The 115,343-nt window shown below is 35.6% G+C and carries 99 protein-coding genes, 10 tRNA genes, 6 rRNA genes, 4 pseudogenes and 1 riboswitch (2 of these 120 cut by a window edge); of the genes and pseudogenes, 75 read left to right on the top strand and 44 right to left on the bottom strand.

What is annotated here, in order from left to right; all coding sequences use genetic code 11:
• Window positions 1-922, bottom strand: partial view of a glycosyltransferase family 2 protein gene (locus OZP07_RS05870; RefSeq protein ID WP_281637619.1) — the 5' portion only. 242 nt of this gene lie to the left of the window's left edge; the window shows 922 of its 1,164 coding nt (coding positions 1-922); it begins with the start codon at window positions 920-922; its stop codon lies off the left edge, out of view.
• A gap of 491 nt (window positions 923-1,413) precedes the next feature.
• Here OZP07_RS05870 and OZP07_RS05865 point away from each other — a divergent pair, with 491 nt between their 5' ends.
• The 7 genes from OZP07_RS05865 (at window position 1,414) to OZP07_RS05835 (ending at window position 7,865) form a co-directional block, all read left to right on the top strand.
• Complete coding sequence (locus OZP07_RS05865) at window positions 1,414-2,370, top strand: T9SS C-terminal target domain-containing protein (protein ID WP_281637618.1); 957 nt, start codon at window positions 1,414-1,416, stop codon at window positions 2,368-2,370.
• A 228-nt stretch (window positions 2,371-2,598) separates the two neighbouring features.
• Entirely contained in the window at window positions 2,599-4,461 is a 1,863-nt protein-coding gene (locus tag OZP07_RS05860; protein WP_281637617.1) for an ABC-F family ATP-binding cassette domain-containing protein, read from the top strand.
• A 190-nt stretch (window positions 4,462-4,651) separates the two neighbouring features.
• A complete protein-coding gene (locus tag OZP07_RS05855; protein ID WP_281637616.1) occupies window positions 4,652-4,882 on the top strand; it encodes a hypothetical protein in 231 nt (76 codons plus the stop codon).
• A complete protein-coding gene (locus OZP07_RS05850) occupies window positions 4,879-5,157 on the top strand; it encodes a type II toxin-antitoxin system YafQ family toxin (RefSeq protein WP_281637615.1) in 279 nt (92 codons plus the stop codon). The genes OZP07_RS05855 and OZP07_RS05850 overlap by 4 nt, the downstream gene beginning before the upstream one ends.
• A gap of 131 nt (window positions 5,158-5,288) precedes the next feature.
• Entirely contained in the window at window positions 5,289-5,846 is a 558-nt protein-coding gene (locus tag OZP07_RS05845) for a hypothetical protein (protein ID WP_281637614.1), read from the top strand.
• A gap of 55 nt (window positions 5,847-5,901) precedes the next feature.
• Window positions 5,902-6,387, top strand: coding sequence for an FKBP-type peptidyl-prolyl cis-trans isomerase (locus OZP07_RS05840; protein ID WP_281637613.1), 486 nt, complete (start codon window positions 5,902-5,904; stop codon window positions 6,385-6,387).
• Window positions 6,388-6,626: 239 nt separating this feature from the next.
• Window positions 6,627-7,865 (top strand): BamA/TamA family outer membrane protein, encoded by a 1,239-nt coding sequence (locus tag OZP07_RS05835; RefSeq protein ID WP_281637612.1) that lies wholly within the window; start codon window positions 6,627-6,629, stop codon window positions 7,863-7,865.
• A 245-nt stretch (window positions 7,866-8,110) separates the two neighbouring features.
• On the opposite strand, the gene OZP07_RS05830 is transcribed toward OZP07_RS05835, so the two are convergent.
• A complete protein-coding gene (locus OZP07_RS05830; RefSeq protein ID WP_432419546.1) occupies window positions 8,111-9,664 on the bottom strand; it encodes an SDR family NAD(P)-dependent oxidoreductase in 1,554 nt (517 codons plus the stop codon).
• Between the two features lie 227 nt (window positions 9,665-9,891).
• On the opposite strand from OZP07_RS05830, the gene OZP07_RS05825 reads away from it, so the two are divergent.
• From OZP07_RS05825 to OZP07_RS05785, 9 genes are all read left to right on the top strand, one after another.
• Entirely contained in the window at window positions 9,892-10,671 is a 780-nt protein-coding gene (locus tag OZP07_RS05825; RefSeq protein WP_281637611.1) for an O-methyltransferase, read from the top strand.
• Between the two features lie 33 nt (window positions 10,672-10,704).
• A complete protein-coding gene (locus OZP07_RS05820) occupies window positions 10,705-11,334 on the top strand; it encodes a carbonic anhydrase (RefSeq protein WP_281637610.1) in 630 nt (209 codons plus the stop codon).
• Between the two features lie 526 nt (window positions 11,335-11,860).
• A complete protein-coding gene (locus OZP07_RS05815) occupies window positions 11,861-12,547 on the top strand; it encodes an ABC transporter ATP-binding protein (protein ID WP_281637609.1) in 687 nt (228 codons plus the stop codon).
• A 67-nt stretch (window positions 12,548-12,614) separates the two neighbouring features.
• Window positions 12,615-13,184, top strand: coding sequence for a cob(I)yrinic acid a,c-diamide adenosyltransferase (locus OZP07_RS05810; protein ID WP_281637608.1), 570 nt, complete (start codon window positions 12,615-12,617; stop codon window positions 13,182-13,184).
• Window positions 13,185-13,359: 175 nt separating this feature from the next.
• A complete protein-coding gene (locus OZP07_RS05805) occupies window positions 13,360-13,581 on the top strand; it encodes a DUF2795 domain-containing protein (protein ID WP_007138072.1) in 222 nt (73 codons plus the stop codon).
• 85 nt (window positions 13,582-13,666) lie between these two features.
• Entirely contained in the window at window positions 13,667-17,008 is a 3,342-nt protein-coding gene (secA, locus tag OZP07_RS05800; protein ID WP_281637607.1) for a preprotein translocase subunit SecA, read from the top strand.
• Between the two features lie 153 nt (window positions 17,009-17,161).
• The gene (locus tag OZP07_RS05795; RefSeq protein ID WP_228520961.1) at window positions 17,162-17,503 is read left to right on the top strand and encodes a hypothetical protein; all 342 of its coding nucleotides are present in this window, start codon (window positions 17,162-17,164) and stop codon (window positions 17,501-17,503) included.
• Between the two features lie 94 nt (window positions 17,504-17,597).
• On the top strand, window positions 17,598-19,760 hold the full coding sequence (locus tag OZP07_RS05790; RefSeq protein ID WP_281637606.1) for a TonB-dependent receptor: 2,163 nt from the start codon (window positions 17,598-17,600) through the stop codon (window positions 19,758-19,760).
• A 71-nt stretch (window positions 19,761-19,831) separates the two neighbouring features.
• The gene (locus tag OZP07_RS05785) at window positions 19,832-21,439 is read left to right on the top strand and encodes a PepSY-associated TM helix domain-containing protein (protein ID WP_281637605.1); all 1,608 of its coding nucleotides are present in this window, start codon (window positions 19,832-19,834) and stop codon (window positions 21,437-21,439) included.
• A gap of 329 nt (window positions 21,440-21,768) precedes the next feature.
• On the opposite strand, the gene OZP07_RS05780 is transcribed toward OZP07_RS05785, so the two are convergent.
• Window positions 21,769-23,232, bottom strand: coding sequence for an aminoacyl-histidine dipeptidase (locus OZP07_RS05780; RefSeq protein ID WP_281637604.1), 1,464 nt, complete (start codon window positions 23,230-23,232; stop codon window positions 21,769-21,771).
• A gap of 170 nt (window positions 23,233-23,402) precedes the next feature.
• Between OZP07_RS05780 and OZP07_RS05775 the strand changes: the two genes are divergently transcribed.
• From OZP07_RS05775 to OZP07_RS05765, 3 genes are all read left to right on the top strand, one after another.
• Entirely contained in the window at window positions 23,403-24,464 is a 1,062-nt protein-coding gene (locus OZP07_RS05775) for a DUF3810 domain-containing protein (protein WP_194643703.1), read from the top strand.
• A gap of 183 nt (window positions 24,465-24,647) precedes the next feature.
• On the top strand, window positions 24,648-25,151 hold the full coding sequence (locus tag OZP07_RS05770) for an RNA polymerase sigma factor (RefSeq protein WP_194643705.1): 504 nt from the start codon (window positions 24,648-24,650) through the stop codon (window positions 25,149-25,151).
• Window positions 25,148-25,801 (top strand): DUF8845 family protein, encoded by a 654-nt coding sequence (locus OZP07_RS05765; protein WP_194643707.1) that lies wholly within the window; start codon window positions 25,148-25,150, stop codon window positions 25,799-25,801. Before OZP07_RS05770 ends, OZP07_RS05765 begins: the two co-directional genes overlap by 4 nt.
• Before the next feature lie 31 nt (window positions 25,802-25,832).
• Here OZP07_RS05765 and OZP07_RS05760 read toward each other — a convergent pair whose 3' ends face one another.
• Together OZP07_RS05760 and OZP07_RS05755 are read right to left on the bottom strand one after the other, a co-directional pair.
• The gene (locus OZP07_RS05760; RefSeq protein WP_194643709.1) at window positions 25,833-26,642 is read right to left on the bottom strand and encodes a lysophospholipid acyltransferase family protein; all 810 of its coding nucleotides are present in this window, start codon (window positions 26,640-26,642) and stop codon (window positions 25,833-25,835) included.
• A gap of 97 nt (window positions 26,643-26,739) precedes the next feature.
• Complete coding sequence (locus OZP07_RS05755) at window positions 26,740-27,393, bottom strand: NUDIX hydrolase (RefSeq protein WP_194643711.1); 654 nt, start codon at window positions 27,391-27,393, stop codon at window positions 26,740-26,742.
• 92 nt (window positions 27,394-27,485) lie between these two features.
• Between OZP07_RS05755 and OZP07_RS05750 the strand changes: the two genes are divergently transcribed.
• The gene (locus OZP07_RS05750) at window positions 27,486-27,923 is read left to right on the top strand and encodes a DUF4268 domain-containing protein (protein WP_281637603.1); all 438 of its coding nucleotides are present in this window, start codon (window positions 27,486-27,488) and stop codon (window positions 27,921-27,923) included.
• A 39-nt stretch (window positions 27,924-27,962) separates the two neighbouring features.
• Window positions 27,963-28,610, top strand: coding sequence for an endonuclease III domain-containing protein (locus OZP07_RS05745; protein ID WP_281637602.1), 648 nt, complete (start codon window positions 27,963-27,965; stop codon window positions 28,608-28,610).
• Window positions 28,611-28,851: 241 nt separating this feature from the next.
• On the opposite strand, the gene OZP07_RS05740 is transcribed toward OZP07_RS05745, so the two are convergent.
• The 7 genes from OZP07_RS05740 to OZP07_RS05710 form a co-directional block, all read right to left on the bottom strand.
• Window positions 28,852-28,937, bottom strand: a tRNA-Leu gene (locus OZP07_RS05740).
• A gap of 8 nt (window positions 28,938-28,945) precedes the next feature.
• A tRNA-Phe gene (locus tag OZP07_RS05735) sits at window positions 28,946-29,018 on the bottom strand.
• 66 nt (window positions 29,019-29,084) lie between these two features.
• Window positions 29,085-29,194 (bottom strand): 5S ribosomal RNA (gene rrf / locus OZP07_RS05730).
• A gap of 171 nt (window positions 29,195-29,365) precedes the next feature.
• A 23S ribosomal RNA gene (locus OZP07_RS05725) occupies window positions 29,366-32,247 on the bottom strand.
• Between the two features lie 191 nt (window positions 32,248-32,438).
• A tRNA-Ala gene (locus OZP07_RS05720) sits at window positions 32,439-32,512 on the bottom strand.
• 89 nt (window positions 32,513-32,601) lie between these two features.
• A tRNA-Ile gene (locus tag OZP07_RS05715) sits at window positions 32,602-32,675 on the bottom strand.
• Between the two features lie 129 nt (window positions 32,676-32,804).
• Window positions 32,805-34,318 (bottom strand): 16S ribosomal RNA (locus OZP07_RS05710).
• The 16S, 23S and 5S rRNA genes sit together here with 4 tRNA genes alongside, the layout of an rRNA operon.
• 923 nt (window positions 34,319-35,241) lie before the next feature.
• Between OZP07_RS05710 and OZP07_RS05705 the strand changes: the two genes are divergently transcribed.
• From OZP07_RS05705 to OZP07_RS05665, 9 genes and pseudogenes are all read left to right on the top strand, one after another.
• Window positions 35,242-35,673, top strand: a complete 432-nt coding sequence (locus OZP07_RS05705) for a DUF2721 domain-containing protein (protein ID WP_194644174.1) — start codon at window positions 35,242-35,244, stop codon at window positions 35,671-35,673.
• Between the two features lie 32 nt (window positions 35,674-35,705).
• On the top strand, window positions 35,706-36,599 hold the full coding sequence (locus OZP07_RS05700) for an EamA family transporter (RefSeq protein ID WP_281637601.1): 894 nt from the start codon (window positions 35,706-35,708) through the stop codon (window positions 36,597-36,599).
• 163 nt (window positions 36,600-36,762) lie between these two features.
• Window positions 36,763-37,470: pseudogene (gene aqpZ, locus OZP07_RS05695) on the top strand (aquaporin Z).
• A gap of 77 nt (window positions 37,471-37,547) precedes the next feature.
• Window positions 37,548-38,150 (top strand): alpha-ketoglutarate-dependent dioxygenase AlkB family protein, encoded by a 603-nt coding sequence (locus OZP07_RS05690; protein WP_281637600.1) that lies wholly within the window; start codon window positions 37,548-37,550, stop codon window positions 38,148-38,150.
• 168 nt (window positions 38,151-38,318) lie between these two features.
• Window positions 38,319-38,597, top strand: a complete 279-nt coding sequence (locus OZP07_RS05685) for a DUF2805 domain-containing protein (protein WP_194644167.1) — start codon at window positions 38,319-38,321, stop codon at window positions 38,595-38,597.
• 171 nt (window positions 38,598-38,768) lie between these two features.
• On the top strand, window positions 38,769-40,631 hold the full coding sequence (locus OZP07_RS05680; protein WP_281637599.1) for a M61 family metallopeptidase: 1,863 nt from the start codon (window positions 38,769-38,771) through the stop codon (window positions 40,629-40,631).
• Between the two features lie 185 nt (window positions 40,632-40,816).
• Window positions 40,817-41,533, top strand: coding sequence for a DUF4369 domain-containing protein (locus OZP07_RS05675; protein ID WP_281637598.1), 717 nt, complete (start codon window positions 40,817-40,819; stop codon window positions 41,531-41,533).
• A 580-nt stretch (window positions 41,534-42,113) separates the two neighbouring features.
• On the top strand, window positions 42,114-42,461 hold the full coding sequence (locus OZP07_RS05670; RefSeq protein ID WP_281635552.1) for an ISAon1 family transposase N-terminal region protein: 348 nt from the start codon (window positions 42,114-42,116) through the stop codon (window positions 42,459-42,461).
• Window positions 42,454-43,437: an ISAon1 family transposase gene (locus OZP07_RS05665; RefSeq protein ID WP_432419561.1), complete on the top strand. Its 984-nt coding sequence runs from the start codon at window positions 42,454-42,456 to the stop codon at window positions 43,435-43,437. Before OZP07_RS05670 ends, OZP07_RS05665 begins: the two co-directional genes overlap by 8 nt.
• Window positions 43,438-43,488: 51 nt before the next feature.
• Here OZP07_RS05665 and OZP07_RS05660 read toward each other — a convergent pair.
• The 6 genes from OZP07_RS05660 to OZP07_RS05635 all read right to left on the bottom strand — a co-directional run bounded on the left by OZP07_RS05660 (window position 43,489) and on the right by OZP07_RS05635 (window position 48,861).
• Window positions 43,489-43,561 (bottom strand) — tRNA-Phe (locus OZP07_RS05660).
• A gap of 66 nt (window positions 43,562-43,627) precedes the next feature.
• Window positions 43,628-43,737, bottom strand: a 5S ribosomal RNA gene (gene rrf, locus OZP07_RS05655).
• Window positions 43,738-43,908: 171 nt separating this feature from the next.
• Window positions 43,909-46,790: ribosomal RNA gene (locus OZP07_RS05650) — 23S ribosomal RNA — on the bottom strand.
• 191 nt (window positions 46,791-46,981) lie between these two features.
• Window positions 46,982-47,055 (bottom strand) — tRNA-Ala (locus OZP07_RS05645).
• 89 nt (window positions 47,056-47,144) lie between these two features.
• Window positions 47,145-47,218, bottom strand: a tRNA-Ile gene (locus tag OZP07_RS05640).
• 129 nt (window positions 47,219-47,347) lie between these two features.
• Window positions 47,348-48,861, bottom strand: a 16S ribosomal RNA gene (locus OZP07_RS05635).
• Window positions 48,862-49,836: 975 nt separating this feature from the next.
• Between OZP07_RS05635 and thrS the strand changes: the two genes are divergently transcribed.
• The 4 genes from thrS to rplT all read left to right on the top strand — a co-directional run bounded on the left by thrS (window position 49,837) and on the right by rplT (window position 53,172).
• Window positions 49,837-51,783, top strand: coding sequence for a threonine--tRNA ligase (gene thrS / locus OZP07_RS05630; RefSeq protein ID WP_281637597.1), 1,947 nt, complete (start codon window positions 49,837-49,839; stop codon window positions 51,781-51,783).
• Between the two features lie 78 nt (window positions 51,784-51,861).
• Window positions 51,862-52,356 carry a translation initiation factor IF-3 gene (infC, locus tag OZP07_RS05625; protein WP_281638452.1) on the top strand — a complete coding sequence of 165 codons (495 nt, stop codon included), beginning with the start codon at window positions 51,862-51,864 and terminating at the stop codon, window positions 52,354-52,356.
• Between the two features lie 109 nt (window positions 52,357-52,465).
• Window positions 52,466-52,663 carry a 50S ribosomal protein L35 gene (gene rpmI / locus OZP07_RS05620; protein ID WP_007810722.1) on the top strand — a complete coding sequence of 66 codons (198 nt, stop codon included), beginning with the start codon at window positions 52,466-52,468 and terminating at the stop codon, window positions 52,661-52,663.
• Between the two features lie 164 nt (window positions 52,664-52,827).
• Complete coding sequence (gene rplT, locus OZP07_RS05615) at window positions 52,828-53,172, top strand: 50S ribosomal protein L20 (protein ID WP_194643070.1); 345 nt, start codon at window positions 52,828-52,830, stop codon at window positions 53,170-53,172.
• Between the two features lie 69 nt (window positions 53,173-53,241).
• Here rplT and OZP07_RS05610 read toward each other — a convergent pair.
• The 5 genes and pseudogenes from OZP07_RS05610 to OZP07_RS05590 form a co-directional block, all read right to left on the bottom strand.
• Window positions 53,242-54,913 (bottom strand): annotated as a pseudogene (locus OZP07_RS05610) (IS1182 family transposase).
• A gap of 110 nt (window positions 54,914-55,023) precedes the next feature.
• Window positions 55,024-56,433 (bottom strand): aspartate ammonia-lyase, encoded by a 1,410-nt coding sequence (gene aspA / locus OZP07_RS05605; protein WP_194643072.1) that lies wholly within the window; start codon window positions 56,431-56,433, stop codon window positions 55,024-55,026.
• A gap of 94 nt (window positions 56,434-56,527) precedes the next feature.
• Window positions 56,528-57,298 carry a DUF2490 domain-containing protein gene (locus OZP07_RS05600; RefSeq protein ID WP_194643074.1) on the bottom strand — a complete coding sequence of 257 codons (771 nt, stop codon included), beginning with the start codon at window positions 57,296-57,298 and terminating at the stop codon, window positions 56,528-56,530.
• 180 nt (window positions 57,299-57,478) lie between these two features.
• Window positions 57,479-57,853, bottom strand: a complete 375-nt coding sequence (locus OZP07_RS05595) for a hypothetical protein (protein WP_281637596.1) — start codon at window positions 57,851-57,853, stop codon at window positions 57,479-57,481.
• Window positions 57,853-58,356 (bottom strand): hypothetical protein, encoded by a 504-nt coding sequence (locus tag OZP07_RS05590; protein WP_281637595.1) that lies wholly within the window; start codon window positions 58,354-58,356, stop codon window positions 57,853-57,855. The genes OZP07_RS05595 and OZP07_RS05590 overlap by 1 nt, the downstream gene beginning before the upstream one ends.
• Window positions 58,357-58,698: 342 nt before the next feature.
• Here OZP07_RS05590 and OZP07_RS05585 point away from each other — a divergent pair, with 342 nt between their 5' ends.
• The 12 genes from OZP07_RS05585 (at window position 58,699) to OZP07_RS05530 (ending at window position 68,376) form a co-directional block, all read left to right on the top strand.
• Window positions 58,699-58,863 carry a hypothetical protein gene (locus OZP07_RS05585; RefSeq protein ID WP_194643078.1) on the top strand — a complete coding sequence of 55 codons (165 nt, stop codon included), beginning with the start codon at window positions 58,699-58,701 and terminating at the stop codon, window positions 58,861-58,863.
• Between the two features lie 59 nt (window positions 58,864-58,922).
• The gene (locus OZP07_RS05580; RefSeq protein ID WP_281637594.1) at window positions 58,923-60,644 is read left to right on the top strand and encodes a tetratricopeptide repeat-containing sensor histidine kinase; all 1,722 of its coding nucleotides are present in this window, start codon (window positions 58,923-58,925) and stop codon (window positions 60,642-60,644) included.
• Between the two features lie 9 nt (window positions 60,645-60,653).
• Window positions 60,654-61,322: a response regulator transcription factor gene (locus OZP07_RS05575; protein WP_281637593.1), complete on the top strand. Its 669-nt coding sequence runs from the start codon at window positions 60,654-60,656 to the stop codon at window positions 61,320-61,322.
• 168 nt (window positions 61,323-61,490) lie between these two features.
• Window positions 61,491-61,829: a YegP family protein gene (locus OZP07_RS05570; protein WP_281637592.1), complete on the top strand. Its 339-nt coding sequence runs from the start codon at window positions 61,491-61,493 to the stop codon at window positions 61,827-61,829.
• Between the two features lie 12 nt (window positions 61,830-61,841).
• Window positions 61,842-62,894: a type I restriction endonuclease gene (locus tag OZP07_RS05565; RefSeq protein WP_281637591.1), complete on the top strand. Its 1,053-nt coding sequence runs from the start codon at window positions 61,842-61,844 to the stop codon at window positions 62,892-62,894.
• A 69-nt stretch (window positions 62,895-62,963) separates the two neighbouring features.
• Complete coding sequence (locus OZP07_RS05560) at window positions 62,964-63,176, top strand: KTSC domain-containing protein (protein WP_281637590.1); 213 nt, start codon at window positions 62,964-62,966, stop codon at window positions 63,174-63,176.
• The gene (locus OZP07_RS05555) at window positions 63,176-63,394 is read left to right on the top strand and encodes a hypothetical protein (RefSeq protein WP_281637589.1); all 219 of its coding nucleotides are present in this window, start codon (window positions 63,176-63,178) and stop codon (window positions 63,392-63,394) included. The genes OZP07_RS05560 and OZP07_RS05555 overlap by 1 nt, the downstream gene beginning before the upstream one ends.
• The gene (locus OZP07_RS05550) at window positions 63,387-65,726 is read left to right on the top strand and encodes an AAA family ATPase (RefSeq protein ID WP_281637588.1); all 2,340 of its coding nucleotides are present in this window, start codon (window positions 63,387-63,389) and stop codon (window positions 65,724-65,726) included. The genes OZP07_RS05555 and OZP07_RS05550 overlap by 8 nt, the downstream gene beginning before the upstream one ends.
• A 5-nt stretch (window positions 65,727-65,731) precedes the next feature.
• The gene (locus OZP07_RS05545; RefSeq protein WP_281637587.1) at window positions 65,732-66,763 is read left to right on the top strand and encodes a hypothetical protein; all 1,032 of its coding nucleotides are present in this window, start codon (window positions 65,732-65,734) and stop codon (window positions 66,761-66,763) included.
• Window positions 66,764-66,889: 126 nt separating this feature from the next.
• Window positions 66,890-67,297: a hypothetical protein gene (locus OZP07_RS05540; protein WP_281637586.1), complete on the top strand. Its 408-nt coding sequence runs from the start codon at window positions 66,890-66,892 to the stop codon at window positions 67,295-67,297.
• 21 nt (window positions 67,298-67,318) lie between these two features.
• Window positions 67,319-67,528: a hypothetical protein gene (locus tag OZP07_RS05535; protein ID WP_194643094.1), complete on the top strand. Its 210-nt coding sequence runs from the start codon at window positions 67,319-67,321 to the stop codon at window positions 67,526-67,528.
• A 44-nt stretch (window positions 67,529-67,572) separates the two neighbouring features.
• Window positions 67,573-68,376, top strand: coding sequence for an endonuclease/exonuclease/phosphatase family protein (locus OZP07_RS05530; protein WP_281637585.1), 804 nt, complete (start codon window positions 67,573-67,575; stop codon window positions 68,374-68,376).
• Between the two features lie 111 nt (window positions 68,377-68,487).
• On the opposite strand, the gene OZP07_RS05525 is transcribed toward OZP07_RS05530, so the two are convergent.
• From OZP07_RS05525 to tgt, 9 genes and pseudogenes are all read right to left on the bottom strand, one after another.
• Window positions 68,488-69,747, bottom strand: coding sequence for an asparagine synthetase B (locus tag OZP07_RS05525; RefSeq protein ID WP_281638451.1), 1,260 nt, complete (start codon window positions 69,745-69,747; stop codon window positions 68,488-68,490).
• An 88-nt stretch (window positions 69,748-69,835) separates the two neighbouring features.
• Window positions 69,836-70,501, bottom strand: a complete 666-nt coding sequence (locus OZP07_RS05520) for a response regulator transcription factor (protein WP_281637584.1) — start codon at window positions 70,499-70,501, stop codon at window positions 69,836-69,838.
• A gap of 3 nt (window positions 70,502-70,504) precedes the next feature.
• Window positions 70,505-71,176, bottom strand: a complete 672-nt coding sequence (locus OZP07_RS05515) for a sensor histidine kinase (protein ID WP_194643099.1) — start codon at window positions 71,174-71,176, stop codon at window positions 70,505-70,507.
• A 570-nt stretch (window positions 71,177-71,746) separates the two neighbouring features.
• Window positions 71,747-73,268: pseudogene (locus OZP07_RS05510) on the bottom strand (IS1182 family transposase); the annotation flags it as partial.
• A gap of 122 nt (window positions 73,269-73,390) precedes the next feature.
• The gene (dnaB, locus tag OZP07_RS05505; RefSeq protein WP_194643101.1) at window positions 73,391-74,938 is read right to left on the bottom strand and encodes a replicative DNA helicase; all 1,548 of its coding nucleotides are present in this window, start codon (window positions 74,936-74,938) and stop codon (window positions 73,391-73,393) included.
• 140 nt (window positions 74,939-75,078) lie between these two features.
• Entirely contained in the window at window positions 75,079-76,032 is a 954-nt protein-coding gene (locus OZP07_RS05500; RefSeq protein ID WP_194643104.1) for an acetyl-CoA carboxylase carboxyltransferase subunit alpha, read from the bottom strand.
• Between the two features lie 134 nt (window positions 76,033-76,166).
• The gene (locus tag OZP07_RS05495; RefSeq protein ID WP_281637583.1) at window positions 76,167-77,048 is read right to left on the bottom strand and encodes a DMT family transporter; all 882 of its coding nucleotides are present in this window, start codon (window positions 77,046-77,048) and stop codon (window positions 76,167-76,169) included.
• On the bottom strand, window positions 77,035-78,123 hold the full coding sequence (locus tag OZP07_RS05490) for an LptF/LptG family permease (protein ID WP_281637582.1): 1,089 nt from the start codon (window positions 78,121-78,123) through the stop codon (window positions 77,035-77,037). Before OZP07_RS05490 ends, OZP07_RS05495 begins: the two co-directional genes overlap by 14 nt.
• Before the next feature lie 89 nt (window positions 78,124-78,212).
• Complete coding sequence (tgt, locus tag OZP07_RS05485) at window positions 78,213-79,343, bottom strand: tRNA guanosine(34) transglycosylase Tgt (RefSeq protein ID WP_281637581.1); 1,131 nt, start codon at window positions 79,341-79,343, stop codon at window positions 78,213-78,215.
• Between the two features lie 1,487 nt (window positions 79,344-80,830).
• On the opposite strand from tgt, the gene OZP07_RS05480 reads away from it, so the two are divergent.
• From OZP07_RS05480 to OZP07_RS05425, 12 genes are all read left to right on the top strand, one after another.
• On the top strand, window positions 80,831-81,331 hold the full coding sequence (locus OZP07_RS05480; RefSeq protein ID WP_281637580.1) for a hypothetical protein: 501 nt from the start codon (window positions 80,831-80,833) through the stop codon (window positions 81,329-81,331).
• 310 nt (window positions 81,332-81,641) lie between these two features.
• Window positions 81,642-82,064, top strand: a complete 423-nt coding sequence (locus tag OZP07_RS05475) for a hypothetical protein (protein WP_281637579.1) — start codon at window positions 81,642-81,644, stop codon at window positions 82,062-82,064.
• Window positions 82,065-82,266: 202 nt separating this feature from the next.
• Window positions 82,267-82,815, top strand: coding sequence for a hypothetical protein (locus OZP07_RS05470; protein ID WP_281637578.1), 549 nt, complete (start codon window positions 82,267-82,269; stop codon window positions 82,813-82,815).
• Window positions 82,816-83,217: 402 nt separating this feature from the next.
• A complete protein-coding gene (locus OZP07_RS05465; protein WP_281635814.1) occupies window positions 83,218-84,579 on the top strand; it encodes an IS110 family RNA-guided transposase in 1,362 nt (453 codons plus the stop codon).
• An 80-nt stretch (window positions 84,580-84,659) separates the two neighbouring features.
• Entirely contained in the window at window positions 84,660-85,535 is an 876-nt protein-coding gene (locus tag OZP07_RS05460) for a hypothetical protein (RefSeq protein ID WP_281637577.1), read from the top strand.
• A gap of 325 nt (window positions 85,536-85,860) precedes the next feature.
• Entirely contained in the window at window positions 85,861-86,415 is a 555-nt protein-coding gene (locus OZP07_RS05455) for a hypothetical protein (RefSeq protein WP_281637576.1), read from the top strand.
• A 516-nt stretch (window positions 86,416-86,931) separates the two neighbouring features.
• Window positions 86,932-87,414 carry a hypothetical protein gene (locus OZP07_RS05450; protein WP_281637575.1) on the top strand — a complete coding sequence of 161 codons (483 nt, stop codon included), beginning with the start codon at window positions 86,932-86,934 and terminating at the stop codon, window positions 87,412-87,414.
• 429 nt (window positions 87,415-87,843) lie between these two features.
• Entirely contained in the window at window positions 87,844-88,938 is a 1,095-nt protein-coding gene (locus OZP07_RS05445; RefSeq protein ID WP_281637574.1) for a type II toxin-antitoxin system RelE family toxin, read from the top strand.
• A gap of 163 nt (window positions 88,939-89,101) precedes the next feature.
• Complete coding sequence (locus OZP07_RS05440; RefSeq protein ID WP_281637573.1) at window positions 89,102-89,902, top strand: hypothetical protein; 801 nt, start codon at window positions 89,102-89,104, stop codon at window positions 89,900-89,902.
• A 155-nt stretch (window positions 89,903-90,057) separates the two neighbouring features.
• Window positions 90,058-90,624 carry a Crp/Fnr family transcriptional regulator gene (locus OZP07_RS05435; protein WP_281637572.1) on the top strand — a complete coding sequence of 189 codons (567 nt, stop codon included), beginning with the start codon at window positions 90,058-90,060 and terminating at the stop codon, window positions 90,622-90,624.
• Window positions 90,625-90,681: 57 nt separating this feature from the next.
• Window positions 90,682-91,134 (top strand): DoxX family protein, encoded by a 453-nt coding sequence (locus tag OZP07_RS05430; protein WP_281637571.1) that lies wholly within the window; start codon window positions 90,682-90,684, stop codon window positions 91,132-91,134.
• Window positions 91,135-91,436: 302 nt separating this feature from the next.
• Window positions 91,437-91,883 (top strand): hypothetical protein, encoded by a 447-nt coding sequence (locus tag OZP07_RS05425; RefSeq protein ID WP_281637570.1) that lies wholly within the window; start codon window positions 91,437-91,439, stop codon window positions 91,881-91,883.
• Between the two features lie 46 nt (window positions 91,884-91,929).
• On the opposite strand, the gene OZP07_RS05420 is transcribed toward OZP07_RS05425, so the two are convergent.
• The 3 genes and pseudogenes from OZP07_RS05420 to OZP07_RS05415 form a co-directional block, all read right to left on the bottom strand.
• Window positions 91,930-93,135 carry an IS4 family transposase gene (locus OZP07_RS05420; RefSeq protein WP_281636464.1) on the bottom strand — a complete coding sequence of 402 codons (1,206 nt, stop codon included), beginning with the start codon at window positions 93,133-93,135 and terminating at the stop codon, window positions 91,930-91,932.
• A gap of 84 nt (window positions 93,136-93,219) precedes the next feature.
• A pseudogene (locus OZP07_RS22220) lies at window positions 93,220-93,321 on the bottom strand (hypothetical protein); the annotation flags it as partial.
• Window positions 93,322-93,577: 256 nt separating this feature from the next.
• Window positions 93,578-94,558 (bottom strand): IS30 family transposase, encoded by a 981-nt coding sequence (locus OZP07_RS05415; protein ID WP_281635332.1) that lies wholly within the window; start codon window positions 94,556-94,558, stop codon window positions 93,578-93,580.
• Window positions 94,559-94,760: 202 nt separating this feature from the next.
• Here OZP07_RS05415 and OZP07_RS05410 point away from each other — a divergent pair, with 202 nt between their 5' ends.
• The 6 genes from OZP07_RS05410 to OZP07_RS05385 all read left to right on the top strand — a co-directional run bounded on the left by OZP07_RS05410 (window position 94,761) and on the right by OZP07_RS05385 (window position 98,929).
• On the top strand, window positions 94,761-95,225 hold the full coding sequence (locus OZP07_RS05410) for a hypothetical protein (protein ID WP_281637569.1): 465 nt from the start codon (window positions 94,761-94,763) through the stop codon (window positions 95,223-95,225).
• Window positions 95,226-95,303: 78 nt separating this feature from the next.
• Window positions 95,304-95,732 (top strand): hypothetical protein, encoded by a 429-nt coding sequence (locus OZP07_RS05405; RefSeq protein WP_281637568.1) that lies wholly within the window; start codon window positions 95,304-95,306, stop codon window positions 95,730-95,732.
• A gap of 382 nt (window positions 95,733-96,114) precedes the next feature.
• Window positions 96,115-96,393, top strand: a complete 279-nt coding sequence (locus OZP07_RS05400; RefSeq protein WP_194643135.1) for a rhodanese-like domain-containing protein — start codon at window positions 96,115-96,117, stop codon at window positions 96,391-96,393.
• 10 nt (window positions 96,394-96,403) lie between these two features.
• Window positions 96,404-96,718 (top strand): rhodanese-like domain-containing protein, encoded by a 315-nt coding sequence (locus OZP07_RS05395; RefSeq protein WP_281637567.1) that lies wholly within the window; start codon window positions 96,404-96,406, stop codon window positions 96,716-96,718.
• Between the two features lie 318 nt (window positions 96,719-97,036).
• Complete coding sequence (locus OZP07_RS05390) at window positions 97,037-97,891, top strand: transketolase (protein ID WP_194643139.1); 855 nt, start codon at window positions 97,037-97,039, stop codon at window positions 97,889-97,891.
• An 84-nt stretch (window positions 97,892-97,975) separates the two neighbouring features.
• Entirely contained in the window at window positions 97,976-98,929 is a 954-nt protein-coding gene (locus tag OZP07_RS05385; protein ID WP_194643141.1) for a transketolase family protein, read from the top strand.
• A gap of 202 nt (window positions 98,930-99,131) precedes the next feature.
• Here OZP07_RS05385 and bamM read toward each other — a convergent pair whose 3' ends face one another.
• Complete coding sequence (bamM, locus tag OZP07_RS05380) at window positions 99,132-100,178, bottom strand: BamM family beta-barrel-assembly machinery protein (RefSeq protein ID WP_281637566.1); 1,047 nt, start codon at window positions 100,176-100,178, stop codon at window positions 99,132-99,134.
• A gap of 81 nt (window positions 100,179-100,259) precedes the next feature.
• On the opposite strand from bamM, the gene OZP07_RS05375 reads away from it, so the two are divergent.
• Together OZP07_RS05375 and OZP07_RS05370 are read left to right on the top strand one after the other, a co-directional pair.
• A complete protein-coding gene (locus OZP07_RS05375; protein ID WP_100429835.1) occupies window positions 100,260-100,649 on the top strand; it encodes an RNA-binding S4 domain-containing protein in 390 nt (129 codons plus the stop codon).
• A gap of 94 nt (window positions 100,650-100,743) precedes the next feature.
• The gene (locus tag OZP07_RS05370; protein WP_281637565.1) at window positions 100,744-101,244 is read left to right on the top strand and encodes a phosphoribosyltransferase family protein; all 501 of its coding nucleotides are present in this window, start codon (window positions 100,744-100,746) and stop codon (window positions 101,242-101,244) included.
• On the opposite strand, the gene OZP07_RS05365 is transcribed toward OZP07_RS05370, so the two are convergent.
• Window positions 101,236-101,754, bottom strand: a complete 519-nt coding sequence (locus OZP07_RS05365; RefSeq protein WP_194643147.1) for a shikimate kinase — start codon at window positions 101,752-101,754, stop codon at window positions 101,236-101,238. The genes OZP07_RS05370 and OZP07_RS05365 overlap by 9 nt on opposite strands.
• 126 nt (window positions 101,755-101,880) lie before the next feature.
• On the opposite strand from OZP07_RS05365, the gene OZP07_RS05360 reads away from it, so the two are divergent.
• From OZP07_RS05360 to OZP07_RS05350, 3 genes are all read left to right on the top strand, one after another.
• A tRNA-Lys gene (locus OZP07_RS05360) sits at window positions 101,881-101,953 on the top strand.
• Between the two features lie 38 nt (window positions 101,954-101,991).
• Window positions 101,992-102,064 (top strand) — tRNA-Lys (locus tag OZP07_RS05355).
• A 42-nt stretch (window positions 102,065-102,106) separates the two neighbouring features.
• Window positions 102,107-102,189 (top strand) — tRNA-Leu (locus OZP07_RS05350).
• A gap of 194 nt (window positions 102,190-102,383) precedes the next feature.
• Here the strand turns inward: OZP07_RS05350 and OZP07_RS05345 are convergent.
• Entirely contained in the window at window positions 102,384-102,962 is a 579-nt protein-coding gene (locus OZP07_RS05345; protein WP_281637564.1) for an inclusion body family protein, read from the bottom strand.
• A gap of 457 nt (window positions 102,963-103,419) precedes the next feature.
• Between OZP07_RS05345 and OZP07_RS05340 the strand changes: the two genes are divergently transcribed.
• From OZP07_RS05340 to OZP07_RS05320, 5 genes are all read left to right on the top strand, one after another.
• Complete coding sequence (locus tag OZP07_RS05340; protein ID WP_281637563.1) at window positions 103,420-103,755, top strand: hypothetical protein; 336 nt, start codon at window positions 103,420-103,422, stop codon at window positions 103,753-103,755.
• 192 nt (window positions 103,756-103,947) lie between these two features.
• Entirely contained in the window at window positions 103,948-104,412 is a 465-nt protein-coding gene (locus tag OZP07_RS05335) for a (2Fe-2S)-binding protein (protein ID WP_281637562.1), read from the top strand.
• Entirely contained in the window at window positions 104,409-106,592 is a 2,184-nt protein-coding gene (locus OZP07_RS05330; RefSeq protein ID WP_281637561.1) for a xanthine dehydrogenase family protein molybdopterin-binding subunit, read from the top strand. The genes OZP07_RS05335 and OZP07_RS05330 overlap by 4 nt, the downstream gene beginning before the upstream one ends.
• Before the next feature lie 156 nt (window positions 106,593-106,748).
• Window positions 106,749-107,510 carry a xanthine dehydrogenase accessory protein XdhC gene (gene xdhC, locus OZP07_RS05325; protein WP_281637560.1) on the top strand — a complete coding sequence of 254 codons (762 nt, stop codon included), beginning with the start codon at window positions 106,749-106,751 and terminating at the stop codon, window positions 107,508-107,510.
• The gene (locus OZP07_RS05320; RefSeq protein WP_281637559.1) at window positions 107,500-108,126 is read left to right on the top strand and encodes a nucleotidyltransferase family protein; all 627 of its coding nucleotides are present in this window, start codon (window positions 107,500-107,502) and stop codon (window positions 108,124-108,126) included. The genes xdhC and OZP07_RS05320 overlap by 11 nt, the downstream gene beginning before the upstream one ends.
• Before the next feature lie 49 nt (window positions 108,127-108,175).
• Here the strand turns inward: OZP07_RS05320 and OZP07_RS05315 are convergent, their stop codons facing one another.
• The 4 genes from OZP07_RS05315 to OZP07_RS05300 form a co-directional block, all read right to left on the bottom strand.
• Complete coding sequence (locus OZP07_RS05315; RefSeq protein WP_194643160.1) at window positions 108,176-108,715, bottom strand: GFO_1091 family lipoprotein; 540 nt, start codon at window positions 108,713-108,715, stop codon at window positions 108,176-108,178.
• Window position 108,716: 1 nt separating this feature from the next.
• On the bottom strand, window positions 108,717-109,244 hold the full coding sequence (locus tag OZP07_RS05310) for a DUF4252 domain-containing protein (RefSeq protein WP_194643162.1): 528 nt from the start codon (window positions 109,242-109,244) through the stop codon (window positions 108,717-108,719).
• A 235-nt stretch (window positions 109,245-109,479) separates the two neighbouring features.
• Window positions 109,480-109,929, bottom strand: coding sequence for a PG0215 family putative anti-sigma factor (locus tag OZP07_RS05305; protein ID WP_281637558.1), 450 nt, complete (start codon window positions 109,927-109,929; stop codon window positions 109,480-109,482).
• A complete protein-coding gene (locus tag OZP07_RS05300) occupies window positions 109,916-110,425 on the bottom strand; it encodes an RNA polymerase sigma factor (RefSeq protein ID WP_281637557.1) in 510 nt (169 codons plus the stop codon). The genes OZP07_RS05305 and OZP07_RS05300 overlap by 14 nt, the downstream gene beginning before the upstream one ends.
• Before the next feature lie 122 nt (window positions 110,426-110,547).
• On the opposite strand from OZP07_RS05300, the gene OZP07_RS05295 reads away from it, so the two are divergent.
• Entirely contained in the window at window positions 110,548-111,993 is a 1,446-nt protein-coding gene (locus tag OZP07_RS05295) for a GFO_1087 family putative carboxy terminal peptidase (RefSeq protein ID WP_281637556.1), read from the top strand.
• 198 nt (window positions 111,994-112,191) lie between these two features.
• Here OZP07_RS05295 and OZP07_RS05290 read toward each other — a convergent pair whose 3' ends face one another.
• Window positions 112,192-113,250: a YncE family protein gene (locus OZP07_RS05290; RefSeq protein ID WP_281637555.1), complete on the bottom strand. Its 1,059-nt coding sequence runs from the start codon at window positions 113,248-113,250 to the stop codon at window positions 112,192-112,194.
• 4 nt (window positions 113,251-113,254) lie between these two features.
• Entirely contained in the window at window positions 113,255-115,108 is a 1,854-nt protein-coding gene (locus OZP07_RS05285) for a TonB-dependent receptor plug domain-containing protein (RefSeq protein WP_281637554.1), read from the bottom strand.
• Window positions 115,109-115,139: 31 nt separating this feature from the next.
• Window positions 115,140-115,343: riboswitch (cobalamin riboswitch) on the bottom strand (it continues 132 nt past the right edge of the window).

The following is a 115,343-nucleotide window of genomic DNA, read 5'->3' as shown; positions in this document are numbered from 1 at the left end:
GAACGGCAGCAGTTATTATTTTCACTAATGTTTCAGAAGCTGACACCAATAAATAATTTTCAGCTTTAATTTTGGATTTAACCTGTCCCTGCATTCTTTTAATCAAAGAAAAAAATATAATTCCAATTTTCATAAATATTGAAAAAAGAAAAGAAACCTTAAAATGTTTTTTATAAAAAAACTCCATTGCTTCCTGGAAACGTTTCATATAAATTCCATCTTTAACTGTACTTTCTCCCTTATAATGTATTACAACTGTTTCATGGAAATAAAAATTACTTCTTCCCATTTGTAAAACTCTATAAGAAAGATCAATATCATCAGAATACATGAAACAATCTTCATCAAAGCCCCCAATTTCCTGATACAATTCTTTTTTAAGAAGCATAAAAGCCCCAACCAATATTTCTACTTCACCTGTTTCGTTTTCGGACAGATGCTGGGCATAATATTTATTAAAAAGAGGTGATTTTGGAAATATTTTATACAACCCCATGATCTTGGTAAAAGCGACCCAGGGTGTCGGAATTCCGCGTTTGCTTTCCGGCAGAAAGTTTCCTGTGCCGTCAATAAGCTTTACACCCACGACCCCGAGTTTTTTTTGTTTTTGGGCAAATGCCAGTACTTTTTCAAATGTATCTTCGGCAACAACGGTGTCTGGATTCAGAATACAAATATAATCGCCATTGGCATGAGCAGCCCCAATATTATTGCCTTTTGGAAAACCAGTATTTTGACTGTTTTGAATGAGCTTGACATTTGGAAAACGGGATTTTATCATCTCACAGCTGCCGTCTGAAGAATTATTGTCAACAACAATAATTTCGGAATCCATGTTTTTCAGAGCGCTTTCTACGCTTAGCACACAGAGTTCCAAAAAATAGCGGACATTATAATTGAGGATAATGACTGATAACTGCATTGGGCAAATATAAACTTAGGAATTTCAAAATACAAATACACAGCTACAATAGTTTCTAAAGCTTTTTGGGATTCTGATGGGTATTAAAAAACCATCAGTAACAGAATACAATCACTTTCAACAAAACACACAATTTTATAACTCCAAATTACAACAAATCTAACTTTATCGATATTGATATGGCACGCTGATTTCGCAGATTAAAATCGGGGGTGATTTCTCGCAAAGGCGCAAAGAACACAAGGAAAACTTTGCGCCTCTGCGCCTTTGCGAGAAAAATTTTAATCAACTTCCATTATGAAAATTTCACAAAACCATAATAGCTCTTTAGCCCTGATCGAAGCGAAAATCCTTATGTCCCGGGGTTCGGGACATAAGATTGCAGCGCAGAGCAGGAACCCATATTTCCCGAAAATGCCTAATCATTCGCTCCAAATCATTTTTATTTGGGAATTGTTTAATATCTTGCTTTTGAATTTCTTTTTGGACAAATGATACAAAAAATACTGTTGCTTTTCTTTTTGTTTGTGACCGGTTCCTACGCCCAAACCAAAGGGTGTACGGATCATTTTGCGAAAAATTTTGACCCAAATGCAACCGATAATGACGGAAGCTGTGTGTATGCTTCCGTAAAAGTGAAAGCGCAGTTCACCGAAAAAATAAGCGACACGATAAAGGAAACTTCGGGACTGACGGCTTTTGATAATTTGCTTTGGACGCACAATGATGACGGCGACACGGCTATTTATGGACTGAGCACAAAAGGCAAAATCGAGAAAAAAGTTGTTTTCCCGAGGGTGAAAAACAATGACTGGGAGGAAATTTCGCAGGACAGCCTGTACCTGTACATAGGCGATTTTGGCAATAATTACAGGGGAAACCGGCAGGATTTACGGATTTTGAGAATCGAAAAGAAGTCGGTTTTGGACAATGCGCCCTTGGTGGACACCATTGCTTTTTCGTATGCAGACCAAACGGATTTTACGGTTCAAAAACCCAATACGACCAATTTTGACTGTGAGGCTTTTGTGGTTATGAAAGACAGTAATTATTTGTTTACCAAACAATGGTCGGACAGAAAAACGGGTGTTTACACCTTACCAAAAACTCCAGGGACACATATTGCCCAACTCAAGGAAACGCTGGATGTACACGGATTGGTTACCGGCGCAACGGCTTTGCCTGACGGGAAAGGTGTTGTTTTATGCGGCTATTCGCCAATGCTTCAGCCGTTTGTTTACTTGCTTTATGGTTATAAAAACAATAATTTTGCCAATGGAAACAAACGGAAAATTAAAATTGAGCTTCCGTTTCACCAAATCGAGGGAATTGCCACCGAAGACGGTTCGTTATTTTACCTGACGAACGAAGCAACAGTAAAAAAACCTTTTGTAAACACGCCACAGCAAATCCATACGATTGATTTGGAGCCGTATTTGAAGAAATAAAAATCAAACACGAATTGCACGAATTTGCACGAATTCTAAATCATTATTAAAAATTACATGAATTATCCCTTTGACAACAAGTTCGTGAAATAATGCATCAGGCAGATTCGTGTAAATTAGTGAAATTCGTGTTTTTTTCCTTTGAATCCGATGTTTGCTGAATAGTTACAAATAAACAATTCGCATTTAGTTACATAATAGCTTACTTTTGCCAAAAAAATTAGCCTTGTGAATTATTTATCAGTCGAAAATATATCTAAATCTTTTGGGGAGCGCACGCTTTTCAAAGACATTTCCTTTGGGATTAACAAAGACCAAAAAATTGCCTTTATTGCCAAAAACGGTTCGGGAAAAACCACGCTTATGAACATCCTCAACGGTTTTGACGAACCTGATACTGGACAAGTGGTGCTTCGAAAAAGCATCCGAATGGCTTTTTTGTCACAGGACAATAAACTGCAGGACGAATTGACGATTGAGGAAAGTATTTTTGCTTCAGACAATGAAAGCCTAAAAGTGATTGAGGCTTACGAAAAAGCATTGGAAAATCCCGAAGACGAGGAAGCCTACCAAAAAGCCTTCGACGCAATGGATCGTCACAACGCTTGGGATTTTGAAACGCAATACAAACAAATTTTATTCAAATTGAAGTTGGAAGACTTCAAACTGAAAGTCAAAAGTCTTTCGGGAGGACAGAAAAAACGTTTGTCGCTTGCCATCATTCTGATTAACCGCCCCGACTTGTTGATTCTCGACGAGCCGACAAACCACTTGGATTTGGAAATGATTGAATGGCTGGAAAGTTATTTTGCCAAAGAAAACATTACGCTGTTTATGGTAACGCACGACCGTTTCTTTTTGGAACGTGTCTGCAATGAAATTATCGAACTGGATAACGGGCAACTATACCAATACAAAGGAAATTATTCTTATTATTTAGAGAAAAAAGAAGAGCGAATTGCCTCCGAAAATGCCAGCGTGGACAAAGCCCAAAACCTATTCGTGAAAGAATTGGAATGGATGCGCCGTCAGCCGAAAGCGCGAACCACCAAATCGAAATCGCGTCAGGATGATTTTTATGTGATTAAGGAAAAAGCGCAAAGTCGTCGTCGAGAGAATAAAGTGGAACTCGAAATCAATATGGAGCGAATGGGAAGCAAGATTATCGAGCTTCACAAACTTTCCAAAAAATTCAAGGATCGCGTTATTCTGGATAATTTCAGTTATGATTTTCAGCGTGGCGAACGCATCGGGATTATTGGTAAAAACGGAACTGGTAAATCTACTTTCCTGAATCTTTTGACTGGAACCATACCTCTTGACGGCGGAAAAGTGGTTGTGGGAGACACCATCAAAATAGGCTATTACACCCAAGCAGGTATTGACCCAAAACCCGGTCAACGCGTGATTGATGTCATCAAAGAATTTGGGGAATTTATTCCGCTGACGAAAGGAAAAATCATTTCGGCTTCACAATTGTTGGAACGTTTTCTTTTTGATGCAAAAAAACAATACGATTATGTCGAAAAATTGAGCGGTGGCGAATTGAAACGTTTGTATTTATGTACCGTTTTGATTCAGAACCCAAACTTTTTGATTCTGGATGAACCAACGAATGATTTGGACATTGTGACCTTGAACGTTTTGGAAAGTTTCCTTTTAGATTATCCTGGATGTTTGGTAGTGGTTTCGCACGACCGTTATTTTATGGACAAAATCGTGGATCAGTTATTCGTTTTCAGAGGTCAGGGAGAAATTGAAACCTTCCCGGGAAATTACTCCGATTTCAGAGCATATGAAGACAGTGCCGATGTTGCCCAAAAAGAGGAAAACAAAGCCGAAAAGAAAGACTGGAAACAGAACAATCCAACCGGAAACCTGACTTTTAACGAGCAAAAGGAATACCAAAAAATTGAGCGCGAAATCAAGGATTTGGAATTGGACAAAGCCAAAATCGAGCAATTATTTTCCGAAGGAAAAGTAGCCGATGCCGACATTGAAAAGAAAGCCAAAGAACTGGAAAACATTATCAAAAAAATTGAGAATAAAGAGGAACGATGGTTTGAATTGAGTGCAAAGATGGAGGGATAATTTTAGTGTTCAGTCCGCAATAGTGCGGAAATCTTTTCAGTACCAACAAACAAAAGCAATCAAAAATTCGGTTAGAATTTGTTTTTCAATCCAATAGCAACAAGAACCCCTAACAAAATAAGCGACTGAATTTAATTCTATTGCGTTTTTTGTATCTTTGTTATTCTTTATAATTCTAAAACAAGAAATTATGACTTTGATATTGGATAGCACATCTGCCAAAAAAATTTCTTTATTAAAGGAACTTGCTTTGCAATTGGGTGTAAAAGTCACTGAGACTCCAACAAAAACTAGAACTAGGTCAAAATCAAAAACGCCAAACGAAACAACTTTGAAATCAATGGCGAAAACAGACAAAGGTATTGGTCTAACAAAAGCCGACAGTGCAAAAGATATGATGCAACAGATTTTTTCTAAATGAGTTACAGTTTAGAATATTCCGGTCAATTTAAAAAAGATGCAAAACTTTGCAAGAAAAGAAATTGGAATTTAGAATTATTGGAAAATATAGTGAACCTTTTGATCCTAAATGGGGAACTTCCTCCAAAAAACAAACCACACATTCTGAGTGGTAATTATTCAGGATTTTGGGAATGCCATATAAAACCCGATTGGCTCTTAATTTGGAAACAAGACGATATAAACAGAATCATTTACTTGGATAGAACCGGATCACATTCTGATTTATTCAAATAAAAAAAACCACAACAGAACCTAACTCCGTTGTGGTTTTTTCTTTATGATAAAAGTCATTACCTATTTAAAGACAAAAATGTACTTTTGAAACAGTAACAATTACAGATCAAAATTACCTCACAACCTCATCCATGAAAAAAATATTACTTCTTGTTTTTATTGCCATTTCGATGCAAATACAAGCTCAATCTACAAACGGAACTGACACAACCCATAAATGGAATTTCGGAATCGAACTCGATGTTTTGCCCTACGCCACCGGAGGTTATTTTGGTGCGGGATTGATCGGTAAGGACAAATGGCGCGGAAGAGCCCTTTTTGCAGATGTCAACAAACCCAATTTTGTGACCAAAGACGGTTTTACCGATCATCACATAAAAGCGTATGCCATTATTTTGGATCGTTTTTTAAAAGACAGCTGGATTGGCTGGTGGATTGGCGGAGGACCCGTTTATTGGAAAAGTGATATTCAAAGTGACAGCAGTAACGCCACAAAAAACTTCGACAACTTTCTGCTAAACGGAAGTTTGGGTTATAATTTCACCATCTACAAAAATATCTATGTTTCGCCCTGGGCAGGTTTAAGTCTTAAAGTTGGCGGTAACGATAATTTTATTCTGGACGACAAAGAATATAATCTGCCTTTGCTAAATCCAGAAGCTTCAATAAAATTTGGAATTTTCTTTTAGCATAAATCATTTTCGGTTTTGCTATATTTGCGTCCTAAAAAATTAACACATTTCTATGAAACATTTATTAGCAGCCCTAGCGGTCTTGACTCTTGTCATTTCCTGTAAAAACAAAGAAGAAGAAGAAAAAGCAGCACCTGTAAAACAAGAAACCGTTGATGTTGCTGCCAAAAACGAAAAAGAAATCACCGATTACATTGCCAAAAATAATTTGAAGGCTGAAAAAACCGAATCTGGTTTGTATTATGTAATTAACGAGCCAGGAACAGGAACACAGCCTACTGCTGCGTCGAATGTGACTGTAGCCTACAAAGGTTCTTTTATCGATGGAACTGTTTTTGACCAAAGCGGTCCCGAAGGAATTTCTTTTGGTTTAGACCAGGTAATAAAAGGATGGACAGAAGGTATTCCTCTTTTGAAAACAGGCGGCAGCGCTATTCTTTTGATACCTTCACATTTGGGATACGGAGATAGTACAATGGGACCAATTCCTGGAGGTTCGGCTCTTATTTTTGAAGTAAAACTGATTGCCGTAAACTAATAAATCCTATAAAACTACAGCAAAAGCCACAACCGAATCTAATTCTATTGTGGCTTTTGTTATTCATGCCTTAACATAAACGCGGATATCTATTGATAATAATAAAATACTTTTATTGTAAAAGTTAAACCTAAATGTGAAATTTTGTTTAGTTTTATGTTTTGCTAAAAATTATAAATCATGCAATTAAACTATTTTCTGGATAAATTCCAGTCTTAATTATGTCTTTTATAAGTAATATGAAATCGATATTTTTTATCATTTTGTTTCTTTTTCTTTCTCAAACCGCTTTTTCACAGGAAACGAATAAAGAAGGTGATAAACTTTACCCTTTACGCACTATTATCGATTTATTCACCAAAGAAGATACTTTAAAAATTAGCAAACCCGATTCCAAAAATCACTTAATCGCATTTCCTACTTTGGGTTATCAGCCCGCAAATGGATTTACACTGGGATTTATAAGCCAATTCAGTTTTAAGCTAAAACCCGAAAATAAAATTTCATTACTCTCCGGCGGTGCATCCTACAGCACCAAAAAACAGATCCTGACGTATTTAAAAAACAATATGTACGTCAATAATGACCGGCTGTTCTTTAGCGGTGACTTTCGCTATTATGTTTTTTCCCAGGCCAATTATGGTTTAGGAACTGATATTATCCCTTGGGGAGCCGAATTTCAGGACTTTGACTACAATGCCATAAAACAGCCCATGAATTACAACTATTTTAAGTTTCATGAAACGGCGTCCTACACTGTTTTCCCTTCATTTTTCATCGGTGCAGGAATTCATTTTGACAGCTATAGCAATATTGTGGACAAAAATTTAGATGCTGCCAATCAGAAATACACTTACCACTATACCTATTCCAAAAAACACGGCTTCAGTGATAGGAATTATGCTGTCAATGGCGTAAGCATCAATTTTATATACGACACCAGAGACAACCTGATAAACACAAACAATGGCTTGTACTTGAATATGAATTACCGTTACAATCCTCAAACGGATCTCAACAAACACCAAAGCGGTACTATGTTACTCGAAAGCCGTTATTTCATCCCCATCAGCAGAACCAACAAACAGCATGTTTTAGGTTTTTGGGCATACGGCCAGTTCTTAGCACATGGCCAATTGCCTTATCTGAATCTTCCTGCCATAGGCTGGGACCAGAACAGCCGAAGCGGAAAAGGCTATATTCAGGGTCTTTTTAGAGGTACAAACCTGATGTATTTTGAAAGCGAATACCGTTTCCCGATTACCAAAAACCAAATGATAAGCGGTACCATATTTGCCAATGCCACCACCACCAGCGATGCAGACAGAAACCTAAAACTGGGAGAATACATCCAGCCTGCCGCGGGAGTTGGGTTAAGAATCCTGCTCGACAAAAACACGCTGACCAATTTTATCGTCAATTACGGATTGGGACGCGATTCACACACTTTCTATTTTAATGACGGCGAAGGGTTCTAAATCATAAATCAGCCAAGCCACTGCAGTATTTTTATTATGGCGTGTCCCAAGGGCCGGGCTGTACGTTCTCGCTTCCCGATGAAAAATCGGGAGAGCTCCACTGCCATCCCTCACGCAAAAGTGCAAACATTCGGCTTTAGTTCAGAAACAGGAATTTTCAATAAAAAAATCTGCAAAAATCTGCGTGCTATTTATTTCACTCAGATTTGGCAGATAAATCAATTTATTTTAAAAAAAGGAGCTCTCTACCAAGCAATCGGACGGTAATCTTTCAAAAATTTTCCGCACCAATGTTTTCCGGTATTAATCCCGTCAAACAAAGGATCCATAACCCGCGCAGCGCCGTCAACAATATCCAATGGCGGCTGAAAATCCTGTTCTTCTTGTTTCCGCTTAGCCAGTTCTGCCGGGTCTTCGTCTGTTACCCAGCCAGTGTCTACGGCATTCATAAAAATTCCATCCTTCACAAGAGTACCAGCAGCTGTGTGCGTGAGCATATTCAGCGCGGCTTTGGCCATATTCGTATGCGGATGGCGGTCTTCCTTGAAATCACGGTAAAACTTCCCTTCCATCGCCGAAACGTTAATGATATGTTTTTTTCCTGTATTGTCTTTCTTCATCACCTCCGAAAGACGGTTACACAATACAAAAGGCGCAACCGAATTGACCAATTGTACTTCAATCATCTCTGTGGTTTCAATTTGGCCTAATTTTAATCGCCAGCTGTTTACTTTTCGCAAATCAACCTGCTGCAAATCGGCATCAAGTTCTCCTTCTGGAAAAACTTCCTGAGCAACTAATGCATTATCAAATGAATAAGGAATCTGCGACAATTTGGCGGAAGCCCGCAGACCAATTCCTGGTTCAGGACCATGCCAGGTTACCGGCATATTCTGATTGGAAGAAGCTCCCGAAGTCAGCACTTTTAATTCATCGAGACAATTGGTATGATCCAGTAATAATTCCTGCGCATCTTGTGGCAAAGAACCAATCGGAAGTTCCTCATTTTCCATCAAATGCGTATAAAAACCAGCAGGACGTCTCACCGTCTGTGCTGCATTATTAATCAGAATATCCAGTCGCCCGTATTTCTGTTCTATAAAATTGCAGAAGATCTCCACACTCGGAATATGACGCAGATCCAATCCGTGAATTTTCAGGCGGTGTCCCCATTCCATAAAATCATCTTCTTTGGAAAACCGCAAAGCCGAATCTACGGGGAAACGGGTCGTAGCAATTACCGTTGCACCACCCCGCAGAAGCATCAGTGTGATATGATAACCAATTTTTAGGCGGGAGCCTGTAATCACTGCAATCTGCCCTTTTACATCGGCTGTCTGAAAACGTTTGGCATAGTTAAAATCACCGCAATCCGTACACATCGTGTCGTAAAAATGATGCATTTTGGTAAATTCCGTTTTGCATACATAACATTTTCTGGGTGTTTCCAGCTCTAATTGCTCTTTATTGGCAAGATCTTTCATCCCTAACAATTTGGGAGCCACAAATACACTGGCTTCGCGAGCCGAACGAATTCCGGTTTCCTTGCGGGCCGTTCTGTCCCTCTTTTCCTGTTTCCGTTTGGCAACAGCCTTTCCTTCTTTTTTCCTCCGGATTAACTCATCGCGATCCGGACGGGCAAATTGACCTGCCACTTTGATTAAAGCAGTACGCTGTTCTTTCGGGATTTCAAAAATCTGATCGGTATCAGTATTTAATTCAGTCAAAACAGCAATGCATTGGTTAATTTCTTCCAATGTTATTGCAGTTTTAGGTTCGATTGCTTCCTTCGTCATCATAAAAATTCATTGCGGTTCCCAGGTAATTTACAAGGGCGCAAAGATAGTTTTAATACATGAATTTCACGAATTAAAAAGCATATCGAAAAATTAGAACACGAATTTCACGCATTAGCATAAATTAAAATCTTAAAAATAATTTGTAAAATCTGTGTTTGTTTAAATAAAATTCGTGTCAATTCTTGAAATTCGTGTTTGTTTAAAATTCTCTGAGTATCTTTGTTGCTATGCTTTTTCAGATCAAATCTTATATAAAATTCCTTTGGCACTCCAAGAATGAACATGCCGTACATTCTCCATTTGTTTTTTCTCTATTGACCAAATGTTTTTATGACAATAAACCAAAACCCGAATATGAAGTTTTAAAAGAATATAGAAATTCGCTTTTGCAGAATAAAAACACTATCGAAGTAACTGATTTTGGGGCAGGTTCACGGGTTTTTAAATCTAATGCCAGACAGATTGCCCAAATAGCAAAAACTGCTGGTATTTCTGCAAAGCGAGCACAGTTATTATATCGAATAATTAATTATTTCCAGCCCGAAACTATATTGGAAATTGGAACTTCACTAGGGCTTGCCACTTCTGCCCTGTCTTTGGGAAATCCGCAAGCGTCTATTACAACATTAGAAGGCTGTCCAAATACAATGGCAATTGCAAAAAATCAATTTAAACAATTTGGTTTAAACAGTATAAATTCTGTGGTAACCAAATTCAATAATTATTTAGGTGATTTTCAACTTTCGGCTTTCGACTTTCGACTTATCTACTTTGACGGAAATCATTCCAAAAAAGCGACATTAGAATACTTTGAATTATTATTGCCAACAATAACCAATGAAACCGTCTGGATTTTTGATGACATTCACTGGTCTGCCGAAATGGAGGAAGCCTGGGAAATTATAATGAATCATCAAAAGGTTACCGTAAGCATTGATACTTTTCAATGGGGACTGGTATTTTTCAGGTACGAGCAGCCCAAACAGCATTTCATAATACGAACCTAGCTTTATACTTTAAAAAATCAAAAAAATCACTTCATGGATATCAAACAAATTTTTGAAAACAACCGAAATTGGATAATTAAACAGCTCCAGATCGACGAAGATTATTTTAAAAAACTAGGAAAAGGACAATCACCCGAATTTCTCTACATCGGTTGTTCGGACAGCCGGGTTTCAGCCGAAGAGCTTATGGGGCTGGAACCTGGAGAAGTTTTTGTGCACCGGAATATTGCCAATATGGTTCCCAATACTGACTTGAATTCTATGTCGGTTATTAATTATGCAGTTGTTCATTTAAAAGTAAATCATATTGTAGTCTGCGGGCATTATGGCTGTGGCGGTGTTCATGCGGCCATGCAGCAATCTGATTTGGGAATACTGAATCCGTGGCTTAGAAACATTCGAGATGTGTATCGAATCCATAGAAGAACCCTTGATGCCATTACGGATGACGAAGAAAAATACAAAAAACTGGTAGAGCTAAACGTTCAGGAACAATGCATTAACGTTATTAAAACTGCCGAAGTGCAAAAAGCATTCAGAGAAAGAGGTTTAAAAGTTTACGGATGGGTATTTGATATTCACTCAGGCAGATTGATAGACCTAGACATCAATTTTACAGAAATATTAAAAGACATTACCAAAATCTACAAAATATCAGACTAATTCTTATTTGATAATATATAACGAGCATTTTAAATAAAAAAAGACAGTCACCCCCATGACTGTCTTTTTATTTAAAATAACTTAACCTCTCAACCTTATTGCTAAATTTAACTATGCAAATAGTCAAAAAGTACTGACAGCTATTATCAAAAATTTGAATTCTTAATAACTAGCACACAAAACTTAAAACTTTTATGACGTAAATCTACAATATAAAAATCAAAACAGGCTAAAAAATATCGTTAAAATTAATTAAAAAATCGTTAAAATACGTTTTTTATAAATTTTAATCATTATTTACTTACTTAATTTATATTTGAATTACAGAAATAAGTACTCTGATTTATGAAATTGTAATATCGATTTCTATTGTGCTTAGTCAATAATATTACATTCAATAAACTGTAACAAAAAGCGATCAAATGCTACTTATGATAAATTAAAAAGTCTTTTGTACTTTTAAAAACAAAATCAATAATCTGCACACGAGTCCTTGGGACGAACTGGCAAAGCAATCTAAATTCTAATGAAAAACCCGCTTATAAAAATTACAAATATCAAAAGAGATTTTGTACTAGGAAACGAAATCGTTTATGTATTAAAAGGTATTGATCTGGAAATTAATAAGGGGGAATACGTAGCCTTAATGGGACCTTCAGGATCAGGAAAATCTACATTAATGAATTTATTGGGATGCTTAGACACACCAACATCCGGCAGCTATGTTTTGAATGGAAAAGATGTCAGCCACATGAAAGATGATGAATTGGCCGAAATTAGAAATAAAGAAATTGGCTTTGTTTTCCAGACATTCAATCTTTTGCCAAGAACAACTGCTCTTGATAATGTAGCATTGCCGATGATTTATGCAGGCCACTCAAAATCCGAACGGACTGTACGCGCCACCGAAGTTCTTAACCAAGTGAATCTTGCTGACAGGATGGATCACCAGCCCAATCAATTATCAGGAGGACAGCGTCAGCGTGTTGCGATAGCCCGCGCATTAGTCAACAAACCTTCTATTATACTTGCTGATGAGCCAACAGGAAATCTTGACAGCAAAACTTCATTGGAAATCATGAAACTTTTTGGTGATATTCATGCTCAGGGAAACACCGTTATATTAGTAACTCACGAAGAAGAAATCGCAGCTTATGCACACAGAGTCATTCGTTTGAGAGACGGTCTTATTGAAACTGATACAACAAAATAATTGCAGATTTCTGATTTTAGAATTCAGATTAAGAATCTAAAATCAAAGATCTAAAATCTAAAATTAAATGAAAGTATATACAAAAACCGGAGATGGCGGAACAACTGCTCTTTTTGGCGGTACCCGTGTACCAAAAGACCACGCCCGCATTGAAAGTTACGGAACCGTCGACGAATTAAATTCCTATATCGGGCTTATTCGCGATCAGGAAATAAACAGCCATTACAAAGATGTGTTAATTGAAATACAGGACAGGCTTTTTACCATTGGTGCAATTCTGGCTACTCCGCCGGAAAAAGAAATCATGAAAAACGGTGAACTCCGCTTAAAAAAACTTGGAATAACCGAAACTGATATCGAATATTTAGAGAAAGAGATAGACACAATGGAAGAAGTGCTCCCGCCAATGACTCATTTCGTTCTACCAGGCGGACATCAAACAGTGTCATATTGTCATATAACAAGATGCGTTTGCCGGCGTGCCGAACGTTTAGCTGTACATTTAAGTCATAATGAGCCAGTTGCCGAAATAGCAATTAAATACTTAAACCGACTTTCTGACTATCTTTTTGTATTGGCACGAAAGTTGTCATTTGATTTAAACGCTGATGAAGTAAAATGGATACCTAGGAAATAGGATTTCAAACTGAAAATTAACAATTTTTGATATTAAATTTAAAATCAAAAATCGTTAGTCATAAATCAAAAATCAGCAATCGTTAATACGTTCTTAACTTTACAAAAAATAAATCGTTTTTTACTTGTCTTTTTCAGTAAAAAATTTATTTTTGCACAAAACTAAATCGATAGATATGTATTGGACATTAGAATTAGCATCATATTTAAGCGATGCACCGTGGCCTGCGAACAAAGACGAACTTATTGACTACGCTATTAGAGCCGGTGCTCCATTAGAAGTGGTAGAAAACCTTCAATCAATTGAGGATGAAGGCGAGATATATGAATCAATGGAAGAAATTTGGCCAGATTATCCAACTGACGAAGATTATCTTTGGAACGAGGATGAATATTAAAAAGTAAACCAAGAAAAAGTCTCAAAAGAGGCTTTTTTTTTGTTTAAATTTACGCAGATATATTAAATAGAAATAAAAACAGATCATGAGTTTCATAAACAGTATTATTAAAATCTTTGTTGGAGATAAATCCGAGAAAGACGTAAAAGCTTTACAGCCGTATTTAAATAAAATAAAGACTTTTGAAAGCACTTTACAAGCTTTGTCACATGACGAATTAAGAGCCAGAACCGTTTTTTTTAAAGAAAAAATAAAACAGGCCCGTGCCGAAAAAGATGCTAAAATTGCTTCTCTTAAACTGGAAGTAGACAGCATTGAAGATATTGACAAACGCGAAGATATTTATATTGCTATTGATGCTCTTGAAAAAGAAGCTTATGATATCTCTGAAAAAACACTGATGGAAATTCTTCCAGAAGCTTTTTCTGTAGTTAAGGAAACTGCAAGACGTTTCAAAGAAAACTCACAAATAACTGTTACTGCTACAGCAAAAGACAGAGAACTTTCAGCTTCAAAAAGCTATATTACCCTTGAAGGAGACAATGCTGTCTGGGCTAACAAATGGAATGCAGCCGGAAAAGACATTACCTGGGATATGATTCACTATGACGTACAATTAATTGGCGGAATGGTACTGCACGAAGGTAAAGTTGCCGAGATGCAGACAGGAGAAGGAAAAACATTAGTGGCAACTCTGCCTTTATACTTAAATGCCTTGACTGGAAACGGAGTACATTTGGTAACAGTGAATGATTACTTAGCAAAACGTGACAGCACATGGAAAGCTCCTCTATTCGAATTTCACGGATTGACTGTTGACTGTATCGACAATCACCAGCCTAGTACCGAAGGAAGAAGAAATGCTTATAATGCTGACATTACTTATGGTACCAATAACGAATTCGGATTTGATTACCTAAGAGATAACATGGCGCATTCTCCTGAAGATTTAGTTCAGAGAAAACACAATTTTGCCATTGTCGATGAGGTCGATTCGGTTTTAATTGATGATGCCCGTACACCTCTTATTATTTCAGGACCAGTTCCACAGGGAGATCGTCATGAATTCAATGAATTGAAGCCAAAAATTGAAAATCTGGTAGCCTTGCAGCGTCAATTAGCGAATGGTTTTCTTGCCGAATCAAAAAAATTAATCAAAGAAGGAAACACAAAAGATGGCGGTTTCTTATTATTAAGAGCGTATAGAAGTTTACCAAAAAACAAAGCCTTAATTAAATTTTTGAGTGAAGAAGGAATTAAGCAGTTGCTTCAAAAAACCGAAAATCAATACATGCAGGACAACAACCGCGAAATGCCAAAAGTGGACGAGGCGCTGTATTTTGTAATTGAAGAAAAAAATAATCAGGTAAGCTTAACTGATAATGGTATCAAATTCCTTTCAGGAGATACTGATTCTAACTTTTTCGTACTTCCGGATATTGGAACCGAAATTGTTGCCATTGAAAAGAAAAAATTAGACAAAGATGCTGAAGCTGAAGAAAAAGAGCGTTTGTTCCAGGATTTTGGAGTAAAAAGCGAGCGTATTCACACCCTTACACAGCTTTTGAAAGCATATACTCTTTTTGAAAAGGATGTAGAATATGTAATCATGGATAACAAAATCATGATTGTAGATGAGCAGACAGGCCGTATTATGGATGGCCGTCGTTACTCAGACGGATTGCACCAGGCAATTGAGGCAAAAGAAAGCGTAAAAATTGAGGCAGCTACACAAACATTTGCAACAGTTACATTACAGAACTATTTTAGAATGTACAGCAAATTGGCTGGTATGACAGGAACTGCCGTAACTGAAGCTGGCGAACTTTGGGAAATTTACAAACTGGATGTTGTTGAAATTCCAACAAACCGTGGAATTGCCAGAATAGACAAAGAAGATTATATCTATAAAACTACCCGTGAAAAATTCAACGCCGTTATCGAAGATGTAACTGAATTATCAAAAGCTGGAAGACCGGTACTTATTGGTACAACATCGGTTGAAATATCCGAATTATTAAGCCGTATGCTTAAAATGAGAGGTGTTACACACAACGTTTTGAATGCAAAAATGCACAAGCAAGAGGCTCAAATCGTTGAGGAAGCTGGTAAAGCAGGTGTAGTTACTATCGCAACCAATATGGCAGGCCGTGGTACCGATATTAAATTGACTCCAGAAGTGAAAGCTGCAGGAGGTTTGGCAATTGTAGGTACAGAGCGTCACGATTCACGTCGTGTAGACCGTCAGTTACGCGGTCGTGCTGGTCGTCAAGGAGATCCTGGAAGTTCTCAGTTTTATGTTTCTCTTGAAGATAACCTGATGCGTTTATTTGGTTCTGAAAGAGTAGCCAAAGTTATGGACAGAATGGGACTACAGGAAGGTGAAGTTATTCAGCATTCTATGATGACCAAATCTATCGAACGCGCTCAGAAAAAAGTAGAAGAAAACAACTTTGGTGTTCGTAAACGTTTATTAGAATATGATGACGTAATGAATGCGCAGCGTGAAGTAGTTTACAAACGCCGCCGCCATGCTTTATTTGGGGAGCGTTTGAAACTGGATATCGCCAACATGCTTTATGATACCTGTGAAGTGATTGTAGATGAAAGCAAAGCTAAAAACAGTTTTAAAGATTTTGAATTCGAAATTATTCGTAATTTCTCATTCACATCACCAGTATCTCAAGACGATTTCACTAAACTGACTGAAATTGAGATTACAGGAAAACTATACAAAGCTGCTCTCGAATTTTATACTCAAAAAACAGAAAGAAGTGCCAGAGAAGCATTCCCTATTATCAAAAATGTTTACGAAGACAGAAACAATCATTTTGAACGCATCGTAGTTCCGTTTACTGATGGAATAAAAATGTTCAATGTTGTAACTGATTTGAAGAAAGCATACGAAACAGAAGGAAATCAATTGGTTGCCGATTTCGAAAAGAATATCACTCTGTCTATCGTTGACGAAGCTTGGAAAAAACATTTACGTAAAATGGATGAATTGAAACAATCAGTTCAATTGGCTGTTCACGAACAAAAAGATCCATTGCTTATTTATAAATTGGAAGCGTTCAACTTGTTCCGTGGCATGCTTGACAATGTAAACAAAGAGGTAATTTCATTCTTGTTCAAAGGTGATTTACCTGCTCAAAATGCTCCTGTTATTGAAGAAGCCAAAATTGAGCGCCAAGTGGAAGATTACAAATTAAGTAAAGACGAAATTCCAAACAGCGAAAATTCCAATCGTGAGGCAGGAGAAACACAGCAGCGCCAAGTTACTGAAACTATCGTTCGTGACCAGCCAAAAATAAACCGTAATGATACAGTAACGATCCAAAATGTAGCTAACGGACAGACACAGGAATTAAAATACAAGAAAGCCGAAAGTTTAATCGCAAGCGGTGCCTGGGTTTTAGTTTCTTAAATATAAAACCGGTTAATCTGAATCCCCAATTACGAAAGTAGTTGGGGATTTTTTATTAAAAGACAAAATTATCTTAAAAATATATCTTATTTTTGCATTAAAATTTAAGATAGTCTGAAACAATTTTTCGTCATATTACTTTCATCCATACTGTTGCTTCCTTCTTTTGGAAACATCATTATTTATGCCAAATTCAAAATCAACCAAGACGAGATTGCTAAAACCATTTGTATTCAAAGAAAAGTAGCCAACAATACATGTAATGGAAATTGTGAACTTAAAAAAAGTTTAAAACAATTTGACGACAACGAAAAAGAGATGCAAAACAATCTGAAAGAAAAAACAGAGCTGATTTACATTCAAAACACTTTAGAAACTGCCGTAACTTTTATAACAAATTCCTCTTTTATTTCTCAAAAGAATTATTTTCATTTTGACGGAAAACCAATTGCGGTTGTTTTATCCAACTTTCGTCCTCCCTCCTTTTTTATATAAATTCTAATTACACTTTTCAAATTATTTGGAAACTCTTTCATTGGCTTAAAGCCAATGAAACAATTGTCATTATCCTATATTTATATAAATTAAAATGAAAAAAATATTATTTTCCCTTTTAGTAATGGGACAAATTACTATTGCACAAAACAAAACCGAAAAAGATTCTACAAAAACTGAAACACTTGAAAATGTTTTCGTTACCGCAAACCGTTCAGCAACTTTACGAAAAGAAACTCCTTCTGCAGTAAGCAAACTGACTGCCAAAACCATTAACGAAACCAAAGCCGTTGCAGCTTATGAAATCATAAATAAAACACCAGGAGTACTGATGGTAAATCTCGGCAATGAACAGCACTCGATGTCCATTCGTCAGCCTATGACAACAAACGCCTACTATTTGTATCTCGAAGATGGATTACCTATTCGCCCGATGGGAATTTTTAACCACAATGCTTTATTGGAAATCAACCAATTCAATCTTCAAAATATTGAAGTTGTCAAAGGACCGGTATCCTCTTTATATGGCCCTGAAGCTGTAGGCGGAACTATCAATTTAATTTCAGTTAAACCTTCAATAAATCCGGAGTTCAAATTTGGAATCCAGGCAGACCAATGGGGCTATAAAAGAATCCAGGCTGCTGGCGGAGCAACAATAGGCAAAGTTGCTTTTCATATTGCAGGAATTTCCAGTTTACAGGAAAACGGCTGGATGACCTACTCTGATTATAATAAAGATAATCTTAACGTTAGGGTTGATTATAATATCAGTGATAAGACACGATTAATCAGCAATACGATGTGGGGAAAATACTATTCCGATATGAGCGGCAGTGTAAATGAAGAAGCTTTTTATAATAGAACCTATAAAAGCACCACCGATTTTACCTATAGAAAATCGGATGCTTTGAGAACCCGATTAACCTTAGAACATGATTGGAATGACAATGCCAGCAGTTATATTACAATCTATCATAGAGACAATAAATTAGGACAAAATCCATCATACGGAATCAAATGGAGTTCTACAGTAAAACCAACAACAGCAACTGGCGAAGTCAACTCCAATAATTTCAAAAGCTACGGAGCCATTGGACAGCACACACAAAAAATTAATTTTTTAAACACAAAAATTGTTGGTGGTGCCTTATACGATTATTCCCCTGTTGACTACTGGGCTTATTTACTGGAAATGAAAGCCTATCTAAATCCGGGAACATCAGGAAAACAAACTGTGGATCATTATGAAATTACTGCAGAACGCCCTGATATAAAATTATCTGACTATACTGCAGACATCTTCAACAAAGCATTTTATGCACAGATGAGTTTCAACCCTATCGAAAAATTGATTGTAACTGCTGGAACCCGCTACGATAATTTAAAAGTCGATTACAACAATGCATTAGATAATTCTACCGGGACTAAAATATACGACAAATCCACTTTCAAGGCTGGAGCCAACTATAATCCAGTTCACTATACCGGAATTTATGCAAACTATGCACAAGGATTTGCTCCTCCGGCAATCACTTCTATATTTAGAGCCAAACCGGGCACTGGAGGAACAACAGGAAAACCAGCGGAATTCTATTATAATTTGGAACCAGCAACTTTCAATAATTATGAAATTGGAGGCTGGTTAGCATTATTGGAAGGCAAATTAAACTTTGATTATGCCGTTTATTACATGGAAGGTAAAAATGAATTACTGAATGTTCGCTTACCTGATAATTCAACAGACTATCGTTCAGCCGGAGAAACAAGACACAAAGGAGTGGAATTTGGAGGAAACTACAGACTGTTATCCAATCAATTGAATATTCGTTTTGGCGGAACAGTCGCCGAACATACTTTTATTGATTTTAAAATTTCAGACAGCCCGGCAGATGCTTTGCAAAACGTGAACGCAAAAGAAATGCCTCAAGCCCCAAGATGGTCTGGAAACTCTGAAATCAGTTATTATCCAAATTGGTTTCCAAAATTCAGAACCTCATTGGAATGGCAGTCGGTTGGAAATTATTACCAAGACCAAATCAATACCGTAAAATATGCAGGATATGATATTTTTAACTTCAGAGCCGGTTATGAATGGAAAGGAATCGAAATTTATGGAAACATAATAAATATAACCGATAAATTGTATGCGTATAATGTTTCAAGAGCAAATACGACAAGTTCACAGCCCACTTATACCGCAGCTGCTCCAAGAACATTTTTGATTGGATTACAATATAATTTTTCGTTCAGAAAATAATAAAAATCAGCCACAGATTGAATAAAAACACATTAAATCATTTAAATCTGTGGTTAAAAAAATAAAATACAATGAACAATACACCAAAAGAAGGAAAATCTTCAAAAAAGAAAGATTCTAAATTCGTAAAAAAAATTAAACAGAAAATATATTCCTGGCATCGTATTATTGGAATCATTACTATAATCCCGGTTATTTTCTGGACATTATCCGGATTAATGCATCCGTTTATGGCGCATTTTTTCAAACCTGAAATTGCCAATGAACGCCTTAATGTAAAACCAATTGATAAATCACAGCTGACATTTTCCATTCAAGAAGTTTTAGACAAAAACAATATAACCGAATTTAAAAATTTCAGAATTGTATCTTTTGATAAATCAGTATTTTATCAGGTAAAAACAGTAAAAGGCGAACTTGAATATTTCAATGCAACAAACGCAAAAAAACTAGAAAACGGAGATCAAAAATACGCTCATTGGCTTTCACGTTATTTTCTGGACGATCAAAAAAGTCCGATTAAAAAAACAGATGTAGTAAATGAGTTTACTTCGCAATACAAATACATCAACCGCTATTTGCCAGTTTACAAAACAACTTTTAACCGTCCTGACGGGATGGAAGTGTACGTAGAAACTGCTTCTGGTAAATTGGCAACGTATAACCCAAAATCAAGACAGGCCTTTATTTGGTTTTTCGATACTTTTCACAATTGGTCTTTTGTAGATGCTATTAGTAACAATAGTGTTCGTATCGTTTTTATGATTTTATTTCTTTCGATTATCTTCTTTTCTGCTGTAAGCGGTATTGTAATATATGGCTTGTTTTGGAAACAATTCAGAAAAACTGATAATCTGAATCCTAAAAAAGGCCTGCGCAGGTACCATCGTCAAATCGGAATCTGGGTTTCACTATTTACTTTGACTTTTGCTTTTAGCGGAGCATATCACGCCACAACCAAATGGAAGCCATATACACTTGACAAAATGGTCTATGAACCAGTTTTCGAAACGAAGGATCTTTCAACATCAAGCAACGAAATTCATTTAGACTGGAATCGATTAGAAAACTTAAGCATTATTGCCTTAAACGACAGCATATATTATAGAGCCCAATTGGCCGAATCTAAAAGTAAATATAATAGCCCGAAAACAGATTCTAAATCCAAATGGGATAAAAAGGAAAATCCAAAAAACGAGATTCTTTACATCAACTCTGTAACTAACAAAGTGATACCAAACCTCGATTTAGAATACGCTAAATTTCTTGCATTGTATTTTAGCGACCCAAATACTAGTAAACCTGCCTGTTGTGAAATGGACAGCGATACTGAAAGTAAACCAAATCTTGAAAAAGCAGTTTTATTAGAAACCAAAACAATAACTGAATTTGAAAGCCGAGAATATGGCTTTGCTAATAAACGTTTACCTGTTATAAAATTAGCTTACGACACGCCTGAAAAAACTACATACTTTATTGAAACCGCTGCTTCAAGACTGGCTGCTGTCATCGAAAAATCAGATGTTACTGAAGGGTATTCATTTGCCATATTTCACAAATTTTTGTTTATGGATTGGGCAGGCAAAAACATTCGTGACTTAACCATGGTTATGGCAGCATTAATTATTTTGGTAATTAGCGTATTGGGTTTACTGCTGTTTTTAAAGAAAAAACAATAACTGACCAGCGATTAATTAATTAGGATTTAACACTAGTTTTTGGGCTTTTAAAATTGAATTTAGATTCAAAAATGTTATCTTTACTATAATAATTTTATAAAAAACAATCAAAATATAGTAGTTATGTCAAAAGGTCAAGACGCAAAGAAAACAGTCAAAAAAGAGCCTGTTAAAACTGCAAAAGAAAAAAAGGAAGCTAAAAGAGAAAAGAAAAACAACCCGAAAAGGGACTAAAATTAGTATTCAGTAAAAAACAGTGCTTAGTTAGTTTTAACTGAGTACTGTTTTTTTTAACTGAACATTGTTTTTTTTAACTGAACACTGAATACTTATTTAACTGGTATATTTGAAAGAATTTCCAATACAAATTTCCAATATTTTTGAGCCGAAGAAATACTTGCTCTTTCATCTGGTGAATGGGCGCCATGAATTGTTGGTCCAAAAGAAATCATATCCATATCAGGATAATTTATTCCTAAAATACCGCATTCTAAACCAGCGTGACAAGCCGCAACATTTGGTTTTTCACCATTTTGTTTTTCATAAATAGAAACCAAGATGTCCAATATTTCAGACTTTGGATTTGGCGACCAGCCTGGATAAGATCCTGAAAATTCTACTTCACATCCCATTAATTCAAAAGCAGACCGCAAAGCATTTGCTAAATCAAATTTGGACGATTCCACAGAAGAACGTGTCAAACATTTCACAGAGAACTTCCCTCCGCCTACTTCTACTTTCGCAATATTATTTGAAGTTTCAACCAGATTATCAAAATCGGCACTCATTCTATACACTCCATTGTGTGCCGTATACATAGAACGGACAAAATAAAACTGAGCTATCGGAGGCATTACAGCTGCTGGAACTGAATCTAATTTTTCGAAAACTACTTCCAGATTCGGTTCCGTAGTTTGAAACTCCGCTTTGATTTCATTAACGATCTGCTGCATATCGAAAACAAAAGCTTCATCATAAACTGAAGCGATAATTACTTTTGCAGTGCTCTCACGCGGTATTGCGTTGCGAAGACTTCCCCCGTTGATTTCGGCAATCTGAAGTCCAAAATTATCAAAACCGTCAAATAACAAACGGTTCATAATTTTATTGGCATTGCCCAATCCTTTATGAATATCCATTCCTGAATGTCCGCCGTTCAATCCTTTTACTTTAATCGTATACCCGACAGAACCTTCAGGAGTTTCCTCTTCATCATACTCAGCAGTGGCAGTGACATCAATTCCTCCGGCACATCCAATGCCTATTTCATCATCTTCTTCGGTATCTAGATTCAATAAAATATCACCTTTAAGAATACCTCCCTGCAAATTTAAAGCACCGGTCATTCCTGTTTCTTCATCAATCGTAAACAAAGCTTCAATAGCCGGATGCGGAATGTCCTTACTCTCCAATATAGCCATAATCGTGGCCACTCCAAGACCATTATCAGCACCAAGAGTCGTTCCGCGGGCACGAACCCAGTCACCATCTACATACATATCGATTCCCTGAGTATCAAAATCAAAAACCGTATCGGCATTTTTTTGATGTACCATATCCAAATGCCCCTGCAAAACCAAAGCTTTTCTGTTTTCCATTCCTGCAGTAGCAGGTTTGCGGATAATGACGTTACGGATTTCATCTTCAAAAGTTTCTAGTCCTAAATTAGCACCAAAGTCTTTCATAAACTCAATTACACGTTCTTCCTTTTTAGAAGGACGAGGTACTGCATTCAAATCGGCAAATTTGTTCCAAAGTGCTTTCGGTTCTAGATTTCTTATCTCTTGACTCATTTATTTTTTGTTTGAAGTTTAACATTTACAAGCTTCAAAGTTACAAACTCCCAAAGCTAATTTTATAAAAGTTTTGATTTATTTTAAATCTATTGACTATTTATTTTGAGAATCAGAAACATTAAATAATCATCCAAAATTTGTTTCTTTACAAATACAATTTATAAAAAATGAAACGCAGTTATATTCTCCCCTTATTCTTATTAATTCAAATCCTGATTCTGAAAATCATACATTTTTTTCCAGAATTCATAGAACATTTATACAGCAACGGATTTTATGTTTACATTTCTAAATTTTCGAGAATCATTTTAGGCAAAATTCCATTCTCGGTGGGCGACTGTATTTATTTTATTCTGATTTTATTTGCTTTGAAATGGTTTTGGAAAAAAAGAAAATCATGGAAGCAGGAATGGAAAAACAATCTATTAATGGTTTTGAGTGCACTTTCGGTGTTTTATTTTTTCTTTCACATTCTTTGGGCACTGAATTATTACCGTGAACCATTATTCGAAAAAATGAATATTGAAAGAGATTATACTGATGCCGATTTATTAGCATTTACCAAAAAGTTAATTGCAAAAACGAATGCCGTTCAAAAACAAATCACAAAAAACAACAGTTTGAAAGTAGTTTTCCCCTATTCTCAAAATCAGGTTTTTGAAATGAACCAAAACGGATATACAAAACTGGCTAAAGAATATGATTTTTTTACTTATTCCAATTTGAGCATCAAGAAATCCCTTTTCAGTCTGCCGCTGACTTATATGGGTTTTGGCGGTTATCTGAATCCGTTTACAAATGAAGCACAGGTAAATTATTTGGGACCAATGTACAGCTTCCCTATGACTGCCAATCATGAAATGGCACATCAGATGGGTTATGCCAGTGAGAGTGAATGTAATTTTATAGGCTTTATGTCTTCAATTAAAAATGACAATCTGTATATTCAGTATTCTGGTTACAGTATCGCTTTGCGGTATTGTTTAGGAAATTGGCAGGTGCGGAACGAAAAAGTTCTGGATCAGTTACTTAAAACTGTTCATCCGGGAATTTTAAAAAATTATAAAGAAAGCCGCGAATTTTGGAAACAATATGAAACTCCAATTGAAACCGCTTTTCATGCTTTTTATGACAACTTTTTAAAAATTAATCAACAGAAAGACGGCATGGACAGCTACAGTAAATTTGTCAATTTGATGGTGAATTATTACAAAGAAAGAGAATTATAAACCACAATATCTAATTAACAACAAACTAAACTATCCCGATTGTTTCGCTAGTTTACTTCGCTCGTAGAAACAGAAAGCGGAACTAATGCAGTTATAACTAATCGATTTATGCATCTAATTATTGAAATTAATTTAGAATAAAATATCGTGTAACAAAATGCACAGGAGTCGTACTAATGGGATATGAGTGAAAATCTAGAACCTTCTTTTGTCAAGCAGCTGCAGGCAAACCAGAATATAATCCACAAGATTTGTAGATTATATACTTCTGGTGAGGATGCACATAAGGATTTGTTTCAGGAAATCACAATCCAGTTATGGAAAGCTTTTCCAAAATTTAGGGGCGAAAGTAAATTTTCTACCTGGGCCTATCGAGTCGCCCTGAATACTGCCATTACATTGTATCGGAAAAACAAACGCAGTATTGCAACTGTTGAGTATGAAGGCAGACAGCATTTCACTCACGACATAGAATATAATTATGAAGAAGAAGAACAGCTGAAATTAATGTACAAAGCTGTATACCAACTAAATGACATCGAAAAAGCATTGGTATATATGTATCTGGAAGACAAAGATTATACCGAAATATCGGAAACTTTAGGAATTAGCGAAGTGAATGCAAGAGTAAAAATGAATAGGATAAAAGGGAAATTAAAAAAAATACTAAATCCATTAGGCGTATGAAAGAGTTGGATTTATTAAAAAAAGACTGGCAGAAGAACAGCGGTTCTTTTGAACAGCTATCGGAAAATGATATCTACAAAATGATTCATAAAAAATCGTCTTCGGTAGTGAAGTGGATTTTTTTAGTCAGTATCATAGAACTAGGATTAGGATTGATATTAGGATTGGCTATATCATTTACTAAATACGATGAAAAAACTGTGGAATTAATTAAGCATTTAGGTATCTATGGCTACTATATTGCGACAAGTGTATTGTTATATATCGTTATTTTCTACTTTATATTTAAATTCTACTCTATGTATCGTAAAATTGCTGTCGATGACAATACCAAAAAACTGATTTCGACCATATTAAAAACCCGAAAAGTGGTGAAGCAGTATATTGCATTTAACTTATCGTTTTTTGCTTTCTTCTTTATTGTTTTTGGCGGTTATCTGTTTTATGAAGGTTATTTGGAAGGAGTTTCAAAAAGCGGTGTGAGCCATCCGGAAATGCCATTAAATATTGCTATAATATCATTTGTAGTGCTAATAATTGCTACAGCGGTTTTTACCTTTGCTTTCTGGCTGATTTACAAATTAATCTATGGCATTTTATTAAAACGCCTGCAGAATAATTATATAGAATTGAAGAAAATTGATTTATAAAAAAAAGAGACAAACGTCTCTTTTTTTTATTTTAATAATCCCATTGTCTGGTTTTATTGAGTTCTTCCTGTTCTTTTAAAACGGCTGCAGGGATAACTTTTAGAAAAGAAGGATGCTGTTCAATAGCATATTCAACCATTTCAACTATTTCTTCGATTGTATCATTTTCATAATCGATAACCAAAGGTTCTTTTATAACAAGCGACTGCAGAATTCCTTTCTTTTTCATATAAAGTCCTTTTTTGCAGAACGACCGTCGAAAACCATCAATAACGATAGGAACAACTATCGGTTTATGCTGTTTTATAATATGTGCTGTTCCTTTTCGCACAGGCTTAAAGGATTTGGTTGTTCCCTGCGGAAACGTAATCACCCAGCCATCGGCTAGGGCAATTTTGATATTCTCAGTATCATTGGGATTTACATCCTTTTTCTCTGTTACATCCTGTCCTTTGGCACGCCAGGTTCTTTCTACAGTAATAGCACCTGCATAAGCCATGATTCTAGGCAGTAATCCTGCTCTCATTGTTTCCTTTGCAGCAACATAATATACATTTAATTTGGGGCGCCACATATACCATACGTTTTTTATGGAATCTTCACGGCCGCTTAAACTGGCATTAAACACATGAAACATCGCAGTTACATCCGCAAAGTAAGTCTGATGATTGGATATAAAAAGAACATTTGTATCAGGAAGATTTTTAATAATTTCGGAGCCTTCTATTTGCAGTTCATTAAACCCACGGTATCTTCTGTGACTGATAAATCCAAAGATTCGAATCAGCCATTTTTTTATAAATAAAATGTGTCCAAAAGGATTTCGTTTAAATAATCCCATAAGATTGCTTATTTGTTTTTAGATTTGGGACTGCAAAATTACGATTTATTTTCCTTTTTTAATATTAAAAGACAATGCTTTTAACAGAACCGGATATTCAAAAATTAATTTTATTCAAAATAGAATTCAAAACAATTTTCAATTCGCTTAACATCATTGCTGTTGCCCCCCAGACAATATGTCCTTCAATTTTGAATGCAGGCACCTCAATAGATTTAGCATAAGAAGTAGTCATTTCTGCATTGACTACAATCGAATCGCTTAGGAATAGAGTCAAAGGCAGTTCAATAATAGCTGCCACTTCAACTGGATCAGGATAAAATATCACTTCGTCCCTGCAGATACCCAAAAAAGGATAAACCATAAAATTACTCGGAGGTATATATAAATTGGTAAAAGCTTTAAGCACTTCTATTTTTTCCTGATGGATCCCAATTTCTTCGTAGGTTTCTCTCAATGCAGTCTGCATAAAATCTGCATCATTATTTTCATATTTCCCTCCCGGAAAAGCAATTTGGGAAGAATGAACTCCTTTGTACGAATTCCGGACTATGAGAACCAAATGTGTTATTCCTTCTTTAGGATAAAACAGCATCATTACACCTGCTTTTTTGTATTCTATTCGATCAAAATTCAATTTTTTGGTAATCTCAAGACGCCCTTTTGGCACCATAATATTATGAGCCACTTCTCCCGGCAGATTTACCGAACTCAAATAAGGAACAATTTGTAAAAAATCTTGAAAATCCATAATCAAAGGTTATTTTTGCAGATAAAATAATTTCTAAATATACTTTAGAAATAAGTGCCGAACAAATTTTTAAACATTCAAAACCCAGCAATATGTACAGTAAAGAAGAAAATCAAAAGCTAAAACACGAATTTTGGGTTGAATTTGCCCAAAAATATCCTCGGAAATGGGTCTTATATGATACCAAAATCAAAGATTTCTCCTTTAAATTCTATGTCGAAAATAAAAAAGCTCAAGTACATATTGACATCGAAATGAGAAACACAGAATTACGCATGCAATATTTCGAAAAACTGACCGCATTAAAAAATATACTGGAAGAAGAATTCATAAAAGATTTAGTATTCGAAAAAAATTACACTTTGGAAAACGGAAAAACCATTAGCCGTATTTGGGTTGAAAAACTGAATGTAAGTATAAGCAACCGCAGTCATTGGGATGAAATATTTTATTTCTTCTATGAGAAAATGAATACTCTCGAGTTATTTTATTTAGAGTATGACGAATTTATAAAGGACATTGAAAAATAGCTTTATATTTTGTAAATTTCTAATCAAAAATGACACGAAATGGATTTATTTGGAAAAACAAATGATTGGGAAACTAAATTGGCTCCAATATTGAAAAGATACAAAGACCAAAAGCATCCGCTGGATTACCAAAATCTATATCAGCTGGTAATTATGGTAGTGCTTTCGGCTCAGGATTCGGATGCCAATATCAATAAAATTGCCCCCGCTCTATTCAAAGTATTCCCAAATATGGAAAGTTTGTCTGTTTCAAATGTAGACGCATTAATTCCTCATATTTCAAAAGTCCGGAATTTTGTCACCAAAGCCAGCTGGCTAATCGAAATTGCCCAAAGCATCCAAAAAGACCAAAACATTCCATTAACGATGGATAATTTAACTGCTTTGAAAGGAATCGGACGAAAATCAGCCAACGTCATTATGCGGGAAGCCGGAGTTCCAGCAGAAGGCATCATTGCCGATTTACACGTTATCCGTGTTTCTCCCCGAATTGGATTAATACCAGAAACAAAGGATGGCAACAAAGTCGAAAAATTACTTATGCAGATTTTACCAAAAAGTATTTGGGGAGAAATCGGTATGGCTATTTCTTTTCTCGGAAGAGAAATCTGCAGACCTAAACCAAAATGCGGGGAATGCCCAATTAATACGATTTGTGAATATTACAGAATAAATCCAATAGCCTAAAACTGTTTTTTCAAAAAATTAAAAAACCACTTAATAAAGTTAAAGATTTCTTCTTTTCATATTATTTAATCTTTTGCTTAATTCCGTTTTAAAAATAATACTAAATCAAACCAAAAAACCTGATCCCTTATACTCCCTTTCCCTCTTTCTTTGGTGTCAATGGTAAAAAACGGATTGATCCGATAAAATTCTCATAAATTAAAAAGCTTCATTTAGCTAATGCTGCATGAAGCTTTTTTTGTACTCAGAGCGGGACTTGAACCCGCACGAACATTGCTGTTCACTGGATTTTAAGTCCAGCGTGTCTACCAATTTCACCATCCGAGCATTTAAAGTGGTACCTCCAGGGATCGAACCAGGGACACATGGATTTTCAGTCCATTGCTCTACCATCTGAGCTAAGGTACCTAAGAATGAAAATATTCAAATCTTAATAAAAAACCCCGTTTCGTTATGAAACAGGGTTTTTATAAAGAAAGGCAGCGACATACTCTCCCACATAACTGCAGTACCATCTGCGCAGGCGGGCTTAACTACTCTGTTCGGGATGGGAAGAGGTGAGCCCCGCCGCAATAACCACCTTAAGGCTGTTAGTCCAAAGTCTAAGGTCATAAAGTCTAAAGTTTTCACTTTATGACTTTTGACTTTCGTCTTTAAGACTGCTCTGCGTCGAGCAAATATCTTAACATACTGAGATAAAGAATATAAAAAGTTTTAGAAAGTTTCTTCTCCCGATTTTCATCGGGAGAGGAGGCGTACATAAGCTTACGGGTTATTAGTACTACTCGACTATGACATTACTGCCTTTACATCTATAGCCTATCAACGTGGTCATCTTCCACGACCCTTAAAAGAAATCTCATCTTGTGGTGGGTTTCGCGCTTATATGCTTTCAGCGCTTATCCCTTCCCAACGTAGCTACTCTGCGGTGCCCCTGGCGGGACAACAGATACACTAGAGGTTAGTCCAATTCGGTCCTCTCGTACTAGAATCAGATCCACTCAAATTTCTAACGCCCACAGTAGATAGAGACCGAACTGTCTCACGACGTTCTGAACCCAGCTCGCGTGCCACTTTAATGGGCGAACAGCCCAACCCTTGGGACCTTCTCCAGCCCCAGGATGTGACGAGCCGACATCGAGGTGCCAAACCCCCCCGTCGATATGAGCTCTTGGGGGAGATCAGCCTGTTATCCCCGGCGTACCTTTTATCCTTTGAGCGATGGCCCTTCCATGCGGAACCACCGGATCACTATGCTCTACTTTCGTACCTGATCGACCTGTATGTCTCTCAGTCAAGCTCCCTTATGCCATTGCACTCTACGCACGGTTACCAAGCGTACTGAGGGAACCTTTAGAAGCCTCCGTTACTCTTTTGGAGGCGACCACCCCAGTCAAACTACCCACCAAGCAATGTCCCCCCGGTTGGGGGTTAGGCCTCAGATAAACAAAGGGTTGTATTTCAACAATGACTCCACAACGCCTGGCGACGCCACTTCACAGTCTCCAACCTATCCTACACATCATTTATCCAAGGTCAATACTAAGCTATAGTAAAGGTGCACAGGGTCTTTTCGTCCCACTGCGGGTAAACGGCATCTTCACCGTTACTACAATTTCACCGAGCTCATGGCTGAGACAGTGTCCAGATCGTTACACCATTCGTGCAGGTCGGAACTTACCCGACAAGGAATTTCGCTACCTTAGGACCGTTATAGTTACGGCCGCCGTTTACTGGGGCTTCAATTCAATGCTTCTCCGAAGATAACATCTCCTCTTAACCTTCCAGCACCGGGCAGGTGTCAGGCCCTATACTTCATCTTACGATTTTGCAGAGCCCTGTGTTTTTGATAAACAGTCGCCTGGACCTCTTCACTGCGGCCCCGATTACTCGGGGCGACCCTTCTCCCGAAGTTACGGGTCTATTTTGCCTAATTCCTTAGCCATGAATCTCTCGAGCACCTTAGGATTCTCTCCTCGACTACCTGTGTCGGTTTACGGTACGGGTACTGATTACCTGAAGTTTAGAGGTTTTTCTTGGAAGCCCTTAGGCGCACTATCTCTTTGTCCGAAGACTCCGAGTACTATCGTATTTCCCCAAAAGATGTGGATTTGCCTGCATCTCTTATAGGTAGGTACTTCAACGAACTATTCCGTCAGTTCGCGGCGCTTTCATCACTCCGTCACCCCATCACAGTAATCACTAGTACGGGAATATTAACCCGTTGGCCATCGACTGTCCCTTTCGGGTTCGCCTTAGGTCCCGACTAACCCACAGCTGATTAGCATAGCTGTGGAAACCTTAGTCTTTCGGTGTGCGGGTTTCTCGCCCGCATTATCGTTACTTATGCCTACATTTTCTTTTCTAACCAGTCCAGCATACCTTACGATACACCTTCAGCCCTGTTAGAATGCTCCCCTACCACTTTACATTGCTGTAAAATCCATAGCTTCGGTAATATGTTTATGCCCGATTATTATCCATGCTCGTCCGCTCGACTAGTGAGCTGTTACGCACTCTTTAAATGAATGGCTGCTTCCAAGCCAACATCCTAGCTGTCTGGGCAGACAAACCTCGTTCTTTCAACTTAACATATATTTGGGGACCTTAGCTGATGGTCTGGGTTCTTTCCCTCTCGGACTTGGACCTTAGCACCCAAGCCCTCACTGCAAGGAAACATTATATAGCATTCGGAGTTTGTCAGGAATTGGTAGGCGGTGAAGCCCCCGCATCCAATCAGTAGCTCTACCTCTATATAACTTATGCCTTGCGCTGCACCTAAATGCATTTCGGGGAGTACGAGCTATTTCCGAGTTTGATTGGCCTTTCACCCCTACCCACAGGTCATCCGAAGACTTTTCAACGTCAACCGGTTCGGACCTCCACACTGTGTTACCAGCGCTTCATCCTGCCCATGGGTAGATCACACGGTTTCGCGTCTAACACTACTGACTAAAGCGCCCTATTCAGACTCGCTTTCGCTACGGATCCGTGGCTTAACCACTTATCCTTGCCAGCAACGTTAACTCGTAGGCTCATTATGCAAAAGGCACGCCGTCACCCCACGAAAGGGCTCCGACCGCTTGTAAGCGTATGGTTTCAGGATCTATTTCACTCCGTTATTCACGGTTCTTTTCACCTTTCCCTCACGGTACTGGTTCACTATCGGTCTCTCAGGAGTATTTAGCCTTAGCGGATGGTCCCGCCAAATTCAGACAGGGTTTCACGTGCCCCGCCCTACTCAGGATACCACTATCCTTTACACTTGTTACCTATACAAGACTATCACTCTCTTTGGTTCTGCTTTCCAGCAGATTCTAGTTCCTTGTGCAAGAAATGTCGTGGTCCTACAACCCCAGAACTGCCGTAACAGCACTGGTTTGGGCTAATCCGCGTTCGCTCGCCACTACTTACGGAATCACTTTTGTTTTCTTCTCCTCCGCCTACTTAGATGTTTCAGTTCAGCGGGTTTGCCCACCTATCGGTGTGCTATGTCTTCAACATAGCGGGTTGCCCCATTCAGGTATTTACGGATCTATCGATGTGTGCTCGTCCCCGTAACTTTTCGCAGCTTATCACGCCTTTCTTCGCCTCTGAGAGCCTAGGCATCCCCCATACGCCCTTATTTTGCTTATTGTACCAATCATAAAATCAATTATGACCGTTGTTTTTGTACAGACGTTGCAGTGCAACATCTCTACGCTTTCTACTTTTATTATTTCTTATCTCAATATGTCAATGAACTTTCTTTAGTCTAATGTCTTAATGTCAAATGTCTTAAAGTCTAGGACTTTGGACTTTCGACTTTGGACTTTATGACCAAAATCGTGGAGAATAACGGAGTCGAACCGTTGACCTCCTGCGTGCAAGGCAGGCGCTCTAGCCAGCTGAGCTAATCCCCCATTTTTTTAGCTTTCAGTTATCAGCCGTCAGCTTTCAGCGGATTGTTGATAACTCAACTTCTAAAATTTCCTTCTTTTAAGTTAAATAGTAGTCCCGGGCAGACTCGAACTGCCGACCCCTACATTATCAGTGTAGTACTCTAACCAGCTGAGCTACGAGACTCTGTTTTTACTTAATTTTTATTCTTTTTTTTTAAATTAACAGCAAGAGTAATATAATCTTCATATTTGAAACCAAAAGTCTCTTCGTCTTCTTTCTTTGGCGTGCACTTGGCTAACACCAAAGCTCTAGAAAGGAGGTGTTCCAGCCGCACCTTCCGGTACGGCTACCTTGTTACGACTTAGCCCTAGTTACCAGTTTTACCCTAGGCAGCTCCTTGCGGTCACCGACTTCAGGCACCCCCAGCTTCCATGGCTTGACGGGCGGTGTGTACAAGGCCCGGGAACGTATTCACCGGATCATGGCTGATATCCGATTACTAGCGATTCCAGCTTCACGGAGTCGAGTTGCAGACTCCGATCCGAACTGTGACCGGTTTTATAGATTCGCTCCTCCTCACGAAGTGGCTGCTCTCTGTACCGGCCATTGTAGCACGTGTGTAGCCCAAGGCGTAAGGGCCGTGATGATTTGACGTCATCCCCACCTTCCTCACAGTTTGCACTGGCAGTCTCGTTAGAGTTCCCGACATGACTCGATGGCAACTAACAACAGGGGTTGCGCTCGTTATAGGACTTAACCTGACACCTCACGGCACGAGCTGACGACAACCATGCAGCACCTTGTAAACTGTCTTACGAAAGGTCTGTTTCCAAACCGGTCAGTCTACATTTAAGCCTTGGTAAGGTTCCTCGCGTATCATCGAATTAAACCACATGCTCCACCGCTTGTGCGGGCCCCCGTCAATTCCTTTGAGTTTCAGGCTTGCGCCCGTACTCCCCAGGTGGGATACTTATCACTTTCGCTTAGCCACTGAAGTTGCCCCCAACAGCTAGTATCCATCGTTTACGGCGTGGACTACCAGGGTATCTAATCCTGTTCGCTACCCACGCTTTCGTCCATCAGCGTCAATCCACTGGTAGTAACCTGCCTTCGCAATTGGTATTCCATGTAATCTCTAAGCATTTCACCGCTACACTACATATTCTAGTTACTTCCCAGTAATTCAAGTCTGGCAGTATCAATGGCCGTTCCACCGTTGAGCGATGGGCTTTCACCACTGACTTACCAAACCGCCTACGGACCCTTTAAACCCAATGATTCCGGATAACGCTTGGATCCTCCGTATTACCGCGGCTGCTGGCACGGAGTTAGCCGATCCTTATTCTTACGATACCGTCAAGCTCCTACACGTAGGAGTGTTTCTTCTCGTACAAAAGCAGTTTACAATCCATAGGACCGTCATCCTGCACGCGGCATGGCTGGATCAGGCTTGCGCCCATTGTCCAATATTCCTCACTGCTGCCTCCCGTAGGAGTCTGGTCCGTGTCTCAGTACCAGTGTGGGGGATCTCCCTCTCAGGACCCCTACCCATCGTAGCCTTGGTAAGCCGTTACCTTACCAACAAGCTAATGGGACGCATGCTCATCTTTCACCGTTGGAACTTTAATAATGGGCTGATGCCAGCTCATTATACTATGAGGTATTAATCCAAATTTCTCTGGGCTATCCCTCTGTGAAAGGCAGATTGCATACGCGTTACGCACCCGTGCGCCGGTCTCTATCTCCGAAGAAATATACCCCTCGACTTGCATGTGTTAAGCCTGCCGCTAGCGTTCATCCTGAGCCAGGATCAAACTCTTCATCGTATATTATTTAGTCTTGCGACTTATTTATTATTCGACTCAGTCTCTATTGGTCTTTATTCAAATCTTAACGATTCTATTACTCTTATTTTATTTGTTCTGATCTAGTCGTTGCAGTGCAACGCCTCTACCAAAACGGCTGTCAATTCAATATGTTTAGGAACGTGTTCTTCTTTATTTTCTCACTTATCGTTATTGCGATTAGCGGGTGCAAAAGTAACAATTCTTTTTTAACCAGCAAGATTATTTTGAAGTTTTTTTTGAAAAATTTTATCTCTCTTTCTTCTCATCTCTTACTCAGTCTATCAAGGAACGTTACGCGTTTTGCGGGGTGCAAAAGTAACTCACTTTTTTAAATCCTGCAAGCTTTTTAAATCTTTTTTTCGAAAATGTTTTCCGTTTTGATCTCTTTAACCTGTCAGTACTTTAAGGAACGCTGTCGCTGTTGCGGGTGCAAAAGTAGACAGTTTTTCCGTTTAAACAATGCCTTTTCGTGATTATTTTTTGTTTATTTTTTAATACACTGGTAACCTTAGGGTTAGAACTGCTCGCTTTGAGGATTTTTGAATTACAGAACGCAATCTGGGCGGGGTTTGCCAGTTTTAAAGGGATTATAAGGATTTCTTTAGCAATTATTCAGCATGCAGGAACTTACCCCGCCCTGCGGGCATCCTCCCTTTGGAGGGGAATCTGAGCCAACTTTACTTGTTTTCCTTTTCAAAATAACATATACATATATATAAGTCCCTACTATATTCTCAAACACAAAAGACCTAATAGAAACGGAAATCATGAAAAAACCAAAGTTCGGTAATCAACATGGAAGCACATAACAGGATCAAGCTAATAAATATTATACTATAATAATAAGTCATTTTTTATTAATCTGTTAAAAAGTACGACCTTTGCAGACTAAACATACTGAAATGACATTACATATTGAAACTCCCGCATTACTGTTTTCGGCTACTTCTTTGATATTATTGGCTTATACTAATCGGTTTTTGACGCTTGCTACCATTATTCGCGGTTTAAAGAAAGCTTACAAAGAAAAAGAGAACCGAATGATTTTGCTTGAAATAAAAAACCTTAATTTAAGACTGACACTTATTCGTTTTATGCAAATGGCCGGTGTGTTGAGTCTATTTCTCTCTGTTTTCACAATGCTTGTATTGTTTTTGGATTATCAATTGACTGGAATTTATTTATTCGGCTTTAGTCTTCTTGCTTTATTAATCTCTTTGGCTCTGTGTTTCTGGGAAATTAATATTTCGGTAGGAGCATTACGCCTACATCTAAGTGACCTCACTCATATAGGTGTTGAAAAAGAGCAACATTTAAATATTGAAGCAAAATAGTTTTCCATATTTTATATATCACATATTTAGCAATGCTTAAAAACAACACACTGAAAGGGGTTTTCCTTGTCGCGATTGGCGCTGCTAGTTACGGCATGCTGGCTACATTTGTAAAAATGGCTTATGGCGAAGGATATACTACCGCTGAAGTTACAATCTCTCAATTTATTCTGGGCATTATTGGAATTCTTATTATTAATGCGTTTCAAAAAGCGAAAGCTGAAAATGAAATTGTGAAAGCAACCTCAAAAAACATATTTCAATTGATGCTTGCAGGAACATCTACAGGATTAACAAGCGTATTTTATTATATGACCGTTAAATATATTCCTATTTCTATTGCCATTGTATTATTGATGCAGACGGTATGGATTGGTTTACTGCTTGAAATGTTTTTGGAAAAAAGAATTCCTTCAAAGCAAAAAATTGTTGCAGCTCTAATAGTTTTGGCTGGAACACTTCTAGCGACTAACATCTTTAAGAATGAAATTCAATTGGATTGGAAAGGGCTGGTTTTTGGTTTTTTGGCAGCTTGTTCATTCACGACAACGATGTTTACGGCTAACCGAGTTGCTTTAGGAATTTCTTCAGCACAGCGCAGTTTATATATGCTTCTGGGAGGAGTTGTAATTGTTTTTACTTTTGGAATTGCAACACAAAACACCGCATTTAATTTTACTATATTCCTTAAATGGGGAATCATATTATCTCTTTTCGGTACAATAATTCCGCCAATACTCATGAATGCTGGATTTCCTCTAACAGGAATTGGATTAGGAAGTATAGTTTCAGCCCTTGAGCTTCCTGTCTCTGTTTTAATGGCTTATTTCCTGCTTCATGAAAAAGTTGACTTAGTACAGTGGATTGGTATTCTCCTTATAATATTAGCTATCATAATAATGAATATTAATTTCAGAAAGAAGTAACCACACTGATTATCAGCATAAAAAAAAAACAATAATAACTGTTTTTTTGTTGTTTATTTTATAAATTCGTAATCAATACAATTCTTATTAAATTATAAAAGCATTATATTGAAAACTGTTTTAAAACATTTTTACCAAATAGCTATTAACTAATTTTTTTATCATGAAAAAACTTTTTGCAGAATTTTTCGGAACATATTGGTTGGTTTTTGGTGGTTGTGGGAGCGCACTTTTTGCAGCAGGCATACCTGATTAAGGAATTGGATTTGTGGGAGTTTCATTAGCATTTGGACTTACTGTTTTGATCATGGCATATGCTGTCGGCCATATATCAGGAGGGCATTTTAATTCCGCAGTTTCTTTTGGATTATGGGCTGGCGGAAGATTCTCTGCCAAAGATTTGCTTCCATACATTATAACTCAATGCATAGGAGCAACTGCAGCTGCTGGAACACTGTTTACAATTACTTCTGGAAAAGCTGGGTTTATGATTGACAATACAAAAGCTGGAGCTTTTGCATCTAATGGATATGGCGCTTTTTCTCCAGACGGTTATTCACTCCAAGTTGCTTTTATAGCCGAATTTATTCTAACATTATTTTTTCTTTTAATTATACTTGGCACCACGGATAAATTTGCAAATGAAAAATTTGCCGGAATTGCTATTGGACTTGGACTTACCCTGATTCACTTAATCAGCATCCCTATTACAAATACTTCAGTAAATCCAGCAAGATCATTATCGCAGGCTGTTTTCGTTGGCGGAGAACCTTTATCTCAAGTTTGGTTATTTTGGGCCGCTCCTATTTTAGATGCTATTGTGGCTGGCTTCATTTATAAAAATTTATTACAAGATCATTCTGAAGTTTAGATTTTTTTCGATTCAAAATAAATTATAAAAGAGAAAAATGAAATAGTAGATTTTGTTTTTCTCTTTATTTTTGCAGTATGAATTCACTTTTTCAATCTGACCCCATAGTTTTTAATTTACCCGATGCCGAAATCATCTACTTTCCCGCTTTTCTTTCAAAAGACGTAGCCGATTCGCTTTTTCTAGAACTACTTGAAAGCACTCCTTGGCAACAAGATGAAATTACGGTTTATGGCAAAAAACATTTACAGCCGAGATTAACCGCTTTATATGGAAACGAAGGAAAGCCTTACTCCTACTCTAATATCACCATGCAGCCTCATCATTGGACAATAACTTTACAAAAAATTAAATCTTTAATCGAAAATATTTCAAACACCAATTTCACTACCGTTTTACTGAATTATTACAGAAATGGCAGTGACAGCAATGGCTGGCATGCAGATAATGAAAAGGAATTAGGCAAAAATCCCATAATCGCATCACTAAGTTTAGGAGCCGAACGCAGTTTTCATTTAAAACATAATACTGATGTGAATCAAAAGAAGAATATTATTTTAGAAGACGGCAGTCTGCTGTTAATGAAAGGCACAACGCAGCATTTTTGGAAACATCAAATTCCTAAAACTACAAAAACTATCGGTTCTCGAATAAACCTCACATTTAGAGTGATTAAATAAAAGAATCCTCAATATTTTTTATTAAAAATAGCACTAATTTAAAAGAGTCAAAAAATTGATTTTTTTTTTACCTAAAATAAAAAGTAATAATAATTTTTATTAATATTGGTATAAGATTTAAAATCAAATTTATTAATCATTAAACCAAATTGAATTAATTTTCACGTGATGAAAAAGAGTAGCCGCAAAGAATTAAACTGGGAACAAACAGAAAGACTGATTACATTGGCCCAAGAAGAGAGAAATCCATTTGAAATTATTCAAAAAGAATTTGGATTAGCTGAGAAGGAGGTTCTTGAAATTATGAAAAAGAAAATGCCGACTGAGAAATATGAAATGTGGAAAAAGAAAGCAATTGCAAGCAAACCAAAACCAAAGCCTTTAAAAATTGATGATTTTGACGAAGACTTAGATGGCAAATATTACATAAAAAATAAATTAGACTAACCAAACCCATTAACTCCTGTTTATCAGGAGTTTTTTTATTTAAAAATCTTCATCTCAAGAATAAGGAAAATACTATTTTCTGATTTTTTTTAACTTAAACAACTTTATTAGCATCATTTCGTAACATTTTCATAATTTGAAATACTAATAGACAAAACAAACACAGACAAAATGAAAAAAATAATCTTTGCTCTTGCTTTTTCTTCTCTAATTTGGACTGGTAAAGCAAGCACTACAAAAACTGTAGACCAAAAAAAAGAAGAAATTGAAGTTAACATCAATCTTACCGATGTAAAAGACGATCAGGTTTTAGTTACTGTAAAAGCTCCTAAAATCAAAACTGAAGACATTACTTATAGTCTTCCTAAAACAGTTCCAGGAACATACTCAGTAGATGATTATGGAAAATATGTTGCTGATTTCAAAGCCTATGACAAAAAAGGCAATTTACTGACCGTTTCAAAAACTGATGATAATACTTGGTCTATCAAAAATGCAAAGACATTAGTAAAAATTACCTACCTAGTAAACGACACATTCGATAGTGAAAAAGGAAAAGGTTTTGGACAAGACGATGTGTTCTCACCTGCAGGTACAAATATTGACACCGGTAAAAATTTCATGCTTAATCTTCATGGTTTCGTAGGCTATTTTCAAGACAAAAAAGAAATACCTTACAAAGTTAGCATAACACATCCTGCAGCACTTTGGGGAGCGACATCAATGATTGACAAAGATGCATCAGTAACAGCCGATCTTTTTGAAATGCCACTTTACTCTGAATTATTGGAAAATCCAATTATGTATTCTAAACCAGACTACACAAGTTTCACAGTTGATGGAATGGATATTCAAATTGCAGTTTACTCACCATCAGGAAAATTTACTGCAGAAAGTATTACTCCTGAAATGAAAACAATGATGACTGCCCAAAAAACATTTTTAGGCAAAGTAAATTCAACAAAAAAATACACCGTTATCCTTTATCTTTCTACTATGTCGCCAACAGATGCCAAAGGCTTTGGTGCATTGGAACATCCTACAGCCACAACAGTTGTAATGCCTGAAATGATGCCGAAAGACGAATTGGTTAAACAAATGAAGGATGTGGTTTCACATGAATTCTTTCATATCGTAACTCCTTTAACCATTCACTCAAAAGAAATTCAGTATTTTGATTATAATGCTCCAAAAATGTCTCAGCATTTATGGATGTATGAAGGAGTAACGGAATATTTTGCCAATTTATTCCAAATCAATCAAGGCTTAATTGATGAAAATGAATTTTATTCACGTATAGCTGAAAAAATTCAAGGTGCTAATGCCATGAATGACACTATGCCTTTCACAACAATGAGTGCAAATGTTTTAACTGAGCCATATAAAGACCAATATCTAAATGTATATCAAAAAGGAGCCTTAATCGGCATGTGCTTGGATATCCAAATCAGAGAAAGCAGCAATGGAAAAAGAGGAATATTAGATTTAATGCACCAGTTATCTAATGAATATGGAGTTTCAAAACCATTCAACGATAGTGATTTATTCGCAAAAATAACATCATTGACGTATCCTGAAGTTGGTGAATTTTTAAATAAATACGTTTCGGGTCCTACTCCAATCCCTTATTATGATTATCTGGCAAAAGTAGGCATTACCAAAACTACCAAAAAAACACCTGATGGAATATTTCTAAAAGGTCAAGTCCCATACATTGGTGTAAACAAGGAAAATAAAGAAATTTTTATTCGCCCAAATCAAGAGTTGCATATTTTCTACACAACATTGGATCTAAAAGGAGGAGATATTATTCTTGCTGTCAATGATACCCCTTATTCTTTGGACAATATTTATGATATGATTAGTTATAGTCAAAAATGGAAAGAAAATGATCCTATCTCTATCAAAATTAAACGAGATGGAAAAGAACAAATAATAAAAGGAAATGTAAAATTGCCATACGTAGATTCAGAAGGACTTGAAGCATCAGATGCATCAAAAATCACTTTGAGAACAGCTTGGCTTAAAGGATAATTTCAATAACCTCTATAAAATCCCAATCTAAATCAGATTGGGATTTTTTTTAAAATTCATTCTCTTTAAAACCATTCATATCAACAATTTTCTTTATTTTGCGCCAAAAATAAACGAACCTAAAACAGCTATTCTTCAACTTTGCAGAATTCCGTTTTATGCTCCCAAAACCAATTTACTTACATATGAAAAAAACTATTATTGCATTTGTTACCCTACTTCTTTTGGTTGCTTGTAACAAAAATGAATCCAAAACAAATCTGCACATCACAGGAAATATCAAAGGATTAAAAGAAGGGACTTTATACATTCAAAAATATAATGATTCTGCTCTTATAGCTATCGACACTATTAAAATTGACGGACAATCAATATTTGAAAGTAACCTTGATTTAAAATCACCTGAAATGCTGTACTTATATCTTGATAGAGGCGTTACCAATTCACTTGATAACAATATTATGTTTTTTGCAGAAGCGGGTACAATAAATATCGATACCAATCTAGACTCATTTATTTCAAGTGCAAAAATTACTGGCTCAAAAAATCAAGAATTATATGAAGAATACAAAAAAATAAATTCTCGTTTCAATGATGAAAATCTAACTTTAATTGAGAAAAAATTCAAAGCTTTAAAAAGCAATAATATTAAAGCAATTGACAGTATTACTGTTGCCCAAGAAAGTAATATCAAGCGAAAATATCTTTATGCGACCAATTTTGCAGTAAACCATAAAGATCATGAGGTATCACCATATATTGCCTTGGCTGAAATCTATGATATCAACATTAAATATTTGGATACCATTCAAAAATCAATGACACCAAAAGTAGCCAGCTCACTTTATGGAAAAAAATTGACCAAATATGTGAATGAGATTAAGAAGAGTGAAACAAAATAAGATCAATCTTATCAAACAAAATGCAAACCGTCTTATAAAAATAGACGGTTTTTTTTTATCTTTTATTTATTTTAACCTCATAACTGGATTAGAATATCCGTTTTTTTTGAATCTTTCAAAGCAGATTTGAATGTCTCGAATATTTGCACTAATAAAATAAAAGATGATTTAAAATAATATAACTATCCACAAAGCATACTAAATATTTTTTTTTCACAGATTACACAGATTTTACATGCATTTTTTAGAAATCTGTGTTAATCTTTATAATCTGTGGTCAATTTTATCGATTTGGTATTAGTCACGGATAGTCATATAAAATACTAAATCAAACCAAAAACCTGATCCGAACTAATATTTATGCGTAATTTTTGCTACTTCACAGGTTTTTGGATTGATCCGGGAGAATCTTTCAATGCCAAAACAAAAGCTTTTAGATCTCAGTTGAGAGGTGTAAGAAATGTAGAATTTTTCCTTTTTAGGCTCACTAATATTTATGCTTAATTTTTTGGATCAAGAACAAAGTCTGGGGAGGAAATGTCGAAAAAAAATTAGAAATTTGTCACTCTAACAATTTGTAATGACTTCTATAGACCTTTTGAAATTTATGCTGCCTGATTTTTTAGTTGACCACTTTGAGGTAGTTTCTGCTAATGAAACTCAGGAGATATTACACCTATACTTTGAGGAAAAAGCCAAAGCCCCTAAAGAGTTTGATACACTTGAATTAGTATCAAAGGGATTTGTGGATGAAATTACCATTCAGGATTTCCCTCTACGAGGTAAGTTTGTGTATTTACATATCAAAAGACGTCGTTGGACTAATAAAACCAATGGAGAAATCCTTAAAAGAGATTGGACTTTAGTTGCTAAAGGAACCCGCATGACTCAAGAGTTTGCGGCTTTTTTAAAAGAAATCAATAGATAACAGCGCTACCGACTGTCACACCATCGGGAGATTTTTCGGGGTCAACGGAAAAAAACTTCAAAGACAGTATAAAAAACACCTGAGCTCCTTTAATACTTGGGCTCCACGAGAACATGCCCATCAGTGGATTCTTTACCCTGAAAACATAGGTACACACTTATCGATTGATGAAGTAGCTTTGTCTCAAGGAGAGCTTTACACCATTGTAACCAACAAGAAGTTCAAAGGCAAACAAGGTTGCTTAGTGGCTATTATTGCTGGAACAAAGGCAGATAAAGTCATAGAACACATCAGTAAGATTGATTATAAAAAAAGAAGTGGTGTTCAAGAGATAACACTGGACATGGCTAATTCTATGAAACTGATCTCCAAAAAATGCTTCCCAAAAGCAATACAGGTCACTGACAGATTCCATGTTCAAAAATTAGCATTGGAAGCCATGCAAGAAATCAGAATCAAACATCGCTGGGAAGCTATGGATCTTGAGAATCAATTGATAATGCAAGCCAAAAAAGAGAATAAAACATATATACAGGAGCTCTTGCCTAATGGAGATTCCTTAAAACAACTTATAGCCAGAAGCAGATATGTACTTTATAAATCTCGCGAAAAATGGACTGAGCACCAAAATGAGAGAGCGCAATTGTTATTTGAGTTATATCCAGATATAAAGAAAGCTTACGGTTTGAGTCAACAACTTCGAGGTGTTTACAATAACAACAACGACAAGCACGTTGCGATGACAAAACTAGCACATTGGTACAGGAATGTAGAAGAATCAGGGTTTAAAAACTTTAATATATTACTCAATACGGTAACTATTAACTATCAGACAATTTTAAACTACTTTGATAACAGGAGTACCAATGCTTCTGCAGAATCTTTTAATGCTAAAATAAAAGCATTTAGAAGTCAGTTTAGAGGTGTAAGAAAGATAGATTTCTTTCTATTCAGATTATCTAATATTTTTGCCTAATCCCCAACTTTTGCACCTGATCCCCCAATTTCACCATCCGAGCATTTATTGTGGTACCTCCAGGGATCGAACCAGGGACACATGGATTTTCAGTCCATTGCTCTACCATCTGAGCTAAGGTACCTAAGAATGAAAATATTCAAATCTTAATAAAAAACCCCGTTTCGTTATGAAACAGGGTTTTTATAAAGAAAGGCAGCGACATACTCTCCCACATAACTGCAGTACCATCTGCGCAGGCGGGCTTAACTACTCTGTTCGGGATGGGAAGAGGTGAGCCCCGCCGCAATAACCACCTTAAGGCTGTTAGTCCAAAGTCTAAGGTCATAAAGTCTAAAGTTTTCACTTTATGACTTTTGACTTTCGTCTTTAAGACTGCTCTGCGTCGAGCAAATATCTTAACATACTGAGATAAAGAATATAAAAAGTTTTAGAAAGTTTCTTCTCCCGATTTTCATCGGGAGAGGAGGCGTACATAAGCTTACGGGTTATTAGTACTACTCGACTATGACATTACTGCCTTTACATCTATAGCCTATCAACGTGGTCATCTTCCACGACCCTTAAAAGAAATCTCATCTTGTGGTGGGTTTCGCGCTTATATGCTTTCAGCGCTTATCCCTTCCCAACGTAGCTACTCTGCGGTGCCCCTGGCGGGACAACAGATACACTAGAGGTTAGTCCAATTCGGTCCTCTCGTACTAGAATCAGATCCACTCAAATTTCTAACGCCCACAGTAGATAGAGACCGAACTGTCTCACGACGTTCTGAACCCAGCTCGCGTGCCACTTTAATGGGCGAACAGCCCAACCCTTGGGACCTTCTCCAGCCCCAGGATGTGACGAGCCGACATCGAGGTGCCAAACCCCCCCGTCGATATGAGCTCTTGGGGGAGATCAGCCTGTTATCCCCGGCGTACCTTTTATCCTTTGAGCGATGGCCCTTCCATGCGGAACCACCGGATCACTATGCTCTACTTTCGTACCTGATCGACCTGTATGTCTCTCAGTCAAGCTCCCTTATGCCATTGCACTCTACGCACGGTTACCAAGCGTACTGAGGGAACCTTTAGAAGCCTCCGTTACTCTTTTGGAGGCGACCACCCCAGTCAAACTACCCACCAAGCAATGTCCCCCCGGTTGGGGGTTAGGCCTCAGATAAACAAAGGGTTGTATTTCAACAATGACTCCACAACGCCTGGCGACGCCACTTCACAGTCTCCAACCTATCCTACACATCATTTATCCAAGGTCAATACTAAGCTATAGTAAAGGTGCACAGGGTCTTTTCGTCCCACTGCGGGTAAACGGCATCTTCACCGTTACTACAATTTCACCGAGCTCATGGCTGAGACAGTGTCCAGATCGTTACACCATTCGTGCAGGTCGGAACTTACCCGACAAGGAATTTCGCTACCTTAGGACCGTTATAGTTACGGCCGCCGTTTACTGGGGCTTCAATTCAATGCTTCTCCGAAGATAACATCTCCTCTTAACCTTCCAGCACCGGGCAGGTGTCAGGCCCTATACTTCATCTTACGATTTTGCAGAGCCCTGTGTTTTTGATAAACAGTCGCCTGGACCTCTTCACTGCGGCCCCGATTACTCGGGGCGACCCTTCTCCCGAAGTTACGGGTCTATTTTGCCTAATTCCTTAGCCATGAATCTCTCGAGCACCTTAGGATTCTCTCCTCGACTACCTGTGTCGGTTTACGGTACGGGTACTGATTACCTGAAGTTTAGAGGTTTTTCTTGGAAGCCCTTAGGCGCACTATCTCTTTGTCCGAAGACTCCGAGTACTATCGTATTTCCCCAAAAGATGTGGATTTGCCTGCATCTCTTATAGGTAGGTACTTCAACGAACTATTCCGTCAGTTCGCGGCGCTTTCATCACTCCGTCACCCCATCACAGTAATCACTAGTACGGGAATATTAACCCGTTGGCCATCGACTGTCCCTTTCGGGTTCGCCTTAGGTCCCGACTAACCCACAGCTGATTAGCATAGCTGTGGAAACCTTAGTCTTTCGGTGTGCGGGTTTCTCGCCCGCATTATCGTTACTTATGCCTACATTTTCTTTTCTAACCAGTCCAGCATACCTTACGATACACCTTCAGCCCTGTTAGAATGCTCCCCTACCACTTTACATTGCTGTAAAATCCATAGCTTCGGTAATATGTTTATGCCCGATTATTATCCATGCTCGTCCGCTCGACTAGTGAGCTGTTACGCACTCTTTAAATGAATGGCTGCTTCCAAGCCAACATCCTAGCTGTCTGGGCAGACAAACCTCGTTCTTTCAACTTAACATATATTTGGGGACCTTAGCTGATGGTCTGGGTTCTTTCCCTCTCGGACTTGGACCTTAGCACCCAAGCCCTCACTGCAAGGAAACATTATATAGCATTCGGAGTTTGTCAGGAATTGGTAGGCGGTGAAGCCCCCGCATCCAATCAGTAGCTCTACCTCTATATAACTTATGCCTTGCGCTGCACCTAAATGCATTTCGGGGAGTACGAGCTATTTCCGAGTTTGATTGGCCTTTCACCCCTACCCACAGGTCATCCGAAGACTTTTCAACGTCAACCGGTTCGGACCTCCACACTGTGTTACCAGCGCTTCATCCTGCCCATGGGTAGATCACACGGTTTCGCGTCTAACACTACTGACTAAAGCGCCCTATTCAGACTCGCTTTCGCTACGGATCCGTGGCTTAACCACTTATCCTTGCCAGCAACGTTAACTCGTAGGCTCATTATGCAAAAGGCACGCCGTCACCCCACGAAAGGGCTCCGACCGCTTGTAAGCGTATGGTTTCAGGATCTATTTCACTCCGTTATTCACGGTTCTTTTCACCTTTCCCTCACGGTACTGGTTCACTATCGGTCTCTCAGGAGTATTTAGCCTTAGCGGATGGTCCCGCCAAATTCAGACAGGGTTTCACGTGCCCCGCCCTACTCAGGATACCACTATCCTTTACACTTGTTACCTATACAAGACTATCACTCTCTTTGGTTCTGCTTTCCAGCAGATTCTAGTTCCTTGTGCAAGAAATGTCGTGGTCCTACAACCCCAGAACTGCCGTAACAGCACTGGTTTGGGCTAATCCGCGTTCGCTCGCCACTACTTACGGAATCACTTTTGTTTTCTTCTCCTCCGCCTACTTAGATGTTTCAGTTCAGCGGGTTTGCCCACCTATCGGTGTGCTATGTCTTCAACATAGCGGGTTGCCCCATTCAGGTATTTACGGATCTATCGATGTGTGCTCGTCCCCGTAACTTTTCGCAGCTTATCACGCCTTTCTTCGCCTCTGAGAGCCTAGGCATCCCCCATACGCCCTTATTTTGCTTATTGTACCAATCATAAAATCAATTATGACCGTTGTTTTTGTACAGACGTTGCAGTGCAACATCTCTACGCTTTCTACTTTTATTATTTCTTATCTCAATATGTCAATGAACTTTCTTTAGTCTAATGTCTTAATGTCAAATGTCTTAAAGTCTAGGACTTTGGACTTTCGACTTTGGACTTTATGACCAAAATCGTGGAGAATAACGGAGTCGAACCGTTGACCTCCTGCGTGCAAGGCAGGCGCTCTAGCCAGCTGAGCTAATCCCCCATTTTTTTAGCTTTCAGTTATCAGCCGTCAGCTTTCAGCGGATTGTTGATAACTCAACTTCTAAAATTTCCTTCTTTTAAGTTAAATAGTAGTCCCGGGCAGACTCGAACTGCCGACCCCTACATTATCAGTGTAGTACTCTAACCAGCTGAGCTACGAGACTCTGTTTTTACTTAATTTTTATTCTTTTTTTTTAAATTAACAGCAAGAGTAATATAATCTTCATATTTGAAACCAAAAGTCTCTTCGTCTTCTTTCTTTGGCGTGCACTTGGCTAACACCAAAGCTCTAGAAAGGAGGTGTTCCAGCCGCACCTTCCGGTACGGCTACCTTGTTACGACTTAGCCCTAGTTACCAGTTTTACCCTAGGCAGCTCCTTGCGGTCACCGACTTCAGGCACCCCCAGCTTCCATGGCTTGACGGGCGGTGTGTACAAGGCCCGGGAACGTATTCACCGGATCATGGCTGATATCCGATTACTAGCGATTCCAGCTTCACGGAGTCGAGTTGCAGACTCCGATCCGAACTGTGACCGGTTTTATAGATTCGCTCCTCCTCACGAAGTGGCTGCTCTCTGTACCGGCCATTGTAGCACGTGTGTAGCCCAAGGCGTAAGGGCCGTGATGATTTGACGTCATCCCCACCTTCCTCACAGTTTGCACTGGCAGTCTCGTTAGAGTTCCCGACATGACTCGATGGCAACTAACAACAGGGGTTGCGCTCGTTATAGGACTTAACCTGACACCTCACGGCACGAGCTGACGACAACCATGCAGCACCTTGTAAACTGTCTTACGAAAGGTCTGTTTCCAAACCGGTCAGTCTACATTTAAGCCTTGGTAAGGTTCCTCGCGTATCATCGAATTAAACCACATGCTCCACCGCTTGTGCGGGCCCCCGTCAATTCCTTTGAGTTTCAGGCTTGCGCCCGTACTCCCCAGGTGGGATACTTATCACTTTCGCTTAGCCACTGAAGTTGCCCCCAACAGCTAGTATCCATCGTTTACGGCGTGGACTACCAGGGTATCTAATCCTGTTCGCTACCCACGCTTTCGTCCATCAGCGTCAATCCACTGGTAGTAACCTGCCTTCGCAATTGGTATTCCATGTAATCTCTAAGCATTTCACCGCTACACTACATATTCTAGTTACTTCCCAGTAATTCAAGTCTGGCAGTATCAATGGCCGTTCCACCGTTGAGCGATGGGCTTTCACCACTGACTTACCAAACCGCCTACGGACCCTTTAAACCCAATGATTCCGGATAACGCTTGGATCCTCCGTATTACCGCGGCTGCTGGCACGGAGTTAGCCGATCCTTATTCTTACGATACCGTCAAGCTCCTACACGTAGGAGTGTTTCTTCTCGTACAAAAGCAGTTTACAATCCATAGGACCGTCATCCTGCACGCGGCATGGCTGGATCAGGCTTGCGCCCATTGTCCAATATTCCTCACTGCTGCCTCCCGTAGGAGTCTGGTCCGTGTCTCAGTACCAGTGTGGGGGATCTCCCTCTCAGGACCCCTACCCATCGTAGCCTTGGTAAGCCGTTACCTTACCAACAAGCTAATGGGACGCATGCTCATCTTTCACCGTTGGAACTTTAATAATGGGCTGATGCCAGCTCATTATACTATGAGGTATTAATCCAAATTTCTCTGGGCTATCCCTCTGTGAAAGGCAGATTGCATACGCGTTACGCACCCGTGCGCCGGTCTCTATCTCCGAAGAAATATACCCCTCGACTTGCATGTGTTAAGCCTGCCGCTAGCGTTCATCCTGAGCCAGGATCAAACTCTTCATCGTATATTATTTAGTCTTGCGACTTATTTATTATTCGACTCAGTCTCTATTGGTCTTTATTCAAATCTTAACGATTCTATTACTCTTATTTTATTTGTTCTGATCTAGTCGTTGCAGTGCAACGCCTCTACCAAAACGGCTGTCAATTCAATATGTCTAGGAACGTGTTCTTCTTTATTTTCTCACTTATCGTTATTGCGATTAGCGGGTGCAAAAGTAACAATTCTTTTTTAACCAGCAAGATTATTTTGAAGTTTTTTTTGAAAAATTTTATCTCTCTTTCTTCTCATCTCTTACTCAGTCTATCAAGGAACGTTACGCGTTTTGCGGGGTGCAAAAGTAACTCACTTTTTTAAATCCTGCAAGCTTTTTAAATCTTTTTTTCGAAAATGTTTTCCGTTTTGATCTCTTTAACCTGTCAGTACTTTAAGGAACGCTGTCGCTGTTGCGGGTGCAAAAGTAGACAGTTTTTCCGTTTAAACAATGCCTTTTCGTGATTATTTTTTGTTTATTTTTTAATACACTGGTAACCTTAGGATTAGAATCACAGGTTTTGAGAATTTTTGAATTACAGAACGCAATCTGGGCGGGGTTTGCCAGTTTTAAAGGGATTCTAAGGATTTCTTTAGCGATTATTCAGAACCAAGGAACTTACTCCGCCCTGCGGGCGTCGCTCCAAAAACGGAAAATCCGCCTCAAACTTATTATTGGTCTCTTTTCTAATTATCCTATAAATATATATAAGAGCAGATCTCTCTTATGAAATACCGAAGAGCCCTCATGAAGCGGAAATCCTTGTGAACCGAGGTTCGGACCACAAGATTGTAGCGAATAGCAGAATGAAGCTCCTAATTATCTGAAATAATCTTTTGTCATTCCACTCAATTTGATTTTATACTTATATGCAACAAACCTTATACACCTATTGTATGTGTTTTGTTAATACTTTATATTTGCAATCTTAAAATATAAAAAACAATGATTAAGATTACTTTGCCCGATGGGTCAGTTAGAGAGTTTGCTCCTGGAGTAACTCCGATGGATGTTGCAAAAAGCATCAGTGAAGGATTTGCCAGAAATGTGATTTCAGCTTCTTTTAATGGTACAACTATTGAAACATCTACTCCACTGACGACCGACGGCAGTCTTATATTATATACTTGGAATGATGCCGATGGCAAGAAAGCTTTTTGGCATTCAACTTCGCACGTTATGGCACAAGTACTTGAAGAGATGTATCCTGGAATACAATTGACTCTTGGACCTGCTATTGCAAATGGTTTTTATTACGACGTTGATTTTGGTGATCAAAAAATCACTGAAGCTGATTTTAAGAAAATTGAAGACCGTGTTCTTGAAATTTCAAGAGGAAAACACGAATTCAAAATGCGTCCTGTTACAAAAGCAGAAGCTTTGGAAATGTACAAAGACAATGTTTACAAAACTGAGCTGATCACTAATCTTGAAGACGGAACTATCACTTTTTGTGACCACGATACTTTTACTGACTTATGCCGCGGAGGCCATATTCCAAATACCGGAATCATCAAAGCGATGAAAATAATGAGTATAGCCGGCGCATACTGGAGAGGTGACGAGAAAAACAAACAGCTGACACGCGTTTACGGTACTTCATTTCCAAAACAAAAAGATTTAACTGAATATCTAGAATTACTTGAAGAAGCAAAACGCCGCGACCATAGAAAACTAGGAAAAGAGCTGGAATTATTTGCTTTTTCACAAAAAGTGGGACAAGGTTTGCCGTTATGGCTGCCAAAAGGAGCTGCTTTGAGAGACCGTCTTGAGCAGTTTTTGAAAAAAGCTCAGAAAAAAGCAGGTTACGAGCAGGTTGTTACACCACATATTGGACAAAAAGAGCTCTATGTAACTTCTGGACATTACGCTAAATACGGAGCAGACAGTTTTCAGCCAATCAATACTCCTGCGGAAGGTGAAGAATTTTTATTGAAACCAATGAACTGCCCTCACCATTGTGAAATTTACAATGTAAGACCTTGGTCATACAAAGATTTACCAAAGCGTTATGCTGAATTCGGGACTGTTTACAGATACGAACAAAGCGGTGAATTACACGGTTTAACTCGTGTACGCGGGTTTACTCAGGATGATGCGCATATTTTCTGTACTCCAGAACAATTGGATGAAGAGTTTAAAAAAGTAATTGACTTAGTACTTTATGTATTTGGTTCGTTAGGATTTGAAAACTTTACAGCTCAGATTTCATTGAGGGACCAAGAAAACAGAGATAAATACATTGGTTCAGATGAAAATTGGGAAAAGGCTGAAAACGCAATCATTAATGCAGCAGCTGACAAAGGACTTAACACTGTAGTTGAATACGGCGAGGCGGCTTTCTATGGCCCTAAGCTTGATTTCATGGTAAAAGATGCTTTGGGCAGACAATGGCAGTTAGGAACAATTCAGGTGGATTATAATTTACCAGAGCGTTTTGAATTGACCTACAAAGGATCTGACAATGAATTACATAGACCGGTAATGATCCATAGAGCACCTTTTGGATCTATGGAGCGTTTCATAGCAATTTTACTAGAACATACTGCAGGAAATTTCCCTCTTTGGTTAATGCCGGAGCAGGTAATTATCCTGTCTTTGAGCGAGAAATATGAAAATTATGCTAAAAAAGTTTTAAATCTGCTAGAAAATAACGAAATTCGCGCCCTAATTGACAACAGAAACGAGACAATTGGAAAGAAAATCAGAGATGCGGAGATTCAAAAAATCCCATTTATGCTGATTGTTGGTGAAGAAGAAGAGAAAAACGGAACCATTTCTATTCGTCGCAAAGGTCAGGAAGGAAAAGGAAATATCAGCGCAACAATAGAAGAATTTACTGCTATTGTTGACGAAGAAATAAAGAAAACATTAAAAGTATTTACAGTTTAACTTAAAAATTATAAAGCCATAGCAATAAGAAGCAATAGAGGTTACCAACCTCGAGTAGAAAAGAAAGATGCTCACAGAATAAATAATCTTATTCGTGTGCCAGAAGTACGTCTTGTAGGAGAAAATATAGAAACAGGTGTTTACAAAACTTCTGAAGCTTTAAAATTAGCCGACCAGCTTGAATTGGATCTGGTTGAAATTTCTCCTAATGCAGAACCGCCTGTATGTAAAATAATGGACTATAAAAAGTTCCTTTACGAACAGAAGAGACGCGAAAAAGAACTTAAAGCAAAGTCTACTCAAATTGTAGTAAAAGAAATCCGTTTTGGTCCTCAGACAGATGAGCACGATTACGAATTTAAAAGAAAAAATGCTGAGAAATTCTTGAAAGAAGGATCCAAATTAAAAGCTTTTGTTTTCTTTAAAGGACGTTCTATCATCTATAAAGACCAAGGACAAATCTTATTATTAAGATTAGCTACAGACTTGGAAGAATACGGAAAAGTTGAAGCGATGCCAGTTCTTGAAGGAAAAAGAATGATTATGTTCATCGCTCCTAAGAAGAAAAAATAGTAATTAGGCAAAAGGCACTAGCTAAAAGTTTTACAACTAATAACTATTGCCTAATGGCTTTTCACTTAAAAAATAAGTAAGTAATAATAAATTAAAACACTAGGAAAAAATGCCTAAAATGAAAACAAAATCTAGCGCCAAAAAACGTTTCAAAGTTACTGGCTCTGGTAAGATTAAAAGAAAGCATGCTTTTAAAAGTCACATCTTGACTAAAAAATCTAAAAAACGTAAATTAGCTTTGACTCACTCAGCGCTAGTTCACTCTACAGATATGAAAAGCATCAAACAACAATTAAGAATTATCTAATATTAGTAATTAGTCCTTAGTAATTAGCTCTAAGCTAGTCACTAATCACTGTTTTCTAATCACTAAGATTTCTTTAGGTTAAAACAAATTTAATAACCTTGGAGTATGGCTATAAGTTCCTTTGATTAAATTCAGGACGCCTGCTACAAAAAAACAATAAAATTATGCCAAGATCGGTAAATTCAGTTGCTAAAAGAGCAAGAAGAAAAAAAATAATGAAGCAAGCCAAAGGTTTCTTTGGCAGACGTAAAAACGTTTGGACAGTTGCTAAAAACGCGGTAGAAAAAGCAATGTGCTACGCATACCGCGACAGAAAAGCGAATAAAAGAAATTTCCGTGCATTATGGATTCAGCGTATCAACGCTGGAGCTAGATTGGAAGGAATGTCTTATTCTCAATTCATGGGTAAAGTAAAAGCTAACGGAATCGAATTGAACCGTAAAGTTCTTGCTGATTTAGCGATGAATCACCCTGAAGCTTTCAAAGCAGTACTTAATAAAGTAAAATAAACGTTATATAAACTCAATTTAGAATTACTTACTTATTCAGAAGAGGCTGTCCGAAAAGGACAGCTTTTTTTATGCTGCAAATTTCAGGAATCGATTTTGGGTTGGTTGATTAATGAAAAAATATTCTGTTACAGTATTTAAAAAGTGAATTTCGACTTTTATAGCTCTATTTAGAACTCTGAAGGAGATTTTTAGATGAGTTTTCGACGCATCATTGTTCTTTGCTATCATTTTTCTGAAATTATGCCCGATAGCCATCAATAGAAATTCCATTTCCACTTTTTCGATGCTTGTGAAAGTAAACCGGCTGAATTTATTGTTGTTTTTTAGCTGTCCGAATACTGCTTCAACTTCTATTGGGCGTTTGCTTCGGTGTTCGAGTCCTTTTTCGCTCATGAGCAGCTCTTTGGCCTGAGCCCTTAATTGGTTCAGGCGGTGGTTTACTTCTATTGTTCTGTTTCCTTTGGCTTTATGGCACAAACTTCTAAGTGGACATCCATCACATCTTTTTGCTTGATAATAAGATACTTGTGATTCGTATCCGTTGGCCGATGTCCGTTTTCCACTGCCAATGTTTTCCATTCTTTGTCCCATTGGACACACATAAAAATCCTGCTGTATATTGTAGAACAAATTCTGGACAAGAAACGGATTGTCCTTCATTTTTTTCTTCTGTTCTTTGTGAAAATAATTATACTTTACATAGGTCCGTTATGTCTTTATTTTCAAGCATTTCGTAGTTTTCTTCGCTTCCATAACCAGCATCGGCTACAACTGTTTTGCTTTGTTTTTGATACATTTTTTCAAATTCCTCCAAATGGGATTTTAAAGTCGTAGTGTCGTTAGGTGTCTGATGAATGGTTACGTTGGTAATGAATTGATTTTCAGTAGAAATCTGAGGATTGTATGCAGGTTTTAACTGTCCGTTTTTCATATGGTCTTCCTTCATTCTCATAAAGGTAGCGTCAGGATCTGTCTTACTGTAGGAGTTTCTATTGCCTAAAATCACTAAATCTTTTTCGTATTTTTCAAGCTTTGGCAGGTGCTCTTCCTGAAGCTTTTCAAGCTCTTTGGTTATCTTCTTGTTGGGCTCTTTGAGTTTTTTATTGAGTTCTGATAATTTTTCTTTCAGCTCTTCCGAGTTTATTTTTTTTGGTAATTCTTCCTTGTTGACTTCTTGATTATCTGATAAAATACTGTTTTCAATGTCGGATAAGATACTGTTGATTTTTACTTCGAGCTTTTCTTTGTATTTCTCTATAGAACCCCGCCAGACAAAGGTGTATTTATTGGATTTGGCTTCTATTTTTGTTCCATCAATGTATTGGATATCCAGACTGACATAGCCCATTTCCACAAGCATTTTGACCACCTCTGCAAATAAATCTTTGATGTTTTCTTTTAAAATCTTTCCTCTAAAATCGTTAATGGTTCTAAAATCAGGAGTTGAGTTGCCTGAAATAAACATAAAATGAATGTTCTCAGTAAGTGCCTTTGCTATTTTTCGGCAGGAATAAGTGTTGCTTAAATAACTGTAAAACAAAACCTTAAGCATCATTCTGGGATGATAGGCCGAGGTGCCTCCTCCTTTATATATTTTAAGTATATGACTTATATCCAATGAATTGACAATCTTATCCACTAAGCGGACAGGATGGTTTTCTGAAATTTTATCAAAAATATTTATCGGAAAAAGTTCCGGTGTATTGATCGATTGCGATTTAAATATTACTTTAGCCATTGCTCGTTTTTTGTGCAACTCTAAGATACTATTTTAGATTAAAAACAGCAAAAAAAAGGCTGTCCTTACTTTTTGGACAGCCTCTTTTTATCAAATAAAGTTCATATATACTATGAAGTAATGAATTTAGGATTTATTAAATTATCCAATGAATAAATTTCATCCCATTTATCCTGAGTTATTAATTTGCGCTCGATGACTGCAATTTGATGTACGCTTTTCCCAGTTTTAAGCGCCTCCCCTGCTATACTGGCACTTTCTTCGTATCCCAAAATAGGATTGAGCTGGGTAACAATCCCAATGCTGTTCATTACCATATTATAACAATGCTGCTCATTTGCAGTTATACCATTAATACACTTCTCGATTAAAGTCTGGATAGCTTTAGTCAAATAATCCAAGGATGTAAACATTGCAAAAGCAATTACTGGCTCCATCACATTTAATTGCAATTGTCCAGCTTCGGCTGCCATAGTCACTGTTAAGTCCTGACCAATCACATAAAAACAAGTTTGATTGACAACCTCAGGAATAACTGGATTAACTTTTCCTGGCATAATTGATGAACCTGGCTGACGCGGAGGCAGATTAATTTCATTTAATCCGGTTCTAGGCCCTGAACTCAATAATCTCAAATCATTGCAGATTTTAGAAATCTTGACCGCAGTTCTTTTCATGGTTCCCATTATCTGCACATAAGCTCCCGTATCTACCGTCGCTTCAATCAAATCTGGTGATAAGGTTAAGGGAATTCCAATTTCCTTGGCTAAATAATTGACGCAGATCTCTGGATAACCTTCTGGAGCATTTACTTTGGTTCCAATAGCAGTTGCTCCCATATTAATTTCCAAAACTAAACTTTGGGCAATACGTAATTGCCTAATATCTTCTCCAATAGTGGTTGCATAAGAATGGAATTCCTGCCCCAAAGTCATTGGAACCGCATCTTGCAATTGGGTACGCCCCATCTTTAAAACTTTACTAAACTCATTTCCTTTTGCAGTAAAAGAGACTTCTAAATCTTCTAAAGCCTTGATGAAAAATTCCATTTTTAAATAAACAGCAATTCTAAAAGCCGAAGGATAAGCATCATTAGTTGATTGAGAGCAATTAACGTGATTGTTTGGGTGGAGATATTTATACTCCCCTTTTTTATGACCTAAATATTCCAAACCAATATTAGCAATTACTTCATTGGCATTCATATTTACAGATGTTCCAGCACCACCCTGAATTAAATCACTTACAAATTCCTGATTAAACTTGCCGGCAATTATCTGATCACAGGCATAACAAATTGCTTCAACAACTTTAGCATCTAAAGCACCACAATCTAGATTAGCCATTGCAGCGGCTTTCTTAACATATCCTAATGCTTTAATAAATAAAGGAGCTTTAGAAATTGGGATACCAGTAATATTAAAATTATCTACAGCTCTAAAAGTTTGAATACCATAATATAAATGATCAGGAATTTCCAATTCTCCTAGAAAATCATGTTCTTTTCTTGTTGCTTTCATAATGTATTAATTGCTTATTAATTAGCATTAAAGTTAATACATAAATAAAAAAACACAAGAAAACTTTCTTTAAATTCAATTATATTTTGAAGTTTTATTCATCTCCTGAATGATGCTCAGGCGCTTTGGGTGCAGAGTGTTTTATAACTGAGTTAAGATAAAAAAACAATCGGATAGTATGGTTCATATCATACTGATAACCTGAATATTTTTGCTGGTATACGTTCATGTAACCCAAATCATAACTTAATTTTGGAGTAATATTTTGTTTAATACCAATAAAAAACCTGTTTTGGTCAAAAGTATTATAAACAGCCTCCTTTCCAAAATGGATTAACAGCTCATCGGATAAAACCAATGAAGGCATCTTTTTATCAGTGAATATCGGAATAGTAAAACTGGCTAAGTATCGTACCCTGTCCGTAAAACGATTTTCTCCTGAAGGCTCGTCATTGATCATTTTTTCCTGCCATCTTTGCTCATTTCTCAGCCTTTGAAGAATGCTGACATTTCCTAATTTTGTAATTAATTGAGCCTGCTGATAAATTCTGTTTTCATCTGCATAAGTTGTCCATCCTTCTTTTGTTGGCGCCAGCCACATGTGCGCATAACCTGCTGTTATTGAAACTGCAGAATTAGGTATATAAGAAATACCTCCTCTTAGAAAATAAAAATTATTACTTTCGAAAAAGCCATTCTCACGAATGTGTGCATCTGCAGCAACTCCCCAGTGCTCAGCAAATTTTGTCACTGTGTTTAAAGAAACCCAAGTTTGAACTTGCTCTTTAACTTCTTTTTTAGCGGCACCTTGGCCAAAAATTAAAATAGGAAACAATAAAAATAGAACTTTAGATAGATTTTTCAAAATAATTAGAATTTGAATCAGAAATAAGTTTACACGAAAAATCAAACACAAAACATATTAATTTTTCCATTGTAAATTTACTTTTCACCATAGGATATTAACATGATTTTTATCATTTATCCGAAAAAAAAAGAACTTTTTTATACTAAAAAAGTGATAAGGCAACTAATCCCAAATACATTACTCCTTCTCTTTTAAGTGATACTCCTTAATAATATACTTTGTAATTTCTTTTAATGTTTTTCCTGTTTCAGGATGAAGCCCAGGCTGGTTAAAAAGTTCTATTTTACCATGCTCTTTAGAATACCAAACAACAGGCTTACCATTTTTAAAAAACACCTGTTCCGCTTTAGAATCCAATTTAATTAACTTCATAGTGCTTGCATCAATAGGAACAATATTATTCCATTGACCAATTCCTAATTGACTATTAGAACAATCCACTTCTTCATAATGACTTCCCTGCCACTGCATGCATTGTTTTGCAGGAAAAAAAATATTTTTTGCGGTATATCCTGTAAAAAACAAAGACATTAAAACAATAACTATAGTCATTATTTTTTTCTTCGTACCGCTTCTGTAATAATTCCTTCCTTTTTTGTAACAACTTCAATGTTCTTCTTTGGAACAATATCAACTTCTTCATACTCATTTTCAGGAAAATTTTCATCAGCTATTTCAATAGCTCCTGTGTTTTGACTAAACCTTTTAAAAGGTCTTGGATTAAAATCAACAATAACCGCTGCTAATTCAATTCTAGGTCTATTCTCTGATTTTTTATCTTCTTTCAAAAATGAAATCACCGACTTTAATTTTCCAGTATTAAAATTTTCAATTGTTCTTTCAAACTTTTCATTTTCATTAACATTAAAAAAAAATCTGAATGTAGCTTCATCAGCTTTGGTCATACCTCTTTGAGCAATATACAGACACAAATCCCTTAACTGGGCAGGAGTAATATTAGAAATATCACCGCTCCCATATATCCCTTCAATTTTCTTCTGTTCAAACTGACTCTTAATAGCCTTTTTATATTCTTCAAAAGTAATTTCATTCATAAGCATCATCGGAATTAATTGGAATTATTAGAAACAATCGGAATTACTGGAATTACAGGAATTCCATTGAAATCATTAGGCAGAAACAACATTACTTTGCTTCAGAATTAGTTCTTGTCCGCTTTCGCGATACGGACAAATGTACAAAACTAGTTTCAAAAAAGTGTTGCTAAACAGCGTAGTACGATTATTCGGGAAGTATAAAAATACTATACTGTTTTAGCACACTTCACTTCCCGCAAGCAAAAAAACAATGAGTTTTTAATGGCTCGCCTATCTAGGCAGTAATTCGATTTCAATATCGGACAGCCACACCTATGTCAAATTTTTAAATCCAACAAAATGAAAAGAATATTTCTTATATCGTGTTATATCATTGCTGCAGTGGCAATGGCTTCTTGTACCAATGATGATGTGGAGACTACTCCAACAACAAGTAAACAACAAATAAATGCTGACGGAGATGGTCAAAGCGGGCAAACTCCGCTCCCTCCCCCAAAGCATTAATTTTCAGTAAATTATTTCAAAATCATTACAGTTTTAATTAATTTGAGTATTTTCGGGGAATGATAATAAAAAAGTTACATTTCCCGAATTTTTATTTATCGCTTATATCGTTATTGGTGCTGTTTTCATGTACCAAAAACTCAACAGTTCCAGAAGAAAAAACAACAAATACTGATTATAAAATCTCTTTTGATCGTGCTGAAAAATATTTCAATAGTCAAGACTATGATAGTGCCTTTTTCTATTATAATAAAATAAAGTCTACTTCTAATACGGCCAAAGATCAAGAAAAAATAATTTACTCCCTGCTTAGAATGTCAACTATTGAACAAATTCAAGGTGATTATTCCAGCAGTGAGACCACTGCAACTGAAGCTATTTCGTTTTTTCAAAAAAGTACAAATCCGTATTATAAATGTTATGCTTATAACTTATTAGCTATTAATTACGAGAGCCTTTTTGATTACGACAGGGCTATTTATTACTACAGCAAGGCCTTTAATTTATCTGAAGATAAATTGGCAAAAGCAATCCTTAAAAATAATATCGCAGTTGTGTATTTAGATCAGAATAAATACCCTCAGGCAATTACTATTTTATTACCATTAACAAGAGAAAGCGAAGTGCAGAAAAACAAGGAAAATTATGCACGAATCTTAGATAATTTAGGATACTCTTATTTTCGTTTAAATGATACTAAAAGTTTGTTCTATCTCAATCAATCATTAAAAATAAGAAAACTCATCAAAGATAACTTTGGATTGACAAAAAGTTATATTCATTTATCTGAATTCCATAAAAACAGAGATCCAAAATTATCATATGACTACTCCAAAAAAGCGTATGCTACAGCCACTAAAATAAATGATGTAGACAACCGTCTAAAATCATTGACTTTATTAATGCAAACCAGTAATGGAAATGATTCTAAAAAACACACTGCAATCTATCTCCGCATCAACGACAGTCTTAATAAGGCCAGACAAAAAGCCAAAAATCAATTTGCAAAAATCAAATACGATTCGACCAAAGAAAAAAATGAAAACCTTGTTTTAAAAGCTCAAAAAGCGGAAGATGCTTTAGAACTGGAACTACAGAAAAACCAAAATTATATTGCCTATTTTTTCATTTTTATGGGGATTCTATCTTCTGTTTTTTTATACTATTATTTAAAAAACAAAAGCAAAAAAGATCAACAAGAAGCTGTCTATAAAAGTGAAACCCGAATATCTAAAAAACTGCATGATGAATTAGCCAATGATGTGTACCAGACTATGGCTTTTGCAGAAACTCAAGATTTGCAAGTTCCTGCTAAAAAAGAAACTCTTCTGGGTAATCTCGATAAAATATATGCACTGACAAGAAACATTTCCAGAGAAAACAGTAAAATTGAAACTGGTGCCAATTTTGAGAATGATTTAAAAGAAATGCTATCGGGATACAACAACAATCAAATCCAAATAATTATTAAAGACAACGGCGATATCAATTGGCAGAAAATTGAAGCCGAAAAGAAAATTGCGGTTTACAGAGTTTTACAGGAATTAATGGTCAATATGAAAAAACACAGCCAGTGTTCTTTTGCTTCTATCGGCTTTGAATCCAATGAAAAAGACATCGAAATCAATTATTCGGACAATGGAATTGGAGTAAAAGATTCTTTAATTTTAAAAAATGGGCTCTCCAATGTGGAAAACCGTATTCATACCATAAACGGAACTATTACTTTTGACAAAGGAACCGATAAAGGCTTTAAAGTCAAAATAACAATCCCCAAATAATTACTGAATATGTTCAAAAAAGTTTTGATAGCAGACGACATTGATTTTAATGATATTGCTGCGGTACAAGTGCTGGAAGATTTAGAAATTCCTGAAATTGCCTATTCCAAATATTGTGATGACGCTTTGCTGAAAATCAAAAGAGCCTACAAAGACAACGAACCATACGAATTATTAATATCGGATTTGTCATTCAAAGCTGATTGCAGGGAAAACACTCTCAACTCTGGAGAAGAATTGATATCGGCCGTAAAACAATTATTTCCGGAAATAAAAATCATTGTATTTTCTATCGAAGATAAATCCTATCGTATAAAATCACTGTTTGATAAATATGGCATCAATGGTTTTGTCATGAAAGGCCGAAACAGTATAGTCGAACTCAAAAAAGCTGTCGAAGTCACTTGCCAAAATAAGCAGAAATACTTATCTCCTGATTTGAATTATATTCTTCAGGACAAGACCGTCAATGAAATTGATAATTATGACATCCAGCTCATTAAATATCTTTCGAAAGGCGTAACTCAGGAAAATATGGCCACAGCGTTTGTGGAAGCCGGCATCACGCCAAACAGCAAAAGCACTATCGAAAAACGGCTTAACAAACTCAAGATATACTTCAAAGCAAACAATCCGGCTCATCTTGTTGCCATTGCAAAGGACTTAGGATTGGTTTAAATAATACTTCTTCACTTTTGACCTAACAGGTTTTCGAAACCTGTTAGGTCTTTTTATTTTACTCACAATCAGTTTTAAAAATATTTTGCCTCTTTACGGTTTTCCGTAAAAAACTGAATTTCAATGTTTTTAAGTTTGACTAATTAATAATCAAATAAAAAACAAACCATGAAGTTTCCAAAATTTGTAATCAAAAAGAGCACTAACGATCAATTTTACTTTAACCTATGGTCGAAAGATGAAGCCATTATTTTAAAAAGTGAAATGTACACTACAAAACAAAATTGTAAAAACGGAATTGAATCTGTCAAAACAAATGCTCCATCGGATAAAAATTACGAGAGAAAAACATCTGACAACTTTAAATACTATTTTGTTCTAAAATCTCAAAACAACGGTCAGATAATTGGAACCAGCAATATGTACCCAAACGTAACCGATAGGGATTCCGCCATTGAACGCGTAAAAATTGACGCACCTAAAGCTGAAACTGAAGATTTATCTTAATTCATAAAATCTATGGAACTACCTATACAACTGAAATCTTTGGCCGATAAAATCAATCTGCTAAAGGATAAAATTGAAACCGAAGAATCTACCAAACACGCTTTTGTACTTCCTTTTATTAATATTTTGGGCTACGACACCTTCAATCCTACCGAAGTTGTTCCAGAATTCACTGCCGATTTAGGTTTAAAAAAAGGAGAAAAAGTAGATTATGCCATTATGCAAAATGATGAGCCAATCTTAATTATTGAATGCAAAAACTGGAAAGAAAAGTTAACCGTTCATAATTCCCAGTTATTTCGTTATTTCCATGTTACAAAAACCCGTTTTGCGCTATTGACCAATGGTATTCATTATCAATTTTTCACAGATTTGGATGAAAAAAACAAAATGGACGAAAAACCTTTTTTCGAATTTGACATCTCCCAGTTAAAAGACAGTGCGGTAAATGAAATTGCCAAGTTTCACAAATCTAATTTTGATGTCAACAAAATATTAGACAATGCCAGCTCTTTAAAATTCATCAAAGAAATTCGAAAACAGATTGATAATGAGATTCAAAATCCTTCTCCTGAATTTGTACGGTTATTTGCCTCAAAAATCTATAGTGGCAGATTAACCGAAAAAGTGATGGAAGAATTTACAGAATTAGTCCAAAAAGCGTTCGGGCAATTGATTGGTGAAAAAATAAACGAGCGTCTTCATTTTGCTTTAAACAAAGAAGTCATTATCCAAGAGAAAGACCAGATTGAAGAAGCGGAAGAAAGTAAAATTATCACAAGCGAAGAAGAATTGGATGCTTATCGCATTGTAGTTGCCATTTTGAGACGGAAACTTCACATACAAAGAATTGTTCACCGCGACACTCAATCCTATTTTGGGGTTTTACTAGACGATAACAATCGAAAACCACTCTGCCGATTACATCTAAACGGTGGCAAAAAATACATTGGTCTTTTCAATGCCGATAAAAACGAAATCCGCCAGCCCATTCAAACTATTGATGATATTTATTTGTTTGAGAAAGAACTTCTAGAGACTGTTGGGCTGTATGAAACTGAGTGATTAATAATTAAAATATCTGATTTTATAATAAAATTTTTAATAAATTTATCAAATTAACAACTAAAAATTATGAAAAGAGCATCAGTAAATTCGTCTAACTTAGCATCAATCGGCTATGATGAGCAAAATGAAATTTTAGAAGTTGAATTTAATCATGGTGGAGTTTATCAGTATTATGATGTACCAATAGATGTACATAACGAATTAATGAACGCGAGTTCTCACGGTAAATACTTCATTGCAAACATTAAAGATAGCTACGATTTTAAAAAAATACAATAATGGAAAGGTATAGAAATTCAAGTGGTACATCAGGGGTTAACAGTTTTGAAATAGGTGGAGACTATATTAGAGTCAAGTTTACTGGAACCTCTAAAACATATACTTATAGTCATCAAAAAGCAGGTAGTCGTCACGTTGAAAACATGAAATCTTTAGCAAGAAAAGGTTCTGGTTTGAATGCTTATATTAACCAACATGTTAGAAACCTAAATGATTGAAAAAATAGAACAAATCAAAGATTTTGGAATCTACAAAGATTTCAATTGGACATCATCTCCAAATATTAAAGATTTTAATTTTAAAAATCTTTTTTATGGATGGAATTATTCTGGAAAAACAACTTTGTCAAGAATATTTAGCTCACTAAGAGACAAAAAGTTACACGAAAGTTATGACAAAGGAACTTTCAAAATAAAAACTAGTGATGGTGACTTTATTTCAAATAATTTAGGATTATTCCCTTATGAGTTACTTGTCTTTAACTCTGATTATATCAAAGATAATCTCAATTTTAGCATTCATAAAGACAATGTTTCAGAATCAAAAACTATACTATTCGAAGTTGGAGACAATGCAAAATTTGAAGCAAAGATAAGTGACTTAAAAAAGAAGATTGACTTAATAAATGGTACTGAAATAATCATTGGAAAAAAACATAACCATTTTAAAACAATAGAAGAATTTGAAATATTTGACAAGTCTATCTCTGGAAAATTTACTTTATTAGCAAAAGAAATTAAAAATGAACATTTTGATAGTATAATTGATTTTACTAAAGCTAATTTAAAACCTATAATTTCAAAAATCAAAAATGACTTAACAAGTCATATGATTAAGGATAAAAACAGACTTTCTCAACTAAGAACAATTGTTATAACAAAAGAGCCAAAAGAAGAATTAGATGAAATTCTATTTTCGCCATTTTATGATGAAATAATTGAAAAGACCAACAAAATCTTAACAAATGTTCCTGATAAAAAACACTTAGATAAAATCTTAGACAGTAAGTCCGAAATATATTCTTGGGTTGAGGAAGGTCTCGATTATAACTATGGTAATAAAAAATGTTTATTCTGTGATAATACTATCAAAGAGGATAGAATAAAATATCTCAATGAATATTTTAATAGTCAAGCTTCTAATTTGAGAGAAAAAATAGAGAAACTTAAAGAAATTATTTTAAAAGAAGAAAGCAATATCAATTCGTTAAAATTTCCATCCAGCAGTAACGATTTAAATTCTGGTTATATTGATGAATATAAAACTCTAAAAGCAAGTTTTGACAAATTTGTTCTTCAATATCGAAAACATTTAAAATTAATTTTATCAAAATTAACCGAAAAAACGAATAAATCTTTATATCTAAATATTGATGAAATAAAAAAGTTTGACATTGAGAAATTAACAAAATCAATATCAAATATCAATGCTTATATCATAAAAAATAATGACTTTACAAAAGGATTTCAACATCGCATTCAAGATGAAAGAATTTTATATCTAAATCATTTAGTAGCAACATTTTTATTTAAAGAAAAATATACTTCTAAGGAAAAAAAACACGAAAGATCTTTAATAGAAATTGACAAACTAAATAAACTAATTAAAGAATATGAAAAGGAAATATTCTTTAACGAATCAAAAAAAGTTAGTGATAAAGAAGGTGCACTTCAATATACATATTTTGTCCAAAGTTTCCTTAACAGACTAGATATTGAAATCAAATTAGATACTAAAACAAAAAAATTCATATTATTACGAGATAATGAAAACGCATCAAATTTAAGTGAAGGTGAAAAAACAGCAATTGCATTTTCACATTTTCTTGTTACAATTAAATCTTTAGAATCAATAGGAAAATTTAAAGATTATATTGTTTTTGTAGATGACCCAATTTCGAGTTTAGACGGAAATCATATATTTCAAATCAATTCACTATTAAAAGAAACTTTCTTTTGCCAAATTCCATTGCAAAACAATCCTAATCAAAATCAATGGGATTTGAAATGTAAGCAATTATTCATTTCAACTCATAATTTTGAATTCTTAAATTTAATGAAAGAACTACCAACTAGTAATGGTTACAGATATTCGAAAAAAGATAAAAGTAATGAATCTAGGTATTTTATAGAAAGAAGAATGTTTGATTCAAAAATTCTATTATTACCAAAAATATATGATTCATTTGCTTCAGAATATCATTATTTATTTAGTGAGATTAATAAATTTAACAACGAGCAAGATAAAGGCAATTCCGAAAAATTATTAATAATACCTAACATCTTAAGAAGATTTGTCGAAATGTATACTTTAACAAAGTATCCAAGTGATGAACCTTTTGATGAAAGAGCAGTAGAAGTTTTCGGAAAAATAAACTCTAAAAGAATTTTGAAACCACTACATTATTTTAGTCATTTTGACAATATTGATCGAATTGGCAAACAAAGTGATTTAATAGCAGACTTACCAACTGCTTGTTCTACTCTAATAAAAGAAATTAAAGAAAAGGATGCAAAACATTACAAAGCATTACTAAAAGCAATAAATTGATATAAATGTCAACAATAAAAATAAACCAACAGCTTAAACGTATCGAAATCAAAGAATTTGAAATTGAAAACCCAATAGTTTTTAATTACTTTGATAATTTGTCTGCAACAGAAAGAGATGAAAAGTTGCTTCGGGCAATCTATATTGGTGTTTTAGCATTAATGGAAGATAGAATTTCGGCTTTTTTAGCCAAAACCAATAATGAATTAGGTACTGAACTAGAAAGTCTGAAAATGATTTTCGAAATGAAAAAAGAATTATTCTACAAATCAACCATAAAAGGAACATTGGCGGAAGATGAAATTGCAGAATATTTAAATAATTATTTTTCTGAAAAACGATTAAAAGACAAGGCGTTCCTAACTGGAAACACTGCTGGAAATATTCCCAAAAACAAAACAGGTGATATTATTTGCGAAGTAAACGGTTCTCCTGATTTAAAAATTGCTATTGAATGTAAGTTTGATAAAAGTATTCGTTTCGGAGAAATTGAAAACAAAGAAATTTTCACAAGAAAAACTGATACAGCTTGGAGTCAATTAATTGAATCGCAAGCCAACAGAGATTCAAAAATTAGCTTAATAGTTTTTGATATTTCGTTAGTAGACAACTCTATTCTTAAAAATTTCGACAATGTGGGCTATATTTCTGGAGTAGGTTTTGTTGCAATTATTAATTCTCAAAAAGGAGATTATTCAAATTTGGCTATTGCATATATGTTAGCTAGGGATATAGCTTTAAATGCAAAAGAAATTGAACTAGACAAAGATGTTTTAGCAATGATTGTAAATAGAATAATCAAAGACATAAATGAAGTCCTTTCAATAAAATCATTGGTTTTAAGTAATATCGAAAATAACAAAACTATTTTAAAGCAACTTGACAAATCAATGCTTTTAATGGAATTCAATCAGGAATACTTAAAACGCTTTTTAAAACAAGGTACTTTAACCAAAAAAGATTTACTTGATTTTTACATGGGAGAAGATATAAAAGATAAATTTAAATTAGTAGAAAAAGAGATAAATGAATTTTAAAGGTTCTGCATTTTTAAAGAAATCAATTTTCAACACCCTTCATTGGGTGTTTTTTTATATGCATCCCTTACGGTTTTCCGTAAAGATTCAAACTGAAATCGCTCTATATTTGAAATAAAAAAGAGCATGACAAGAAAACTACTTTTAATTTTACTCCCCTTTTGGTTACTAATCTCCTGCAAAAAAGAACTGCCAAAAATACAGCCTCAAACCTTCTTCAAAGAAGTTATCACTCCAGATGACATCAAGACCATTACGCCCGAGGAAGCCAAAACCTATCACAAAGATCTAAAACGCAAATACGAGTATCGAACAGGAACCTCCGGTAATTATGAATACAACTATGAAGTGAGCGGAGTCAATCAGGAAGGAGATTCTGTATCAGGAGTTATCAATATTAAAGGCAAATATGGAGCAGGAAAGATCATCAATAAAGATAAAAGTTCTGCTGACATTTATGTAGAATGGATGGATTATGGCAAATTAAAAGGCCGTGATAAAAAAGGAAACAGTTATAAACTGAAAGTAAATTAAATAATTCTCAATATATAAAAAATGAAACTACTATCAATCCTATTGCTTTTTACGGTAACAGCAAATTCATTTACGGGAACCAACGTGTATATTTGTGGTTCAGCGGGTGCAAAGAAATACCACTATAAAGAATCCTGCCGAGGACTTAACGCCTGCAAAGACCAAATTGCAAAAATCCCGCTAAAACAAGCACAACAAAATGGATTAACTCTTTGTGGCTGGGAAGACTAAAAAATCCTTTGGCAATCTTTATCTTTGGGCATTATTCCAAATCTATGAACAAATTATTCTGTTTTCTCTTCTTTCTTTTTTTCAATTCTTTTTATTCCCAAACCAAACTTCTTTCATGGAATCTTGAAAACTTTGGGAAATCCAAGTCTGATCAGGAGATTGCCTTTATTGCCAATATTGTAAAAAATTACGATATCATCACGATTCAGGAAGTCGTTGCAGGAAATGGCGGTGTTCAGGCTGTAGCAAGACTTGCGGATGAACTCAACCGAAAAGGAGCAAAATGGGATTACTGTATAAGCGATCCCACATCAAGCAGTACCTATAAAACCGAACGTTATGCTTTTCTTTGGAAAACCAGCAACCTGAAACTAAAAGGAAAACCTTGGCTGGAACGCAATTATCATGTCGAAATCGACCGTGAGCCATATTTTGCGACTTTTGAAATCAAAGGAAAAACGATAACAATCGCTTCTTTTCATGCCATTACCAAAAGTAAACAGCCCGAAACTGAAATTAAATATTTCAAGCTTCTGCCACAGGAATATCCAAATCTGAACCTAGTGTTTGCTGGTGATTTTAACTGCCCACAGTCGAATTCGGTTTTTACGCCTTTGAAGGAAATGGGCTTTGCTCCAATTTTAAAAAATCAAAAAACATCATTAAAAATAAAATGCAAAGGTCCAAATTGTCTGGCTTCTGAATATGACAATGTGTTTTACAAAACGAGTTCAATAAACTATTTAAAGTCGGATGTGATTTTGTTTTATGAAAAATTCATTTCCTTAAAAGAAGCCCGAAAAATATCGGATCATATTCCTATCTGGTTTGAATTCTCTTTGAACTAACGAAATTTGGCCACGAATTCGTATATAATCTTTTACAATAGAAGCTTATAAATTACCGCAAATTCGCAAATTATTTTTATTTCACTAAGGACTAACCACTAAGAACCCAAACTACGTCTTCTGTTTTTTCTTTCGAGCGGCAGGGAACAAAACGTTATTTAAAATTAATCGGTAGCCAGGAGAATTGGGATGCAGATCTAAAACTGTCGCAGGATCGCCCACTTGGTGCTGAAAATCTTCGGGATCATGACCTCCATAAAAAGTAAACATGCCTTTTCCTTTTTCACCATGAATATATCTGGCCTCCCCATTGAGTTCGCAGGTTCCCATTACCAGAACATTTGATTTTACAAATTCAGAATCAAAAGCTGTGGTCTGCCCCATAAATCCTTTGATTAACTGCGTATGATTTTGGCACAGCATGCTTGGAATAAAATCCCATTTGGCAGAATATTCCATCAACGTAAAATAGTCTTTATCCATTGGTATTCTCCTTTTCTGGGTCATATCAATATCTGAGAACTCATATTGTTCCGGTCTTCGCTCCAGCGTAAAATTTTTGAAGGCAAAAGTACTTCCATAATTCAGCTTGGACTGATAATTAGCCTCGCTCGGATCTCCGTCAAACATTGATTCGCAGATATCAACTCCATCTGCTGCCAAAGCAATATCAAAACTATCAGTTGCCGAACACATTGCAAACATAAAACCGCCACCGATTACAAAATCTCTAATTTTTTTGGCAACAGCGCCTTTCTCCTGAGACACTTTTTCGTAACCTAATTTTTTTGCCAGATCTTCGGCATCTCTTTTTTGATCAATGTACCAGGGAATATTTTTATATGCTCCATAAAATTTTCCATATTGCCCTGTAAAATCTTCGTGATGCAGATGCAGCCAGTCATAAAGCAATAATTGGTCACTCAGCACTTCTTCATCATAAATAGGTGTAAAAGGAATTTCGGCATAAGTCAAAACCAGTGTTACTGCATCATCCCAGGGCTGTTTCCCTTTTGGCGTATAAACCGCAATTTTGGGCGCTTTTTCCAGAATAACAGTTTCCATGTTTTGAGAAGGACTGGAAATTTCATTCAGGATTGATGTCTGTTCAGCATCTGAAAGCACTTCGAAACTTACACCGCGAATCTGGCATTCTTTTCTAATTTCCTCGGCATCAGGCAATAAAAAAGAGCCTCCTCGATAGTTTAACAGCCAGCTGGCTTTATAATTTTTGGCCAGACACCAATAGGTAATTCCGTAAGCTTTGAGGTGATTCTGCTGCGTAGTTTCATCCATTGGCAGCAAAATATAGGAAGCTCTCGAGGATACCGCTATTAGAAAAATAAATATAAAAGAAAATATTCTGCGCATCATTTTAAAACGATTTTAAAGCAAAGATAACTGTAAGCAGTTAAAGTATACTTTTAAATCATACAAAATATTTTTTGGCGTGATTCTATTAAATATCTAAAGTAACCAAATTATGCTGTATCGCAAAAACAACCAATCCGGCAATGTTTTTGGACTCCGTTTTTAGTAACAGATTATTTCTGTGGCCTTCGACAGTTCTTGGACTTATGAATAATTTTTCGCCAATTTCTACTGTACTTTTTTGCTTGCAGATGAGCTGTAAAACTTCCAGCTCCCGGGAAGTTATAAAATTGGTATCAAAACTACACTTCGATTTTTTATTGGAAATAATATCTTTCTGGATAATATTCATTACGTAATCCGAATAATAAAACCCCTTTCCTGCCACTTCATTGATGGTTGCAAATAATTCCTGCGGCGTTGAATTTTTAACTAAATAAGAAACTGCTCCTACATCAACCATATTGGCTATAAATGATTTCGAATCATAACTGGTTAATGCAATAATTTTTATATCTGGAAAATCTTTTCGGATAATCTTAGTGGCTTCAATTCCATTAAGCAACGGCATTTTTAAATCCATGATTATAATATCAGGCTTTGGATTACCGCTCTTTAAAAAATCCATCAATTCGAGACCGTTTGAAGCTTCAAAAAGGACCTCAATATTTTTTTCTCCGCTCAGTAAAAACGAAATACCTTTTCGAAAAAGCACTTCATCATCAACAAGAATTATTTTTATAGTTTTATTCATAATTTAAAAATTAAAAATAACCGAAATCCCTTTATTCAGCTGTGATTCAATCTTGAGATTTCCCTCAAGAACTGCTACTCTGCCTGCTACATTTTTCATTCCTAAACCTTTGTGATTCTTCAGCTCACTCAAATCAAAACCAACTCCGTTATCTGAATAGCTGCACGTTTTTATTCCATCTGTTTCATTAAAAGAAATAAAAATTGCTTTTGCTTTTCCATGCTGTATTGAATTAGCAAGAAGCTCCTGTAAAATTCTAAAAACATGAATGTGTTTTTCATTATCTATAAAATCAAACTTTACATTATTTACATATTCTATATCAACATCAGCTGCATCTGCTAATTCAGAACATAATTCTTCAATTCCTGCATGAAGCCCAAATTTTTCTAAAACCGGCGGAAGCAGGCTGTAAGTCATTTTTTTTGAACTCGTTAATGCTTTTGAAGTATATTCAATAATATTTTTGGTAATCTCTTCAATGTCCTTTTGAGATAAATTTGGAATTTTTAATAAATGACAATTTAGAGAAATCACATTTAGCTTTGACCCTAAATCATCATGCAGACCTTGTGCAATCCGTTTTCTGTCCATTTCTAATGAACGAACGGCAGCCGATAACTGATTTTTACATTGAGAAATGTTCAAATTTTGAAATACCATTCTTTTTCTCATATTTGTTTAGATTTAACTAATAAATAATTACTCTTCCTTACAGCGGTTTGGCTTAATAAATAAGAATATACTGTCTGCATAACAGCTGATTCAGCTTACTATTTTCAAATGTCAATCAAATTTATATCAAAATTAGTAATTTTCCTAATAAATAATTTTAAAAACACAGTTATTTATTAACCAACAAACTTACAAACAGTTATTTAAAAAAAATATTCATAAATTTTATAATTTTCGAATGTGTAAATAATACACTATTGATTTATAAAATTAAATTCAGCATATAAGTCAGCACATTAAAAAAACGTTAAGCTTAGGAACGATTTTCGTAAGAAATCATTACCTGTTTATACATTTTGAAACATTTTACTGCTGATAGACAGGCAAAAAAAAGAGGCTGTCCGAAAAGGACAGCTTTTTTTATGCGGCAAATTTCAAGAATCGATTTTGGGTTGGTTGATTAATGAAAAAATATTCTGTTACAGTATTTAAAAAGTGAATTTCGACTTTTATAGCTCTATTTAGAACTCTGAAGGAGATTTTTAGATGAGTTTTCGACGCATTATTGTTCTTTGCTATCATTTTTCTGAAATTATGCCCGATAGCCATCAATAGAAATTCCATTTCCACTTTTTCGATGCTTGTGAAAGTAAACCGGTTGAATTTATTGTTGTTTTTTAGCTGTCCGAATACTGCTTCAACTTCTATTGGGCGTTTGCTTCGGTGTTCGAGTCCTTTTTCGCTTGTGAGCAGCTCTTTGGCTTTAGCCCTTAATTGGTTCAGGCGATGGTTTATCTCTATTGTCCTGTTTCCTTTGGCTTGGTGACACAGACCTCTTAGCGGACATCCCTGACATCTTTTTGCCTGATAATAAAATACTTGAGACTCGTATCCGTTGGCCGATTTCCGTTTTCCCTTACCAACGTTTTCCATCCTTTGTCCCATTGGGCATACATAAAAATCCTGTTCTATATTGTAGAAGAGGTTCTGGGCAAGAAATGGGTTTTCCTTCGTTTTTTTCTTTTGCTCTTTATGAAAATAATTGTATTCCACATAGGCAGTTATGTCTTTATTTTCAAGGATTTCATAGTTCTCTTCGCTTCCATAGCCGGCATCAGCCACCACTTCCTTGCTTTGTTTTTGATACATTTTTTCAAATTCCTCCAGATGGGATTTTAAAGTCGTAGTGTCGTTAGGTGTTTGATGAATGGTTACGTTGGTAATAAATTGATTTTCAGTGGATATCTGAGGATTGTATGCAGGTTTTAACTGTCCGTTTTTCATATGGTCTTCCTTCATTCTCATAAAGGTAGCGTCAGGATCTGTTTTGCTGTAGGAGTTTCTATTGCCTAAAATCACTAAATCTTTTTCGTATTTTTCGAGCTTTGGCAGGTGTTCTTCCTGAAGCTTTTCAAGCTCTTTGGTTATCTTCTTGTTGGGCTCTTTGAGTTTTTTATTTAGTTCTGATAATTTTTCTTTCAGCTCTTCCGAGTTTATTTTTTTTTGGTAATTCTTCCTTGTTGACTTCTTGATTATCTGATAAAATACTGTTTTCGATATCGGATAAGATACTGTTGATTTTTACTTCGAGCTTTTCTTTGTATTTCTCTATAGAACCCCGCCAGACAAAGGTGTATTTATTGGATTTGGCTTCTATTTTTGTTCCATCAATGTATTGGATATCCAGACTGACATAGCCCATTTCCACAAGCATTTTGACCACCTCTGCTAATAAATCTTTGATGTTTTCTTTTAAAATCTTTCCTCTAAAATCGTTAATGGTTCTAAAATCAGGAGTTGAGTTGCCTGAAATAAACATAAAATGTATGTTCTCGGTGAGTGCTTTTGCTATTTTTCGGCAAGAGTAAGTGTTGCTCAAATAACTGTAAAACAAAACTTTAAGCATCATTCTAGGGTGATAGGCCGAGGTGCCACCTCCTTTATATTCTTTAAGTATATGGCTTATATCCAATGAATTGACAACCTTGTCAACTAAGCGGACAGGGTGGTTTTCTGAAATTTTATCAAAAATATTTATCGGAAAAAGTTCCGGTGTATTGATCGATTGCGATTTAAATATTACTTTAGCCATTGCTCGTTTTTTGTGCAACTCTAAGATACTATTTTAGATTAAAAACAGCAAAAAAAAAAGGCTGTCCTTACTTTTTGGACAGCCTCTTACTCTATTTTTGAAAATGAAGCTTATGTTACATTTTAAAAAGGAACATCGCCATCATCATCGTCATCATTATTAAAATTACTTCCAAAAGCATCATTTGCCGAAGGAAGGTTTCTAGTGATAAACGAGCTGTCGTCATGGTTCATACTCGAAGGCAAATCGTCATAACCAGAACTATAATCTTCTAAATTATCGAAACGCCCTAAATGACCAATAAATTTCAAACGAACATTTTCGATACCGCCATTTCTATGTTTGGCAATCATAATTTCACCTTGGCCGGCAGTTGAAGATGCTTCTTCATCATCCCATTCATCGATTTTATAATATTCAGGACGGTATAAAAAGGAAACGATATCCGCATCCTGCTCGATCGCTCCAGATTCACGAAGGTCGGAAAGTAACGGTCTTTTACTCGATCCACGTGTCTCAACCGCACGCGATAGCTGCGAAAGTGCAATTACAGGAACATTTAACTCCTTTGCCAGCGCTTTTAAATTTCGGGAAATAGTCGAAATCTCCTGTTCACGGTTTCCTCCCCCTTTGGAATTTCCACCGGCTGTCATTAACTGCAGATAATCAATAATAATGATTTTTATACCATGCTGAGATACTAACCGTCTTGCTTTAGCCCTTAAATCGAAAATAGATAAGGAAGGTGTATCATCAATAAAAAGAGGTGCTTTTTCTAAATTTTTCACTTTGGTACTCAATTGTTCCCACTCGTGTTTTTCAAGTTTTCCAGTACGCAGCTTCTCAGAAGACAATCCGGTTTCTGAGGAAATCAGCCTGGTGATCAGCTGTACCGACGCCATCTCCAGCGAAAATAAAGCTACTGGATGCCCAAAGTCTATCGCTATATTTCTAGCCATAGACAAAATAAAGGCCGTTTTTCCCATCGCTGGTCTCGCAGCAATAATAATTAAATCACTTGGCTGCCAGCCCGAAGTAAGCTTATCTAATTTATGAAAACCAGTCGCTACACCACTCAATCCTTCCTGACCAGCAATTTCTTCAATACGTTTTTTGGCTTGTAATACTAAACTTTGAGCCGTTTCGGAACTACGTTTTATATTTCCTTGTGTAACTTCGTAAAGTTTGGATTCGGCTTGATCCAATAAATCAAACACATCGGCCGTTTCATCATAGGAAGCCTCAATAATTTCAGATGAAATTCGAATCAGACTTCGTTGAATAAACTTTTGAAGAATAATTCTGGAGTGAAATTCAATATGCGCAGATGAAGAAATTTTTTGCGTAAGCTGAATCAGATAGAAATCGCCTCCGGCTAAATCTAACTTCGCATTTTTTCTAAGCTGAGCAGATACAGTCAGCAAATCGATTGGCTGCGTATCATTAAACAATTGAACAATAGCTTCAAAAATATATTTGTGAGCATCTTTGTAAAACGCATCTGCCTGCAGAATATCAATTACATCATCAACTCCTTTTTTGTCAATCATCATAGCGCCAAGCACAGCCTCTTCCAAATCTAATGCCTGCGGTGGTAATTTTCCTTTTTCTAAGTTTATAATTGTTGTTTTGTCCACTTTTACTGGACTCATATTTTTGAAATTTTCCATGTAGCGAAAGTAACTAAAATTAAAAAAAAATCACAATTGAGTTATTACAGCTTATTGTTTATAAAAACTCACATTTTGTTTATAACCAAAAAAAAATCCGAAACTATAAGGCTTCGGATTAAGATCTTAAAAATGGTGATTCACTCTTTAAACTCCCCCATTTTACAGTATTTCTCCATTCTTTGAGCTATTAAATCTTCTGTTGATAAGTCTTTCAATTCGTTATACCCTTTCATGATGTACTGCTCTACTGTAGTGAAAGTAGTTTCTCTGTCATAATGAGCTCCACCTAAAGGTTCTGGAATGATATCGTCAACTAATTTTTGTTTTTTCATATCTGCTGAAGTCAATTTTAAAGCTTCTGCAGCCTGCTCTTTATAATCCCAGCTTTTCCATAAAATGGACGAACAGGATTCTGGCGAAATAACAGAATACCAAGTGTTTTCCAGCATATAAACCCGGTCTCCAACACCAATACCTAACGCACCTCCAGAAGCACCTTCACCTACGATAATCGTTATAACCGGAACTTTTAAAAGCACCATTTCAAAAATATTTCTTGCAATGGCTTCTCCCTGTCCGCGCTCTTCGGCTTCCAGACCAGGATAAGCACCAGGAGTATCGATCAAAGTAACAACAGGAATACCAAACTTCTCAGCCATTTTCATCAAACGCAAAGCTTTTCTGTACCCTTCAGGGTTAGCCATACCAAAATTTCTATATTGGCGGGTCTTTGTGTTGAAACCTTTTTGCTGTCCAATAATCATAAACGACTGCCCGCCTATTTTACCTAAACCGCCAATCATCGCTTTATCATCTTTAAAACCTCTGTCTCCATGAAGCTCTAAAAAAGTGTCTCCGCAAAGCCCTTTAATATGATCCAGCGTATAAGGACGGCTTGGGTGCCGCGATAATTGCACACGCTGCCAAGCTGTTAGATTTTTATAAATCTGTTTTTTTGTTTCCTCTAATTTTTTATTGATCTGTTTGCAGGTATTAGTAACATCAACATCCGATTCTAAACCGATAACGACACATTTGTCTAACTGCTCTTCAAGTTCTTTTATAGGAAGCTCAAAATCTAAATATTCCATAGGATTTCTGAGTATTTATTATTGTTTTTATTTTTTTGATTTGGAACTGCAAATATAAAATTTAATATCATTATACACTTATTTTTTTGACCAAGTAGAAAAAATAGGTTTTACGACAATAAAAAATCTTACAATCAATCTTCTTTTCTATAATGTTTTATGACTCCGTTTAAAAGCACCGTAATTACAATTACAACTGCTCCAATATAAAATTCTGTACTCATTTTTTCTTTTCCTCCAATGATAAAATAAGCCAGCACAATACCGTAAACCGGCTCTAAATTAGTGGTTAACATAACTGTATAAGGCGTCAATCTGCGCATAACCCTTATCGAAGCCGTAAAGGCATAAGCAGTACAGACCGATGCTAAAACCAATATCAGAATCCAGTTTTTGGCAGACAGCATAAAAAAATCTGCCGTAAAAGAACCTCGAAATAAAAAATAAATCGAAATAAAAATAAACCCAGCCAAAAACTCATAAAAGGAAATCAGCGACGGATCGTGATCCACAATAAGTTTCCCGTTCATTAAAGTAAATACTACTCCCAGCAGAATAGAAACTAATGCCAACAGCATTCCGTTCAAATAATTAATTTCTACCTTCATAATCATTCCTAGACCAGCAATAATGATTAATCCAAAAAACACTTCATACCAGAGTACTTTCCTCCCATAGAACAAGGGTTCCAATAAGGACGCAAAAAATGCTCCTAATGAAAAAACCGACAGCGTAATGGATACTGTAGAGATTTTTATTGCTTCAAAAAAGAAAATCCAGTGCAGGGCAATTAAAAGCCCTACAAAAGTGAACCTGCTTAAAACTTTAAGTGTGACTTTAAATGATTTTTTCTTTAAGCCAAGAAAAAAAGCTAGAAAAACAGCAGCAAAAAACATTCTGTACCAAACCAAAAAATCGGACTGAATGGTTATTAATGCTCCTAAAATTGCTGTAAACCCCCAAATAAAAACAATTAAATGCAGATTTAAGTAGCTCTTTAAATTATCGTTTCGCATTCCGTAGTAAATAAACAGCTAATATTCCAAAAACTATATTAGGCAGCCAAACCGCTATGAATGGCGAAAAACTTGATTTCTCTGCCAATACACCAAATATTTTATCTAAAAAGACAAATGAAAACGCTACTGCAATTCCAATTGCCAAGTTGACTCCCATACCGCCTCTGCGCTTCATTGAAGATACCGAAACGGCTATAATGGTCAATATAAATGCCGAAACCGGTACACTGTATTTTTTATACAAAACAACCAGATAAACGTTGATATTAGAAGAACCGCGTTTTTTTTCTTTATCAATAAACGCATTCAGTTCTCCTAAACTTAAAGTCTCTGCAATGTAAACAACTGGTGCCAAATCCTCAAGATCAAAACTGAATTTCATCTTCTTTTCAGGCGCTTTTTCGATCACGTCATTTTCAGAACCAAGAGTTCTTTTGGTATAATCAAATAATGAATAATTCTTTTCTTTTGGATTCCACTGGATTCTGCTGGCCGTAATTTTATATTCTAATTTTTCTTTTTTAAATCGTTCCAACGAAAAATTATAAGCCGTTTTAGACTCATTATTAAAGCTGTTTACATAGATGAAATCATTATCGCTGATTTGTCTGTAAACATCGGTATTATCACCCCGCATGAGCTGTTTCCCGTCACTCCTCAGATAAGTATACCTGAAATTATTGTAGCCTTCGCTCGATACAGGAATAACCCAAAAACCCATCAGCAGAACGATAATGGATATAATAGAAGCACCTATAATATAAGGCCGCATAAATCGCGTAAATGAAATCCCTGAACTCAAAATAGCAATAATTTCAGTATCATTTGCCAGCTTAGAAGTAAACCAGATAACAGATATAAACAAGAATATCGGAAAGAGGTTATTCATAAAGTAAATAGTAAAATGATAGTAATAAATGGCGATTTTTAAAACCGGCACTTGATTCTCAAGCATTTTATTGATTTTCTCCGATACGTCTATAATTATTCCAATAGGAGCAAACAGCAGAAGCATAACCGCAAATGTGGCTAAATATCTTTTTAAAATGTACTTGTCAATTATTGTTAACATAAAAGCTTAATCGTTTAATTGTGAAATCGTTAATTCGATTATTCGATTATTCGGTTAAACAAATAAACGATTAACCGATTAAACCCAAATTATAATCGTTGAGCCATATTTTTAACCATCATCTCTTTCCATGGTTTAAAATCACCTGCTAGGATATGTTTTCTCGCCTCGCGGACTAACCACATATAAAAACCTAGATTGTGTATCGTAGCAATTTGTTTTCCCAAATATTCATTAGCGGCAAACAAATGGCGCAAATAGGCCTTAGAATATTCCGTATCCACAAATGTATGCCCCATTTCATCTATCGGAGAGAAATCGGCTTCCCACTTTTTGTTTTTGATATTGATTGTTCCGTTGGCAGTAAAAAGCATTCCGTTACGGGCGTTACGAGTAGGCATCACGCAGTCGAACATATCAATTCCAAGTGCGATATTTTCCAAAATATTAATCGGAGTTCCAACACCCATCAAATAACGAGGTTTCTCTTCGGGAAGAATTTCACAGACTACTTCAGTCATTGCATACATTTCTTCAGCAGGTTCTCCTACCGAAAGTCCGCCGATTGCATTTCCCTGCTGACCCGAATTAGCAATATATTCTGCTGACTGACGGCGCAGATCTTTATAAGTACTTCCCTGTACAATTGGGAAAAAAGTCTGCTCATAACCATACTTAAACGGCAGTTTCTCCAAATGATTGATACAGCGGTCCAGCCAGCGGTGCGTCATGTGCATCGAGCGCTGTGCATAGCGGTAATCACAGGGATAAGGCGTACACTCATCAAAAGCCATGATAATATCGGCTCCAATGGTACGCTGGATTTCCATCACATTCTCTGGCGTAAAAAAATGATACGAACCATCAATATGCGATTTAAACTTTACTCCTTCTTCCTTAATTTTTCGGTTAGCCGACAGCGAATACACTTGATATCCTCCAGAATCGGTCAGAATATTGCGGTCCCAGTTCATGAATTTATGCAGTCCTCCTGCTTTTTCAAGAATTTCAGTCTGCGGACGCAGGTATAAATGATAGGTATTCCCAAGAATAATATCCGGGTTTATTTCTTCTCTCAGTTCCCTTTGGTGTACCCCTTTTACCGAAGCAGCAGTCCCAACAGGCATAAAAATAGGTGTTTCAATCACACCGTGATCTGTAGTAATACTTCCCGCTCGGGCTTTTGACTGCGGATCAGTTTTTAGTAAATCAAACTTCATATAGACTTTTTATCAGGGCGCAAAGATAGGTTAATTTAAAACCCGCATCAAAAAAATATTTTCCTGCAAATGAATGAAAAACGGCTCCATAAATTCCAAAAATCTGTCCTCTAAAATCATGCGGCCATCATTAAGTTATGAGAAATCCAGAGGATTTCAACGTTTATAGAAATCAAAAACATACGTTACAACAACCCCGGCGGGCTTGTACGATACCGAAAAACATTCGATTCCTCTGGAGTCATTGTCAAAATCGAATATTATTTATGTGCCTGTCCGCAAATAATATCGTGTATTTTTTTAGCCACTGATTACACAGATTCTCACAGATTTCATTACTGTTTTTTTTAAATCTGTGAGAATCTGTGGCAAAAAAAACATTTAGTATGCTTTGCGAATAGTCATGATTATTTATATAAACATTAGACCTCACTGAGGTCAAAAAAACTCTTAACTTTAATTTGCTCTCGCAGAGACGCGAAGGCGCAAAGTCAAAATCTGCTTTCTTTGCGTCTTCGCGTCTCTGCGAGATTATATTTAAAAAAATATGACTATCCGTGACTAATACCAAATCGATAAAATTGGCCACAGATTATAAAGATTAATACAGATTTCTAAAAAAGGCATGTAAAATCTGTGAGAATCTGTGCAATAAGTGGCAAAAAAAACATTTAGTGTGCTTTGCGAATAGTCATGATTATTTATATAAACATTAGACCTCACTGAGGTCAAAAAAACTCTTAACTTTAATTTGCTCTCGCAGAGACGCGAAGACGCAAAGTCAAAATCTGCTTTCTTTGCGTCTTCACATCTCTGCGAGATTATATTTAAAAAAATATGACTATTCGTGACTAATACCAAATCGATAAAATTGGCCACAGATTATAAAGATTAACACAGATTTCTAAAAAATGCATGTAAAATCTGTGAGAATCTGTGTAATCTGTGGCAAAAAACATTTAGTGTGCTTTGCGAATAGTCATGCTTATTTATATAAACATTAGACCTCACTGAGGTCAAAAAAACTCTTAACTTTAATTTGCTCTCGCAGAGACGCGAAGACGCAAAGTCAAAATCTGCTTTCTTTGCGTCTTCGCGTCTCTGCGAGATTATATTTAAAAAAATATGACTATCCGTGACTAATACCAAATCGATAAAATTAGCCACAGATTATAAAGATTAACACAGATTTCTAAAAAATGGATGTAAAATCTGTGAGAATCTGTGGCAAAAAAACATTTAGTATGCTTTGGCGGATAGTTATATAAAAAAAATCAAGCATGAAACTCTTAACTTAATGAGATTGGCTCCTATCCCCTCACAAAACACAGCCACAGCAAAAACCATTCTGCATATAAATATGACAGTACTTTCTGAAATTTTTAACAAAAAACATTAAAAACAGTAAGAAAAACATTATTTTACTTACAGCCAATTATTTAGATTTGTTTTGTAGTCTATTACTACACAAAACAAAAAAACTATATATGGCAAATTTGCAGAACAATCGGGTAAACGTGACCGTAACGGCGGCACAAATAGCAGCAGTCAAAGCTGCGTTTCAAACTATTTTGACCAATCTCCCTTTCCTTACAGGCTTGACCGCCGACGAAAGAAAGACATTAAACACCATCGATGTCAACAACAAAGCCTTTACCGAGGATGCCATCAATGCCGGCGTAAACAACGCGGCACTGGTACCGCCTTATATATCGGTAGCCAATATGAAAAACGATCTCACGCTTTTTACCCAGCTGGACGAACTCTCTGGCATAGCCAACCAGATATGTGAGCAAATTGAAGACACCAAAATGCTGGCGGGCAGCGAAGCCTATGCATCGGCTCTGGCACTATACAAAACCTTTGGCGCAGCCGCCGATGCGGGAGTACCAGGTGCCGACAGTATTGTAGACCAGCTCAAAAAACGTTTTGCCAGCAATACCGGCAATGCCGTAACCACAGCACCAGTGGCACCACCTATGCCCTAATGCGTTTTGTTCTCACAATACGTACTGCCTCTTTATATCCAAAAGGGGCATTTTTTTGCACCAAACACCTGCAGCAACCTGCTCCATAATAGTCATAATTTACAAAAAACAGGTGTTAAACCATAATAGTAGAGGTGTTAAACCATAACAGTACAGGTGTTAAACACCTCTATTATTGGTGTTAAGCACCAATAAAACAGGTGTTAAAAGCCAATAGAACAGGTGTTTTTCACCAATAGTATTGGTTATTAAAGCCAATAGAATAGGTGATTTCCACTAATAGTAAAGGTATTTATAACCAATAGTATTAGTGATTAACACCTGTTTTACCACCATTAAAAGAAATTCAATAACGATAAAGACAGAAAAAATGACAACCAATAACCGCAAATACAAGAAAGATCTCGGGGAAACCTATCCCTCAATTGGTAATTTTATTCATTACCACATTCTCCAGAATAAAATCAAGAAAGCCGATGTAGCTCGTGCGCTAGAGATACTGCCAACCGGATTGAACGATTATTACAAAAGAGACTCCCTGCAGTTTGCCATTTTATGGAAACTGAGCATAATCATGAAACACAATTTTATTGCCCAACTGGGCGAATACCTGCCCTATCGTTTTGAAACCAAACTTGAGAAAAGCCTGAAAGAGGAACTGGCTCAGAAAGACGCTCTGATCCAGAAGATGGAAATTCAGCTCGAAGCCTTTAGGGAAATGAATCGTAAATAAGTAAATACTGTAAGAAAAAAACCAGCTAACAACAAAATTTTAATATATTTGGAAAGAGCTAAGAAAAGCCAAACATTCTCCAATCTACCCAAAAATGGGTGTATATACGAAGGTTTGTTTCGCTTATATACAAGTTGGGCGACATTTTCGCGCAGAAACAGATAATTAAAGAATCTATTTTGAATTTTAAAAATACTAAATATTGGAAATATCGAAAACTGACAAGAATATTGAAATAATTGTCCCAACTACTAAATATTGGATGCTTTTATTTGTATTTGGAATATCTTCCATAGTAATGGTTCTATCATTTGTAATCTTTTTTATTAAACTGATAATAACTTTAAATTTTAATATTCCTAAAGACGCTTATGGAATATTATTGCTTACTCCGTTCTTTGCAAACTATTCACTTTGGCTCTATAAAGGCAAAGAGAAATTGTTTATTGAAAATGATTCATTAGAATATGTACGTACAAATGGAATTATTACAATCAGAAAAAACTATGAAATAAAGAAAATAAAAAACTTAATAAAAGCAGAAAAACAATTTAAATCTGATAGTTTCATAGATACTCAAAGAGAATTAATAAAAGAAACTCAAAGAGCTTTTCCTTTTTGGCTGAAAATGGGAAAAATAAAATTTCAATATGAAAATAAAAATATCAATATTTTAAACGTATTAGATAATTATGAAATGAATGAAGTTTTCGAAATATTGAAAATAGAAATAGAAAATAGAAGTAAATAAAAAAACGTCGCCCAACCGCTAGTAAGCGATAGTCGGGAATTTGGCTTAATTTAAAAATAGTTTTGTACTTGAAAAATAGTGATTAACTGAAGTATTACGCTTACTTAACCCCGCCCATCGCCTACTAACCAAACGTTAGCCGTAATCCCTCATAGTCCGCCTGCCTTACCTCCCGAAGCTAACGGCCATTGCATAAAAAATCAAAAAAACATAAATTAGCTACGCTCATTGCAAGGCCGATTTGTAAACTGTTGCGTAATAGCACGAGTGTAATCCTGGTTGGGAAGTGTGTGATACCTCCAGTGGTGGTACATTTTTTTTGTAACCCCGATTAGAATATTTTATTTATCCGAAAGAACTTCCTCTTTGAGTATTTTTTTAATTTAAATGTTCAGAATCAGAATGAAAGAACAAAATCAAATTTTGATGGAGATTGTCAATCCTCAAGCAGCAGGAATAGACATCGGAAGCAGGAGTCATTTTGTAGCTATTGGTCAAAAAGAAGAACACGTAAGAGAGTTTGGTGTTTATAATGAAGACCTCAAAGCAATATCAGATTGGCTCAAAGGAAATGGCATCCAAACTGTAGCAATGGAAAGTACAGGCACTTATTGGCAAGCATTATATGCTGTTTTGATAAACGATGGTTTTCAAGTGATATTGTGCAATGGAAAATTTACCAAAAACATCAAAGGAAAGAAAACCGATGTACAAGACTGCCAATGGATACAAAAATTACATTCCATAGGCCTATTATCTGGAAGTTTTTTGCCAGATTTACAAACTGAACAACTCCGAACTTATTGCCGACACAGAGCCGGTTTAATTGATGTTGCTGCTGACACAAGCAAGAAAATGCAAAAATACCTTCGTTTACTCAACCTTCGTCTGGATATAATTGTTAAAGATATTTGTGGTTTGACAGGACTTAAGATGATAGAAGCCATTTGTAATGGCGAAACTGATTCTCAGAAATTAGCCTCCCTGAGAAACGGAAACTGTAAAAAAAGTGAAGCAGAAATGCAAAAAGCACTCCAAAGCAACGGCCGTAAAGATTATCTATTTGCCCTAAAGCAGGAATACCAGATGTATCAAAATCTGCAAAATCAGATCAAAGACTGCGATATAGAAATAAAAAAATTACTTCAAGACCAGATTGACAGCAGCAACAATAAAAAGCAACATTACACGGATCCGAAAGTTCATAAAAGAGTTAATAAAAATACACCTAAAAATATTGATTTAAACCTCATTGGCTATCAATACTTCGAAGGAGTAGATTTATTAAAGATAGAAGGATTCAGCCATCAAACCTTACTTACATTAATGAGCGAAGTGGGGTTAGAAGGGATTAAAAAATTCGGTACAGCCAAACAATTTGCAAGCTGGCTCAGACTTACTCCGAACAATAAAATAAGTGGCGGAAAAGTACTCAGTTCTCGCGTGCCAAAAGGGAGTAACCGCTTGAAAATAGCCCTGAGGAATGCTGCCAATGCCATCGGAAATTTAAAAGAATCAACACCTCTGAGAGACTTTTTTCATCGAATTAATTTTCGAAAAGGAAGAGTATCTGCCATAAGCGCAACAGCAAGAAAATTAGGTATAATCATTTGGAATATGATTGTAAAAAACACCTCCTACTATAATCCGGAAAATTACTTATATTTAGACGAAAAAAGAAAACTAGCGGTACAAAGAAGAATACAAAAACAAATGGAAAAACATCAATTCAAAGTCGATGATTTTAACTTTGTAACAATTTAGTTTTTAGACATTTACAAAAACGTTAGTTAGAATTTACCCACAAAAACTTAAAAATCAAAAAAATTAAATAACAAATGAATATGGATTGGAATTGGTTTTTTAGCTCATTTTGCCAAAGTGCAGCTGCATTAATTGGTATTATTGGTGCATTTATAATTTCTCGGCTTCTCGGTATTAGTGAAAAAATAAATTCTACTATTTCTGAATTTGATACTTTGGCTATAGAATGTAATAAAATCTTACTCAATATTAATAACTGCCATTTTTATTGGTTTAATAAATCACACGTAAAATATAATAGCACATTAAAAGAACAAATTAAAAATGGAGATTTCGATAATTTAAATCGTGAAGAAATTTTAGAAAAAATTTATAAGTTAGATAATCGATTATATAAGATTGATGATGCAATTATTGAAAGCTTTGAAAAAGTATACGAAAAATACAAACCAACTTATACTCCAGTGGGAAATGGAATATCTATGAAAAATAACAATTTTGCAGGGACTTTTGACATTGCTCCAAAAGGATTATGGGACAATTTAAGCGCTGAAAAAGATAAAATTGATAAGCTCGAAATTGAATCAAGAACCTTAATACAATATTTTGAACAGAATTTACAAAACTTAAATACATTCGATGATTCTATAAAACCATTGAAAATTATAATAATTTTATTATTAATAGCATTTCCTTTAACAGTAATATATCCATTACACTTTATGCCAATGGCAATAAATATAAAGCCAGAGATAACTTATAATGTATTTAAAATATTTCATTCAATATTAACTTTTAAATCTGTTTTACTTTTTATATTTTTTATCTCAATTGAAAGTATTTTTATTTATTTTCTAATTATAACTGAACAATTAAATACACGATTATTAACAGCAAAACAAAATAATTCAGAAGATTTAAGGAGTCTTGAAAGTTATTCTGAACATTTCAAATAAATAAACTACGGCTAATCGAGTAGACGGCTCCGCCCCTAAAGGGACGGAGTGCGCCTCCCACACCACCGAGCGTATCACATACTCGGCGGTTCGCAAATCATCATCCAAAAGCTCTTTATACCTTTTGGGCTATCCATAATTTACTTTAAGACTAGGCTAAGTAAACTTTCCTAATCCAATTTCTTGGAGATTTGAAAATGGTCTTGTATTTGGGAAATTTAGGTAAATTCGAAAATAAGGCTTAATTTACCCCCAAACCTCTTGTAGCAAGGGAACGTTGGTTAAAATTTTACCACTGAAAACCGAAAAAATAGAGATATCATAAATGAAAAAAGTATTTAAAATTATAGGAATTTATCTGCTTATAATTGTATTAAGTGAAAGTTGTTCTCCACAACATTATTTAATTTCAGATATTGAATTTTATGGAGCTTCAATTGATGTGAGAAATAAAGAAAGACAATATAATACTTTCACAGAAACAAACATATTAAAAAATGAAATAATTTTTATAATTGGGTATAAAACCAAGTTTATTGCAAATTTAGATTTAGGATTATCTGCAAAATGTTATGCTTTCAAAAGAGGAAGAATTAATGATAATTCTTTATTGGAAAATACATATTCCTTGAAATTTAATCATCCTTTTAAATATAAAAATGTAACCATAAGTGCAAATCAAAATTTACTTGAAATTGAGGAAATAAAAAATCAAATAGAAATATATGATATTTTTTACGATGAAAAAATATTAGAGTTTAGCCCAAAACTAAAAAGTGAGAGTGTATTTACGCCAGAAAACTATGAAGTTACATTTAGTTGTAGAACTTCAGACAATAAACTCTTTGAAAAAAAGATAACTGTAAAAATTGAAAATTAAAAAAACTACCGCCAATCGAGTAGACGGCTCCGCCTCTAAAGGGACGGAGTACGCCTCTCACACCACCGAGCGTAAAGATCACGTAATCAGCGGTTCGCAAATCATCATCCAAAAGCTCTTTACACCTTTTGGGCTATCCATAATTTACTTTAAGATTAGGCTAAGTAAACTTTCCTAATCGAATTTCTTGGAGATTTGAAAATGGTCTTGTAATTGGGAGATTTAGGTAAATTCGAAAATAAGGCTTAATTTAATCCCAAATCTCTTGTAGCAAGGGAACGTTGTGCCTAAGTTTCGAGCGACAGAAAACCTAAATAAAACAACATTTAAAAATGAAAACATTTAAAATAGTTGCAAAAATCATTTTGGTAATTTTAATATTATTGTCTCTGTTTTTGTGGTTAATAATAAATGCGTCAAGCCATAATATAAAAACTGAAGATAAACTTTTGCCATTAGTATTTGTTATCATATTTATGATACTTTTTTATTTGACAAAATTCATAAAGACAAAAAATGAATAGAAAAATTAAAGTTCTGTCAATCTTAATTTCAGTTGTTTTATTCATATTACTGAACTTCATTTTAGGTCCAACCTCTGTTTTTGGCCTAGCAGAATATATACAGAATAAAACAAGTTACTTTTTCGGAGTTGACATAAATACTTCCGATTATCTTTTAATCTCATCAATTCCAATTTGCAGTTTAGTGTTAACGGAAAAAAGAAAGCGGAAAAATTTATCCGAAATTCTAAAAGACAACTTAATTATTTGTTTGAGTTGCGTTTTAACTTTTAGTCTTGGATTATTAATATTGATTTCGAAAATAGGAAGCCCGTCAGAAAATCCGCTATTTCCAGAATATTTACGAGTAGAACCATTTAAGCAATATTCTTTATTTTTCATTATTTTAGGTTTAATATTGCCTTTTTTATTTACTCAAAAAGAAATTGAAGAAACAAAAAGCGAAATTGAACTAATCGGAAAACAAAATAAATAAAAAACCGAACGCACAATCGAGTAGACGGCTCCGCCCCTTAAGGGACGGAGTGCGCCTCCCACACCACAGAGCGTATCACGTACTCGGCGGTTCGCAAATCATCATCCAAAAGCTCTTTACACCTTTTGGGCTATCTATAATTTACTTTAAGATTAGGCTAATTAAACTTTCCTAATCCAATTTCTTGGAGATTTGAAAATGGTCTTGTATTTGGGAAATTTAGGTAAATTCGAAAATAAGGCTTAATTTACCCCCAAATCTCTTGTAGCTAGGGGACGTTGGCAGTAATTCCCCCTAGACTCCCGCCCTGACCCCGTAAGCTAACGGCGGAAAAGCGGAAAAATGAAAGGAATTAATACGGAAAAATAATTTTACAAATATTTGATTTATAAAACATTAACAAAACGTTAGTTAGAATTTCAAACAACTATGAGCATATTTAAAAGACTTTTTGGGAAATCAGAAAAAAAACCAGAACAAAATTCCACATCAGAAAATATTCAAGACCTCGAAAAAAAAGCAATGGAAGACCTTAAATCTTTGCCTCAAAAAGACCAAGATTTATTTTTAGAAATGCTAAACAAAATTTCAGGTAATCCTGAAATAGAAAGTAACACTCCTAAATTATTTAAGGAAGAAATTTATAATTCTATTAGACGCTATTACTCGTCGCCAGAATACAGAGTTGAATTTGATTTACAAGACGAAAAAGGTAATATTTTTCAAGAACACGAAGCATTTGATTACACTTTTAGTGAATGGAAAAAAATTCGCTCAACTTGGGATAGAAGGTCTATATTGTTTCAACAATGGGATGAAACAGAATTTTCTAAATTACAGAAATGGCAAATAATTGAGCGATTTGTAAAAGATAGATATTCATTAAAAGCTGTTGAATTCCAAAAAACAAGTATAACCCAAGAAGATTTTAAAGATATTAGACTAATAGTTGCATTATCTAAACTTTATAGAACTCTAAACTCAATATCTGATGCAATGAAATATGCAAAAGGTGCTTTTGAATTAAGACCTGATTTAGAAATAGTAAAAGTTGAGTATGCAAATGTCTTGCATTTATCTGATTCAAAAGAAGACCAAGACTTATCTCATAAACTCATAAATGAGATAATTGAAAATAAAATAAAGTCAGAGACTGACAAAAAAGAAATTGCATTACTAAACTACTTTATATTTTCAGAAGGATATATTGATTCGTCAATATTTGCTGTTAATTTCTTGAATGTTGGAGAAGCAGACGGAGAAACTTGGCAAAAAATGGCAGAAGAATATTATTGGTGTCCAATATTTAGATTTGAACATTCAGTATTTTTATCTAAAAACGGAGAGACTTTACAGGCTTTAGCAAAACTAAATTCTCTTGCTGATGAATTTCCTTGGTATAAACAAGGTGTTTTAGCAAACATAGATACCATTAAACAACTTCGTATTCAAAATAATGACTCGACATTTATGACAGAAGAAATGAATAAAATGGAACAATATAAATCTATGTGGAACGGATAAAAAACTACAAGTAACAGGCGTTTGGCAAGATTGCGAATTTTGTAGTAAATTCAGGTTTACATTTCGCAAGTAATTTTTTCTTTAATAGAAAATAATCTGTTCCGAAGCTCGCAACCTCCAAGCGCCGGAACATTGGGCGATATACACCTATAAAACAGTAAAAATGAAAATATTTCTAATAATATTTCTACTTAACATATCATTTTGCTTCGGTCAAAACTATTCACTAAATGACTTTGAAGAATGCAAAATTCCTGAAATGGACAGCAAAGAATGGTATGATTTTAATCATTCATCAAACAAAGAGTTCGTTTTTACACTAGAATCGGGTAAGATAAAAGTATCAAAATACAAGTATGCGTCTTCTGTAGAATATAATATTACCAATGGAAAATTGATTGGTATCGATATGGGAGAATTCGGAGGTGGATTATATTACAAACAAAAAGACTCTACGAAAGTATATTTTGTTAATGGAAAAAATGGAAAAGATATTAAACCAAGGTGGTTTGGAGGTCTAATGACTAGCGAAACGGATCCAATTAATAAAGTGCTTAAAGATTGTAAACTTCTTAAAAGCGGGAATGTAAAATTTATTTTTGGAATTAAAGATTCGATTTATTTGCTAGGAGGTTTATCTCATATGGGATTAAATTCTGGAGGCCTTTATTCAATTAAGTATAATAATGATAATTTTTTTATTTCTGGAGCATTAAATCTTGAAGATGCTCCGTCAGCTATGACACTATATAAAGATTACATTTATTTAGCAGGTAGCAAAGGATTTTATATAATAGATAAAAACTTGAAGTTAAATACAATTTTTGACAATTTATTCTGGTATGGACTTTATCCAACTTCAGTAGTTGTTCTTGATAAAAAGAATGTATTTGTAACAATAAGAGGTGGCTACGTAAAAATAAATCCCGAAGAGAAAAAAATGAAACTTTATAAAGCAAAATAAGTACATCGCCCAACAGGCTGTGAAAAAACTAAGTCAAAAAGAGAAACTATTCGCATACCTGTCGGAGAAAAATTTCACACAGCGAATTCTCAGAGCCTCTTTTTAAGTTTATTCATAGACTGACGTTAGCGACAAGCATAACAGACCTCACGACAATGGAAGAGATTAAAAAATATTTTGAAAAAAATGTTCTACTTACCGACAGCGATTGGCAGATATTTTCATCTAAACTATTTAGGCGAGAATTCTCAAAAAAAACAAAAATTTTAAAAATAGGACAAAAAGAAAATCATCTTTCGTTTATTGAAAAAGGCATTATTCGCTTTTGTATTCCTTCAGAATTTGACGACTTGACATTTGGTTTCGCCTTTGCAAATAATTTTGTAAGTGCCTATGATATTTTTTTGACACAAACATCTTCTACTTACGAATTAGAAACAATTACGAACACTGTTCTTTGGAGTGTGACCTATGAGGACTTGCAGGATATTTACGCTCAAACTAAAATTGGAGAAAAAATAGGTCGATTGGCAAGCGAAGAACTTTTTTTGAAAAAATCAAAACGAGAATTATCCTTGCTAAACGACACCCCACAACAACGCTACTTGAATTTATTTACCGAACAACCCCATTTGTTACAACTAATTCCATTAAAATACATAGCTTCTTATATTGGCATCACATCACAGGCATTGAGTAGAATTCGTAAACGAATTTCTTAACCCAAGTTCATTGTTTTACTTTTAATATTGGCTGACCTTTGCAAAAAAATAATAAGAATGAAACCATTAATTGTATTAATTATCGTATTCAGTATTTCTATTTTTGCTATTAAATTAGCAACTAGCAAATACGACTTTCCATTATCCGCCCGAATTGCAATGTGCGCAATGCTTTGTTTTACTGCAATCGGACATTTTGCTTTTACAAAGGGTATGTCATTGATGATACCCGATTTTATCCCTTTCAAAATTGAAGTAATTTACCTTACAGGTATTCTTGAAATTTTATTAGGCATTTGCTTATTCATTCCGAGTTTTAAAATTTATGCAGGGTGGATTTTAATATTGTTCTTTATACTTATGCTTCCAGCTAATATAAAAGCTTCTATTGACAAACTTGATTACCAAAAAGGAACTTTTGACGGTAATGGACTATTATATTTATGGTTTAGAATACCTTTGCAATTGTTTTTTATCATATGGACATATCTAAGCACGGCAAAATATTAATACTCAGAAATGCCAGCCTATAATCGAGTAGACGGCTCCGCCGCTAAAGGGACGGAGTGCGCCTCCCACACCACCGAGCGTAAGGATCACGTACTCGGCGCGGTTCGCAAATCATCATCCAAAAGCTCTTTACACCTTTTGGGCTATCTATAATCTACTTTAAGATTAGGCTAAGTAAACTTTCCTAATCCAATTTCTTGGAGATTTAGGTAAATTCGAAAATAAGGCTTAATTTAACCCCAAACCTCTTGTAGCAAGGGAACGTTATAGGCAAGCTTAACCAAAATAAACGCAGGATTTTTATGAAAAATAAACTATTTTATTTCTTTTCAATTTTAATGATTACTTCGTGTACTCACAAAAATTCAATAAAAGAGAACTTGTCAGAAAAAGTTACCTTAAAAGAATTTACACCAAACGAAAGAATTATTGCTTTCAAGTTTGCAGAAAGTTTTACCGATGACCAAATTTCAAAAATATCAGGAGATGATTTTGTCATATTAGAATCTAAAAATTTCAATCCAAAGACTGATACTATAAAATATACAAAAAACGAAATCTATATTTCATATTTAGACGCTCTAACCGGTTGTGTGCAATATGGTGGAGACATAATAATAAAAAATGATTCATTAATTCTACATTTAATTCCTCTGAATGACATTGCTTGTACAGAAATGACCGTTGACAGAATGATTTATAGAATAAAAAATCCAAAAAACATCCGATATAAAATTGGCAAACATTGAGTAAGAAAAGCCTGCCTATAATCGTGTAGACGGCTCCGCCCCCATCCTAACGTGTGGACACATCTAAAAACAATTGCCATCCCTCCATTATTGAAGCAAATTTCTGTATTCCGATAGAGAAAGTGGTTATTCCTGGTTTTCTCCCACTTGCATATCCTTTCCATCCACCAAGCCTTGCAATAACCCAAACATATCTTTTTAAATCCTTTTGGATATGAGGATTTTTTAATTTTTCTGTTTTTCCTTCTAATTTTATCATTTGATATTCTAAACATTCAAGTTCTTGATCTGAAAAACAACTTCTCGCTTCTATTTCTTCCTCTGGAATACTATATGCTATTTGCATTAAAAATAGTTTGACAATTGTCTCCATCATCATTAAAGACAATTTTCGAATAGATTTTGCAGAACCTAATTCGCTTGCTTCTATATTAAATCCTTCCTTTTTTAGAATTCTAAAAACCTCTTCTATAATCCATCTACAAGTATACCATTCGATACATTTTAAGGCTGTGTCTAGGTCTAAGACTTTAATGGTTGTTAGTAATCTCCAGCATATTGGATTATCAATGTTATCGCCAATTTCTTTTGCTTCGATGATATATAAATCAAGGCTTTTGGGCGCATTCTTTGAAACTAAATCATTTTTTTGGATAGTTACTTCAGAAAATCTAACTTCTAAGGTAGCTTCCCGTTTGTTTATATTTCTTCTTTTATCACCTTCTAATTCTATCGTATATTTCCCTTTAAGAGGTTCATTGGCTATAAAACTAAACAATTTAACCTTGTTTAGTAGCGTTCTGTTTGCTCTTGCTCTTACCAATAATTCCGTCTTTTGATCTGGAATCATTGCAAATTGCTCATAAATATCACCTTCTCGATCCTGAATGATGATGACTTTTTTTGATTTCTCTAAAACTTCCTTGGATTTTTGGGAAGATTCTATCCATTTATAAGATTCCTTTTCTTCAATTGGAAGCAAATTATAATTCCTTTCCTTTTTTGTAAGTTTCTCTAAAGGCCTGTTCCATATTTTTACATCTGAAAAGCCATACGGAACAAAACTATAAGCATCTATAACGAAACTAGGATGCAGTAAAAATCCAATTCCTCCTTTTGTTGCAGCATTAGTCAATCCTATAAATTCGTCTTTTTTAACTCTGTTTTTATGATTATATAAATTGACCTCACTTGTGTCCTGTATACATAAAACTGTTTTGTCTTGAGCTGAAAAACAGCAGTTTGCTGACATGTTTTTAATTAATTTCGATTCTGAAACTCTTTTGTTCTGCAAGAAACGATAAACTGCTTTACATTCTGAATCGCTTTGTGTAAGCTGACGTATCGAATGAACACAATTATGAAATAAACTATCTAATATTAAATTACTCCTTTTTAATAGTCGAGAATCATCAATGTCTGTAAAATATCTTCGCATATTATATCTTTATTTAGTGATAAAAATAACGAAATTGTATTTGTGTCCACACGGTAGGCCCCCATCGGAACGGAGTGCGCCTCTCACACCACCGAGTGTCACGTACTCGGCGGTTCGCAAATCATCATCCAAAAGCTCTTTACACCTTTTGGGCTATCCATAATTTACTTTAAGATTAGGCTAAGTAAACTATCCTAATCGAATTTCTTTGAGATTTAGGTAAATTCGAAAATAAGGCTTAATTTAACCGGTGGATTCAACATATAAATGCAACAGTATTCAATTTATTGATTTTTTCGGCGAAAATTTCATTAGGTGTTTTATAGCCAAATCTTTTTCTGGGTCTGTTGTTTAATGTATTAACTACTGTTTTTATTTGTTGTTCTTCGATGTTTTCAAAGTTAGATTTTTTAGGAAAATATTGTCTTATTAATCCGTTTAAATTTTCATTGGCTCCTCGTTCCCAGCTATGGTAGGGTTTGGCAAAATAATAATCGATATCTAAATCTTCTGCAATGGCCCGATGATTGGCAAATTCCTTTCCATTATCCGAAGTAATGGTCTTGATTATTGGTTTCCAATCTTTCAATAATTCAATTGTTTTCTGCTGTATTGCACTAGCTTCTTTGCTTTCTACTTTTCCCATAAAAAGTATTCCAGAGGCTCTGTCATTGATAGTTAGTAACGCTCCTTTGTGATTCTTACCAATGACCAAATCAATCTCTAAATCGCCCAATCTACTTTTCTTTTCTACAATCTTTGGACGCTCGCTAATATCGACCCTACCAATAATAAGTCCTCTTTTATCCTTTAAATGTCCTCTTTTTTTATACTTTTTACCCTTGGTCCTAAGATGTTTATATAAGAGTCCTCCTTTGCGTTTATTTTCCCAAATATATTGATAGATTCTTTCTTTAGAAACCATTGCTCTTTTGTCAATTTTTGCTCTGCCAACAATTTGTTCAGGACTGTAATCTTGCTTTAAATAAAACAAAATATTTGCTTCAACTTCTGAGGTTAAAGTGCATTTTTTGATCTTAACCTTATGCCTGTTTAAAGCTTTTTTATCCGCCAAAACAGCTTTATAAACACCACTTCTTTGATCAGAATTACGTTTTATTTCTCGAAAAATAACTGATTTGTTTTTATCTACCAATTCAGCAATTTCGGAAATACTGATACCGGCATTTCTATATACTTCTATTTTGTATCTTTGTTCTAACGTTAAATGTGCCATCTATTTTGAGTGTTGCAACCCAAAGATATGATGATTTTTTCGCCAACTCTAGTGTTATTCTTTTGACCTAGGTCAAAAGAATAACACTAGAGTTTTTTTTCACGTTGCATTTATTACTTGAATCTAAGACCCCAAATCTCTTGTAGCAAGGGAACGTCAGCAGATAGTTATGCACAATGCCAAATAACAGTAACTAAATAACATGAAAAAAATAATACTATTTGAATTTCTATATTTTTTGTTGAGCCTAATTATCGGGTTATTGGGAATAGCTTTATTTTGCAGAATTACATACTCTAAAAACATTTTTGTTATCCCTGTTTTTGGCAATAACATTCAAATGACAGCTGGATTAATGTTATCTTTTTTTTGGTTAGCTTCATTGTTCATTTTGACGCTAGTTAGACAATATAAACAGAAATTCAATAACCTTTTTCATAATTTAATTTTGCTGATATGCTGTTTAGCCCTAAGTTATTTTTTCTTGAATTTTATCGATAGTGCCCAAAACATGAAAAATATTTTTGAAAAAGAAATTCCTGCAGAAAAAAATACAGGATTAAATTATGAAATAGCTCTGTTTTCTTTTCTTCAAACATTCGTTATAATAATTATGATAAAAACTATAATTAATTCTACACTGAAAGTAAAAATGCACTGTGCATAATCGAGTAGACGGCTCCGCCCCTTAAGGGACGGTTTTAATAGCAATTTTACTAAACTAGACGAAGAATTCAATAACCTAATGCAACATATAAAAATAGCAACATTGTTTCTTTTTATTATTCTTGTAGAAAATCCTAATCAGGAAATATTTAGGTTGAATGGTAAATACAAATTTGTTCCTGAATTTCCTGAAAGAAGTCAAATTTACTTGATAGATTTTAAAGATTCAATCTATGTAAAAACTTTACCAAATGGAGGTACAAATCGAAGCGTTGTTCAATACGGTAAAAATTTAATCTATTTACTTGATTATGAACGAGAACTAAAGTTTGTAAATTCTCAAACTGTTAATATGGAAACAAACAAACCAAAAGAAATGGATTTGATAGCTTTAAAAACAGGTAAACAAGATTCAATTGCATATTCTCACCATGCTTATCATGAAGGCGGGCCTGCAAGTTGGCTACATATTACTGATGAAAGTGGTAAATTAATCAAAGTCAAATAAAAACTGCTACTAACACTTGTGACTGTTGCAAAACTTAAAAATAAGTAATATTAGTCCGGAAACGCAAAACACACAAACAATATTTAATTAATTTATAACATATTACGAATTTAATATTTGTAAAAAAAATAATCAAAATTAAACTAAGAGTTAGTCGCGCAACAGCCATACTTGCTTCAAGAGATTTCGCTTGTTACCACTAAAATTATACTCGCAAAGTCTTCTGGCTTTGCGTTTTTTTTGACTATAAACCAATAAAAGCCGAAACTCTTTTATAAGCCGATCAGCTGCAATAAAATCATTATGTAACAAAAGTTACTGTTCAGCTGCAGCTTCTATTGTAATTTTGCAGTGTAAAACAATACACTTTAAGACAGGCACTATGACTTTAGAGAACATTATAAAAGAAAAAAAAGGCAGCATTGTAGATGTACGCACTCGTCAGGAATACAGTGGCGGCCACGCTGCCGGCTCAATTAACATTCCACTGAATGAAATTCAAGACCGATTGGAAGAAATACAAAACTTAGAATCACCGCTAATACTCTGCTGTGCCTCGGGAAACCGCAGCGGGCAGGCACAGCATTATCTTTCACAAAAAGGAATCGACTGTTACAATGGCGGTTCATGGTTAGATGTCAATTATTATCAATCCAAATAGTATCCAAAAAATGATTAAAATACTTCAAAAATTATTCGGTTTCGGCACTACTGCAGACTTTGCCGAACTTGTAAAAAAAGGCGCAGTTATCCTTGACGTAAGAAGCAAAAGCGAATTTGCATCAGGCCACATCAAAGGCGCTGTAAACATCCCGGTCGACGTTTTAAAGAACAGTTTATCACAATTAAAAGACAAAAACAAAACCATTATTACCTGCTGTGCTTCGGGCATGCGGAGTGCTTCGGCAAAAAGCATCCTGAAGGCTCATGGCTACACCGATGTGCATAACGGCGGCGGATGGAGCCGCCTTGGACATAAAATATAAACAAAACTGGAAATAATTTACCTCTAAATTTCTTGGATAAGTCCGCATGAGGGATAGGAATAAGCTGCCGAAGCAGCATGGATAGCCCGACAGCATCCCGATAAAAGGGCGTATACCCGCAAAGTGAAACTGCCCTTTTTTCGGGATGATGGCAAGCTCAAAAGATTTTAGAATTCAGATTGCATAATTAAAATTTATTCCTAATTATGTTTTTAAATCCGCACTAAAATAACATTTTGATTAAAATTGCCCTTAAAATCATTTGCCTCCCCGCAAAATAAAAATTACTTTTGCACCAGTTTAACTTTTACATATAAAATGAAGCCTAACACACAACAATTAAACGATTTAACTATCCAAGTAAGAAGAGATATTCTTCGAATGGTTCACGCTGTTAATTCAGGTCACCCAGGAGGGTCTCTAGGATGTACCGAATTTTTAGTAGCCTTGTATCAAAACCTTATGGACCGCAAAGAAGGATTTGACATGAACGGAACTGGAGAGGATTTATTCTTCCTTTCAAACGGTCATATTTCACCTGTATTTTACAGCGTTTTGGCAAGAAGCGGCTATTTCCCGATTGAAGAATTGGCAACTTTCCGTTTAATCAACTCAAGATTACAAGGACACCCAACAACTCATGATAATTTACCTGGAGTACGTATTGCTTCTGGTTCATTAGGACAAGGATTATCTGTTGCAATTGGTGCGGCTCAGGCAAAAAAATTAAACAATGATAACCATATCATTTACACACTTCACGGTGACGGTGAATTGCAGGAAGGTCAAAACTGGGAAGCAATTATGTATGCTTCTGCCAAAAAAGTTGACAACCTTATAGCAACTGTCGACCTTAACGGAAAACAAATTGACGGTACTACTGACGAAGTTCTAGCAATGGGAAGCCTAAAAGCTAAATTTGAAGCTTTTGACTGGGAAGTTATCGAAATTACCAAAGGAAATGACATCGAAGCTATCATCGGCGGAATGAATGAAGCAAAAGCAAGAACCGGAAAAGGAAAACCTGTTTGTGTTTTATTGCATACTGAAATGGGTAATGGTGTAGATTATATGATGTACAGCCATGCTTGGCACGGTAAAGCACCAAATGATGCACAGCTTGCAAATGCATTAGAACAAAACTATAACACCGGAGGTAATTCAGATTATTAAATTTCAGATTAGAGATTAACGATTTCTGATTTTTAAAACATCGAACCTTAGAGTCTCAGCGACTCTGCAACTCAAAAAAAACAAATGAAAAAATATACAAATACAGGAAGTAAAGATACCCGTTCTGGTTTTGGAGTGGGAATGACTGAATTAGGTCAAAAGAATGAAAATGTAGTAGCACTTTGTGCAGATTTAATTGGATCATTAAAATTTGATGATTTCAAGAAAAATCACCCAGAGCGTTTTTTCCAAATTGGTATTGCTGAAGCAAATATGATTGGAATTGCTGCAGGATTAACTATTGGCGGAAAAATTCCTTTCACAGGAACTTTTGCTAACTTTTCTACAGGAAGAGTTTATGATCAAATCCGTCAGTCGGTTGCTTATTCAGACAAGAACGTAAAAATATGTGCTTCTCACGCAGGATTGACTCTTGGAGAAGATGGAGCTACTCACCAAATCCTTGAAGACATCGGATTAATGAAAATGCTGCCTGGAATGACTGTAATCAATACATGTGATCACAATCAGACAAAAGCTGCTACTATTGCGCTTGCTGACCACCACGGTCCGGCTTACTTACGTTTTGGACGTCCGGTTGTACCTAATTTCATGCCAGCTGACGAACCTTTCATCATTGGAAAAGCAATTCTTTTAAACGAAGGAACTGATGTAACAATTGTAGCTACAGGACATTTAGTTTGGGAAGCTTTAATTGCTGCTGAGAAATTAGAAGAAAAAGGAATTTCTGCAGAAGTAATCAACATTCACACTATTAAACCTTTGGACGAAGAAGCTATTTTGAAATCAGTGGCTAAAACTAAATGTATTGTAACAGCTGAAGAGCACAATTACCTTGGAGGTCTTGGAGAAAGTATTGCTGGTGTATTAGCTTTAAACAATCCTACTCCGCAAGAGTTTGTTGCTGTTAAAGACAGTTTCGGAGAATCTGGAACTCCAGAACAATTAATGGAGAAATACAAACTGAACAATCAAGCAATTGTTGAAGCTGTAGAAAGAGTGATCAAAAGAAAGTAATCTTTCCCTATAAATACAAAATCCCATCTCGCTTAAAAATGAGATGGGATTTTTTTTATACTTTCCCATTTGAAATTTGACGACAATTCTTCTCTTTAATTTAGATTACTTATTTATAAAATTTCACGTCTATACAATTCAAAAACAGGTTCTTTAAAATTATATCAAAAAAAATCCCATTCAAAAACGAATGGGATTTTTTTTATTGACTCATTTTATGACATTCTTTATCCAAATGCCTTTTTTTCTTTTTATCAGTAGGTAAATTCCCATCGCAGTCTGGAATATTTTCAAATGCATAATAGGTTCCGTCTGCTTTTTTAACTTCTCCTCTTGTAGCATAACCATCGCCATCATCATCAAAATCAAGAAAATCGGGAGTTCCGTCACCATCCGTATCGTCTGGATTTGGATTAATCAGATTACCTGCAGCATCCCTTGGCAACTCTCCGGTAGTCCAAACATAACCATCTCCATCAATATCTTCTTGATAAGACAATACTCCATCTGGATCTGTTACTACCAAACCATTAACTATTCTATAATTATCTATATCAGATCTCTTAATTTTATATAATTTAAAACTAAACACTAATGGGGAATAAGCCGGTATAGTCCCATTTCCTGTATTATAATATGCCAGTCCAGAAGGAATAAACATCACTCCTGCTCCAAAATTTGTATATTTAACGGTACCATCCGGATTTGAAACAGCATCTCCAGATTTAAATTGAGGAAAAATTTCTTTCCACCCTCTAATGTAACCAAATAGATTTACAAACCCAGATGGATTTATTACTTCTTCAAATTGTGTAGAAGTAATAGTCGTAACATTATCAGTTGTCGTTTCAGCAAGGTATTTCCCATTGTACGAAGTAAAAACATCATCTACATTACAAGGTTTTTCCCCAGTACCTTCACGTAAAACTAAATAATACAATGTGTAAATTATCCCGTGGAGTTCTACTTTTCTAAATTTTAAGGCATAAACTTTTTGATCCCAAATTGAAACCGTATGATCAGCATCCAGTTTTGCTATTGTAACATCCTGATCTTTTGTCTCACCTGGAGCATTTACAACTGATATATAGTTTGTTTTTAAAAAAGTTTCTATAAGGGCAATATCTTTCGGATATTGTTCAGCATATGGTTTTGGCGGAGTAACTTCTATATCATCATTACTCTTATTGCAGGAAATTACAGTAATAACTCCAATCAATAAAATAAAATAAAACTTAATTTTGCTCATTATTTTAGGTATAGTTTAAGCGACAAATATACATTAATGATTTACTTTTGTAAAGTATTTAACTCCGATTTTAGAAAATTCATGAGAATAGACAAATATTTATGGTGCGTTCGGTATTACAAAACCAGAAATATGGTTACCGAAGCCTGCAAAAAAAACCATATCACGGTAAATGGTATTGTCGCCAAGCCATCAAAAGAAGTTTTCCCTACTGATAAAATCACTTTTAGAAAAGACCAGATCACACAAATCATTACTGTACTCGACATTCCTGAGAACCGAGTTGGCGCCAAACTTGTTGACATTTATCGAAAAAATGAGACTCCCGCCGAAGCTTATGCTCACTTAGAATTATTAAAATTATCGAAAGAGCATTATAGAAAAACCGGAACTGGAAGACCCACAAAAAAAGACCGAAGAGATATTGATGAATTTGGAAACGACATTCCAGACGAAGATGAAACAGATTAAAATTCGCCACTAATTTTCTTGTTTAGAACCAGAATTAATTACATCAATTTCGTCTAACTTTTTTATCTTTGAAAAAACAAAACAAAAATACGCCATGAGCAAAAATATAATCCTCACCAATCAGCAGATAGAACACACCACTAAAAGAATAGCATACCAAATCTATGAAACTTTTGTTGAGGAAGAAGAAATTGTGATTGCTGGAATTACTGACAACGGCTATATTTTTGCAGAAAAAATTGCTCAGGCATTCAGTACAATTTCTACGATCAAAATTTCGCTTTGTGAAGTTCATACCGACAAACAAAATCCTGAAAAACCAATAACCACTTCTTTACCTAAAGAAGAATACAGCAATAAAGGCCTAGTACTGGTAGATGACGTTCTGAGCTCTGGAGCCACATTAATATATGCTGTAAAACATTTTTTAGACGTTCCCTTAAAAAAGTTCAAAACCGTTGTTCTTGTTGACAGAAACCACAAAAAATTCCCGATTAAGGCCGATTTTAAAGGAATATCACTTTCTACTTCGCTATTAGAGCACGTTGACGTTGTTCTTGACAGCAACGGCAACAGCTACGCCAGTTTAAGCTAACAGGTTTAAAATATCATTTATCGTTTCTCCAATAGTTTTATTATCAACATTCACTTTATGCTGTGCGTGATTGTAATAAAAACTTCTGTCAAAAAGATGCTTGGCTATAAACTCCTTCATCTCTTCATCCGTTTTATCCGCAATAAGCGGTCTCTTGCTTCTATTGGCCGCTAATCTGTTAAATAGTGTCTCAATAGATGCTTTTAAATAGATTGACACCACATCATCCCCTATTAACAATTCATGATTATTAGCATAACAAGGTGTACCTCCTCCTAAACCAATAATAATTTCATCAGGCGAATTTAATAATTCAAGAAAATAAGTATGTTCTAATTTTCGAAAATGAATTTCGCCTTGAGTATCAAAAATCTCTTTTATGGACATTTTTGCTTTTTCTTCGATGTATTCATCCAGATCGATATATGGAATTGATATCATTCCGGAAAGTTTTTGGGCAATTGTAGACTTACCGCACCCCATATAACCCAATAATATAATTTTTTTCATTTGAATAAGACCTTACAAATTAAGGCATTAAGATTATTTGTTTAAAAAAGACAAATTTATAATAATTTTGCTTGGAATCTTCGAAAAAAAGTCCTTATATTTGCACCCGCATTCAAGAAACGAAATGACTCGATAGCTCAGTCGGTAGAGCACATCACTTTTAATGATGGGGTCCTGGGTTCGAGCCCCAGTCGGGTCACAAATTATGTGATCAAAGCATAAGTTTCTTGAATCAATGACTCGATAGCTCAGTCGGTAGAGCACATCACTTTTAATGATGGGGTCCTGGGTTCGAGCCCCAGTCGGGTCACAAAAGGTCGAGTAATTTATTACTTGGCCTTTTATTTTTTACGGCCACGTGGAGAAACGGTAGACTTGCCATCTTGAGGGGGTGGTGCTCGTAAGGGCGTGTGGGTTCAAATCCCACCGTGGTCACATTTATATCTTCATTAAATCAAAAAACGCCTTATTTTACAGGCGTTTTTGTTTTTCAAATTATTTTTATACCCGCCATATTTCGGATCAGGTTCAAAATATAAATGACAAACAGTAAAATGGCTATAATAAACAGATGTTCTAGATAGCCATTCTTTTATTTTATAGGAATTTGATTGTCTTTTTTTTACAAATTACCCTTTAACTATAATTGTTGGATCCCATACAAAATAGCCAAACAGCTTCATTGCTGCAGAAGCTCTGTCTAAAGTATAAAGAGCAAAACTAATATTATACTGCTCCGTTCCGCTCGTAATCACATCAGCCTGATAAAACCAATAAGTCATTGTATTTACGAACTGAACAGGAAGAGGAGACACACCTACAGACGGCTGAACTCCTGGCGCAGTAAATACTTTGGATGTAAAATCCCCGAACACATTTGAACCGCCAAATTTCTGCACATTGTACATTATAACGGCACTATTGAAATTGTCATACTCTGATACCGCATTAAATCGAACGACATCCCCAACAAGGGCATTAATCACTAAGTCAGCTGTACCGCTTCCTGTACTTCCTGTCAAATTAGAACCTACCATATATTGGTATTGATGTCCTATTCCTGTTGGGTTTGCAGAATCCTTACTTCCGCCGTTGGGAAAATCATTTTGGATCTTATCCGTATCAATGATTATTTGAATGTTGGTAATTTGTGCAACATTGTTTAATGCTGCTTCTAAAACTTCTGCGTTTTTTAAATTTGAATCCATCTTAATTAAATTTTGATTTTTGCCTACTCATTTTTTCAGTTTTTCGGCTTCCGCTGATGTTATGATTGCAAGACTAAAATTAAAATAGTCCAGCAAACTTAAACAGAGTATAAATACCTAATTATCAAGCAAGTATAAATACGCACTCAGCAATTCTACAGCCAATGTGTGGGTAAAAAATAGATTCCTGTTAATTCTGATTCAAACTTCTAGTTTCTTTAAATCATTTAATACAATTACTAAAAAATTTCTAATATTCTAATAAAAGGGTCACTTTTTTTGCACATATAAAACTCATATACTAATAAGCATTGAAAAGAACTATTCATTTTTTCTACTACTTTTTTTATTTCAAACACTTTTTTTATTATCTTCCCCAAAAAAAGCAAATAACCAATATAACAAACTTATTTACAGTATTTTATAAGTATATTTCTATCAAAAAAACGAATACTTTATGAGAAAATTTTTAAGATCTTTAAAAAACAGTCCAGCCCCCATTTTTAGCATTGCTTTTATATTTTTTTTCTGTTTAAATGCTAAATCTCAAACTGTTAAATTTGATTCTGTAAAAAAACAAAAATACATACTCGTAGATGTCGAGAAAACTTACGAACGAATTGTAGATAAAGGTTATGAATCTGCCGAAATGTTTGAATCATTAGGAAATTATTATTACGAGAACAATAATCTTAAAAAATCAAAACTGTACTTTGACAGATTGTTTGGCAAATACAGCTTGTCTCAAATTTCATCAAAAAGTATAGAAAGATATAAATTGATCAAAAAATAACATCTTTCAGACAGGTTAATTATTCTTGTCTGTATAAAATCTTTGTCAAAAGAACAGCAGCTAATTCTTAACTGATTGACTGCTGTTTTTTTTATGCCATTTTCTTACCCATAGATCTTTCTGAAAATTAAATTAGAAATAATAAAAAATATCATAACTTTCAGCTTCTTAATTTCAAAATTTGAAAACCAAATGGTCACACTGCTCATAAATAAAAAGAAATACACTATTGATGCTGATCCAGAAATGCCTCTGCTTTGGGCTATCAGAGACAGTATTGGACTGACTGGCACCAAATTTGGATGCGGAATAGGCGCATGCGGAGCCTGCAAAGTACTCATAGATAATGTTGCATCCTATTCCTGCCTGACTCCCGTTTCGATGGCTGTAGGCAAAAATATTACCACTATTGAAGGGACTTCAGAAAATTTACAATTACTGCAGAAATCCTGGGAAAAATTCAATGTTCCCCAATGCGGTTATTGCCAGCCGGGACAATTAATCACGGCTGCTTCTCTGCTCAATTCTAACAAAAACCCTTCTGATACTGATATCGATGATGCAATGAGCGGTAATATATGCCGCTGCGGTACATACCAGCGCATTAAAAGTGCCATCAAGCATACTGTAAAACTTAAAAAACAGCGTAAGTCATGAGTGAAATTCAAAATGTAAGCCGCAGAGTTTTCATCAGAAACATAGGATTAGCATCAGGCGGTTTAATCTTAGGATGCAATTATAATTTATTTTCAAAAGATACTGAAACGGGAAATTCTACAGAATTCAATCCCAATCTATTTGTACAGTTAAATTCAGATGGAAGTCTTATTATCGTTGCTTCCCGTTCTGAAATGGGTAACGGCGTACGAACTTCATTAACCTCTGTAGTTGCAGACGAAATGGAAGCCGACTGGAGTAAAGTTTCGGTTAAACAAGCAGTTGGTGATGTAAAATACGGAGACCAAAATACAGATGGCTCCCGAAGTGTAACCGGTTTTTATGACACCATGCGAAAAATGGGTGCAATGACCCGAATGATGCTTATTACCGCTGCCGCAAAAAAATGGCAGGTTCCAGAAAGCGAATGCACTGCCCAAAACCACTTTATTATTCATTCCAGCGGTAAAAAAATAGGTTATGGAGAATTAGTTGATATAGTTACAACACTGCCTGTTCCAACAAACATTACTTATAAGGATCCAAAAGACTTTAAATACATTGGCAAAAATTTAAAAAGCATTGACGTAAAAGATTTTGCAAACGGAAGCGCTGTATTTGGGATAGACAAACGTTTACCCAATATGAAAGTTGCTGCCATAGCCAGATGTCCTGTTACTTTTGGCACTGTCAAATCTTATGACAAAACAGCTGCAATGAAAATCAAAGGCGTGGAAAATGTAATTGAAATTCCAAAAATCGATAAACCATTTGGTCCCTTGGGAGGTATTGCAGTTATTGCGTCCAATACATGGGCTGCGTTTAAAGGAAGAGAGGCGCTGGAAATACAATGGAATTACGGTAAAAACGAGAGTTATGATTCGGAAGCATACATGACCGAATTAACTGAAAGAGTTCACAAACAAGGAAAAGTCGAAAAAGAAACCGGAGATGTAAACAAAGCTTTTAGCGAAGCTGCAAAAGTTGTCGAAAGCACTTTTCAATTGCCGCATTTGGCACATGCTCCCATGGAAGTTCCTAATGCTGTGGCCTGGGTTCAGGGAGACAAATGCGAAGTCTGGGCTCCGACTCAGTCTCCGCAAAGTGCACAGGAAGAAGTTGCTGCATACTTGAACACGACTCACGATAAGGTTACTATAAATGTTACTTTTTTGGGAGGCGGTTTTGGCCGAAAATCAAAACCCGATTATATTGTAGAGGCTGCTATAATTTCAAAAACTATTAATACTCCTGTACAAGTAGTCTGGTCTCGGGAAGACGACATCAAGCATGGCTATTATCATACTGTAAGTGCACAATACATGAAAGCATCCCTGGATGCAGAAGGCAATGTAACGGGCTGGCTTCATCGCTCTGCTTTTCCTACAATCATGTCTACTTTCAGGCCTGGAACTGATTATCCGGCAGGATGGGAAGCTTCCAGCGCTGCTGATGTTCCTTTTGAAATAAAAAACTTAAAAATCGAATCGGGACAAGCTCCCGCAATGGTGAGAATTGGCTGGATGCGCTCTGTAATTAATATTCTTCACGGATTTTCCATCAATGTATTTGCCGATGAACTGGCTTATGCAGCCAAACAAGACCCGTTAGAATTCCGCCTCAAATTAATAGGAAGTGATCGTATAGAAGATACCAAAAATCCTATAAAATACAATACAGCACGTTTAAAAAATGTCTTGAAACTAGCCGCAAAAAATGCCAATTACAACAAACCATTGCCCAAAGGTCATGCTTTTGGCTTGGCTGTGCATTATAGTTTCAATTCCTACGTAGCTTCTGTTGTCGAAGTATCAATGGCAGATGACAAAATAAAAGTTCATAATGTATATACTGTTATTGACTGCGGAACAGCAGTCAATAAAAACACCATAACATCACAATTGGAAGGTGCAGCTGTCTTTGGAATGTCAATCACCTATTACGGAAAAATAACTGCTAAAGATGGCGCTATTGAACAAAACAGCTACAGCGACTACCGAATGATCCGTATGAATGAGGCCCCAAAAGTACATGTAGAAATTGTTGAAAGCACCGAAAAACCAACAGGTGTAGGTGAACCAGGAGTTCCTGTAATTGCTCCTGCCATAATCAATGCTGTGTTTAAACTAACAGGAAAACGATATTACAATTTACCTTTAAGCGATTACGATTTAGTATAAATTATTTATTTGGGCGTTACCACAAGGGCCGGGCTGTCCGCTATATCTTTATTGCCGAACCCCGGCAATAAAGGATGCCGCTCCCATCCCTAACGCAATAACAGCACTGAATAAAATTTAGTGTAACAACAAAAAATTAAAACGAATATCTATTTAATGAACAACTGGATTGAACTATTACAGGAATTTAAAACCCAAAAAAAGCCTGTGGCATTAGTTACTGTTACTAAAATTCTTGGTTCAGCTCCCTGCAGAATAGGTTCAAGAATGATTGTAACACCACAAAAAGACTTTTTTGGAACCATTGGCGGCGGAAAATTAGAATTTCAGGTAATCGATGAAGCAGTCCGATCAATTCGGGAAAATAAAATTTTAGAATGCTCTTATACACTTGGACCAGAATTTGAACAATGCTGTGGCGGAAAAGTAGAACTAATTATCGAACCCATGAATCAATCCCCTGAATTATACATTTTCGGAGCCGGACACATCGGCGTGGCTATCTGCCAGGTTTTAAAAGACACTCCTTTTTCTATCACACTTCTTGATACTAGAGAAAACTGGAAAGAAACTATCGAAATTGACGCTGCAGTTAATTACAGTGATACGCCTTTTGATTTTTATAAGCAAACTGTAAACTGGGGACCAAACTGCTATGTGGTGATATTGACTCACGATCACAGACTCGATTTTGAAATAACGGCTTTGGCACTGCATGAAAAAACTAAATATATCGGCTTAATTGGCAGCAAGACCAAGAAAAACAAATTCAACAATATGCTGATAAATGAATTGAATTTTAAAGCAGGAATCTCACCTGTCCACTGCCCTATCGGGTTAGATCTAGGCGGTAATTCTCCCAAAGAAATTGCCATAAGCATCGCATCAGAATTACTGAAAGCTTATTATGAAAAATGATACCGTATTTGTATTATTGGCCGGAGGCAAATCCGAAAGAATGGGAACCGCAAAAGGACTGCTTCCCTACCAGAACAGCTATTGGATTTTGGAACAAATCAACCGGATTTCAGACACAGCAATAACAGAAATCTACATCGGATTAGGATATAACTCTCAAGAATACGCAAACAAAATCCCTTTATTAAATGAAGCACAGCCGGAGTTTGTTTTTTATAAAAAGATTAAAATTAGAGTGATTATTAACAAAAGTCCAGAACTGGGATCATTCTCAACGCTCCAAACTGTTTTACAGCAAATACCAAAAAACAAATCGGTATTGATAAATCCTATTGATATTCCAATATTAAATACAGCCGAATTACAGTCTATAATCGGAACTCAAAACCAAATTGTACTTCCCAATTTTGAAGGCAAAAATGGACATCCCATAAAATTACATCCTGACTTTTGGAATCCATTAATTCAATTAGATCCAGCCGATAAAAACAGCCGATTGGATTTAGAAATCAAAAAAACAAATCCTTCAGGAATAACAACGATTACAGTAACTGATTCATCAATTCTAAAAAACTTAAATACTCCAGAAGATTGGGCGGTATTTTCTAAAACATAAAAAAAACGTCTCAAATATCGAGACGCTTTTTTCAAAATTAAATTCAAACCTATTTCTTAATCAATTCCTGCAATGGCTTTAACTGTTCCAAATCAATTTTTGATTCTTTCAAAACCGAAATCATATTCATAATATTTGTAGGATTCATGTCTTTTCCTAACACTCTGACGATTGCAAAACCGGCATCGTTTTTATTGGCAAAAAACACAAATTCATTAATATGGTCATCATCACCCACATAAGTAACAGAAGCGCCCTGCTTTCCTGAACTAAACTTCATCAGCTGCTGATACTTTGGATCCTTTAGAATCTGGTTCACTTTAGCACGTTCTGCCTCAAACTGTGATTTATTCTTATCATTCAATTTGAAAGCCAAAACATTAATTTTTTCAAAGGAATGCAGTGCTTCACTTTGTACCGCTGTCAGTTTGGCTTTATTAACATCCAAAATATCCGATGAGATATCCAGGGCAATGAAATCCTTGTTCTCTGTGTTTTCTACAAAATATTTTTGCAGAGATGGCTCAGAATTACAGCTCCCAAAAAGCAGACTGCTTAACAATGCAATTATATATAATGCAAGTTTCATTTTACTTTTTGCCTTTAGTTGCTTTCTTCAGGTCATCTCCGCCGGGAATTCTCATTTTGTCTGTCAAAACCGAAATCTCATTCAGATCAAAATCACCTGTCAGCGACATCAAGACCGTATCATCGCCGGCACCTCCTTCAACAAACATCAGCAGCTCTTTTATCTGACTGTCTTTTGCTCCGGATTTTACCATAATTTTGACATTTTTGCCTTTATCATTTATACGCATTAATTCTTCCAGACCAGCAGTTTTAATATACTTATCGGCAGTTGTTTTCATTTCGCCTTCCACTTTAGAATTTTTAGTGGTAAACACTTTTAAATTATCCAATTTCTTAATCAGGTTCATGTATTGCTGCGCTTCCTTATCAGAGGTATCAACTTTTACTTTACTCATCAGTTCAAACATTTTCTTGTTTACAACTATTGAGGTTACTTCCTCCTGACCATCGAACTTATCGAATGCCGTCTGGGCAAAAAACGGACTTGACACTAATACTGCTGCTAATATTATTATTAACTTCTTCATTTTATTTGATTTAATGATTATTTTTAAAATTCAATTCAACTATTTGGGCCGGAATGCTCTAGAATCACTCCCGCTTTATTTTCATTATTTTATTTCAGCTTATATTTTAAAATATTTTGGGCGTGTCCCTTCGTAAAAACTCCGGGTCGGGCTGTACGTTCCCCCTTCCCGATAAAAAATCGGGAGAGCTCCACTGCCATCCCTCACGTAGAACCAATTCATCAGTATTTCCTCTTTAATCAAGAAACACCTTATCTTTAGTCACTTCGTATACCTGAATATACTGCATTCCTTCGACACCTGCATTTACATTATTGGACAGCATAGCCAATGCTTTTTGGGTAGCTTCAAAAGCTTCTTTGGGATTTTCATAAGTCCCTAATTCATTATTCACTTTTTCTTTATCCGAATTAAAATAAGCATAAGTTCCTGCTCCCAGCAAAACAGCAATAGATGCTGCTGCCGACAGCCATGCTATTTTTTTCTTTTTAGAAATCAGCGGTATGGCTTTCTCAAAATTTTCATTTTTTGCTTCTGCAAAATACCCAAATAAAGGCTTATATTGTTCCAAATGAGGCGCAGTATTTGGTGAAGAAAAATAGTTTTTCAACTCGTTCTCTTCGGCAATACTTGTTTCTCCTTCAAAGTACTTTCCCAAAAGTGCTTCTATTTTATTGAACTCCATAACTGTGTGTTTTTAACATGTATTCTCTAATTGTTTTCCTTGCTCTGGAAAGTGCCACTCTTACGGCAGTTTCATTCATCTCTGTTATTTTTGCTATTTCCGAAAATTCGCATTGCTCAATATCCCTCAGCTGAATAATTAACCGCTGCTGTTCCGGCAATTGGCTAATGATTTTTTCAACCCAGTTTAAACTATCATTATCCTCAACTTTTCTGTCCAAACCTGGTTCGCGGTCTGTAAAATTATTGTGCACAATTTTAAGATTACCGGCCCGTTTTGATTTTAGCTGATCCAGACAATAATTTTTGGTCATGGTCATCGCCATCGCTTCGACACTATTATAAGTATCTAAATTTTCGTTTTTACTCCATAATTTTACCAAAATTTCCTGAGTAGCATCTTCTGCTTCCTCAGTGCTCACCAGCAATCGTTTAGCCAGCCGAAACAGCTTGTCCTTAAACGGATTGATTAAAAGCACAAAGTCCTTTTGGTTCATAAATATGATTTTATTAATCTGGTTATATAATCAAGACGAGCCACTATATTTTTTGTTACAAAAAAAAATTAAATTAAACTAAAGTTAGTATTTTTACGTTGTAGATCTACAACAAAAACTATATGAAGACATCTTTCAAAGTTACATTATTATTATTTTTAGCACTTTTTATTTTTCAGAGCTGTGAAGACAACGATGATGTCGCTCCTCCAGCCAGTCTGGAAGTTAATGACTTTATATGGAAAGGCCTTAACCTGTATTATTTATGGCAGGCCGATGTCCCTAATCTTGCAGATAATAGATTTGCCAATCAAACCGAGCTAAATGATTTTTTAAAAGGATATACAAAACCCGAAGATTTATTCAATGCTCTTCGAGTTGCCCCGTCAATCGATCGATTCAGCTGGATAGTAAGTGATTATTTAACACTCGAAGGCCAGCTTCAGGGAACTACAAAAAATGACGGTGTCGACTTTGGTCTTTATCTTAAAGCTTCCGGCTCTACTGAAATATTTGGCTGGGTTCGCTATATAATACCCAATTCGGATGCTTCTGCCAAAAACATAAAACGCGGTGATATTTTTTATGGTGTCAATGGGACACAGCTTACCACAAGCAATTACCAGAGTTTATTATTAAATGCTGAAAGCTACACTCTCAACTTAGCTGATTATAATAATGGTGTCATTACCCCAAACGGAAAATCAGTAAGCCTGACAAAAACGGTGCTTAACGAAAATCCAATTTTAATCAATAATGTTATTGAAACTGGCGGACACAAAGTAGGATATTTAATGTACAATGGTTTTTATCCAAACTACGACACACAATTAAATGAGGCTTTTGCTTCACTAAAATCAAAAGGTATTACTGATTTAGTCTTAGATTTAAGATATAACAGCGGAGGATCCATTCAATCATCTACCCGTTTGGCCAGTATGATAACAGGACAATTCACAGGCAAAGTGTTTTCGAAACAAAGATGGAATGACAAAATCAATTCCTATTTTGAATCGGAAGACCCAGAGGCTTTAAAAAATTTATTTACAAGCACTGTAGGATCTGCTCCATTGAATAGTTTAAACCTTACCAAAGTGTATATTTTAACTACAAAAAGTACTGCTTCTGCCAGTGAACTGGTAATAAATGGATTAAAACCATATATCAATGTAGTTCAAATTGGCGATATTACAACTGGCAAGAATGTCGGATCTATAACTGTCTATGACTCTCCTACTTTTGGCAAAGAAAACAGAAATCCAAATCATCGTTATGCCATGCAGCCTCTTGTTTTGAAAATCGTAAATGCAGATGATTCTGGAGACTATTTTAATGGCTTAAACCCAACTTATGCTCTAAAAGAAAATTTAGCAAATTTAGGTATACTAGGAACAGCTTCTGAGCCTTTACTGAGTACAGCAATTGGAAAAATTACAGGAACCGCCAAAATGGTTAAGAAAACAGAAGGAAAGACATTTCCATATTTTCAAGATGCAAAATCTATTATTGGACAAAACCAAATGTATGTTGAAAAAGTCCCGGCTGGGCTTTTAAAATCTTTGGAATAGTATAGTATTAATAGAAATGATGAATAAACAACATTATCATTCTATTCAGATTAAAACAAACAACTCAATCAAAAAAGGCTTTCATCACTGAAAGCCTTTTTTTTATTCAAAAACAAAATTACAAATACGTTGATTAATCTAATAGAATACCACAACTATTAAACCACAATCGTATTATGTTTTATTACAAAAAATGTATTAATTATTAAAATAAAACCCGTTTGGTCCTACTCCGACAGTTAATTCTTTTTGTAAAGTTCCAGTTAAATTATAAATATAAGCTTTACTGTCTGCTTTGTAATCACCGCTGTCTGCCAAGTAAATACGATCATTATTAACAGCAAAACCATATAAATTAGCAATCGCAGAAACAGTTACAATCGGTGTAGTTGAAGCCGCTGTCGCAGTAGTGCTTATTCCATAAACTGAATTATACACTGTATAATAAATTTTATCATTATATATATCCAAAAATCCTGCTCCGTCTAAAGCTTCAGGAAATGTAATTTTAGAAGTTGTTTTATCAGATAATTTCACTTTTACAATTTCGCTTCTGCTTCCGTAAGGACCTCTCAAAATATATAGAACCCCGTCTTTCTCCTCCATTGTATCAGCACTTAATCCGATTGTTACTGCAGTTTCAACCGTTTTTGCTGCAATATTTACAATCGATAATTTATCGCTGTTATAAGGCTCTGTGATATACAATTTACCATCCTTTTCTATGATTCTGTTGGCTGTTGCGTTTACATTGATTTTAGACTCATATTTATTAGTTGCCAAGTCAATAACAGCAACATAATCATCGGTGTTGCCAGGAGCATCCGCCGAAGCTCCCCAGTCTGCATAAGTGTTGGCATTAGTTACATACGCTTTACCATCTTTTACCACACCATATCTTGGATTTTTAAGTCCAGTATCAATTTTTGCTATTAACTTGAATGTATATCTATTAACAACATTTATAACATTGGAACCGCCGGCTATGATATAAGCATTATCTCCGTTAAAAAATATATTTTGAGCATATTTTCCAAGCAGGTCACTTCCATTTGCTGCTGTATATGTATCTTTTGTAAAAACACTGAAATCATCGCTGGAAAATGATACTGTTCCCTGACCAGCACTTCCTTCATTTAGGATAAAAAATCCATTATCATAAACTCCTTTTGGATCGTTGCTGTTATCATCGTCATTTGAACAAGAAACAAATAACGAAATACCAAACGCTATTAAAAGTAATTTACTAATCTTCATAATATTAAAATTTTAAGGTTAAATACATATTGAAATTTCGACCTGGCATAGGTCTGCTTTCCAGACTTTCATAATTTTCATTGAAAATATTTAAAACCTGAAAGCCCAGTTTAAAAGAATTCAAGAGCTTGAAATCATAATCAATGCCCAGATTGGAAATCATATAATCGTTTATAATTTCGTCTGGATCATTATCAGCTCTGGTATAAACAAAACCATTGTACAAAAACTGATAATATGCGGTTATTTTACTTCTTGAATACGAAACCGAAGCGGTTACTTTATCAAAAGGAACAAAGAAAAGCTGGTTTCCTGTTTGGTCATCTTCCGATATTGTATGGGCGTATGAAGCATTGGCTCCGAAATTATTCTTCCCGAATTGTTTCTTCCAGCTCAATAAAGTTTCAGCACCATAACTATTAACTTTGTCTTGATTTTGTGGAGTCCAAATACCATTTTTGCCGGGAACCCATTGCAGTAAATCTTTAATTTTGATGTAATAGAAAGTCTGGGTAAGCGAAATACTGTTGAAAGTGAACACATTCCCAATCTCAGCCTGATAGGAACTCTCTGGCTTCAAATTAGGATTTCCGCCCGGCTCCCAATACAAATCATTAAAGGTTGGTATCCTAAAATTTCGGGATACATTCAATTTAAAATTGTACAGTTTGCTAAATTGATACGAAGATCCCAAAGAGAACAAAATAGGCGATTCGTAATTGTTTGTAAATTCTTTTCGAATGCCAAATTCATTTTTCCAATTAGCGAAAAAATCCTGTTTTACCAATAATGACGCTGAACTAATTTCGCGGATATGATTTCCAAAACCAGTTCCGTAACCATTGGTTCTATTGTAATCCAAAATTCCATTTACTTGGGTTGATTTAAATAATGTATATCCAAAATCGGCTTTGGTTATAAGACTTTCCGTTTTTCCGTAAGTATAGTCATTAGTAGAATTATCAGCAAAATATTGATAGTTTTCAAAAATATAAGCGGTTTTTAGATTTGTGGTAAATCTGCCAAAATTCCCGTCATATTCTAATAAATTACGGTTAAACCCATTAACGTATTTACTTTTCATTTCCGTTTCCGTAACCAAAGAAGTATTTCTGTCGGTGTTTGACGTTTGGCTATATAGTTTAAGAATATTTTTATCATTAAGCTTATACCCTAAATTAGCGTTCACAGTTATTATTTCATATTCTCCATTTTGATTCCAGCGCTGTTCGCCTTTCCAAGTATATTTGTTTAGATATTTATAATCATTTGTCGAACTGTTTTTCGAGAAGCCAATTTGAGTACTCCATTTTTCAGTAGCAATATTGGTTTTATAATTAATTCCGATCGTATTAAAACTGCCATAATCCAGTTTTAAATTAGTGTCAAATCGTTTATAAAACCCCAAATCATTGTTCAAATGAACTGTTCCGCCAATTGCCCCACTGCCATAAAGAATGCTTCCGCCCCCGGCTTTTACGGTTACTGAATTATAATCAGAACCCGAAATGGTATTAAAATCAGTACTCCCGTTCATTTGCGAATTAATATTGATTCCGTTCCAAATTACGGCAGTCTGTGAAGAAGTTGTTCCCCTAAAGGAAACCGTTGAGAGCATTCCGCGCCCGTATTCCTTGAAGTAAAGTGTAGAATTAAAATTTAATAAATCAGTCAGTAAAGCTTCATTTTTATTGATAATGGAATCATTGAGTTTTAAAACCGACTGTGAATTGGAGTATTTTTTAAGATTTGCATCCGAAACTACAACTTCCTTTAAGTTGTTTATAGAGTCATTCTGTGCCGAAACGAATTGGCACGATAAAGCAAAAAGGCTAAAAAGTAGTTTTCTTAATGTCATAATCTCTGAACCTTTTTTCCCGAAAGTTCGATATTTGTTAAGAAAAAAGGCAGGTCTCCTGGCTTGCGTCTTGTTGTTTGCCTTCCCATCTTAGATTTCAGATTTTTGAGTTTAGATTTTAGATTGAATCTAAAATCTGAATTCTAAAATCTACAATTTAAAACAGTGGCTTTGTAGATAACAACAAGCTTGATAGCTTACAGTTGCGGGAACAGCGCAAGATTTTTGAATTTTG

Source organism: Flavobacterium marginilacus, from assembly GCF_026870155.1.
In the GTDB taxonomy this organism is placed as follows: domain Bacteria; phylum Bacteroidota; class Bacteroidia; order Flavobacteriales; family Flavobacteriaceae; genus Flavobacterium; species Flavobacterium marginilacus.
The sequence above is the reverse complement of the archived record's forward strand: the minus strand, read 5'-3'. Positions and strand labels throughout refer to the sequence as shown.

Excerpts from the sequence above, each read along its gene's own strand:
- OZP07_RS05525 (WP_281638451.1), bottom strand. The coding sequence starts at position 69,747 with ATGCGCAGAATATTTTCTTTTATATTTATTTTTCTAATAGCGGTATCC.
- OZP07_RS05285 (WP_281637554.1), bottom strand. The coding sequence starts at position 115,108 with ATGACATTAAGAAAACTACTTTTTAGCCTTTTTGCTTTATCGTGCCAA.
- OZP07_RS05575 (WP_281637593.1), top strand. The coding sequence starts at position 60,654 with ATGTTCAAAAAAGTTTTGATAGCAGACGACATTGATTTTAATGATATT.
- xdhC (WP_281637560.1), top strand. The coding sequence starts at position 106,749 with ATGAACAACTGGATTGAACTATTACAGGAATTTAAAACCCAAAAAAAG.
- OZP07_RS05335 (WP_281637562.1), top strand. The coding sequence starts at position 103,948 with ATGGTCACACTGCTCATAAATAAAAAGAAATACACTATTGATGCTGAT.
- bamM (WP_281637566.1), bottom strand. The coding sequence starts at position 100,178 with ATGAGCAAAATTAAGTTTTATTTTATTTTATTGATTGGAGTTATTACT.
- OZP07_RS05545 (WP_281637587.1), top strand. The coding sequence starts at position 65,732 with ATGTCAACAATAAAAATAAACCAACAGCTTAAACGTATCGAAATCAAA.
- OZP07_RS05310 (WP_194643162.1), bottom strand. The coding sequence starts at position 109,244 with ATGAAGAAGTTAATAATAATATTAGCAGCAGTATTAGTGTCAAGTCCG.
- OZP07_RS05425 (WP_281637570.1), top strand. The coding sequence starts at position 91,437 with ATGAAAAATAAACTATTTTATTTCTTTTCAATTTTAATGATTACTTCG.
- thrS (WP_281637597.1), top strand. The coding sequence starts at position 49,837 with ATGATTAAGATTACTTTGCCCGATGGGTCAGTTAGAGAGTTTGCTCCT.
- OZP07_RS05550 (WP_281637588.1), top strand. The coding sequence starts at position 63,387 with ATGATTGAAAAAATAGAACAAATCAAAGATTTTGGAATCTACAAAGAT.
- OZP07_RS05395 (WP_281637567.1), top strand. The coding sequence starts at position 96,404 with ATGATTAAAATACTTCAAAAATTATTCGGTTTCGGCACTACTGCAGAC.
- OZP07_RS05820 (WP_281637610.1), top strand. The coding sequence starts at position 10,705 with ATGGATATCAAACAAATTTTTGAAAACAACCGAAATTGGATAATTAAA.
- OZP07_RS05300 (WP_281637557.1), bottom strand. The coding sequence starts at position 110,425 with ATGAACCAAAAGGACTTTGTGCTTTTAATCAATCCGTTTAAGGACAAG.
- OZP07_RS05705 (WP_194644174.1), top strand. The coding sequence starts at position 35,242 with ATGACATTACATATTGAAACTCCCGCATTACTGTTTTCGGCTACTTCT.
- OZP07_RS05560 (WP_281637590.1), top strand. The coding sequence starts at position 62,964 with ATGAAAAGAGCATCAGTAAATTCGTCTAACTTAGCATCAATCGGCTAT.
- OZP07_RS05490 (WP_281637582.1), bottom strand. The coding sequence starts at position 78,123 with ATGTTAACAATAATTGACAAGTACATTTTAAAAAGATATTTAGCCACA.
- OZP07_RS05365 (WP_194643147.1), bottom strand. The coding sequence starts at position 101,754 with ATGAAAAAAATTATATTATTGGGTTATATGGGGTGCGGTAAGTCTACA.
- OZP07_RS05840 (WP_281637613.1), top strand. The coding sequence starts at position 5,902 with ATGAAACATTTATTAGCAGCCCTAGCGGTCTTGACTCTTGTCATTTCC.
- OZP07_RS05675 (WP_281637598.1), top strand. The coding sequence starts at position 40,817 with ATGAAAAAAACTATTATTGCATTTGTTACCCTACTTCTTTTGGTTGCT.
- OZP07_RS05680 (WP_281637599.1), top strand. The coding sequence starts at position 38,769 with ATGAAAAAAATAATCTTTGCTCTTGCTTTTTCTTCTCTAATTTGGACT.
- OZP07_RS05685 (WP_194644167.1), top strand. The coding sequence starts at position 38,319 with ATGAAAAAGAGTAGCCGCAAAGAATTAAACTGGGAACAAACAGAAAGA.
- OZP07_RS05690 (WP_281637600.1), top strand. The coding sequence starts at position 37,548 with ATGAATTCACTTTTTCAATCTGACCCCATAGTTTTTAATTTACCCGAT.
- OZP07_RS05850 (WP_281637615.1), top strand. The coding sequence starts at position 4,879 with ATGAGTTACAGTTTAGAATATTCCGGTCAATTTAAAAAAGATGCAAAA.
- OZP07_RS05775 (WP_194643703.1), top strand. The coding sequence starts at position 23,403 with ATGAAACGCAGTTATATTCTCCCCTTATTCTTATTAATTCAAATCCTG.
- OZP07_RS05580 (WP_281637594.1), top strand. The coding sequence starts at position 58,923 with ATGATAATAAAAAAGTTACATTTCCCGAATTTTTATTTATCGCTTATA.
- rplT (WP_194643070.1), top strand. The coding sequence starts at position 52,828 with ATGCCAAGATCGGTAAATTCAGTTGCTAAAAGAGCAAGAAGAAAAAAA.
- OZP07_RS05520 (WP_281637584.1), bottom strand. The coding sequence starts at position 70,501 with ATGAATAAAACTATAAAAATAATTCTTGTTGATGATGAAGTGCTTTTT.
- OZP07_RS05670 (WP_281635552.1), top strand. The coding sequence starts at position 42,114 with ATGACTTCTATAGACCTTTTGAAATTTATGCTGCCTGATTTTTTAGTT.
- OZP07_RS05315 (WP_194643160.1), bottom strand. The coding sequence starts at position 108,715 with ATGAAACTTGCATTATATATAATTGCATTGTTAAGCAGTCTGCTTTTT.
- OZP07_RS05855 (WP_281637616.1), top strand. The coding sequence starts at position 4,652 with ATGACTTTGATATTGGATAGCACATCTGCCAAAAAAATTTCTTTATTA.
- OZP07_RS05445 (WP_281637574.1), top strand. The coding sequence starts at position 87,844 with ATGAGCATATTTAAAAGACTTTTTGGGAAATCAGAAAAAAAACCAGAA.
- OZP07_RS05410 (WP_281637569.1), top strand. The coding sequence starts at position 94,761 with ATGAAAAAAATAATACTATTTGAATTTCTATATTTTTTGTTGAGCCTA.
- OZP07_RS05420 (WP_281636464.1), bottom strand. The coding sequence starts at position 93,135 with ATGTCAGCAAACTGCTGTTTTTCAGCTCAAGACAAAACAGTTTTATGT.
- OZP07_RS05585 (WP_194643078.1), top strand. The coding sequence starts at position 58,699 with ATGAAAAGAATATTTCTTATATCGTGTTATATCATTGCTGCAGTGGCA.
- OZP07_RS05295 (WP_281637556.1), top strand. The coding sequence starts at position 110,548 with ATGAAGACATCTTTCAAAGTTACATTATTATTATTTTTAGCACTTTTT.
- OZP07_RS05455 (WP_281637576.1), top strand. The coding sequence starts at position 85,861 with ATGAAAAAAGTATTTAAAATTATAGGAATTTATCTGCTTATAATTGTA.
- OZP07_RS05540 (WP_281637586.1), top strand. The coding sequence starts at position 66,890 with ATGACAAGAAAACTACTTTTAATTTTACTCCCCTTTTGGTTACTAATC.
- OZP07_RS05810 (WP_281637608.1), top strand. The coding sequence starts at position 12,615 with ATGAAAGTATATACAAAAACCGGAGATGGCGGAACAACTGCTCTTTTT.
- OZP07_RS05780 (WP_281637604.1), bottom strand. The coding sequence starts at position 23,232 with ATGAGTCAAGAGATAAGAAATCTAGAACCGAAAGCACTTTGGAACAAA.
- OZP07_RS05415 (WP_281635332.1), bottom strand. The coding sequence starts at position 94,558 with ATGGCACATTTAACGTTAGAACAAAGATACAAAATAGAAGTATATAGA.
- OZP07_RS05405 (WP_281637568.1), top strand. The coding sequence starts at position 95,304 with ATGCAACATATAAAAATAGCAACATTGTTTCTTTTTATTATTCTTGTA.
- OZP07_RS05565 (WP_281637591.1), top strand. The coding sequence starts at position 61,842 with ATGGAACTACCTATACAACTGAAATCTTTGGCCGATAAAATCAATCTG.
- OZP07_RS05465 (WP_281635814.1), top strand. The coding sequence starts at position 83,218 with ATGAAAGAACAAAATCAAATTTTGATGGAGATTGTCAATCCTCAAGCA.
- OZP07_RS05815 (WP_281637609.1), top strand. The coding sequence starts at position 11,861 with ATGAAAAACCCGCTTATAAAAATTACAAATATCAAAAGAGATTTTGTA.
- OZP07_RS05435 (WP_281637572.1), top strand. The coding sequence starts at position 90,058 with ATGGAAGAGATTAAAAAATATTTTGAAAAAAATGTTCTACTTACCGAC.
- OZP07_RS05400 (WP_194643135.1), top strand. The coding sequence starts at position 96,115 with ATGACTTTAGAGAACATTATAAAAGAAAAAAAAGGCAGCATTGTAGAT.
- OZP07_RS05555 (WP_281637589.1), top strand. The coding sequence starts at position 63,176 with ATGGAAAGGTATAGAAATTCAAGTGGTACATCAGGGGTTAACAGTTTT.
- OZP07_RS05330 (WP_281637561.1), top strand. The coding sequence starts at position 104,409 with ATGAGTGAAATTCAAAATGTAAGCCGCAGAGTTTTCATCAGAAACATA.
- OZP07_RS05515 (WP_194643099.1), bottom strand. The coding sequence starts at position 71,176 with ATGAGAAAAAGAATGGTATTTCAAAATTTGAACATTTCTCAATGTAAA.
- OZP07_RS05345 (WP_281637564.1), bottom strand. The coding sequence starts at position 102,962 with ATGGATTCAAATTTAAAAAACGCAGAAGTTTTAGAAGCAGCATTAAAC.
- OZP07_RS05390 (WP_194643139.1), top strand. The coding sequence starts at position 97,037 with ATGAAGCCTAACACACAACAATTAAACGATTTAACTATCCAAGTAAGA.
- OZP07_RS05385 (WP_194643141.1), top strand. The coding sequence starts at position 97,976 with ATGAAAAAATATACAAATACAGGAAGTAAAGATACCCGTTCTGGTTTT.
- OZP07_RS05480 (WP_281637580.1), top strand. The coding sequence starts at position 80,831 with ATGGCAAATTTGCAGAACAATCGGGTAAACGTGACCGTAACGGCGGCA.
- OZP07_RS05825 (WP_281637611.1), top strand. The coding sequence starts at position 9,892 with ATGCTTTTTCAGATCAAATCTTATATAAAATTCCTTTGGCACTCCAAG.
- OZP07_RS05590 (WP_281637595.1), bottom strand. The coding sequence starts at position 58,356 with ATGAATGAAATTACTTTTGAAGAATATAAAAAGGCTATTAAGAGTCAG.
- OZP07_RS05570 (WP_281637592.1), top strand. The coding sequence starts at position 61,491 with ATGAAGTTTCCAAAATTTGTAATCAAAAAGAGCACTAACGATCAATTT.
- OZP07_RS05305 (WP_281637558.1), bottom strand. The coding sequence starts at position 109,929 with ATGGAGTTCAATAAAATAGAAGCACTTTTGGGAAAGTACTTTGAAGGA.
- OZP07_RS05320 (WP_281637559.1), top strand. The coding sequence starts at position 107,500 with ATGAAAAATGATACCGTATTTGTATTATTGGCCGGAGGCAAATCCGAA.
- OZP07_RS05460 (WP_281637577.1), top strand. The coding sequence starts at position 84,660 with ATGGATTGGAATTGGTTTTTTAGCTCATTTTGCCAAAGTGCAGCTGCA.
- OZP07_RS05340 (WP_281637563.1), top strand. The coding sequence starts at position 103,420 with ATGAGAAAATTTTTAAGATCTTTAAAAAACAGTCCAGCCCCCATTTTT.
- OZP07_RS05290 (WP_281637555.1), bottom strand. The coding sequence starts at position 113,250 with ATGAAGATTAGTAAATTACTTTTAATAGCGTTTGGTATTTCGTTATTT.
- OZP07_RS05785 (WP_281637605.1), top strand. The coding sequence starts at position 19,832 with ATGAACAATACACCAAAAGAAGGAAAATCTTCAAAAAAGAAAGATTCT.
- dnaB (WP_194643101.1), bottom strand. The coding sequence starts at position 74,938 with ATGGAAAATTTCAAAAATATGAGTCCAGTAAAAGTGGACAAAACAACA.
- OZP07_RS05500 (WP_194643104.1), bottom strand. The coding sequence starts at position 76,032 with ATGGAATATTTAGATTTTGAGCTTCCTATAAAAGAACTTGAAGAGCAG.
- OZP07_RS05755 (WP_194643711.1), bottom strand. The coding sequence starts at position 27,393 with ATGGATTTTCAAGATTTTTTACAAATTGTTCCTTATTTGAGTTCGGTA.
- OZP07_RS05750 (WP_281637603.1), top strand. The coding sequence starts at position 27,486 with ATGTACAGTAAAGAAGAAAATCAAAAGCTAAAACACGAATTTTGGGTT.
- tgt (WP_281637581.1), bottom strand. The coding sequence starts at position 79,343 with ATGAAGTTTGATTTACTAAAAACTGATCCGCAGTCAAAAGCCCGAGCG.
- OZP07_RS05830 (WP_432419546.1), bottom strand. The coding sequence starts at position 9,664 with ATGATGACGAAGGAAGCAATCGAACCTAAAACTGCAATAACATTGGAA.
- secA (WP_281637607.1), top strand. The coding sequence starts at position 13,667 with ATGAGTTTCATAAACAGTATTATTAAAATCTTTGTTGGAGATAAATCC.
- OZP07_RS05765 (WP_194643707.1), top strand. The coding sequence starts at position 25,148 with ATGAAAGAGTTGGATTTATTAAAAAAAGACTGGCAGAAGAACAGCGGT.
- OZP07_RS05770 (WP_194643705.1), top strand. The coding sequence starts at position 24,648 with ATGAGTGAAAATCTAGAACCTTCTTTTGTCAAGCAGCTGCAGGCAAAC.
- aspA (WP_194643072.1), bottom strand. The coding sequence starts at position 56,433 with ATGAAAGCAACAAGAAAAGAACATGATTTTCTAGGAGAATTGGAAATT.
- OZP07_RS05530 (WP_281637585.1), top strand. The coding sequence starts at position 67,573 with ATGAACAAATTATTCTGTTTTCTCTTCTTTCTTTTTTTCAATTCTTTT.
- OZP07_RS05760 (WP_194643709.1), bottom strand. The coding sequence starts at position 26,642 with ATGGGATTATTTAAACGAAATCCTTTTGGACACATTTTATTTATAAAA.
- OZP07_RS05430 (WP_281637571.1), top strand. The coding sequence starts at position 90,682 with ATGAAACCATTAATTGTATTAATTATCGTATTCAGTATTTCTATTTTT.
- OZP07_RS05700 (WP_281637601.1), top strand. The coding sequence starts at position 35,706 with ATGCTTAAAAACAACACACTGAAAGGGGTTTTCCTTGTCGCGATTGGC.
- OZP07_RS05865 (WP_281637618.1), top strand. The coding sequence starts at position 1,414 with ATGATACAAAAAATACTGTTGCTTTTCTTTTTGTTTGTGACCGGTTCC.
- OZP07_RS05535 (WP_194643094.1), top strand. The coding sequence starts at position 67,319 with ATGAAACTACTATCAATCCTATTGCTTTTTACGGTAACAGCAAATTCA.
- OZP07_RS05595 (WP_281637596.1), bottom strand. The coding sequence starts at position 57,853 with ATGACTATAGTTATTGTTTTAATGTCTTTGTTTTTTACAGGATATACC.
- OZP07_RS05370 (WP_281637565.1), top strand. The coding sequence starts at position 100,744 with ATGAGCAAAAATATAATCCTCACCAATCAGCAGATAGAACACACCACT.
- OZP07_RS05440 (WP_281637573.1), top strand. The coding sequence starts at position 89,102 with ATGAAAATATTTCTAATAATATTTCTACTTAACATATCATTTTGCTTC.
- OZP07_RS05835 (WP_281637612.1), top strand. The coding sequence starts at position 6,627 with ATGAAATCGATATTTTTTATCATTTTGTTTCTTTTTCTTTCTCAAACC.
- OZP07_RS05805 (WP_007138072.1), top strand. The coding sequence starts at position 13,360 with ATGTATTGGACATTAGAATTAGCATCATATTTAAGCGATGCACCGTGG.
- OZP07_RS05845 (WP_281637614.1), top strand. The coding sequence starts at position 5,289 with ATGAAAAAAATATTACTTCTTGTTTTTATTGCCATTTCGATGCAAATA.
- OZP07_RS05790 (WP_281637606.1), top strand. The coding sequence starts at position 17,598 with ATGAAAAAAATATTATTTTCCCTTTTAGTAATGGGACAAATTACTATT.
- OZP07_RS05375 (WP_100429835.1), top strand. The coding sequence starts at position 100,260 with ATGAGAATAGACAAATATTTATGGTGCGTTCGGTATTACAAAACCAGA.
- OZP07_RS05495 (WP_281637583.1), bottom strand. The coding sequence starts at position 77,048 with ATGCGAAACGATAATTTAAAGAGCTACTTAAATCTGCATTTAATTGTT.
- rpmI (WP_007810722.1), top strand. The coding sequence starts at position 52,466 with ATGCCTAAAATGAAAACAAAATCTAGCGCCAAAAAACGTTTCAAAGTT.
- OZP07_RS05745 (WP_281637602.1), top strand. The coding sequence starts at position 27,963 with ATGGATTTATTTGGAAAAACAAATGATTGGGAAACTAAATTGGCTCCA.
- OZP07_RS05450 (WP_281637575.1), top strand. The coding sequence starts at position 86,932 with ATGAATAGAAAAATTAAAGTTCTGTCAATCTTAATTTCAGTTGTTTTA.